Consider the following 98,585-nt stretch of genomic DNA (forward strand, 5'->3'; position numbering starts at 1 on the left):
TGTTTCGGGGGGGCCCCCCGCGCCCCGCCCCCCCCCCGCCCCCGCCCCCCCCCCCCCCCCCCCCGGCCCCCCCCCCCCCCCCCCCCCCCCCCCCCCCCCCCGACCTGGAGGATGTGCTTGCCGGCGATCCGGTGTCCGCCCGCCTTCAGCCCTTCGATAAAGCCCACGCCGTCGAAATTGTCGGCGTACCAGGTGCCGTTCGCCTGCCGGCGCACGGAATTCGCGCTTTGCACGCGCGCGGCGCGATCATGGGCCGTGGCGCATTTGTGGAAAACCGGGACCTTGTACGGCACCGAGATGATCACGCCCCGGATATTCTCCGCGGCCGTGATGCCGGCCCAGAAGGTGTCGAAATCCTCCGGGCGGCAGCTCAGCGGCACCATCAGGCTGTCGAGCCCTTTCTGCTCGAAGATATCGTTGAAGATCCCGGGGCTCTTCGCATGGCCCACTGGGTGGGCCAGCATGACGAAGATGTCGGCCTTTCCGGTTCCGCGCATCGGTTATTCCTTTCCGTTTGACAATTCGTGATCACTCAGGATTTCGAGGGCCCGCACGAGCGACGAATGGTCGGCTTCCGCGCCATCCGTTCGAGCGGCACAGGCATTCATCAGCTGCTGCGCCGTCGCCGTGCCCGGCAAGGCAACGCCGAGCGCGCGGGCGCTTTCGAGCGCGAGGTTGAGGTCCTTCTGGTGCAACCGGATGCGGAAGCCCGGCGCGAAGGTGCGGGCGATCATGCGTTCTCCGTGCACTTCGAGCACGCGCGATGAGGCGAAACCGCCCATAAGCGCGCTACGCACCTTGGCCGGGTCGCAGCCGGCCTTGCTGGCGAAAACCAGCGCCTCGGCGACCGCCTCGATGTTGAGCGCGACGATGATCTGGTTGGCGATCTTGCAGGTCTGGCCGGCGCCGTTCTTTTCGCCGATCAGCGTGATGTTCTTGCCGAGCTTCTCAAAGATCGGCAACGCGCGCTCGAACTCGGCGGCCGGCCCGCCGACCATGATGGTGAGGCTCGCCGCTCTGGCGCCGACCTCTCCGCCGGAGACCGGCGCATCGAGATAGCCTGCCCCCGCTTCCTTGAACTTCGCCGCGAATTCGGCCGTGGCGATCGGGCTGATCGAGCTCATGTCTGTGACCAGCTTGCCGGCCGAAATTCCTTCGAGCACGCCGTTTGGTCCAAGCAGAACACTCTCAACGTCAGGCGTGTCGGGCAGCATGGTGATGACGATCTCGGATAGCCTTGTCGCTTCGGCAGGGGATGCGACCACCGATGCCGTCAGGTTCTTCGGAAGAGGGGAGCGGTTGAGAACCGTGACGATCTCATGCCCGGCACCGGCGAGATGCCGCGCCATCGGCGCGCCCATCACGCCAAGCCCGATGAAGCCGATTTTCATGCGCAACTCCCGTGCGGCGTCGGAGCGCCTTGCAGTTCAAGCGAGGCATATGATATAGGACATCATACAAATTTCAATGCACCTTCTTTGGAGGCCGGTCGCAAATGCAGGAGCGCGTCAATTCGCTGAAAGCGGCCGTACAGGCCGGCCGGGCTCACATCGGCATCTGGTGTTCGCTGGCCTCGGCGCTTACCACCGAAGTCGTGGCAGGCTCCGGAGCGGGCTGGCTGCTGATCGACGGCGAGCACAGCCCGAACGATCTGCGCAGCATCATGGCGCAGCTTCAGGTCGCGGCGGCGTTTCCCTGCGAGTCGGTCGTGCGCCTGCCGTCGGACGATCCCAACCTGATCAAGCAGGCGCTCGACGTTGGCGCCCGCAGCCTGATGGTCCCGAATGTGCGCACGGCGGACCAGGCACGCGCAATCGTCGCCGCGATGACCTATGCTCCGGGCGGGTTCCGCGGCTTCTCGGTCGGCCACCGCGCCAACGCGTTCGGCCGCATCGCCGGCTATCACGCCAAGGCGCGCGAGCAGCAATTGCTTGCCGTGCAGATCGAGGACGAGACCGGCGTGGCCAATGCGGCCGAGATTGCGGCCGTGGATGGCGTGGACGTCCTGTTTGTAGGGCCGGGCGATCTCTCCACCAACATGGGCGCGATGGGCAATCCCGGCGCCACGCATGTGCAGGAAGCGATATCGTCCGTGCGCAAGGCTGCTGCTGCCGCAGGCAAGGCCAGCGGTATCCTGGCGCCCTTGAAGGCCGACGCGGACCGCTATCTCGCCGACGGCTTCACCATGGTCGCCGTCGGCTCCGACCTTGGCCTGCTGGCGCGGGGCTCGGACGCCCTGATCGCCTCATTCAAGCAGTAGAACGGAGAGCAGTCGTGGCGATCCCTCCTTACAAGGCACCTTCGCGCGACGCCTATGACATCGTCATAGTCGGCGGCGCGGTCGTCGGCTCGTCGACGGCCTATTGGCTGAGCCAGGCGCTGGGCAACGGCGCCTCGATCCTCGTTGTCGAACGGGACAGCAGCTACGAGTTCTCCTCGACAGCGCTTTCCACCAGCGCCATACGCCAGCAATATTCCAATCCGATCAATGTGAAGATCAGCCAGTTCGGCATCGAGATCATCCGCGGCTTCCAGGAGCGGATGGCCCCATTCTACACGAACGAGCCGGCGCCCGATCTCGGCTTCAAGGAGCACGGATATCTTTACTGCTGCTCGCCCGAAGGCGTGGAAGCGGCACGCGAACGGGTCGAGCTGCAGCGCAGCCTCGGCGCCCACACCATGTTCCTCGAGCCAGGCCCGCTGAAGGAGCGGTTCCCGTGGCTGAATGTCGACGACCTCGGCGGCGGCTCGTGGGGCGCTCGCGAAGAGGGTTGGTTCGATTCCATGGGCATGCTCAACGGGTTCCGCCGCGCGGCGCGTGCCAGCGGCGTCGAATATATCGACAATGCGGTGACCGGATTGGACATCGCCGATGGCCGGGTCGTTTCAGCCCGCCTCGCGACAGGCGAGACGGTTTCTTGCGGAACGCTGGTCAATGCCGCCGGCCCGAGGGCGCAGCAGGTGGCGGGCATGGCCGGCCTCTCCATCCCGGTAGCTCCCTACAAGCGCTACAGCTTCGTCTTCGCCAGCGCCAATCCGATCTCTGGACGGATGCCCAACGTCATCGACCTTTCCGGTACATTCGTGCGTCCGGAAGGCGAGCTTTTCCTCACCGGCAACACGCCGCAGGGCGATGGACCGGCCAATTACGACGACTTCGAAATGCATTTCGAGGAATTCGACGACTATATCTGGCCGTCGCTGTGGCACCGCATTCCGGCCTTTGATGCGCTGAAAGTCCAGACGAGCTGGACCGGCCACTACGAATACAACATGCTCGACCACAACGGCATCGTCGGCTTCCACCCGGAGGTGAGGAACTTCATGTTCGCCAACGGCTTTTCGGGACACGGCCTGCAGCAGTCGCCGGCGGTCGGCCGGGCGGTGTCGGAGCTGATCGTCCACGGCACCTTCCAGACGCTCGACCTGTCGCCGTTCTGCTACGAGCGCATCCCGCGCAACGAGCCGTTCCTGGAAGAAGCGGTAATCTAGGGCAGAGGCCGCCAATCGCCCAAGTTTCGATGGGATGGCGGCCTCAGGCCAATGGGCTCAGGCCGCGTATCTTGCCATCACAGGCTGGTTCGACCACTGGGCGTACCAGGTATCGAACAGTTTGAGCTGCTGCTCGGCATAGCCGCGCTGGCTGTCGCTCAGCGCATCCGTCGCATTGAAGTGCAGCCTGTATTCGGGATTACCCTTCAGCACCATCATGTGCTTGAAATAAAGCACCAGGTCCGGACCCTCGTCGAAGGAGGACAGCACGGCGAGCGCGGCGTCCAGTTCCTGCGCCAGCCGGCGCGCTTCGGCATCGCCCTTCGCCGCCGCCTGGCTGAGGCCGACCAGATGCAGCACTTCCTTCGGCAGCACGTTGCCGATGCCGGTGATCGCACCGGACGCTCCGCAATTGACGAAACCATGGAAGACGGCGGTGTCGACGCCGATCATCAGCGCGACCTCATCGTCGCGGCTGGTGATGTTTTCCGCCGCATAGCGCAGATCCGCCGGGCCGCCGAACTCCTTGAAGCCGACCAGGTTGGGATGTTCGGCCCGCAGCGTGAAGAAGAGGTCGGCGCGTGTGGCAAAGCCGTAATAGGGGCTGTTGTAGATGACCGCCGGCAGATCGGGGGCGGCCGAGAGAATTGCCTTGAAGTGGTGGCGCTGCGCGGTGACCGAGGGCCCGCGCGACAAAACGCGCGGGATCACCATCAGGCCCCTTGCGCCGACCTTTTGCGCATGCGCGGCGTGAGCCACGGCGCTGGCCGTGTTGACCGCGCCGGTGCCGACGATGACCGGCACGCCGGCCTTCACCAGGCGCTCGACGCCTTCCATGCGCTGCTCGTCGGTCAGCAGCGGCCAGTCGCCCATGGAGCCGCAATAGACGGCAGCCGACATGCCGGCGGCGATCAATTCGCGCCCCTTGCGCACCAGCGCGTCGAAGTCGGGAAGCCGGTCATTGGTGCAAGGCGTCATCAGCGCCGGCATGCAGCCGGAAAAAACGTTGGCGGTCATTTCAGATTCTCCTTGAGGCTGGCATGCTGTTTGATCAGTTTGTCCCGAAGCAGCACCGCTTGCCAAGCGGATAGTCGCGGCCGACAGGGAGAAACAAACAATGCGCACCAAAACCAGCATCCGCGTCGTCGGCTGCCATGCCGAGGGTGAGATCGGCGATGTCATCGTCGGCGGTGTGCTGCCGCCGGCGGGCCACACGATGATGGAAAAGATGATCGCGATGGAACGCGATCACGACCATGTAAGGCGCATGCTGATCTGCGAGCCGCGCGGCAGCGTCGCCCGGCACGTCAATCTCCTGGTGCCCTCGACGCGCGAAGATTGCGCGACGGGGGCCATCATCATGGAACCGACCGAATATCCGCCGATGTCTGGTTCCAACACGATCTGCGTCGCCACGGTGCTGCTCGAGACCGGGATGGTGCCGATGCAGGAGCCCGAGACGCGCTTCAAACTGGACATGCCAGGCGGCGTCATCGAGGTGCGCGCCGAATGCCGCGACGGCAAATGCCTGTCGATCACCTTCCGCAACGCGCCCGCCTTTGCCGAACGCCTCGACGCCAACATCGAGGTCGAGGGGCTCGGAACGCTCACGGTCGACATCGCCTATGGCGGGATGTTCTACGCGATTGTCGATGCGGCCGCGCTCGGCTTCTCGGTCACACCCGACGAGGCCCGCGACTTGGCCGCGGCCGGCGAGAAGGTTCGACGCGCGGCGCGCGAACAGCTCGATGTCGTGCATCCGGAATTCGACAATGTGCGTGGTGTGTCGATCGTGCAGTTCGCCATGCCGTTCCAAGGGCCGGGCAACGTCACGCGCAACACCTGCATCGTCTCGCCCGGACGCTCCGACCGCAGCCCGACGGGAACCGGCACTTCGGCCCGCATGGCCGTGCTGCAGGCCCGCGGCCTGATGAGCGTCGGCGATGTGCTGATCCATGAATCGATCATCGGCTCCCGCTTCACCGGCAGAATTCTGGAATTGACTGAGATCGCCGGACTAAAGGCGATCGTTCCTGAGATCACCGGCAGGGCGTGGATCACGGGTGAGCATAACTACTATCTCGATCCGACGGACCCGTATCCGCAAGGCTATGTGCTGTCGGACACCTGGGGCACCTCGACCTCGATAAAGCAGTAGCACGATCCGCGAAGTGGCCAGGCGGGACAGCCGAACTATCAGGCACCGCACTTGCACAGAATGTCAGTGGACCTTGCGGTGAGGCGTCTGCTCTGATTCCCTATGGCTGGTGGGGATCGCCTGATTCGTGTGCTCGTTGTTCCGGTTCCGCATGATCATGCGGCGGAGCAGCAGGTGCTTTCGGTAGAAAGATGAAAAAATGACCGCCAAGCCGGAAATCCTGGAGATGAGACCCAAGATCACCGTTGTCGGCGTCGGCGGCGCGGGCGGCAACGCCGTCAACAACATGATCGCCGAGGGCTTGCAGGGCGTCGAGTTCGTCGTCGCCAACACCGACGCCCAAGCGCTCACCATGTCGAAGTCGTCGCGGCTGATCCAGTTGGGCGCGCATGTGACCGAGGGCCTGGGCGCCGGCTCTCTGCCCCAGGTCGGCAGTGCGGCCGCGGAGGAATCCCTCGACGAGATCATGGACCATCTGGCCGGGACGCATATGTGCTTCATCACCGCCGGCATGGGCGGCGGTACAGGGACGGGTGCTGCGCCCGTGATTGCGCGTGCCGCGCGCGACGCCGGCATTTTGACGGTCGCCGTCGTCACCAAGCCTTTCGTGTTCGAAGGCAAGCGCAGGACCCAGGCCGCCGAGGAAGGCATAGAACGCCTGCGCGAAAGCGCCGACACCGTGATCGTCATCCCGAACCAGAACCTCTTCAGGGTCGCCGATGCCAAGACCACGTTCGCCGACGCCTTTGCCATGGCGGACCGCGTTCTCTACGCGGGCGTCGGCTGCATCACGGATCTCATCGTCAAGGAAGGTTTGATCAATCTCGATTTCGCCGACGTGAAGTCGGTGATGCGGGACATGGGCCGGGCGATGATGGGAACCGGGGAGGCCTCCGGAGAGGGGCGTGCAAGGATCGCGGCCGAGGCGGCGATCGCCAATCCGCTTCTCGATGAAGCCTCCATGTCGGGCGCCCGGGGTCTGCTCGTGTCGATCTGCGGCGGCCTGGACATGACGCTGTTCGAGGTCGACGAAGCTGCGACGCGGATACGCGAAGAGGTCGATACCGATGCCGACATCATCGTCGGCGCCATCTTCGACCAGGCACTGGCAGGAAAGTTCCGTGTGTCCGTCGTCGCGACAGGTCTGCGCAAGAGCGCGGACATTGCGCAGTTCGAGCAAAGGATTGCCTGAAGCCACGGCGATCTCTTGGCTGCGGTTGTGGCGACGGTACGACGCAATCGCCTGACGTCCGCTTCCGGCGCCGGATAAATCCCCAGCCACCACATGCTGCGGGCTGGCGAGCCTTTGCAGGATCTGCACGCCCCTTCGCAGCAGCTCTCACGGCTGCGGATCCGGCCGTCGTGTCTGTCCATATTGGACTAATTGACAGCCCTGTTCGACAGAAGTCGATTTAAATTCCGGTGCGGAGGAGTAGCGTCACGCCATGTCCGGAGGACTATCTTGCTGTTTGCCGTGCACTGCCTCGACCATGCCGATGCGCTTCCGCGGCGGCTTGCCAATTATAATGCTCACAAGGCCCATCTTGCGGGTGGCGCGGTTGCGACCGTAATCTCCGGGCCGCTGGTCGCGGCGGATGGCGCAACTATGATCGGCTCGCTCTTCGTCTTTTCCGCGGACAGCATAGAGCAGGTGAAGGCGTTCAACGCCGGCGATCCGTTCAATGCCGCCAATGTCTGGCGGAGCGTCAGCATCAATCCCTTTCTGCTGCGTGTCGACAACCGCGGCTGACGGGGGAGGGGCTCGATGAAAAGCTTCGTCTACAACGGCCAGCCGGCACGCGTCGTCTTCGGATCGGGCACGATCGCGCGGTTGCCGGAGGAGATCGACCGGCTGGGGCTGAAACGCGTGCTCGTGCTGGCAACGCCGCCGCAGGAGGCCGAAGCCCGGCGTCTTGCCGGGTCGCTTGGCGGCATAGCCGCCGGCGTCTATGCCAAGGCGACGATGCATACGCCCGTGTCCGTCACCGAGGACGCGCTGCGGGTCGTGGCGGAGTTGCGGGCCGACGGGCTGGTTGCGGTCGGCGGCGGCTCCACGACGGGCCTCGCCAAGGCGATCGCATTGCGCACCGACCTGCCGCAGATCGTGATGCCGACGACCTATGCCGGCTCGGAAATGACACCGATCCTCGGTGAGACGAAGGATGGCGTGAAAGTCACCCAATCGAGCCCGAGGGTGCTGCCGGAAGTGGTCATCTACGACGTCGATCTGACGATGACGCTTCCTGCCGCGTTGTCGGGAACAAGCGGCATGAACGCCATCGCCCATGCGGTCGAGGCGCTCTACGCCAGGGAGAGCAACCCGGTGATAAACCTCATGGCGGCTGAGGCCATCGGCGCATTGGTGGATGCCTTGCCGGTCATTGCCGAGACGCCGCATGACCGCGATGCACGCTCCAGGGCTCTCTATGGCGCCTGGCTTTGCGGCATCTGCCTCGGCTCGGTCGGCATGGCGCTGCACCACAAGCTTTGCCACACCCTCGGCGGCAGTTTCGATCTGCCGCATGCGCAGACCCATACGATCGTGCTGCCGCATGCGCTGGCCTATAACGCCCCTGCCGTTCCAGCCGTCATGGAAACCCTGCGAGCGGTGCTGAAGGCGGGCGACCCCGCGATGGCCCTCTATGATCTCGCGGGCCGGATAGGGGCCAGGCGCGCCCTGTCGGAGATAGGCATGCCGCCCGACGGGATCGACATCGCGACAGACCGTGCATTGGCCAGTCCTTATTGGAACCCGCGAGTGTTGGAGCGGGAACCGATCCGGGCTCTCATCGCCCGCGCCTATGCCGGCGAACCGCCGCAGGCCTGAGAACCCGAACGTCTCTGGAGGAGTTATCGCCATGACAGGCACCGCGCACGTTGCTCGACCGAAATATCCCTATTTCGAGGAAGAGACTTCGGTCGACGTGGTCAACGCGCGCATGGGACCGGATGTCGATCCGCGCCTGCGGGAAGTCATGAGCGTGCTGGTGAAACATCTGCATGCCGCCATCAAGGAGATCGAGCCGACGCATGAGGAGTGGCTGCAAGGCATCCAGTTCCTCACCGATGTCGGCAGGATGTGCTCCGACTGGCGGCAGGAGTTCATCCTTCTTTCCGATACGCTCGGCGTTTCGATGCTCGTCGACGCCATCAATCACCGGCGCCCGAACGGCGCTACGGAAAACACCATCCTCGGGCCTTTCTATGTGCCCGAAGCCCCGCGCTACGAGCACGGCGCGAACATCTGCCTCGACGGCAAGGGCGAACCGATGCTGGTGCGCGGGCGTGTGCTCGACACCGAAGGCAAGCCGATCGCCGGCGCGCTGATCGACGTCTGGCAGACCAATGACGACGGCTTCTACGATGTCCAACAGAAGGACGTGCAGCCCGACTGGAATCTGCGCGGGGTCTTCACCACGGACGCGAAGGGCGAGTACTGGTACCGGTCGGTCAAGCCGCGCTACTATCCGATCCCCGACGACGGACCGGTCGGCAAGATGCTCGCGGCGCTCGGGCGTCATCCGAACCGCGCTGCCCATGTCCACTACATCGTCAGCGCGCCGGGTTACGATCCCGTTATCACCCACATCTTCGCGCCCGATTGCCGCTACCTGGCCGAGGACGCCGTCTTCGGCGTGAAGGATTCGCTAATCGCCGATTTCACCAAGGTCGCCGACCGGAAAAAGGCGAGCGAACTCGGTTTCGAAGCCCCGTACTGGTCTGTCGAGTGGGATTTCGTCCTGGCTCACAAGACCGCCGGAACTTGAAGCTGATCCCCACCGATCCACGCGAGCTGCCTCACTGACCGTTCCAGCCCGACTTCAGTCTGTCTGGATCCAGACCGCTTTCGTCTCAAGATACTCATGCAGATGCTCGACGCCGCCCTCACGACCGTAACCGGACATCTTCATGCCGCCGAACGGCACGGCCGGGTCGATGGCGTGGTACATGTTGACCCAGACCGAGCCGGCCTTGACGCGGCGGGCAAGCTTGTGCGCGGTGCCGAGATTGGTGGTGAAGATACCGGCCGCAAGACCGTAAGGCGTCGCGTTGGCGCGCGCGACGGCCTCATCCAGCGTGTCGAAGGGCATCGCCGAGATGACCGGACCGAAAATCTCTTCGCGCGCGATGGTCATCTTGTCTGACACCGCACCGAAGACGGTCGGCGCGATGAAGTTGCCGCCGTCATAGAGCTCGCCCGTCAACCGCGAGCCGCCGGCGACCAGCTTGGCGCCCTCGTCGCTGCCCGCCTTGATGTAGCCTTCGACCTTGCCGGCCTGTCTTGCGTTGATCAGCGGCCCGATTTCGGTTTCCGCCTCGATGCCGTGGCCGATGCGCAGCTTGCCGGCGAACTCGGCGACCCGGCGCACGAACTCGTCATGGATCTCGCGCGCCACGAACAGGCGCGAGCCGGCGATGCAGATCTGGCCCGAATGCACGAACACCGCCATCGCCGCGACTGGAACAGCCTTGTCGATATCGGCGTCGCGGCAGACGATGATCGGCGACTTGCCGCCGAGTTCCAGCGAAACGCGCTTGAGATTGGTGACACCGGCGCGGGCGATCGCCTGGCCGGTCAGCGTCGAGCCGGTGAAGACGATCTTGTTGACGTCGGGATGCTCGGCCAGCCGTGCGCCGGCCTCGGCGCCGGTTCCGGTGACGATGTTGACGACGCCGTCGGGCACGCCCGCCTCCTGCATCAGCCGCGCGATCAGCAGCGGCGTCAATGAGGCGTCCTCCGACGGCTTCAACACGATCGTGCAGCCGGTGGCCAAAGCCGGCGCTATCTTCCAGATCGAGGCGGCGGTCGGGGCATTCCAGGGGATGATCGCGCCGACCACGCCGACCGGCTCGCGCCTGGTGAAGGTGACGATCTCGCCGGGAATGGAATTGTCGATCGCCTCGCCATGCAGCGCGGTCGCCATGCCGCCATAGAAGCGCAGCATGCCGATGACCCGGCGCCGGTTGGCCAGCGTGCGCGTGATCGGCAGCCCCATGTCGAGCGTGTCGGAGACGCTGAGCTCTTCCCAATGCTTCTCGAACAGGTCGGCGATCCTGAGCAGCACGCATTGCCGCTCGTAAGGCGAGAATTTGGACCAGGGGCCTTCGAAAGCCGCGCGCGCCGCGGCCACAGCCGCGTCGATATCCGAGGCTCCGCCACGCGGTAGCGTAGCCAGCACTTCGCCCGTCGCCGGGTTCAGCGCCTGCATCTCCTGGCCGGACTGCGCCGCGACCCACTTGCCGCCGATGAACATCGGCCGGAATTCGCCATGGTAAAGCGTCGTGGCCTTCGCCCTCGGGTCGAAGTTCAGCGTCATCTTCTCCTCCTCACGAATTCCGACGCGACTATTACTCCCGGCGCGGGCGACCTCAAACAAGGAAAGCTAAAAGGGCGTTCAGATAATCGGACTGTGCAACGCGCGCGACTTCCCCGATGGTTCCGGCAACGGAGGAAGCCCGCTCAGCGGGTGAAGGCCGGCGACATTGGCGAACTCCATTGCGCCGCCGTTTTGCGAGGCGCAAGGTTGCACATGCCCCGGCCGGCGGTTATGCCGGATCGAAATTTTCCGACGAGAGGCAGAGTTGATGAAGGTCGTTTCCATCTCCAAATCGCATGGCGGCATTCAGGGTGTCTATTCGCATGCTTCCGAGGTTTGCGCCTGCGACATGACTTTCGCCGTCTTCGTGCCGCCCCAGGCCAAGGACGGGCCTTTGCCGGTTCTGTGGTACCTGTCGGGTCTCACCTGCACGCACGCGAACGTCATGGACAAGGGCGAATACCGGCGCCTGGCATCCGAGCTTGGGCTCGTCATCGTTTGTCCCGACACCAGCCCGCGCGGCGCCGACGTTCCCGATGAAAAGGACAATTGGCAATTCGGCTGCGGCGCCAGTTTTTACCTCGACGCGACCGAGCAGCCTTATGCGAAGAACTACCGCATGTCCTCCTACATCACCGAGGAATTGCCGACGCTCGTTGCTGCGAACTTCCCGGTCGACAGGTCACGCCAGGGCGTCTTCGGCCATTCGATGGGTGGGCATGGCGCGCTGACGGTCGCGCTGAAGAATCCGCAGCGCTACCGAAGCTGCTCGGCTTTCGCGCCGATCGTGCAACCCTCGACGGCCGGCTGGTCGCGACCGGCCTTCGAGAAGTATCTCGGATCGGACGAGAAAAGCTGGCGCGCCTACGACGCGACGCTTCTGATCGAGGATGGCAAGCGCTTCCCGGAATTGCTCGTCGACCAAGGCACCGAGGATGGCTTCCTCCAGGACGGTCTTCGGCCATGGCTGCTCGACGAGGCATGCAAGAAGGCAGGCATCGATCTTACCTTGCGCATGCAGGAAGGCTACGACCATTCCTACAATTTCATCTCGACCTTCATGGACGATCATCTGAGGTGGCATGCCCGCCGCCTTGGGTAATGTCGTCCGTAAGAGAGCGCGTGCCGGCGGCCCTGCCGAAGGTTCACCCGCAACGTTGAACAGGTCCCGTAAGAACCGGAGCGTTTCATTGGGGAATTTTATGATCGGCCTGACCGCCATATCTCTTCGTCTTCGCAAGGTGGAAGGCTACGGCGAAGCCTCGGAGCCTTACCGTTACACACTTTCCCAGGAGTTACGCTAGCCCACCGGCTTCTGCAGCACGTCGAATTGTGGGTTGGTCTCCGAAAAGATCGGCAAGGCCGCGGCGCCGAGGACAGAGGTGTCCTTTCCCGCGGCGCCGACCAGGACGCGCGGCGTGACGCGGGCGCTGGTCGAGCTGACCGAGAGATGCAGTGGCTCGAGCCGGCTGGCCAGTGCCTCGATCACCGGCAGCGGCATGAAGCCGCCGAGCACGACGGTTTCGGGATCGAGCGCCATTTCGAGCACGTCGATCGCCTGGCGCATCGGCTCAACCGCCTGGGCCAGCCAGGTTTCAAAACGGCTGTCGCCATTTGCCAGAAGCTCTTCAAGCAGGTCGGGCGAGGCGTGATCGGGATCCGGCAGGTCGAGACTGTCATAGGCCGCGCGCAGCGAGACATAGCGCTCCAGGCAGCCGCGCTTGCCGCAACCGCAGGGAAGGCCGTCAGGCCTGACGATGATGTGGCCGATCTCGCCGGCATTGTGGCGGCTGCCCTTGTAGAGATGGCCGTCGAGGAAAAGGCCGGCGCCCAGGCCGGTTCCGATGAACAGATAGACAAAGCTGTCGAGCTTGCGCGCAACGCCATAGAGCCGCTCGCCGATCGCGGCCGCGGTGGCGTCGTTCTCAACGGTCACGGCGATGCCGGTTAGCCGTTGCAGTTCTTCGGCTATCGGAAAATTCTGCCAGCCGGGCAACGCAGTCGGCCCAACCGAAGTCATGCCTTCGACATCGAATGGCCCGGGCATCGCCATGCCGATGCCGAGCAGCCTTGTCCGGTCGAGGCGCGACGTCGCGATCAGATCGCTTGAGATCGCGGCCAGCACCGGCATTGCTTGCGCCGGGGTCGGCCGGTCCACTTCTCTCTCGACGCGGGCGCGCATGGTGCCGGAGAGATCGGTGACGACGCCGACGGCAAGCTGGTGATCGAGCTGCAGGCCGATCGAATAGCCGCCATCGGGATTGATGGAGTAGGGGACGGCCGGCTGGCCGCGCGCGCCTTTCAGCGTGGCCTCCGGGCGCAGCAGGCCGGCCTCTTCCAATTCCTCGACGATGTTGGAGATGGTCTGCGACGACAACGCCGTCAGCCTGGCAATCGCCGCTCGCGACAGCGCGCCGTTGCTGCGGATCGCCTCGATCACCACGCGTCGGTTGTGCGATTTCGCCTGCTCGAGATTGGTGCCGGAGATGGCTTTCTTGAGGATCATAAGGTAGCGGTTACCAGTCGCGGAAACTGTAAAGTGCCACTTTAGAAAATCAAGTTGATTTAATTATACTGGCGCTTGGCAACCAACTGAACGTCTGGGCCGGCGGTAAGGGCCTGCATATCGACGTATCGGAAATATCGGCCGCCTGGCGCGATGGCTCAGGCGAGCGCGATGGCAAAATCCGCGGCTGACGGCATGCCGCGGCCAACTGGGCAGGAACGATCTCGCGGTTGACGCATTTTGCTTCGCGTCAACCGTTTGAGGGACTCGATGCGCATTGCCCATGTCGCGCCGCTTTACGAATCCGTGCCGCCGAAACTTTATGGCGGGACCGAGCGGATCGTTTTCTATATCACCGAAGCGCTGGTCGAGCTCGGACACGATGTGACGCTGTTCGCGAGCGGTGACAGTGAGACGTCGGCGCGGCTGGTGCCCGGCCGCGACCAGGCCATACGCCTCGACCCGCGGCCGAAGAAATCGGAGATCGCCGCGCATCTGGCCATGCTCGCCGACGTGCGCGCGCGTGCCGGCGAATTCGACGTCATCCATTTCCATCTCAGCCATTTCCTGCATTTTCCGCTTTTCGAGCAGATCGCGGGGCGGACGGTGACGACCCCGCATGGCCGGCTCGACTATGTCGACCTGGCGCCGGCCTACAAACGCTTCCCGCGCTTCCCGATGATCTCGATCTCTCACAGCCAGAAGCGGGGCTTGCCGGATGCGAACTGGCTCGCCACGATCCATCACGGACTGCCGCTCGATGCCTATCAACCGACCTACGAACCACAGGCAAAAGAGCCGTATCTCGCCTTCCTCGGGCGCTTGTCGCGCGACAAGCGCCCGGACCGCGCCATCGAGATCGCGCGACGGTGCGGGTTGAAGCTGAAGCTGGCGGCCAAGATCGGCGATGACGACCGTGCCTATTTCCGCGATAACGTCGAGGCGCTCATTGACGGCGACCGCATCGACTATGTCGGCGAGATCACGGAGGGCGAGAAGGCTGCGTTTCTCGGCAACGCTGCGGGCCTCCTGTTCCCCATCGACTGGCCGGAGCCGTTCGGCCTTGTCGCGATCGAGGCCATGGCCTGCGGCACACCTGTGATTGCCTGGAACCAGGGCGCCCTGCCGGAGATCGTCGACAATGGCGCTACCGGCTTCGTTGTGGATAATGTGGACGATGCAGTCGCGTCGATACCCGCGCTTCTCGATCTCGACCGGCGGCAGGTAAGGTCGGTCTTCGAAGAAAGGTTCTCGGCAACAAGAATGGCGCGCGACTATCTCGCTGCCTATATGCGCCTGACCGGCATGCCGGAGGCTAAGGCCTCTTGACCTTGACCGCCCTGGGTTGGGGGGGGCAAACGAAGAGGTGACGAATGACGGAGCTCGACGAGCGCAAGCTCGATCCTGCCGTGGCCCTTTCCACGCTCGATGAAACGGGGCCGCGGGAACCGCACCGGCTTTTTGCCCTCAAGCAAGGTGACTGCTTCGCCGTCGCCGACGCCTATGGCGACATCAGGGGGTCGGGCGACGGGTTCTTCCGCGACGACACGCGCGTGCTGTCCGAATTCCGGCTGACCATCGGCGGCAGGCCGATGTCGCTGCTCGGCGCCTCGCTCAGCCAGGACAATGTGCTGTTCACGTCCAACCTGACCAACCTGCCGATCCAAAGTGCAGGCGGCCGCGATATCCCGCAGGGCGCGATCCATATCGAGCGAGTCAGGCTGCTGTGGCAGGACAGGCTGTTCGAGCGCATTACGCTTGCCAACTACAGCCGCGAGCATTCGACCATTACGGTCTCGCTGCATTTCGCAGCCGACTTTCGCGACATGTTCGAGGTGCGCGGCTCGACGCGGGTCAAGCGCGGCACGACGCATTTGGCGAGGACCGAAAAGGGGTCCGTCATGCTCGGATATGACGGTCTCGACGGGCTGCCACGCCTGTCGGCAATCTCATTTTCGCAGGCGCCCGATAAATTGGGCGACAATCGCGCCGATTTCCTGATCGCTGTGACCAAGCGCAGCAGGAAAGTGCTTTATGTCGAAGTCGGCCCGGAAGCTTCGGAAGCCCCCAATCGCGACCGGTTCCGCGCCGCCGCGGCGCGTGCCCGGTTCGGGATGCGCGCCAAACGGCGACATGGGGCGACAGTGCGCAGCTCGGGCCGCGTCTTCAACGACTGGGTCGAACGCGCCCGCGCCGATGTCGCGCTGCTCACCACGGAGCTTTCGACCGGGCCCTATCCCTATGCCGGCATTCCGTGGTTTTCGACGGCATTCGGCCGCGACGGCGTGATCTCCAGCCTGCAGATGCTCTGGCTCAATCCCGGACTGGCGCGCGGCGTTCTCTCATTTCTCGCCGAGCATCAGGCAACGGAGACCTCGCCTTTCAGTGATTCCCAGCCGGGCAAGATCATGCATGAGACGCGCAAGGGCGAGATGGCGGCGCTGCGCGAGCTTCCCTTCGGCCGCTATTATGGCGGTGTCGACACCACGCCGCTTTATATCCATCTTGCCTCGGCCTATGCCGACCGTACCGGCGACATGGCGTTCATCGATAAGCTCTGGCCATCGCTCAAGGCCGCTGCCGAATGGACGGAGGAGGCGAGCCGCGCCACCGGCTTCGTCACCTACCAGCGCGCCGCCGAATCCGGCCTTGCAAACCAGGGCTGGAAAGACAGTTTCGATTCGGTGTTCCACGCCGACGGGCGCATTCCAAAGGGGCCGATCGCGCTGGTCGAAGTGCAAGGCTACGTCTTTGCCGCCTTCCGCGGCATGGCGGCCCTCGCGCGCCGCCGCGGCGAATTCGCGGACGCCGAGCACTGGGAAAACCGCGCCGAGGAAATGCGGGTCGCCGTCGAGCGGGATTTCTGGCTCGACGACATGAACTTCTACGCCCTGGCCATCGATGGCGAGGGCCAACCATGCAAGGCTCGAACATCAAACGCCGGGCACCTGCTTTTTGTCGGGCTGCCGCAGCCCGAGCGTGGAAAGCTGGTCGCCGAGCAGTTGCTGTCGGCCTCCTTCCATTCCGGTTGGGGACTGCGAACGCTCGCCGACGATGCGGTGTTCTTCAACCCGATGTCCTATCACAACGGCTCGATCTGGCCGCATGATACGGCGCTTTGCGGCGTGGGCCTCGCCCGTTACGGCGAGCGCGACAGCGTGGTGCGGCTAATGAGTGGCACTTTCGAGTCGGCCGTGCATTTCAACATGCGGCTGCCGGAACTGTTCTGCGGCTTCGCCCGGGCGCCGGGCGAGGCACCGATCGCCTATCCGGTAGCCTGTCTGCCGCAGGCCTGGTCGGCAGGCTCCACTTTCATGCTTATGCAGGCCTGCCTGGGACTTGAAATCGACGGTTGGGAAGGCGAATTGCACGTCACGCGCCCAAGGTTGCCGATCGGCATCGACACGCTCACGCTGCGGCATCTCTCTGTCGGCGAAAGGGCGGTCGATCTCACCTTCCAGCGGGTCGGCGACCGTGTCGCCGCCTTCTTGCCCGACCGGCACGAAGGCCAGGTGCCGCTCATCGTTCGCACATAAATAAAGCCCCGCAAACCCGCGTTCAACAATCGAAAAATGTCGGAACCCATGACCGGGTTGTGCGTTCCATACCTGAACCGGTCTGCCGGTCCGCAGCCGGCAAGAATGAAAACAAAGAGCGGACAGCCGGAGGCAACCTGACATTTCAATGACACAATATGGCGTCGACCTGTCTTTGGTCCTTATTCTCGCAAGCCTCGGACTTTCCGCTCTCGCGATCTTCATTTCGATATCCCGCCATCGCCGCAATCACTTGAGTGCGTCAGCTACGCCGGGTTCCAGCGATGACTTCGCCACCGAAGCCGCGCGCAAGGTGCTGCGCGAATTCGAGAAGAACGGGCAGTCCGTCGACGCGGCTCTGGTCACTTGGTCGCCGGACACGTTGCGCAAGATTTTGGCCGACGAACTGCCGGATGCGCAGGTGATCGTCGTCTCCAATCGCGAGCCTTATATCCACAACGAAACAAAGGATGGCGATGTCGAGCTTGTCGTGCCGGCGAGCGGGTTGGTGTCGGCGCTGGAGCCGATCACACGCGCCTGCGCCGGCACCTGGATCGCCTATGGCGGCGGCACCGCCGACCGGACGGTGGTCGACAGGAGCGACCGTGTACAAGTGCCACCCGGCAATCCATCCTACACGCTGCGCCGGGTCTGGCTGAGCGAGGACGAATATCAAGGCTACTATCTTGGCTTCGCCAACGAAGGCTTGTGGCCACTTTGCCATATCGCCTTCACGCGCCCGATCTTCCGCACCTCCGACTGGGACGCCTACGAAACGGTCAATCGCAAATTCGCCGACACGGTGGTTGCCGAAGCGCGCAACGAACGGCCGATCGTGCTGGTCCAGGACTATCACTTCGCGCTTTTGCCGCGCATGATCCGCGAGCGTCTGCCGGAGGCAATCATCATCACCTTCTGGCACATACCGTGGCCGAACTCGGAAGTGTTCAGCATCTGTCCGTGGCGCGAGCATATCCTCGACGGCCTGCTCGGCAGTTCAATCATCGGCTTCCACACCCAGTTCCATGCCAACAACTTCACCGAAAGCGTCGACCGCTTCATGGAAAGCCGTATCGAGCGGGCGGATGCGGCCGTCTCCTATGGCGGCCAGGTCACGCTGGTGCATGCCTATCCGATCTCGATCGAATGGCCGGTCGAGCTGCTCAAGGCGCTGCCCAGTGTCGAAGAGTGCCGCGCCCGGATCCGCAAACGGTTCGGCATTCCAGCCGATGCCAAGCTCTGCGTCGGCGTCGAGCGCCTCGATTACACCAAAGGCATCCTCGACCGCTTCCACGCGCTGGAGGAGTTGTTCATTCGTCATCCTGAAATGATCGGGAAGGTGGTGTTCCTCCAGATCGCCGCCCCCAGCCGCGGCACGTTACCGGCCTACAAGCACCTGCACGAGGAATGCCTGCGCTATGCCGACGAGCTCAACGAGCGCTACGGCGACGAGACCTACCAGCCTGTCGTGTTGGTGGCGGAACATCATGCCCAGAAAGGCGTCTACGAGATCTATCGCGCCGCCGACATCTGCATGGTCACCAGCCTGCATGACGGCATGAACCTCGTTGCCAAGGAGTTCGTGGCGTCGCGCGACGACGAGCGGGGCGTGCTGCTGCTCAGCACCTTCGCCGGCGCTTCGCGCGAATTGCTGGAGGCGCTCATCGTCAATCCTTACGATGCAGCGATGATGAGCGAGGCGATGCTGCAGGCGCTGACCATGGGGCCGGACGAGCAGCACGAGCGCATGCGGCGCATGCGCGAGATCGTGCGCGACAACAATGTCTACCGCTGGGCCGGCAGCATGCTGCTCGACGCGGCGCGGCTGAGGAAGCGCGGCGACCTCGACCGGGTCACGGCTTCATACGATCGGCCGACGGGTCCCACCGGCGACAATGTCGTTTCCATGTTCGAACGCAAACAGGCAGTCGGATTCCGATGAAAATTCAGGCAGATCTTACCCCGCCGCTTCCCGAAGGCCGCTGGGCGCTTTTCCTCGACATCGACGGCACCTTGCTGGAGCACGCGGCGCATCCGGACAGCGTGTCGGTCAGCGATGAGTTGCGCCAATTGCTGGAGGGGGTCGAGCGGCGGCTGGACGGAGCGCTCGCCTTCATCACCGGTCGTTCGATCGCGGCCGTGGACCAACTGTTCGATCCCTTGAAGCTGCGGATCGCAGGCCTCTACGGGCTGGAGCACAGGATTGCGCCAAATGGGAAGATCGAGGCCGCCGATGCGCCGGCGGATATGGCGGCACTCGCCGACGAGATCGAATTGGAGCTGGCAAGCAAGGCGGTCTATGTCGAGCGCAAGGGTCCTGTGCTCGCCATCCACACGAGAGCCGCGCCGCAGCTTCTGGCGCGAGCGACGCAATTGGTCGAGGCCGCGCTTGACCGCTTGCCGAGGGGCTACCGGGTGATCGCCGGCAATGCCGGCGTCGAGCTTATGCCGCTCGAAGCCGCCAAGGGCGCCGCGATCCGGCGCTTCATGCAGCTCGATCCTTTCACCGGCAGGCGGCCTGTGTTCCTCGGCGACGACACGTCCGACGAGAACGGCTTCGACACGGTCAATGCCGCGGGAGGAATTTCGATCCGGGTAAAGCCGCAGGGCGAGACCACCGCGCGCTTCGCCATCGAAGATGTCGCGAGCGCCATTGCCTGGCTCGAAGCCAATTTCGGGGAACCGGCCAAGCAGTCAAGCCGCAGCGATCTCGTCGCCTAATCTAGGCGGGAAACAGGAAGGCGCCGCCGGGATCGAAGAACACCTGCCGCCGGCCCGGCGAGGTATCTTGCGTTGCCACCATCGAGGACGTAGGCCTGATATCGATTTCCTGTCCGGCGTTTGTGCGCGCGACGATGCGCCGGCGCTCGCCGTAAAAGGCGATGTCGACGATCTCGACGGAAAGCTCGGCATTGTTCGGCGAGCGCTCCAGGCGAAATGCTTCCGGCCTGATCATCAGCTTGGTTTTCTGCCCCCGCTCGAAGCTGCCATTCGCGTTTATGCCGGAGACGAGCGAGCCGTCGGCAAGGCGGATGGTGGAGGCGCCTGCCACCGTTTCCAGATGTTCGGCGGCAAGGAAATTCGAGTTGCCGATGAAGCCGGCGACAAAATCGGTGGCTGGCCTGAGGTAAAGATCCTCGCCGGTGCCGATCTGCTCGATGCGGCCGTCCCTGAAGAGCGCGATCCGGTCCGACAGGTGCAGCGCCTCTTCCTGGTCATGCGTGACATAGAGGATGGTGACACCCGTCTCGCGGTGGATGCGGCGGATTTCGGCCTGGATCTCTTCGCGCAGTTTCTTGTCGAGCGCCGAGAGCGGCTCATCCATCAGAAGGATGGGCGGATCGTAGGCCAGCGCGCGGGCGAGCGCGACACGCTGCTGCTGGCCGCCAGAGAGCGCCGCGGGCAGCCGCTCGGCGAAGCTTTCCAGCCGCACCAAGGAAAGCATGTCGGCGACCTTGCGCTTGACCTCGGCATCCGGCCGGCGGCGCACGCGGAGCGGGAAGGCGACGTTTTCGGCGACGCTCAGATGCGGAAACAGCGTGTAGCGCTGGAAGACCATGCCGATGTTGCGCTTGTGCGAGGGAACCGACAGCAGCGACTTGCCCTGCAGCAGCACGTTGCCGGAGGTCGGATCCTGGAAGCCGGCGATGGCATAGAGCGTCGTCGATTTGCCAGAACCGGACGGACCGAGGAAGGTCAGGAATTGGCCCTTGGGAATGTCCAGCGTCACATCATGAACGGCGGTGAAGGCACCGAAAGCCTTGCGCAATTTGCGGATCGAGAGGAAGGGCTGGGTCATGTCTGCAGCTTTCGGCGCAAGAGTGCCGTCACGATCATCAGGGCAAGCGTGAGCGCGACCAGCAGGCTGGAGGCGGCGGCGATGACGGGAGTAAGGTCGGACCGAAGACTGCCCCAGATCTTGACCGGCAGGGTCTGCAGGGTGGGGCTGGCCATGAAGATCGCCACGACCACCTCGTCCCAGGAGGCGAGGAAGGAAAAGATGGCGGCGGAGAAGATGCCGATGCGGATCGACGGCAGGGTGATCCGCAGCTTCGCCTCAAGCGGGCTCGCGCCGCAGACGATGGCCGCATCCTCGATCGACTTGTCGAAACCTTCGAGCGCAGTGGCGATCGGGATGATGGCGAAGGGGAGCGCCAGCACGGTGTGGGCGACGACGAAGCCGATCGTCGTGCCGCCCAGGCCAAGCCGCAGGAAGAAGTCATAGATGGCGATGGCGAAGACGACGACCGGCAGGACCATCGGCGTCAAGAGCAGCCCGCGCAGGATCTCGCGCCCGCGGAACTGGCCGCGAACCAGCGCGAAGGAGGCGAGCAGGCCGATGGTTACGGCGAGGATTGCCGTCATCGTTGCGATGCGCGCGCTGGTGAGAGCTGCTTCGATCCAGGACGGATCGGCAAACAGTTCCTGATACCATTTGAGCGTCCAGCCGGGCGGCGGAAAGGCAAGCCAGCGCGAGGAGCCGAATGAGAGCAGCACGATAAAGACCACCGGCAGGAGCAGGAATGCCGCGACCAAGGCGGTGAAGCCTAGCAGGACAATTTTCAGCCAGCCGAGGCGGTCATAGTCGAGCAGCATCTCAGGCGCCTCCCATCGCGCGCCTGCTGCCGACCAGGCGCAACTGCAGCGCATAGAGCGCCATCGTGACGACGAGCAGGATGAAGGCGGCGGCGCTGCCGAGACCCCAGTTGAGCAGCGACTGGATCATCTGCGCGATCATTTCGGCGAGCATCATGTTCGACGTGCCGCCAAGCAGCGCCGGGGTGACGAAATAACCGAGCGACATGACGAAGACCATCAGGCCGCCGGCGGCGATCCCGGGCAGCGAGAGCGGCAATAGGATGCGGCGGAAGGCGGCGAGCGGGCTGGCGCCGCAGAGGGCCGCGGCGCGCAGCGTCATCGGGTCGATCGCCCGAAGCGTGCCGACCAGCGGCAGGATCATGAAGGGCAGCATGATATAGACCATGCCGATGGTCACACCCGTCAGATTGTTGATGAGCGGCAGCGGGTGGTCGATGATGCCGGCGCCCATCAGTGTCCGGTTGATGACGCCGGTGCGCTGCAAGAGCACCATCCAGGCATAGGTGCGGGTCAAGAGGTTCGTCCACATCGACAGGATGATGATGCCGAACAGGATCGAGGCCAGCGCCGGCGGCATGATCGCCAGCATCCAGGCGACCGGGAACGCTACCAGCACGGTGACGATGGTGACGACGAAGGCGACCAGGAAGGTGTTGAAGAACACCCGCGCATAAGTGCCGTCGCCCAGCAGCGCCGCATAATTCTGCAAGCCGGGAGCGGGGTCGGTGACGCTGCGCAGCAAAAGCGCCAGCACCGGCACGACGAAAAACAGTCCGATCAGGATCAACGCCGGAAGCAGGCCGCCGAGGCCTGCCGGTACTCGCGGGGTTGCGATCCCTTGCTGTGCTTCCACCGACATGGCGTTAATCCCGGATTGCGGATCGGGACGGCTGGTGCCATCCCGATCCTGTCAGGAAAAGACGGGCGTCACTTCGCCTGCCAGGCGTACCAGCGCGTGGCGATCTCGTCGCGATGCTCGGCCCAATAGTTCATGTCGAGGTTGATCTGGCCGTCGACATGGGCGTCGGGCAGGCCCTTGACCACTTCGGCGGGCATTTCAGCCTTGGCCTTGGTGTTGATCGGCGCGTAGCCGCTCGCCTCGGCGAATTTCGCCTGCCCGGTCGGGCTGGTCGCCGCAGCGAGGAATTTCATGGCGGCGTCCTTGTTCTTGGCGCCCTTCGGGACAACGAGAACGTCGGCTGCGGTCAGGTTCTGGTTCCAGGAGACGCCGACATCTGCGCCGTCCTTCTCCAGCGCGAAGACGCGGCCGTTCCAGAGCTGGCCGAAGGCGGCCTCGCCGGAGGCGATCAGCTGCTGCGATTCCGCCCCGCCGCTCCACCAGACGATATCCGACTTGATGGTGTCGAGCTTCTTGAAGGCGCGGTCGAGGTCGAGCGGATAGAGCTTGTCGGCGGGCACGCCGTCGGCGAGCAGAGCGATCTCGATCACGCCCGGCGCCGACCATTTGTAGAAGGTGCGCTTGCCCGGGAATTTCTTGGTGTCGAACATGTCGGCCCAACTCGCCGGTTCGCCGGAGACGGCGCCCTTGTTCCAAGCGAGCACGAAGGAATAGTAGAAGCTGCCGACGGCATTCTCGTTGCTGAAGCGCGGGTCGAGGTCGGCCTTCGGCACGGCGGCGAAGTCGATCGGCTCGAGCAGACCGTCCTTTGCGGCCTTGATGGCGAAGTCCATCTCGACATCGACAACATCCCAGGTGACGTTCTTGGCGTCGATCATGGCCTTCAGCTTGCCATAGTCGGTCGGCCCGTCCTGCAGCACCTTGATGCCCGACGCGGCGGTGAAGGGTTCGGCCCAGGATTTGGTCTGGGCTTCCTGGGTCGTTCCGCCCCAACTTGTGAACACCATCTCGTCGGCCTTCGCGGCCGTGGTCGCCATCAGTCCGGCAAGGATGCCGGCGAAAATCAGTTTCATGTCGTTCTCCTCTGATTGGTTGTTCCGTTTCTTATTCTTGTCTGCACCCTCGCCATGCGCCTCAGCGCATGACGAAAGGATCGGGGATCGGGTCGTCCGAGGTGCGGATCCACACCGATTTCGAGCGCGTGTAATCGCGGATGGCATCGAGGCCGCCTTCGCGGCCAAGGCCCGAAAGGCCATAGCCGCCGAAAGGGACCAGCGGCGAGACGGCGCGGTAGGTGTTGACCCAGACGACGCCGGCACGGATGCCGCGCGCCATGCGATGCGCCTTGGCGAGATTGCTGGTGAAGACCCCGGAAGCGAGCCCGAACGGCGTGTCGTTGGCAAGCGCCAGCGCTTGCGCTTCGCTGTCGAAGGCAAGCACGCTGAGCACCGGGCCGAACAGTTCCTCGCGCACGCAGGCGAGGGCCTGGTCCCGCGCCTCGATGATCGTCGGCGCATAGTAAAATCCGTCAGCCTTGTCCTTAGGCCGCGCGCCGCCGGTGATCAGCCGCCCGCCCGCCGCCACGCTTTCCGCGATGATCGCCTCGATCTTTTCGCGCTGCCGCGCGGTCGCCAATGGACCCATCTCGGTGGCGGGATCCTGCGGGTCGCCGATGACGATGGCTTCGGCCTTGCGCTTCAGCCGGGCAAGGAAATCGTCCTTGACCGAACGCTCGACCAGCAGTCGCGAGCCGGCAACGCAGCTCTGGCCGGTGGCCGCGAAGATGCCGGCGACGACGGCATTGGCGGCGCTGTCGAGGTCGGCGTCGGCGAAGACGACCACCGGGCTTTTGCCGCCGAGCTCGAGCGTCGTGTAGGCGAGGTTCTCGGCCGTGTTGGCAATGATCCGCCGAGCGGTTGAGGGGCCGCCGGTGAAGGCGACGCGGGCGACCAGCGGATGGCTGGTCAGGCGATGCCCGCAATCATGGCCGAAGCCGGTGATGATGTTGACAGCGCCGGCTGGAAAGCCGGCTTCGCTAACCAACTCGGCGAAAGCGAGCAGCGGCGCCGGGCCATCCTCGGAGGCCTTGAGCACGACGGTGCAGCCGGCGGCCAGCGCCGGGCCTAGCTTGACCGCCGACAGGAAGAGTTGCGAGTTCCAGGGCACGACTGCGGCGACGACGCCGATCGGCTCGGGCCGAACCGTCACTTCCATGTCGGCCTTGTCGATCGGGATGAAGGCGCCTTCGTGCTTGTCGGCGAGGCCGCCGTAGTAGCGGTAGTAGTCGCCGACATAAGCGATCTGGGCGCGCGTCTCGCGGATGATCTTGCCAGTGTCGCGCGTTTCCAGCTCGGCCAGGCGGCCGGCATTGGCGGCGACGAGGTCGCCGAGCCTGACCAGCAGCTTGCCGCGTGCAGTCGCGGTCATCGCCGCCCATGGATCGGAGCGCAGCGCCCGGTGCGCGGCCTCAACGGCGCGGTCGACATCGGCAACGGTCGCGGCCGGCATCTTCGCCCAGGGCAGGCCCGTCGACGGATCGATGCTGTCGAAGGTGGAGGAAGGCTCCGTGAACTGGCCGTCTATGTAGTTCCTGAACGCCGTGCTGCTCATCGCGCCCCTGCCTCCTGGAAGGCCGGCATCACCTTGTCGATGAACAGCCGCAGCGATTTCTTCTTGCGCTCGTGCGACAGGCCGCTGTCGATCCAGATCGAGTACTGGTCGTAGCCTTGCGCCTCGTAGGTCTTCAGCCTGGCGATCACCTCGTCGGCCTCGCCGATGACGAGGTTCTGCCTGATCTTATCGGGGGCGTATTGCGGCATGGCCGCGATCTCGTCCTCGCTCAGTGGCTCCAGAACACCCTGGTGCACCGGCTTCTTGTTCTGGAACCAGGCGCCGAACTGGCAGTAGAACTGCGACAGGTCCTGCGTCAGGCGCTCTGCGTCGGCGGCGTCCTCGGCCACGAAAGTGTGCATCAGCAGCATGATTTCCGGCCGCGCTATGTCGGGATGCGCAGCACAGGCGGCGTTGAAGCGCTCCATCAGGCTCGCCACCTCGCCATCACCGGAAGCCAGCGGCGTCACCTGGACCTGGCATTGGTTGGCGACCGCGAAGTCGTGCGAGTTCGGATCGCGGGCCGCCACCCAGATCGGCGGATAGGGCCTTTGCAGCGGCTTGGGCGAAGAGGTGGTCGGCGGGAACTGCCAGAACTCGCCGGAATGCTCGTAGTCGCCGTCCCAGAGGCCGCGGATCGCCGGTATTATCTCGCGCATACGCTGGCCGGCGCCCCAGGCATCGAGCCCAGGGAAGACGCGCTGGTATTCATAGCTGTAAGCGCCGCGCGCGATGCCGATGTCCAGCCTGCCGCCGGTGATGACATCGGCCATCGCCGCTTCGCCGGCGAGTTTGATCGGATGCCAGAAGGGCGCGATGATGGTGCCGGTGCCGAGGCGTATGGTTTTCGTCTTGGCGGCCAGATAGGCGATGTTGATGAAGGGGTTCGGCGAGATGGTGAATTCCATCCCGTGATGCTCGCCGATCCAGGCTGTCTCGAAACCCGCCGCTTCAGCCAGCAGGACGAGTTCTTCCAATTCCGTCAGCAAATCGGAATGCGGCTTGGCGAGATCCGAGCGCTCCATATGGACGAAAAGCGAAAATTTCATCGGTGTCACCGCTGGCCGGGATGGATTGGGCCGGAATGGTTTGGCGCCGGCTTGGCGAGCGGCCGGACCTCGCCTTCGATTTCGTTGCCGACATAGACGCCGAAAGTGTCCTCGGCACGCTCGCGTGCATAGCGGGCGAGCATCGAGTGGACAGCCGGGTCGGCGATCCTCAATTCGGCCATGCGTTCGATCTCGACAAAGCTGATCTGGCCGTCGCCGGAGACGGGGGCCTCCACCGTTCCGCGATAATAGACATGGGTGCGCGAAGCGTCCGTCGCGTCGTCCCACACCGCGTAGAGGAAGCCGAGTTCGGCGTCGATGGCCTTGGCGGCAAGCCGTCCCCTGAGGCTGCGAGGGTCGTTCGCGGCGCCCAGCCCATGCCCGGCCGGCAATAGGTAGGATCCCTCGGTAGTCTCGAAGAAGAGCACGCGGCCTTCGTTCTCGAGGATGGCGCCGACCTCGGTTCCGGGCGGAGCGGCGGCCGCGAGCGCGTCCTGGCTGAGGCCCGGCGTGACATAGGCGCCCCGGCAATAACCGAGAGGCTGCGCGCCGTTATGGGTGAAGTCGTGGACGCGGCCAATGAGGATCGAATGATCGCCGGCGTCGACCAACTGTTCCATGCCGCAATCGAACACCGCGACCGATCCCTCGATCAGCGGATTGCCAGCCTGTCCGGGCTGCCATGCCACGGAGGCGAACTTGTCCGCGGCCTTCGAGGCGAAGATGCCGGACGCCGCTTTCTGCGCCTCCGACAAGATGTTGATGGCAAAGCCTCTCGATGTCGCGAAGGCCTGATGTCCTAGCGCCTTCTTGGCGATGCAGACCAGCACCAGCGGTGGATCGAGCGAAACCGAAGTGAAGGAATTGGCGGTGAAGCCGCGCGGGTCGCCGGCCTCGTCGATCGTTGTGACGATGGTGACGCCGGTCAGGAAGGAACCCAGCGCGCGCCGGAATTCCATGGCATCGAATGCGGGGTCGATCTTTATGGCCACGGGGCGAACAGCCGCGACCTGGTCGAGAAAGGCCGTGATGCGCTGAGTCACTTTTTGCGGCGAAGCGATTGTCATCATGTGCTTTTCGCCGCTCAGCACCAGGCATTGCCCGGCCGGCGCAAGCCGCGCCATCGCCGCCGACATAGCGGGTGTCGAGTTGCGATCTTCCGAGCCGGTCATGAACAGCGCGGGTGCCGAGAGATCGGCCAGACGATCGGCGTGCTCGGTATCGGCATGGGCAAAGAGACGATAGGTGCGGGCATAGCCTTCTGCGTCGACGCTTTCGAGCGCCGAGCGGGCCGTCGCGGCCGCGTCCGCCAGAAGCGGCGGGATCGGATCGCCGAACCAGCGGGCAATCGTCGCGGCGATGGCCGACGGATCGCCGGGGCCGCCGAGTGCCGCCGCCCGTTCGCGCACCGCTTGCGCGAGTTCGGGCGGGCGGCGGAAGACGGCGTTGAGGCAGACGAGCGAACCGACGCGTAATGGCGCGCGGAGCGCCAGTTCCTGGGCGACCAGCGCGCCCATGGAGTGACCGACGACGGCCACGCGGTCGAGGCCAAGATGATCGAGAAGACGGATCGCCTGATCGGCGAAGTCGGACAGGCCGGCGTTTTCCGGGGGCAGAGGCGAGGCGCCATGACCGAGCATGTCGATGGCGATGACGTCGAAGCGACCTTGCATCGAGGCGATCTGCGGCTGCCAGATCGCAGCATCCATGCCGACGCCGTGGATCAGCAGGACCGGCGCGCCCGAACCGGCCCGGATGAAGCCGGTGCCGTCGGGGGCTTTGCTGCGGATCGTCGCGGCGTCAGCCATGCAGGTCTCCGAGCTCCTTCAGGTCCTGATAGCGATCGCCGATGCGGTGATGCGGCCGGCCGCCGATGGACGCGCCGAGCGCCACCACCAGCTCGTCCGGGGCGGGTGCGTCGCCGATCTGGAAATGCACGGTGAGATAATGGGAGCGGCGGCCTTCGTCGCTTTTGTCCATCAGGGGGATCATGATCGGCGTGTTGGGACCGCCGCGCAGATTGGTGAAGGCGAGGTAGGTCTTGGCGCCGACGGCGCGGCGATAGTGGTTACCGAAATGCAGGGTGTGGATCAGCGCCGACGCATGCTCGATCTCGCCCGACGTGCCGCAGATGGCGGCCTTGCCATAGCCTTCGATCGCTTCGCCCGAGCCCGCCACGCAGATGATTTCATTGGTCAGCGTTTCGCCAAGCACCGGCGCGAAGGCACGGATCTCTGGCGAGAGGTCCTCGGCGAAGCCACGGCCGGCCCATGGGTTGGTCAGGACGGCGGCGACGCCGATCAGGCGCAACGGCCGTGGAGCCGCCTTGCCGCCCTCGATCAGCGTGTTCTCGGTATAGGTGACGATCTTGCGAATGGCCGGCTGCATGGAATTCCTCGGATGGAGCCGCTCGCGGCTGCATCAATTTCTGTATCGTCTTATGGTATACCATGCTATGGAGTGCCGAGTGCCTTGTCAATTGGCCATGGAATCTGTTTTTGTGCAGCGGGGTCTTTGTTGAAGCAATTCCGGACGGAAAGCCGCTTCACACTTTTCCTGGAATTGCTTCGTGGCGGAGGAAAAATGGCTGACGACACGCTTCGCATCGACCGCTCCGCCAAGACGCTGAGGACGCTCGCGTTGGAGCGCATGCGCGAGGCGATCATGGATTTCCATTTCCAGCCCGGCGAACGGCTGGTCGAGCGGCCGCTCTGCGATCAGCTGGGGGTTAGCCGTTCGGTCGTGCGCGAGGTGTTGCGGCAGCTGGAGGCCGAGGGCCTTGTACAGATGATACCCGGGCACGGACCGGCGGTGGCAAAGCCCGACCTTGGCCGGACCGACGAGATCTACGAGTTGCGCGCGCTGCTCGAAGGCATAGCGGCCAGGGCCTGTGCCGCTTCGGCCACCGACGACCAGATCGCCTTGCTCGATGCGGCGTTGGCAAAGCTGTTTGAAGCATGGGCGTCCGGCGTGCCGGCCGAGGTCATGCGGGCAACCGCGCGGTTTTACGAGGTGCTGTTCGAAGCCGCCGACAAGCGTATCGCGTGGGAGATCGTCACCGGTCTCAATGTCCGCATCAACCAGCTGCGTTCGATGACAATCACGTCGCCGAACCGCCGCGAGCCGGCAATCGCCGAAATGAACGCCATCATGGATGCGATCCGTTCGCGCAAGCCGGAAGCGGCGGAGGCCGCGGCCCGGCGGCATGTGGAAACGGCCTGGCAAATTGCGCGTGACGCGCTTCGGCTCGGCACGCTGTAGACAGGTTGTTCAGTTCCTGTCGACCGGCTTCGAGCGCATGCGCGAAACCGTCTCGCGTTCCGCCCGCTTGGAGCGCATTGGCGGCAGGCCGCGGTCGATCAGGTCCATGTCCTCCAGCACCATGTCGCCCATGCGCTTGAAGGCGATATCGAGCGCGCCGGCGCGATGTGCCGAACGCAAGAAGCCGGGGAGGGCGCGGACAGGATGGTCCTGCGCCAGCGGCTCGTCGGGGAAGACGTCGCTTGCGGCAACGATGTGCCCGCTCTTCACCGCCGCCATCAGCGCCGGGAAATCGACGACGCTGGCGCGGCTGAGCAGGATGAAGGCGGCGCCCTCGCGCATTTGGGCAAACGAGTCCGCGCCCAGAAAACCCTGGTTCTCGCTGGTGACGGAAGCGACGACGAAGACGAAGTCGCTTTGCGTCAGCACCTCATCCAGCGTGGCGGGCTCGACGCCGTTGTCGATCAGGATCGACGGTGGCAGCCACGGATCGTAGACTTTCGTGCGGGTGCGAAAGCCGGTCAGCAGGCGGTTGAGCGCGCGGCCGAGGTCGCCGAAGCCGATGATGCCGACATCGGCGCCGGACAGCAGCCGCGCGGTCTGATTGCCATCGCCGCCCCACAATTCCTTGCCCTGCCGGAAAGCGAGGTCGGCGTCGACGATGTTGCGCGCCAGGTTCAGCGCCATGGCAAGACCGAGCTCGGCGACCGGCTCGGCAAAGACCAGGCCGGTGGTGACGACATGGATGCCGCGCGCGAACAGCGTCTCATAGGGCATGTTGTTGATGAGGTTGGTCTCGACGTTGAAGATGCAGCGCAGCGCCTTCAGCTTCTCCAGCGTTTCGGCTGATATCGGTGGCTGGCCGACGATATAGCGCGCTTCGGCCAGCACATCCGGTGGCAACTCGGATACGCCTTCAGGCGTTGTCTCGACGATGCGATATTTGTTGCGAAACAGCGCCAGCTGCGGCGGCGTGAAGATCAAATCGAGCGTGCGCGGTTCGGGTGCGCTGATCACCAGCGGCAAGGCTTTGTTTGGCATGATGTTCCTCCCGGCGCGATTGGATCGCGTCAATCACATCTACGTTTTCTACTCCTGATGAAACGATTTACAACAGCGAAAAATCGATTTATCGATTACATTAGCGAGAGGGCGGGCGGCTGTCTGCCCTCGGGAGGAGGTTAATGGCGCAACAAGAACCCCAGCGGCGTCCGTCGATCCACGACGTGGCAAGCCACGCCGGCGTGTCCGCGGCCACCGTCTCCAAGGTGCTGGCCGGCGTCACCACGGTGAGGCCGGAAAATGCGCAGCGTGTCTTCGATGCCGTCGAACTGCTGGGCTATCGCGTCGATCCGCTGGCCTCCGACATGCGCAGGGCCAAGCGCCGCATCATCGGCGCCATCATGCCGGAATTCGAAAGCGAGTTCTTCGGCCAGATGGTCACCGAACTCGAAGGGCTCGCCGAGCAGCGCGGCTACACGCTGGTGGCAGCCTCCAGCCGCGAGTCCGAAGCACGCGAGAAAGAGATCCTTGCCCGCATGCATGACTGGCGCGTTGCCGGCGTGGTGCTGGCGCCGGTGCGCAACGAGCATGGGCCGGCGGCCGCCTTCATGAAATCCAACGGTATGACCGGCGTGCTGATCGACCGCGTACTGTCCGACGACGCCTTCGACACGGTCTCGGCCGACAGCGCCGCCGCCAGCGCCGAGGTGGCGCGGATGCTGCTCGGCAAGGGGCACAGGCATATCCTGGTCATCGGCCTTGCCGAGCAGGCGGCGACCGTGCGCGCCCGCCTTGAGGGTTTTCGCGCCCAGGCGCTGGCGCTCGATCCGTCGGTGCGCATCGACGTCATCACTGCGGAAGTCAGCGTCGAGCCGCTCAGGTCTTCGCTTCGCGATTACTTTGCCAGGGGCGAGCGGCCGACCGCTGTCTACTCGCTGTTGCTCAAGGGCACGCTTGTCGCGTTGTCCGAATTCCGCCGGCGTGGCTGGCATTGCCCGAACGACATCTCGCTGGTCGGCTTCGACGACGCAGAATGGATGCAGGTGACATGGCCGGCGATCGCCGCGGTGGTGCAGCCGGTGCGCCAGATCGCCAGCGAGGCGATGAACCTTTTGTTTCGCAGGGTCGAAGGTGCTGTGGGACCGCCCACGGCGCGGCTCGAACCCTGCCAGGTGTTGATGCGGGAATCCGTTGGCTCGCCAGGCAGCGGCCCGCATTCCGGGGGAGGAGACCGACAAAAGCCCCCATTGTCGTGAACGGTAGAAAAACGCCGGCCCTGGCCTAGGCGTCCGGCGCCAAGGATCAAACGGAGGATAGGATGATATCGCATCTGTCAAAGATAAATCGATTTACACTCGCCATCGGTGTCGCGCTTGCGTTTTGCGCCGTCGGCACCGCCAGGGCCGAGGACGGCGAATACGGCGTGTTGATGAAGACGCTGGCCAATCCGTTCTGGGGCGCCATGGCGCAGGGCGTTGCCGACGGCGCCAAGGAAGCCGGCGTGAAATACTTCCAGCAGGCGGCCGAGAGCGACCAGGCGGCCGAGCCGCAACTCAACCTGTGCAACACCATGCTTGAGCGCAAGCCGGTGGCGATGATCACGGCGGCGATCAACTCGACGAACCTTCTGCCTTGCCTGAAGTCGGCGCAGGATGCCGGCATCAAGATCGTCGACCTCGACAACAATCTCGACCAGGCGGTGCTCGACAAGGAAGGCGTGAAGGTCACCTTCCATATCGGGTCCGACAACATCGCCGCCGGCGCGCAAGGCGCCGAGTATCTCGCCACCAAGCTCGGCAAGGACGCCAAGGGTCCGGTGCTGGTCATCGAAGGCCTTTCCGGCAACATCACCGGCGAGAAGCGCGCCAAGGGCTTTGCCGACAAGTTGAAGGAACTGGCGCCCGGCCTCGAAATCGTCGCCTCGCTGCCGGGCGACTGGGATCGGGGCAAGGCCGCTTCCATCGCCACCGACACGCTGACCGCGCACCCCGACCTCGTCGCCATCTTCTGCGCCAATGACGGCATGGCGCTAGGCGCGGTGGAGTCGGTCTACGCGGCCGGCAAGGGTCCGCAGGTGACGATCATCGGCGTCGACGGCAATTCGGACGCGGTGAAGTCGATCAAGGAAGGCCGCCTCAATGCCTCGGTGGCGCAGCTTCCCTATCTGGTCGGCAAGCAGGCGGTCGAGAACGTCAAGAAGGCCTTAGCCGGCGACAAGGTCGAGGACAGCATCGCCGTGCCGACGCTGGTGCTGACCAAGGACGTGATCGACGCCGGCAAGGAGCCGATGCTGCAATATGTGAAGTAGGAAGGGAAGGGAGTAGGGCAGTAGGGGAGTAAGGGAAGGGCGGTTGTGCTGCTTCGAAACCACCCGGCCATCTTGCTTTCCCTATTCCCCTACTGCCTTACTCCCCTACTCCCTTACCCGAAGGGTCTAAAATGGCTTCCGAAACGACGCAGCCCGGTTTCTGGGCTCGGGTGCAGCGCGCATCCGTCGAAAGGCTCCACATCAGGCTGGAGTCGCTGGTGGTGCTTCTGGCGCTGGGTACGGCGATGGCGCTGCTGTCGCCCTATTTCCTGTCGCTCAGCAATTTCCTCAACATACTGCTCGCGACCTCGACGATCGGCGTGCTGGCGATCGCCGCCACCTTCGTCATCGGCTCGGGCGGGCTCGATCTGTCGCTCGGTTCGGTCATGGGGCTTGCCGGCGTCGCGGGAGCCTTCGTCGCCGTCAATCTCGGCTGGCCCTCGGTCTTCGCAGTGATCGCCTGTATTCTGGCAGGCAGCATCGCCGGCTACATCAACGGGCAACTGGTCACCCGCGCCTTCGTGCCGGCCTTCATCGTCACGCTCGGTATGCTGGGCCTGGCGCGCGGTCTGGCGCTGGTCATCTCGCAGGGCCGGGCGATCTATGGCCTGCCGCCCGAGATCGTCTATATCGGTCAAGGCCGGCCATTCGGCATTCCGATGCCGGTGATCATACTGGTGCTGACAGCGATCATCGCGCATTGCGTGCTTGCCTATACGCGCTTCGGCCGACACACGCTGGCGCTGGGGGATAGTGAGGGTGCTGCCCGCGCGGCCGGCATCCGCGTCGAGCATCACCGCCGTATCATCTACACGCTCTCGGGCGCGCTCGCCGGGCTCGCCGGCCTGCTCTTCACCGCCCGCGTCAATGCGGGCGATCCGACGGCTGGTATCAATTACGAGCTCACCGCGATCACGGCGGCGATCATCGGCGGCACCAATCTGTTCGGCGGCCGCGCCTCCATCCTCGGCACGATGATCGGCGCGCTGATCATGGGCGTGCTGCAGAACGGGCTGACACTGCTTGCCGTGCAGTCCTACTACCAGCAGATGGCGATCGGCGCGGTGCTGATCCTCGCCGTCTTCATCGACCAGTACCAGGTGCGGAAGGAGTCACGCGTATGACCCTGCTTTCGCTTCAAGGCATCCGCAAAAGCTTCGGCGCGGTCGACGTGCTGCATGGCGTGGATCTCGCGGTCGACGCCGGCGAAGTGGTCGGCCTCGTCGGCGACAATGGCGCCGGCAAGTCGACGTTGATGAAGACCATCACCGGCATCTACCGTGCCGACACTGGCTCGATCGAATTCGACGGCAAGGACATCCTGCCGCTCGATCCCGGCCAGCGGCGCCGACTTGGCATCGAAATGATCTACCAGGATCTGTCGCTGGCCAAGCAGCAGGACGTGGCCTCCAACATCTTCCTCGGTCGCGAGCCGGTGAAGAAACTGTTCGGTGTCATCCCGGGCTTCGTCGACAAGGGCGAGATGGACCGCCAGGCGACAAAGATGATCGAACGGCTTGGAGCGCACCTGCCGTCGATCAACCGGTCCGTCGGCTCGTTCTCCGGCGGTCAGCAGCAAACGGTGGCGATCGCGCGCGCGCTCACCTTCAACCCGAAGCTCGTCATCATGGACGAACCGACGGCGGCTCTTGCCGTGCGCGAGGTGCAGAGCGTGCTCGACCTCATCCGGCGGCTGAAGTCGGAAGGCATCGCCGTCATCCTGATCTCGCACCGGCTGAACGACGTGCTGTCGGTCACCGACCGCATCGTCGTGCTGCGCCACGGCAGGGCGGACGCCGATCTCGTCACCGGCAACACCAACATGAACGAAGTCGTCAGCCGCATCGTCGGCGGCGGCGACACGGCCGCTGCCGCGGCGCACGAGCAACGAGGCTGATATGAACACCTTCGGACTGCACACTTTCGCCATCGCTCCGGTCTGGGACCTTGCCCGTATCGAGCCGCAGATGGACCGGCTGAAGGAGTTCGGCATCGGTCTGATGGAGATCCCGCTCTTGCGTCCCGAGGAGATCGACACCAAGCGCACGCGCGGCTTCGCCAATCATTACGGCGTCCAGCTCGTCCCGTCGCTCGGCCTGCCGCGCGCGCTCGACGTGGTCGAGCGGCCGGACGAGGCGCTCGACTTCCTGCAGTCCGGCTTCAAGGTCTGCAACGAGGTGGGCGCCGAGGCGCTCGGCGGCGTCACCTATGGCACGATCGGCAAGACCACTGGGCGTGCGCCGACGCAAAGGGAGATCGACGGCATGTGCCGCTTCCTCGACCGGGCGGCGAAATCGGCCAAGGCGCGCAGCCTCAAGCTCGGCATCGAGCCTTGCAACCGCTACGAGACGCATCTGATCAACCGAGGCATCGACGCGGCGCGGATCATCGAGCGCGTCGGCGCCGACAACATCTTCATCCATCTCGACACCTACCACATGCATATCGAGGAGGAGAGCTTTGCCTCGGGCTTCGAGGCGGCGGCGCCCTACCTCGGCTATGTGCATGTGTCGGAGGCCAACCGCGGCGTGCCGGGGCGCGGCATGCTCAACTGGGCGGCCTGCATGAAGGCGATCGCCGACATCGGCTATGAGGGCGCGATCACGCTCGAAAGCATGAACCATGTCGACGTCGATATCGCCGGCGGGCTGGCCGTGTGGCGGCCGGTGGCGGAAGACCCGCGCGACGTGATCGAGGTCGGCCTGCCATTCCTGCGCGAGGAAGCGAAGAAGGCCGGGCTCACGCTGGGGTGAGAAGGCTCTTCTCCTTCTCCCCTTGTGGGAGAAGGTGTCGCCGAAGGCGACGGATGAGGGGTGTTCCAGGGAACGCCAACGTCTCACTCCGCTGGAACACCCCTCATCCGTCTCGGCGCTACGCGCCGATCCACCTTCCCCCACAAGGGGGGAAGGAAGAATCGCGGTACACTTAAAACGCCGCAAAATATCATTTTACCGAACCAAACTGGTCGTGCAATGTGAGTTTGGAGGATAGAAATCGTGCCATTTGTCAGCATAGACGGCGTCGCGCTGCATCACCGCTTTATCGAGGCGACCGGCACGTCGCGTCCGATCATCTTCATCAATTCGCTGGGCACCGACTTCCGGATCTGGGACGATGTCGTCGCCAAACTGACCGGCGAAATGCCGATGCTGGTTTACGACAAGCGCGGCCACGGGCTGTCGGATATCGGAAGTGGCGTGCGCTCGATCGATGATCATGTCGATGATCTGAGCGCTCTCGTCGATCACTTCGGTTTCGGCAAGGTGGTGCTCTTCGGCCTGTCGGTCGGCGGCATGGTCGCGCAGGGGCTCTGTGCCCGCCGGCCCGAGCTGGTCGAGGCGCTCATCCTCAGCGACACAGCGCATAAGATCGGCACCGCCGAAAGCTGGAATACGCGCATCGCAACCGTGGAGCGCGACGGCATCGAGGCGATCGCCGACGGTATCATGAAGGTGTGGTTCACGCCGGATTTCCATGCCAGGCGCGCGGCTGAACTGGCGGGCTGTCGCAACATGCTCATCAGGCAAGCGCTGCCTGGTTACATCGGCACGTGCATTGCCGTGCGCGATGCCGATTTCACCGGCAGCGCACGGCGCATCGCGGTGCCGACGCTTTGCATCGTCGGCGATCAGGACGGCTCGACGCCGCCGGATCTTGTCCGCTCGCTGGCCGATCTGATCCCCGGCGCACGCTTCGAAATGATCCGCAATGCCGCGCATATCCTATGCATCGAGCAGCCCGAAGCGCTCGTCACTTTGATCCGCGATTTCGTCGCCTCGTTGCCTGAGGGAAAGCCTGCTCATGGATGATGTCACGAAGAACCGCTACCGGAGCGGTCTCGAAGTCCGCCGTTCCGTGCTCGGCGATCCGCATGTCGACCGCGCCGAGGACGCCGCGACCGATTTCGACCGGCCGTTCCAGCAACTGATTACCGAGGCTGCCTGGGGAACGGTATGGGCGCGCCCCGGCTGGTCGAAGCGCGAGCGCTCGATCGTGACGCTGGCGCTGCTTGCGGCGCTTGGTCATGACGAGGAAGTCGCTATGCATGTGCGCGCCACCGCCAATACCGGTGCTACAAGAGACGATATCTGCGAGGCCTTCCTGCATGTCGCGATCTATGCCGGCGTGCCGGCGGCCAATCGCGCCTTCAAGATCGCCAAGGAGGTGTTCGCGCAGATGGATGGAGCCAAGACTGTCCATGGCTGAGCGGGGCTCGAACCGTTCGCCGGAAACCGGCGCCTTCTTCCAGCGCGATCGCCAATGGCATCCGCCGGCATTCACGCCGGGCTACAAGAGCTCGGTTCTGCGCTCGCCGCAGAAGGCGTTGCTGTCATTCGACAACACGTTGTCGGAGTTGACCGGTCCGGTGTTCGGGCACGCGATGCTCGGCGAGCTCGACAACGACCTGATCCATAATTTCGCCAAACCCGGCGAGAGCGCCATCGGTGAGCGCATCATCGTCCATGGACGCGTGCTGGACGAGCGCGGCAAGGGCGTGCCGGGCGTGCTGCTCGAATTCTGGCAGGCCAATGCAGGCGGCCGCTACCGCCACAAGAAGGACGGCTATCTTGCCCCGCTCGATCCGAATTTCGGCGGCTGCGGCCGCACCATCACCGGCGAGGATGGCGGCTACGCCTTTCGCACGGTGAGGCCCGGGCCCTATCCGTGGCCGAACGGTCCGAACGACTGGCGACCGGCGCATATCCATTTTTCCGTCTTCGGCCACGGCTTCGCGCAGCGGCTGATCACGCAGATGTATTTCGAGGGCGATCCGCTGATCTGGCGCTGTCCGATCGTCGGCGGCATTTCCGACAAGGCTGCGGTCGAAGCGCTGATCGCCGCGCTCGACATGCACTCGACGATCCCGATGGACGCGCTCGCCTACAAGTTCGACATCGTGCTGCGCGGGCGGCGCTCGACGCTGTTCGAGAACAGGCCGGAGGGCAATTGATGGCGCAGTCGCTCGACCGGCTGAAGGAGAGCCCTTCGCAGACCGCCGGACCCTATGTGCATATCGGGCTGACGCCCAATTTCTGCGGCATCGGCGGCGTCTATGCCAGCGACCTCGGCTCGACCATGGTCAACGACCAGACCAAAGGCGAGCGCATCGAGCTGCGCATCCGCGTGCTCGACGGCACCGGCACGCCGCTGAAGGATGCGCTGGTGGAGATCTGGCAGGCGGATGCCGCCGGGCTCTACAATTCGCCTGCGGAATTGCGCGGCGCGGCCGATCCGAATTTTTCAGGATGGGGCCGGCAGCCGACCGACATGGAAACGGGCGTCTGCCTGTTCCAGACGATCAAGCCCGGCCGCGTGCCGTTCCGTGACTGTCGGCTGATGGCGCCGCATATCACGTTGTGGATCGTGGCGCGCGGCATCAATATCGGCCTGCATACCAGGCTCTACTTCTCCGACGAGGACAAGGCCAATGCCGAGGATCCGATCCTTGCGCGGATCGAGCATCGCCTGCGTGTACCGACGCTGATCGCGGAGCGCCAGGGCGACACCTATGTCTTCGACGTCCATCTGCAGGGCGAGAAGGAGACGGTCTTCTTCGACAGCTGACCGGCCACGATATGACCGTATCGCCTTTCGATCATCCGCTGCTTTCCGGCCTGCTCGGCGACGAGGAGGCGGCGAGGCATTTTTCGGTGGAAGCCGACATCGATGCGATGCTCACCTTCGAGCGAGCGCTGGCGGAGGCGGAAGCTGAGCGCGGTGTGATCCCGCTAGATGCCGAAGCGGCGATCGTCAAGGCGCTGGCGTCGTTCCGGCCGGACACGGCGAAGCTGCGCGCCGGGGTAACCAAGGATGGCGTCGTGGTGCCGGAGCTGGTGCGCCAGATCAAGGCGATCGTCGACGAGCAGTATCGCGAATTCGTTCATTTCGGCGCCACCAGCCAGGATGCCATCGACACCTCGCTGGTGCTGCGCCTGCGGGAGGCGGTCGAGCATATCGGGCTGCTGCGCAGTGAAAACATCGTGCGTCTCACGGGACTCGAAGAGGAGTTCGGGGGTAGAACGCTGATGGCGATGACGCGCATGCAGCCGGCAATCCCGATCACTGTGGCGGACCGCATCGTGTCCTGGCGCGCGCCGCTAGAACGTCACCAGGAACGTTTGAAAGAGCTCTCCGTCCGGTTGCTGGCGGTGCAGTTCGGCGGTGCGGCCGGCAGGCTGGAAAAGCTCGGCGACAGCGCGGCGGCCGTGCGCGCGGCACTCGCCGCGAAGCTCGGTCTTGCCGACGCGCCGCAATGGCACAGCCAGCGCGATGCCCTTGCCGAGTTCGCCGGCTGGCTGTCGCTCGTCACCGGCAGCCTCGGTAAATTCGGTCAGGATGTCGCGCTGATGGCGCAAGGGGGAACCGACATCGAGCTGTCCGGCGGTGGCGGCTCGTCGGCCATGCCGCACAAGCAGAACCCGGTGAAGGCGGAAGCATTGGTGGCGCTCGCGCGCTTCAATGCCGTCCAACTCGCGGGCATGCATCAGGCGCTGGTGCATGAGCAGGAGCGCTCGGGCGCCGCCTGGACGCTGGAGTGGCTCATCCTGCCGCAGATGGTCGTCGCGACAGCCGGCGCGCTCAGGCTTGCCGCTGAATTGGCCGCGCAGATCGAGAGCCTCGGCCACTGATGCGCACGCAGGTCCTCATCGTTGGGTCAGGTCCGTCCGGCCTGCTGCTCGGCCAACTGCTTGCCACCATCGGTGTCGAGACAATCATCCTCGAACGGTCGAGCCGGGAGCACGTCCTTGGGCGCGTGCGCGCGGGCGTGCTCGAACAGGGTACGGTCGACCTGCTCGGCGAAGCCGGCGCTGCGGACAGGCTGCATGCCCAGGGCCTGCAGCATGCGGGCATCTCGCTCGCCTTCGACGGCCGCGCGCATCGCATCGATATGACCGCGCTCACCGGCGGCAAGCATGTCACCGTCTATGGCCAGACCGAGGTGACGCTCGATCTGATGCAGAAGCGCGAAGCGGCGGGGCTCGTGACCGTTTTCGAAACGTCGAGTGTCGAGTTGCATGATTTCGACGGCGCCTCGCCCTTCGTCACCTACGACAAGGACGGCGCCGCGCGTCGCATCGATTGCGACTTCATCGCCGGCTGCGACGGCTACCACGGCGTCAGCCGCCGATCGGTGCCGGCGGGCGCGCTGAAGACTTTCGAGCGGCAGTATCCGTTCGGCTGGCTGGGCGTGCTGGCCGAGGTGCCGCCGGCCGACCAAGAACTGGTCTATGCCAATCACGAACGCGGCTTTGCGCTGTGCTCGATGCGCTCGCCGCAGCGCAGCCGCTACTATGTGCAGGTTCCCGCCGACGAGCGCGTCGAGGCCTGGTCCGACGACCGCTTCTGGGACGAGCTGCGCCGCCGCTTGCCGCTGCAGACGGCCGCCGCCGTCACCACCGGGCCATCGTTCGAGAAGTCGATCGCGCCGCTGCGCTCCTTCGTCGCCCAGCCGATGCGCTTCGGCCGGCTCTTCCTTGTCGGCGATGCCGCGCATATCGTGCCGCCGACCGGCGCCAAAGGGCTCAACCTCGCTGCCAGCGACGTGCGCTATCTGTTTGCCGGGCTTCGCGAATTCTATCGCGAGAAATCAGACACCGGGCTCGACGCCTATTCGTCAAAGGCGCTGGCGCGGGTCTGGAAAGTGGTGCGCTTTTCCTGGTGGATGACGACGATGCTGCACCGTTTTCCGGAGACGGGCGAGTTCGGCCAGCGCATCCAGGAAGCCGAGCTCGATTACCTCGTGCATTCGAAAGCCGCGTCGACCGCGCTGGCGGAAAATTACGTCGGGCTGCCTTACTAGATTTGGCTATCTGGTCTTGCGCTCAGCTGAGTTCCTGGGCAAGTCCGATGAGGAGCCCTTCAGGCCCGCGGATGTAGCAGAGCCGATATGCGTCTTGATACCGGACGACTTCGCCTACGAGCTGCGCGCCGCGCTTGCGGAGCCGTTCGAGCGTATCGTCGATGTCGTCCACGGTGAACATCACGCGCAGATAGCCTAGCGCATTCACGGGGGCGTTGCGGTGATCCGCGACGACAGGCGGCCTGAGGAAGCGGGACAGCTCGAGCCGGCTGTGGCCGTCCGGCGTGCGCATCATGGCAATCTCGACGTGCTGGTCGCCCAGTCCAGTGACACGTCCGGCCCATTCTCCTTCGATCGTGGCCCGCCCTTCGAGCTCGAGGCCGAGCTCGCGAAAGAAATCGACCGCCTCTGCGAGGTCGTCGACGACAATTCCTACATTGTCCATTCGTTTGAGCGCCATATGCCCAACCTACAAAATGTCGTCCAGTCTAACAACGGACCATTTCCGACTTGGCCTCAATCTCGGCACATCCTGGCGTTCGCCTGTCGATCTCAAACCCGCTCCAGCGCGATGGCGATGCCCTGGCCGACGCCGATGCACATGGTGGCCAAAGCCAGCTTGCCGCCGCGCTCGCGCAGCTCGAGCGCCGCCGTGCCGGTGATGCGCGCGCCCGACATGCCTAGCGGGTGTCCGAGGGCGATGGCGCCGCCGTTGGGGTTAATATGTTCCGCCTTCTCGGAAATTCCGAGTTGGCGCAGCACGGCAATGCCCTGGGAGGCGAAAGCTTCGTTCAATTCGATGACGTCGAATTGCTCGGACACCAGGCCGAGGCGGGCGCAGAGCTTCTTCGTGGCCGGCGCCGGGCCGATGCCCATGATGCGCGGCGCCACACCGGCGACGGCGCCGCCGAGGACGCGGGCGATCGGTGTCAGCCCATGCTTTCTCGCGGCCGCTTCCGAGGCGATGATCAGCGCCGCCGAACCGTCATTGACGCCGGAGGCGTTGCCGGCGGTGACCGTGCCGCCCTGCCGGAACGGGGTCGGCAATTTGGCCAGCGCCTCGACGGTCGTGCCGGCGCGGGGATGCTCGTCCTTCGAGACGATGATTGCATCGCCCTTCTTCTGCGGGATGGTCACCGGCGTGATCTCTTTCGCCAGCCGGCCATTGGCTTGCGCGGCGACGGCCTTGTCCTGGCTGCGCACGGCGAAGGCGTCCTGGTCGGCTCTGCTGACGGAAAAATCCTCGGCGACGTTCTCGCCGGTCTCCGGCATGGAATCGACGCCATACTGCTTCTTCATCAGCGGGTTGACGAAACGCCAGCCGATGGTGGTGTCGTAGATCTCGGCATTGCGCGAGAAAGCGGTGTCGGCCTTCGGCATGACGAAGGGCGCGCGGCTCATCGATTCGACGCCGCCGGCAATCATCAGCTCGGCTTCGCCTGATTTGATGGCGCGCGCGGCGATGGTGACGGCATCCATGCCCGAGCCGCACAGACGATTGACCGTCGAGCCAGGAATATCCTGGGAGAGGCCGGCAAGCAGCAGCGCCATGCGCGCGACGTTGCGGTTGTCCTCGCCGGCCTGGTTGGCGCAGCCATAGACGACGTCGTCGACGGCGGCCCAGTCGACGCCCCGATTGCGCTCCACGAGCGCTCTCAACGGGACGGCGCCGAGATCGTCGGCGCGCACGGAGGACAGCGCGCCGCCAAAGCGACCGATCGGGGTGCGGATGTAATCGCAGATGAAGGCTTCGGTCATTTATGCAGCTTTCCCTTTGGCGGTTCCGGCATGCGCCGCCTTGGTGCGGGCCTGCAGGTCGCGCAATGTCTTCAGCTCGAGTTCCGTCGGCGCCGGCGTCTCGTCAAGAGCCTCCGCGAATTTCACGGCCCAGCCACAGGTCGCTTGCACTTGCTCGCGAGAGACCCCGGGATGCAGCGACACCACGGTGAATTCCTTGGTCACCGGGTCCGGCTTCCAGATGGCGAGGTCGGTGATCAGAAGCGTCGGGCCGGCCGTGTCGATGCCGAGGCGCTTGCGGTGGTCGCCGCCCTCGCCATGGCCGAAGGAGGTGAAGAAGTCGATCTTCTCGACCATGCCGCGCTTCGACTGGGCCATGGTGATGTAGACCTGTCTGGACGAGGTGGCAATTTCCGGCGCGCCGCCGCCGCCGGGCAGCCGCGTCTTGGGATGCGCATAATCGCCAATGACGGTGGTGTTGATGTTGCCGAACTTGTCGAGCTGGGCGGCGCCCAGGAAGCCGATCGAGATGCGGCCGCCCTGCAGCCAGTAGCGGAACATTTCCGGCACCGCGACGGTGGTCACGGCCGTCTCGCACAATTCGCCGTCGCCGATCGACAGCGGCAGGACGTCGGGCGCGGTGCCGATGGTGCCGCTTTCGTAGATCAGCGTGATGTCGGGCGCGTGCGTCAGGCGCGCGACATTGCAGGCGGCCGACGGCGCGCCGATGCCGACGAAACAGACGTCGTCGCTTTTCAAGGCGCGGCTGGCGGCAATCGTCATCATCTCGTTCGGGGTGAAACCCGGATTGTCAGCGTCGCTCATGCGGCTTTCCTCAGATGCTCGACGCGGCCGGCAAAGTCGTCGGCGCTGCTCTCGATGACGTTCTTCTGCATCCATGCCTGGAAGCGGTCGCGGTCGGCGGCGATCTCATCCCATTCGAGATAGGCCGCGTTGTCGCGCTCGTAATAGCCATGCGTGTAGGAGGGGTGCGAGCCGCCCGGAACGACCGAGATCGCCGCGATCGTCCAGCTTGGCAGCACGGTGAGGTTGGGGTGGAGGTCGTCGAAATTGTCGACCACTTCCTCGACCGTCACGACAGCGCGCCTGGCCGCCAGCACGGCCTCCTTCTGGATGCCGATAATGCCCTCGACCAGCACATTGCCTTTGCGGTCCGACTTCTGCGCGTGGATGAAGGTGACGTCCGGGCGGATCGCCGGGACGGCGGCCAGAGCCTCGCCGGTGAACGGGCAAGTGACTGATCTGATATTGGGATTGACCGCGGCAAGACCGGCGCCGCGATAGCCGCGAAACACCGCGCATGGCAGGCCGGCGGCGCCCGCCTCATAGGCATTGGCCATACCGGCGTGGCTGTGCTCTTCCACTTCTATCGATCGCGGAAAACCGTTCTCGATCGCGTCGCGGGCGCGCCTGAGCAGGCCGACGCCCGGGTTGCCGACATAGGAGAAGACGATCTTCTTCGCCATGCCCATGCCGATCATCTGGTCGTAGATCAGGTCGGGCGTCATGCGAATGAGAGTCAGGTCGCGAAAGCCCTGGCGGATCGCCTCATGCGCGGCGGCGGTCGGGATCAGATGGGTAAAGCCCTCGAAGGCGACTGTGTCGCCGTCATGCAGATTCGCCGCGACCGCCCCTTCAAGCGGCAGGAACTTGACCATCTCGAGGCTCCGTAGATCGAAAAAGTTCGCATTGCGAACATATGTTTGATATGCGATACTTTTTAATCTGCCCTGAATTGGGAGTCAACGTCATGGAAGCGGTCGCGGAAGAAGAGGCCGGCTCGCGCGACCATGTCGGTTCGTTGGAGCGCGGCCTGGCGGTGATGGAAATCCTCGCCCGCCATCCGTCCGGCATGACGCTGACCGAGATGGCGGAGGAGGCGGGTCTGACTCGCGCGGGCGCCCGGCGCTTTCTGCTGACGCTGACCACCACCGGCTACGCCACGCAGTCGGGCCGGCTGTTTTCGCTGTCGCCACGTCTTTTGACCGTAGCGCGGACCTGGCTCGGTGGCGCTTCGCTGTGGACCTTCGCGGCGCCAATCATGCGCGAGGTGGCTGGACAATTCGACGAAGCCTGCAATGCGGCGGTGCTGTCGGGCGAGGATGTCGTCTATGTCGCGCGTATTCCAGGACGACGCATCCTGAGCGTGGCGCTCGATATCGGCACGAGGCTGCCGGCCTACTGCACATCGATGGGACGGGTGCTGCTTTCCGGCCTGGCGGCGGATGAGTTGAAGACCTTCCTTGCCGAGGCGGTAATCGAACGGCGCACCCCGAAGACGATCACCGGCCGCGCCGCGCTCGGCAAGGCCATCGACAAGGCGAGGGCGGACGGCTTTGCCATCGTCGACGAAGAACTGGAGCTCGGCCTGCGCTCGATCGCGGTGCCGATCGTCGATCGCGCCGGCCGCACCGTCGCCGCCATCAACGTCTCGACGCAGTCGGCGCGGTTCTCGGTCGAGGCGATGGAGCGTGACATCCTGCCGGTGCTGCGGAAGGCCAAGCAGCGCGTCGAGGAATTCTTCCTCGTTTAACGCCCGCTCGATCGTCAGGCGCAAGGCCGTTGACGCTTCATTTCAGATACATTAATGAACAGGACTATACAGGTTCATTGAACAGGTATCGATATGACCCGTCGCGCAATGCAGCTTACTCCCGGCACGGGCAAGCCCGAGCAGATCGCGACGGTTCTGGAGCATGAGATACGCTCCGGTCTGCTCGGCTTCGGTGACCGCCTGCAGAGCGAAAACGAGCTCGTCCAGCGCTTCTCCGTCAGCCGCAACACAGTCCGCAAGGGGCTCGAGGAACTGTCGAGCCGGGGGCTCATCACCACCAGGGTCGGCATCGGCTCCTTCGTGACCTTCGACGGCAAGCCGGTCGATGATGCGATCGGCTGGTCGCGCGCGCTTGCCAATGCGGGCGCCAATGCCGAGACCCGCACGTTGCGGCTCGAGATCATCGAGGACGCGGAGCTGGCGGCCAGGCTCGGGGTCGAGAGTTCGTCCTTCATCGCCGTCGACCGCGCCCGCACCAATGCCGACGACGGCCACGCCATCTCGATCGAGCGCAGCCGCCTGCCGCTGTCACCCGAGTTGGAGGACATACCGCTGCGCGGCTTGCGCGAAGGCACGCTTCACCAGACGCTGCGCGGAGCAGGGCTTGTTCCCGACCACGGCGAAGAATGGGTCGACATCGAGATGCTGAGCGCCGCCGATGCCGCGATCCTCGGCTGCGCCCCTGGCACGCCGTTCCTGCGCACGCGCCGCCTGACGCGCGCCGCCGACGGCCGCGCCATCGAATTCGTCACCAGCCTGCTCAACCCAGCGCATTTCGCGCTGCATCTGGAGTTCTGAGCGTGGTCGGGAAGGCGAGCGGTCGAACAATGGGCGATAGGGCGATGGGCGCGCTGATCGGCGGGGCGCTAGGCGACGCGCTGGGCATGCCGACGCAGCTTCTGTCGCCGGCCCGCATCGCAGAGCTTTACGGCCACGTCGAGGATTTCGTCGCGCCTGCCGTTGATCACCCGGTGTCGAAGGGGCTGCCGGCCGGCGCGATCACCGACGACACCGAGCAGGCGCTGCTACTCGGCCGCATCCTCGTGGACTCCGGAGAGCGTTTCGATCATGCGCGCTGGGTCAACGCGCTGCTCGACTGGGAGCGCGACGTCAAGGCACGCGGCAGCTACGACCTGCTGGGACCGTCGACCAAGCGTGCCATCGACGCCATCAACAGCGGCGTGCCGGCCGAGGAGGCCGGGCGTGGCGGCGACACCAATGGCGCGGCGATGCGCATCGCGCCGGTTGGCATCATGATGCCGCCGGAGCCGCTCGCAGCACTTGTCGCCAAAGTGGCGGAAACCTGCCGGGCCACGCACAACACCTCGATAGCCATCGCATCGGCCGCCGCGGTCGCCGCCGCGGTCAGTCTCGGTGTCTCGGGTGGCGACTGGCGGGCCGCATCCGGCCACGCGGTCGCTGCGGCACGACTTGGCGCCGCGCTCGGCCATTGGGTGACCGGTGGCGACATTGCCGCGCGCATTGTCTGGGCGCAGGAGCTCGTTCGCGGCAAGGCCGAAAAAGAAGCGATCAAGCTGATCGTCGACCTGGTCGGTACCGGCGTCGCCAGCCAGGAATCGGTGCCGGCGGCATTCGCCGTGCTGGAGGTTGCGCAAGGCGATGCATGGCGGGCCGCCGTCATTGCGGCCAATCTCGGCGGCGACACCGACACGATCGGCGCCATCGCCGCCGGCATGGCCGGCGCCTGTTCAGGTCTGTCGTGCCTGCCACAGAACCGCATCGCGAGGCTGCAGGGCATAGACCTCGCCGAGGTTCGCGCGCTGGCTGCTGATCTGGTCGCGGCACGAAACGCAAAGGCTGGCTCCGGCAGGGAGGACGCCGCATGAGTGGGCGGCTCGTCCATGTCGGCAGCGCTGTGGTCGACTATGTCTACCGTATCGATGCCTTGCCGGCGGCCGGCACGGAAAAAACCGCGACAGCTTATGCGCGGATCGCCGGCGGCGGCTTCAACATGATGGTCGCCGCAGGCCGCACCGGCATGAAGGTGGTGTTCGGCGGCCAACTCGGCACCGGGCCGGACGGCGACTTCCTGCGCGCCGCTTTGGCGACCGAAGGAATCGAGACGCTGACCCCGCCATCGCCTTTGATGGACAGCGGCAACTGCGTCGCCATGATCAGCAGCGACGCCGAACGCACCTTCGTCTCCTGGCCGGGCGCCGAAAGCCGGCTCACGCCGGACATGATGGCGCCTGTCCAAGTCGTTGCGGGGGACTGGGTTTTCGCCTCGGGCTACACGCTGAGCTACTCTGGCAGCCGTGATGTGCTCGCCGCCTGGATCGAGGCGCTGCCGGCCGACATTCCTTTCGTCTTCGACCCGACGCCGGTGATCGCCGACATTCCGCGGCCGATCCTGGACAGGGTGCTGGCGCGCACGACCTGGCTGAGCTGCAACACAAACGAGGCCGCCGAAATCGCCGGCGCGGGCGATGCCCAGACCGTCGCTATCCGTTTGCTTGCCGAGCATTGCCCCAAGGCCGAAGGCGTCGTCATCCGCGCCGGCGCGCGCGGCTGCCTTGTGCGCATTGCCGATGGCGGCACCCGCGCGGTGCCCGGTTTCGACGTCGAAGCCGTCGACACGAACGGGGCCGGCGACACGCATATCGGTGCCTTCGTCAGCGGCCTTTCGCGCGGTCTGCGCCCTTGCGACGCGGCACGCTACGCCAATGCGGCTGCCGCGCTTTCGGTCACCCGCCATGGCGGGTCCTCGGCGCCGACCGACGCGGAAATCCAGGAATTCCTGAGCCGGCACGGCCAAGCAACGACCGCGCATGGCCGGGAGGAAGCGACTGCGACTTAACAAGCCCATCAACCGGGCAAACAATGAGAGGAAGAAAACATGCGCATGCCCAGACTGACCGCTTTCCTGGCGGCGACCGCCGTCTTCGTCTCAGCATTCACGCTGGCAGCACAAGCAGCCGAGGAAGTGCATGTGCTCAACTGGAAGGGCTACGGCGCCGACGAGCCTTGGGCGATCGCCAATTTCGAGAAGGCGACCGGCTTCAAGGTGGTCAACGACTTCTTCAACTCCGAGCAGGAGATGCTGACCAAGATCCGCACCAATCCCGGCCTCTACGACGTCGTCATGATCAATGCCGCCTTCAACGACCAGGCGATGGCCGGCAAGCTGATCCAGCCGATCGATGTCTCGAAGCTCTCCAACTATGCCGACATCGCCAAGGACAAGGCCGGCTCGCCGATGCTCAACCATGACGGCAAGGTCTATGGCGTGCCGTGGGTGTGGGGTCTGACGGCGCTGGCCATCAACGACAAGTCGTTCGACAAGCCGCCGACGAGCATCGCCGAGATGTGGGACCCGGCGCATAAGGGCCGCGTCATCATCCGTGACGACGCCGTCGAGGCGGTGCAGTTCGGCGCGCTGGCTTCGGGGCAGAACATCAACGACATCAAGGACATGGATGCGGTCAAGGCGAAGCTCACCTCGCTGATGCCGCAGATCAAGACCTTCTGGAGCTCGGAGAACGACTGGAACCAGATGGTCGCCTCCAACCAGATCGATATCGGTACCTATTGGAGCGGCTCGGCCGATCGCGCCAAGACGCATTTCAAGCTGCCGGTCTCGCTGGTCATCCCGCAGGAAGGTTCCGTCGCCTGGCTCGACGCCTTCTCGATCCCCGTCGGTTCCAAGAACGTCGCCGGCGCCGAGGCCTTCATCAACTACATGATCGACCCGAAGTTCTATGTCGAATGGGTCACCAAGGTGGGCGCGCCGGTTTCGGCCAATATCAAGGCGGTCGATGCGCTGCCGGAGGATGCCTTCAACCGCAAGGTCATGGGCAGCCCCGAGGTCGCCAAGCGCATCCAGTTCCAGGCGCCGATCACCGACGAGCAGCGCGAGAAGTATCTTGCGCTGTGGCAGGAGTTGAAGGTCAACGTGAAGTAGCAGGTGTCTTCGGGAGGAGAGGCAAAAAATGGCTGACCAGCTTGCGGTCGCTTCGCGGCGCGGACTACGGCCGGCCATGCCGCTTCTCCTTCCCGCCTATCTGTGGCTGACGGTGGCGATCTTCCTGCCGCTGTCGGCCATGGTCTTTTTCTCCTTCATGACCGACCTGCCGCTGGCCGGGAAAGAATGGGCCTTCACGCTTGGCAATTACGCTGCTTTCTTCTCGCAGAGCCTCTACTCGACACTCCTGTTTGCCTCATTGCGGCTTGGCCTCGAGGTCACGCTGTGGTGCGTCGTCGTCGGCTATCCGGCGGCCTATGTGCTGGCCAAGGTGCTCAAAGGGCGCAGCCGCGAGGCGATCTTCCTGCTCGTCATCCTGCCCTTCTGGTCGAACGGACTGGTGCGCATCTTCTCCTGGGCCATGGTGCTGCGCGAAGGCGGCATCCTCGACACCGCGCTCAACGCCGTGCTGCCGTTCAAGATCAACATCGACCTGATGTATTCCTATCCGGCCGTCATCATCGGCCTGGTGCACTCCTATGTGCCCTACATGGTGCTGACCTGCTATCTCACGCTGCAGGCGATCGACGACTCGCTGATCGAGGCCGGCCGCTCGCTCGGCGCATCGCGGCGGCAGGTTTTGTGGCGGGTGATCATCCCGCTGTCGATGCCGGGTCTGGTCGCCGGTTCCGCGCTGATCTTCGTGCCGGTCGTCGGCTCCTTCATGGAGCCGCGCATCCTCGGTGGCCGCACCGGCACTTTCTACGGCACCGTCATCGAGGACCAGTTCGTCGCCGTCTTCAACTGGCCGCTGGGTGCTGCGCTCTCCTTCATCCTGCTCGCCGTCGTGCTGATCATCCTGGCGCTGGCTGCACCGGTCCTGCGGAGGGCCGGCTGATGTCGACGACGCGCATCCTCGAATGGCTCGGCCGCTTCTACGTCGTGCTGCTGCTCGGCTTCCTCTATCTGCCGATCATCATCATGGCGGCGATGTCCTTCAACGCTTCGCCCTTCTACCAGCTGCCGTTCGAGTGGACGACGGAGTGGTATGCTTCGCTCTGGCAGAACGACCAGCTGATCGCGGCGACCTGGAACAGCATCGAGATCGCCGTCATCACCACGATCATCTCGACGGTGCTGGGCTCGATGGCGTCGCTGGCGCTCTACCGCTACGAATTCCGCGGCAAGAAGTTCCTGCAGGCGCTGCTCTTCCCGCCGATCGCCATTCCGTGGCTGATCACGGGCACGGCGATGCTGATCTTCTTCTTCGGCGTCGGCATCGGACGCGGGCTTGTCGCCATCCTGCTCGGCCATGTCGCGCTGGCGCTGCCTTATGTGATCGTCGTCGTCTCCGCCCGGCTGCAGACCTTCGCGCCGGAGCTGGAAGAAGCGGCGCGCTCGCTCGGCGCCAACCAGTGGCAGGTGACCATGCGTGTGACCTTGCCCTGGATCATGCCCGGCGTGATCGCCGGCGGGCTGTTCGCCTTCGCCGTGTCGTTCGACCAGTTCGTCGTCTCGTATTTCCTGTCGACGCCCGGCCAGACGACGCTGCCGGTCGAAATCTATGCCGCGATCCGCAAGGGCTTCACGCCCGAGATCAACGCGGTGTCGACGATCATCATCGTGGTGTCGATGGCGCTGATGCTGCTCACGGCGCGCTTCTTCAAATTCGGCGGAGAGAAATAATGGCAGGCGTCCAGGTCGTGAACGTCTCCCGCAGCTTCGGCGCGCACAAGGCGCTGGACGACGTGTCGATCGATTTCGCCGATGGTGGCTTCTACGGGTTGCTCGGACCGTCCGGCAGCGGCAAGACCACTCTGCTCCGGCAGATCGCAGGCTTCGATTTTCCGGACGCCGGCCGGATCGCCATCGGCGGCGAAAGCGTCGAGCGCGTGCCGGTCGAAAAGCGCCGCATCGGCATGGTGTTCCAGAACTACGCGCTGTTCCCGAACATGAGCGTGGCCGACAATGTCGCCTTCGGCCTGTCGGTGCGCGGCGAGCCGAAGGCGACGATCGCCACGGAAGTGCAGCGCGCGCTCGAACTCGTCCAGCTTGGCAAGCTCGGCGCCCGCCGGCCGCATCAGCTCTCCGGCGGTCAGCGCCAGCGCGTGGCGCTCGCGCGCGCTATCGTCACCAAGCCGCGCGTGCTTCTGCTCGACGAGCCGCTCGGCGCGCTCGACAAGGCGCTGCGCGTCGATATGCAGATCGAGCTGAAGCGCATCCAGCGCGAGATCGGCATCACCACCATCTTCGTCACCCACGACCAGGAAGAGGCGCTGACGATGAGCGACCGCATCGGCATATTGCGCGACGGCAGACTGGTGCAGGAAGGGCCGCCGGAGGAGATCTACGACCGGCCGCAAAGCGAATTCGCTGCGACCTTCCTCGGCGACGCCAACATCTTTCGCGGCGACGCGACCGGCTTCGGGATCAGGCTGCAGGATGGCACGACGATCAATGCCGCCTCCGGTGCATCGGTACCGGCCGGCGCCAAGGCGAGCTGCGCCGTTCGGCCGGAGCGCATCAAGATTTCGACCGGCGCGGCAAAGCCCGGTTCAGCCAATGCCAACACACTCAAAGGGCAGGTCTCGAAACGCATCTTCGCTGGCAACAACAGCACCTATTTCGTCGATCGCGATGGGCAGACGCTGAAGGTAATCGTGCAGAACACCGGCGCCGGGCGGCTTGCCGAAGGCCAGGATGTGACGTTGCGCTGGTCTCCGGAGAGCACGGTGTTGATCGCCGCCTGAGCTAGTTCCCTGGCACAGAAATTTTGACCGGTCGGCTATGGCCCCGTTGGCAGGTCGCATACCTTGGAGATCTGGCCGAAACGCCTACCCCGTCGTCATCCACGGGCGGAGCGGGAGCGAAGCGGACGCGGAGACCCGAGGATCCATTCCGTTACCCTGGAGCGCTGCTGCGGCGCAGAATTCTGCTCCGCTGCACTCTTCGATCAGGGTCACGGAATGGATCCCAGGGTCTCCGCGACGCCGCTTCGCGGCTGCTCCGCCCGGGGATGACGAGGTTCGGGAGGCTTCAGCCACACCAGGGAGAAGCTCAAATCTCCGGGATGCTCTCCCTAAAAATCACCTGCAGCCGCGGCTGGTGGAGCTCGTAAGAAAGTCCCCTGACCGAATGGGACAGGATGTTGAGCGCCTCTCTGGCCTCGACACGCGGGTTCTGGTCGATCACGGCGTCGAGCGTGCCGTCGAGCAGGAGTTCCTTCGTGCCATCCGTCACCTCATGGCCGAGGAAGATGATCTCCTTCGCGCGTCCGCGCTCCCTCAGCGCGCGAGCTATGCCGGTGTTGCCGGCACCGACATTGTAGATGGCGGCGAGATCGGGGTGGCGATCGAGCAGCGCGGAGGCTTCCGAATAGGCCTTCTCGCGGTCGTCCAGCATTTCGCGCATCTCGACGATCTCGAGGTTGGGGGATTCCTCGGCGAGGATGTGGCGAAAACCCATCTCGCGCTCCTCATGGCCGCGATAGGCGAGCGAGCCGGCGAACAGCGCGACCTTGCCCGGCCGGCCGGCGCCCATGAAGCGATTGAGAAGATAGCCGGCAAGCCGCCCGGCGGCGCGGTTGTCGATGCCGATATAGGCGACCCTGGGCACATGCAGGATGTCGGAGGCGATGGTGACGACCTTGATGTCGCTGGCCGACAGCGAGCGGATCGCCTCGCGCACCGTCGGGTGGTCGAGCGCGATGACGCCGACGCCTTGCGTCTGGCCATGCAGGTCTTGCAGCAGGCGGGCGAGCCGGTCGGGGTTGAAACCTTCGATGGTCGTCACGCGGACATCCAGATCGGGCCGCGTCAACGCCTGCGCCTCGATATGCCGGTGCAGCAGCTTGATGAAGGAGTTGGTGCCGGCGGGCAACGCAAAGTCGAGCCTGATCGTCTGGCCCGGAACGGCCCGCTGCTGCGCGCCGTTGGGCGTTTCGGCGATGTAGCCCAGGCGTTGCGCCATCTCGATGACGATCTCGCGCGTGCGGGCCCGCACACCGGGCCGGTTGTTGAGCACGCGGTCGACCGTGGCCGGAGAAACGCCGGCTTCCCGGGCTATGTCTGTCAGGGTTGACCGCACGTCGAGCACCTCATCGCAAGCATCAAAATCACGCAGCTTCCAATCCCGTTTCGGAAAACCGCTCAGCCGCAGCAGCGATTCTGATGTGAAATGATGTAACCGCCCTTGGCCCGCACGCAAGCCGGCGCGTTACATAGGGCAAAGAAGGTCGGGGAAAGTCGGCCGGATCGACGCAAAAGTCCCTCAAATCCAAGCAATGGGTGCGACGTGGGAAGCTCGGTGAACTGCATTCTCTCCCTCATTTGCGATCTTATGACGTGTTTTGAGTATTTATGATGTTGACAGGCTTCACACACTGTCGTCAATATCCCTCACGAGGGCCATGGAGGAACAGGCCCCGAGGGAGGAATTCGATGTCTCAATTGATCCGCATGTCGCGGCGCCGCCTGCTGGCGTCCGGAGGAAAAGCCGCGGTGTTCGTTGCCGCGACTGGTATTGCACCGCAGTTCATTCGTCCCGGCCGCGCCTTCGCGGCGGATGCGCTGGCGCCCGGCATGATCGGCGGGCCGACCGGCTTCGACGGCGCCGAGCGCTACCAGTATGGCCCCGACACGCCGGAAGGGCGCGCTATCGAGGCGGCCAAGGCCTTGAAGGCGGCCGGCAAGGCGCCGGCAAAGATCGTCCTCGGCCTGTCCGACGGTTCGATCGGCCAGTTGACCAAGCCTTTCCCGGCCGGCGCGCCTTCGATCAAGGACCTGTGGGAGAAGGAAACCGGCATCCAGATCGAGATCGTCGGCCTGCCGAACGGCCAGGAATTCACCAAGACGATGCAGGACATCTCCACCAAGGGTGGGGCCTACGACATCTACTCGACCGAGTGGAACCGCCTCGGCGATCTCGCCGAAACCGGCGGCATCGCCAAGCTCGACGACTTCGTCGCAAAGCACAGACCGGAATGGGACGATCCGAAGCAGGGTTATGTCAACGGCGCCAAGGGCGTTTCGCTGCTCAACCAGTATCGCGGTTCGACCTACGGCGTGTCGCTGGACGGCGACTTCCAGACCTGGGTCTACCGCACGGACCTGTTCGGCGACGCTGCCGAGCAAAAGGCCTTCAAGGACAAATACGGCTACGACCTGGCTCCGCCGAAGACCTGGAAGCAGCACGGCGACGTCGCGGCCTTCTTCCAGCGGCCGGACAAGGGCCTGTTCGGCTCCACTGACCTGCGCAACCAGGGCTGGGGCTACACCAACTGGTACCAGCGCTATGTCTCGATGGCGTCGCCCAACCAGTTCCTATTCGGCGACGACGGCAAGCCGCTGATCAATTCCGAGCAAGGCATCGCGGCGACGAAGGAATACATCGATTCCCTGGCGCATCATTCGCCGGACGCGATCTCGTGGGGCTGGCCGGAGCAGTATGGCAATTTCGCCAAGGGCGGTGCGGCGATGACCTGCGCCTTCTCCAACCTGCCGAAATTCCTCGACAATGCCGGCAACAAGGATTCCGCCGTCACCGGCAAGATCGGCTCAATGCTGCCGCCGGGACGCGAGGTCGACGGCAAGCTGATCAGCCGCTCCGTTCTGTGGTTCTCGCTGACCGGCATGGTGTCGTCGCAGTCGAAGAATCCGGAAGCCGCTTACCTTCTGCTGCAGTGGCTCGGCTCGGCCCGGATCTATGCCTGGATGAGTGCCAATCCCGGCGGCTATCTCGATCCGTTCCGGCTCTCGGACTTTGCTGATCCGCTGGTCCGCCAGACCTACCATGCCTACCACATGGACGTGGTGCGCGAGACGGTGGCGCGCACGGTGCCGACGATCAACTATCCCGGCGCCACCGCCTTCCACAACGCGCTCGACGAGAACCTCATGGCCTCCCTGACCAAGGCCAAGACGCCCGAGCAGGCGATGGCCGACACCGAGCGCGAGTGGAAGAAGATCGCGCGGCGCATCGGCGAAGACAAGCTCAACGAAGCCATCAAGACCAACAAGGAGGCCTGGCCGACCGTTCTCGATCCGATCAGCTGATCCGTCTCCCTGGATCAGAAAAGGAGGGGAGGGGCGACTGCTCCTCCCCTTCGCCAGCAGCGCCACCAGCAAAGCAGTCAGATGAAGCGTTCCGTTCCCTTCGAGATATTCCGCTACGCCGCGATCCTCGCGGCGATGGCGGTGACGCTGGTGCCGATCCTGTGGATGGTGTCGATGGCCTTCAAGCCGATCGGCGAGTGGTCGGCGACCGGCGCCGACCTGACCTGGTGGCCGAAGCATCCGACGCTTGCCAATTTCCAGTTCGTCTTCGGCCACTCCGCCAACGACCTGATCGTCGCGCTTGACCACACGGCGCTGAAGCCGATCCTGTCGTCGCTGCTTTCGGCGGTGTTCGGGACCGCCATCGCCATGTCTGCGGGCACCGCGGCGGCCTATGGCCTGTCGCGTTTCGGTTCCGGCCAGAACCTGCCGCTGGCGCTGATCCAGCTCAGGCTGTTTCCGCCGATGGCCGTGATGATCCCGGTGATGATCATGTGGGCTTTCCTCAATCTCAACGACACATGGTGGGGGCTGGCGCTGATCTACGGCATCGTCACGCTGCCTTTCGCCTTCTGGCTGATGAAGACCTTCTTCGACGACATGCCGCGCGAGATCGAGGAGGCGGCACTCGTCGAGGGCTGTTCGCGGCTGCGCGTCTTCACCCGCATCACCTTGCCGATGATGCGCGCGCCGCTGGCAAGTGCTGCGCTCTTCGTGTTCATCCTCAACTGGTCGGATTATCTGATCGCGCTGCTGCTGACCACGCGCGAATGGGTGACGATCCCCGTCTACATGGCGTCGCTGTCGTCCTCGATGACCGGGCAGCTCTATGGCGCCAAGGCGGCGCTCGGCCTGATCGCGGCGGTGCCGCCGGTCATCATGGGCATCGCCATCCAGCGCCACCTGGTGCGCGGGCTGACCTTCGGAGCGCTCAAGCAATGAGCGCGGTGACGGCGACGATTTCGGAGGACAAGATGGGCGCCGCGCGCAGCAAGCCGGCCCTGCGGGACGAGGGGGCGCGGCTGGGCTTCCGCCTGACCTTGCCTGCGCAGATCCTGGTGCTGTTCATCTCGGCCTTTCCGCTTTTGATGCAGCTCTACATCAGCGTCACCGACTGGTCGCCGCTTTCCGGCCTCGGCTGGTGGAACGCCTGGGAGATGTGGAACAGTTTCGCCAACTACACCGACCTTGCGGCCGATACCCGGTTCTGGAGCGCGCTGCAGCGCACGGCGATCGTCATGCTGGTCTGCGTGCCGGCGGAGTTCCTGCTCGGCCTGGCGCTGGCGACGCTGTTCGCAGACGATTTTCCCGGCAAGCGCATCTTCTATTCGATCCTGCTGATGCCGATGATGGTGGTGCCCGCGGTCGCCGGCTACATGTTCTTCATGCTGTTCCAGTCCGGTGGCCCGGTGAACGACATCCTGTCCACCATCACAGGTACACGCGTCACCATTGCCTGGCTGTCGGACCCGACGCTGGCGTTGATCGCAGTGATGGTCGCCGATATCTGGCAGTGGACGCCGCTGATGTTCCTCATCCTGCTTGCCGGCCTGGTCGGCGTGCCGGAGGACCAGATCAAGGCGGCGACCTTGCTCGGCGCCAATCCGTGGCAGCGTTTCGTCACCATCGTGCTGCCGAAGATGAAGACGATCATCATCATCGCGCTGGCGATAAGGGTGATCGAGAACTTCAAGATATTCGACACGCTCTACATCATGACCGGCGGCGGCCCGGGCGTCGCCACCGAGACGATCTCCGTCTACATCTACAAGGTCACTACACAGGACCTGATCTGGGGCTATGTGGCTGCCATCGCGCTCGCCATCCTGATCGTGCTTTCGATCGTCGCGGTCTACGCCATGAAGCGCATGGCGAAGACCCGGGAGATGCCGGCATGAGCGCGATCCATCTTCAAAACCTGGTCAAAAAGTTCGGCGACTTCACCGCGCTGAAGACGATGGATCTCGAAATCGCCGACGGCGAGTTCATGGCGCTGCTCGGGCCTTCAGGCTGCGGGAAGTCGACAACGATGAACATGATCGCCGGCATGGAGGAGCCGACCGGCGGAAAGATCCTGTTCGGCGAGCGCGACATGGCGGGTGTGCCGATGGGACGGCGCGGCGTCGGCTTCGTCTTCCAGAACTATGCGATCTTCACCCATATGACGGTGCGGCAGAATCTTGCCTACGGACCGAAGATGCGCGGCGCTGCCAAGGCCGAGATCGACCGCCGCGTTGGCTCCATTGCCGAGATGCTGCAGCTTTCGCCACTGCTCGACCGCAAGGCGGACCGGCTCTCGGTCAACATCCTGCAGCGCGTGGCGATCGGCCGTTCGGCGATCATGGAGCCGGCGATCTTCCTGCTGGACGAGCCTTTGTCCAATGTCGATGCGGCCTTCCGGGCGGTGATGCGCACCGAGCTCAAGCAGCTGCAGCGCCAGTTCAGGCAGACGATGGTCTATGTCACGCACGATCAGCTCGAAGCGATGACCATGGCCGACCGCATCGCGGTTATGGACCATGGCGTGCTGCAGCAGGTCGGCACGCCGCTTGAAGTCTACAACAATCCGGCCAATGTCTTCGTTGCCCGCTTCATCGGCGCGCCGGGCATGAATCTTCTCAAGGGGAGGCCTGCCGAAAGCGATCGCGGGCTGGTCATCGATCTCGGACCGCTCGGCGTCACGCCGCCCTTACCGGAAATGCTCGCTCCTGCGGTGAGGGCGGCGCGCGGCGAGGTGCTCTACGGCTTCCGTCCGGAACAGGTGGCGCTTGCCGAGCGCGGGCTTTCGATGCCGGTGAGCTTCGTCGAGCGGATCGGCGCGCGCACCATCGTCCATCTGGGCGAAGGCGGGAGCGCGGTGAAGGCGGTGTTCGAGAACGATGTCGGGCTGTCGATCGGGCAGACGGCGATCGTCGCGCCGCCGGCTTCGTCGGTGCGCGTCTTCGAGGCCGCCACCGGCCTCGCAGTGAAGGCGGGCTGAGACATGGCCGATATCGTTTTCCGCAACGTCACCAAGCGCTATGGCGCAACACTTGCCGTCGACGATGCTTCCTTTACCGTCAACGATAACGAGTTCTTCTGCTTCTTCGGCCCGCCATTGTCCGGCAAGTCGACGATCCTGCGCCTGGTGCTCGGATTGGAAATACCGGATCAGGGCGAGATACTGATCGGCGGCAAGCCGGTCACCAGCGTCTCGCCGGCCGAGCGCAACGTCGCCATGGTGTTCCAGAACTTGGCGCTGTTTCCGCATATGAGCGCTCGAGACAATGTCCGCTTCCCGCTGGTCGAGCGGAAGGTCGCGGAAGCCGAGATCGAAAAGCGCCTCGCCGACGTCGCGGCCAAGCTGCACATCGGCCACATCCTGCACAAGCCGCCGGCGCAGCTCTCCGGCGGCGAGCGGCAGCGCGTGGCGATCGCGCGCGCCCTGGTCCGCGATCCGGCCGCCTATCTGATGGACGATCCGATCTCGGCGCTCGATGCCAGGCTGCGCGAGGAGACGCGCGTCGAGCTGAAGCGCATCCAGCGCGAGCTCGGCAAGACGCTGATCTATGTCACGCACGACCAGGAAGAGGCGATGTCGGTCGCCGACCGGATGGCCATCCTGGAGAACGGCCGCATCCGCCAGATCGGCGCGCCGGCGGAGATCTACGACCGTCCGGCAAGCGCCTATGTGGCGCGCATGCTCGGCTCGCCGATGATCAACATCCTGCCGTCGGTGCGAGGCGCAGGCGGGATCGAAGCGGCCGAAGGCGCAATCCGCATTGCCGATGCCAAGGCGCCGGCCGAGGCGATCGAGATCGGGCTACGGCCGGAAGACATCAAGGTCAGGCCTTGGACTGACGGCGAGATAGCGGGAGGGGGCAAGGGCCGCCCGGCGCGGGTGTTCGAGGTCGAGCCGCTCGGCGGCTATACCGTGGTGACTTTAGAAGCCGGGCAGGCGCGGCTCAGGGCACTGCTTCGTGGGCAGCCTGACATCAGGCCGGATGCGATGGTGGCGATATCCTGCGAGCCGGGTCGCGTGCATTACTTCGGCCAGGATGGAGGCGCGCTGTGACCGTGGCCGCAAGGACAGAATTTCGGGAGGAAGAGATGGCAAGCAGAGGCTTCGAGCCGGACGTCAAGGTTCGCACCAGGGATTACAAAATCGGCTGCGTCGGCGCCGGCATGATCATGGCTGAGTGCCATCTCGCGGCCTACAAGGAGGCCGGCTTTCCGGTGGTGACTATCGCCTCGCGCACCAAGGCGAATGCCCAGAAGGTCGCCACCCGCTGGGGCATACCGACGGTGCACGACACGCCGGAACAGCTGATCGAAGATCCCAACGTCGACATCATCGACCTGGCCTTTCCGCCGGACCAGCAGCCGGCGCTGATCCGCCACGCGCTGAAGCAGAAGCACATCAAGGCGATCCTGGCGCAGAAGCCACTGGCGCTGTCGGTGGAGGAAGCCGTCAAGCTGCGCGACGAGGCAGCCAAGTCCGGCAAGATCCTCTCGGTCAACCAGAACATGCGCTACGACCAGTCGATGCGTGTGCTCAAGCAGATCATCGACAGCGGCGCGCTCGGCGACATCGTCTTCGCGCAGATCGACATGCACGCGATCCCGCACTGGCAGACTTTCCTCGAAGGCTACGACCGGCTGACGCTCGCCAATATGAGCGTGCATCACCTCGACGTGCTGCGCTTCCTGTTCGGCGACCCTGACGAGATCACGACGCTGACGCGCAAGGACCCGCGCACGCGCTTCGACCATTCCGACGGCATCACGGTGTCGACGCTGCGCTTCCCGTCGGGCGTGCTCGCGGTCTCGCTGGAGGATGTGTGGTCCGGTCCGCGCCAGGAAGGTTATCGCGACGACCAGCACATCAACTGGCGTGTCGACGGCACCAAGGGTGTCGCCAAGGGCACGATCGGTTGGCCCACGGGCGCGGCCTCGACGCTGACCTATGCCTCGGCCGAGACGACCGGCGGCGAATGGGTGAGCCCAAGCTGGGAGACGATGTGGTTCCCGCATGCCTTCATCGGCGTGATGGAGCAGCTCCAGCATGCCGTGAAGACCGGCGCGCCGCCCGCGCTTTCCGTCGCCGACAACGTCAAGACCATGGCGCTGGTCGAGGCGGGCTACCGCTCGATGGCATCGGGCCGCACGGTCAAGCTCTCCGAGATCGCGATCTGACCATTGGCAGCCAAAACAACCTAATCAACTGAATCGCTTACAGGGAGGAATTCACATCATGATGCAGGCAGGTATTTTCACGGGCTATTTTCCGTACGGCCTCGAAGAGACGGCGCAAAAGATCCGCGGTCTCGGTTTCAACACGGTGCAGCTCGACCTGCACTTCAAGGACGTCGATCTCTCGGCGGGCCAGATCACCAAGGATAAGGCGAAGGAGGTGCGCGACACCTTCCGCGACCACAATCTGCCGGTCTGCTGCGTTTCGGGCTACACGAACATCATCCATCCGGACAAGGCCGAGCGCGAGAAGCGCGTCGGCTATCTCAAGGAGATCATCCGCAACGCGCGTCATTTCGGCTCGCCTTACGTGATCTCGGAGACCGGCACCTACAACACCGAGTCCGACTGGGTGCATCACCCGAAGAACAAGACCGAGGAAGGCTTTGAAGAATGCCGCAAGGTGATCGCCGACCTTGCCCAGACGGCTTACGACCACGGCGCGGTCTTCCTGCTCGAGACCTATGTCAACAATGTCGTCGGCTCGGTCGAAGAGACGGTGAAGATGTTCGCGCAGGTCGATCATCCCGGCCTCGGCCTGCTGATGGATCCGACCAACTATTTCGAGACCCACAACATCGACCGCATGGACCAGATCCTGAACCAGGTCTTTGACACGCTGACTGACAAGATCAAAATTGCGCACGCCAAGGACGTCAAGCGCTCCGGCGGCGACAAGTCCGAGAAGCACGCCGATATCGGCGACGAGGATGCGCTGGAGAGCCACACTTTCCGCGGCGTCGGCGAGATCGAGCTGCCGGCGCCCGGCCTCGGCTCGCTGAACTACGACCTCTACCTCCAGCGGCTGGCTGAGAAGCACCCGAACATCCCGGTCATCATCGAGCATCTGTCGGAAGACGACGTGCCGCGCGCCAAGAAGTTCCTCGACGGGAAGTTCCGCGCCAACGGCCTGTGACGGCTCCAAAACAAAGGGAGGAAACGAGATGTTGAAATTCGCATTGAAACTGGCGGCCGCGGCGACCGTGCTTGCCGGCGTTGCGTTCGGCTCGGCCGCGAAGGCCGCGGACGGCCAGAAGACGTTCTATCTTTTGTCGCATGGCGGCCCGTCCGACGCTTTCTGGATCGACTGGAATGCCGGCGCGACCAAGGCTTGCGACCAGCTCAAGGTCACCTGCAAGATCTCCTTCAGCGGCGGCGACATGGCGGCGCAGAAGGAAGCGTTCAATTCGGCGCTCGCCGCCAAGCCCGACGGCATCGCCACCACCTCGGCGCAGCCGGGCCTGTGGACCGAGGAAGTGAAGGCCGCCAAGGCCGCCGGCATCCCGATCGTGTTCTTCAACACGGACGACCCGGCGACCGGACGCCAGGCCTATGTCGGCGCCGACCTCAAGGAAGCCGGGGCCATCTGGGCGAAATATCTCGTCGACCACAAGATGGTGAAGCAGGGCGACAAGGTGTTCCTGCCGGTCGAGGTCCCCGGCGCCAGCTACCAGCAGCTCGAGACGGAAGGCATCGCCGGCGTCTTCGATCCGCTCGGCATCAAGTATGACGTGGTCGACTGCGGCACCGACCCGGCCGGCATCATCGCCAAGATGACCGACTATATGGTGGCCAACAATCCGCCGGCCATCATCGCGCTTGGCGATTCCGTGGCGGCGAGCGTCAAGCGGGTGTTCGACGGCGCCGGCATCCCGGCCGGCAAGATCCCGGTCGTTGGCTGGGGCAATTCGAAGGAGACGGCGCAAGCGGTGAAAGACGGGTTCGTCAACGCCGCCGCCTGGCAATATCCTTCGGCGCAGGGCTTCATGCCGGTTGCGCTGCTCGGCCTCGCGGCTTCGGGCGAGCCGATCGGCTACGACATCCACACCTTCGGCCTCTACGACGCGTCCAGCGTCGAGCCGATCCTGAAGCTCTATGACAAGAAGTAAGCAAATCGGTGCCCGCGGCGCGAGCGGCGGGCGCTATGCACAAGCATGGTTCAGCAAGTCATGGTTCAGCAAGTTGGGGCAATAACCGCGGAAGACGGCGCAGGAAGGGCCAAGGGCAGGTCGAGGCTGATGCGCTCGCCGCAATTCTCCTCCTTCGTCATTCTCGTCGTGCTGCTCGTGGTGTTCGGGGTCGCCGACGGCAATTTCCTGTCGCCGCTCAACATCTCCAACATGATGGCGTTCCTGCCGGAGCTCGGCATCATCGCGCTCGGCATGACGCTGCTTTTGACCGCCGGCGAATTCGACCTTTCGGTCGGCGCGGTGTTCGGCCTGGCGCCGGTCGTGGTGATGCTCCTGGCGCAGAATGGCGGCGTCGATATCGGCGTGGCGCTGCTTGCCGGGCTTTTGCTGTGCATCGCGATCGGCGCGATCAACGGCGTCATCGTCACCAAGATCGGCATCTCGTCCTTCCTGGTGACGCTGTCGATGCTGCTTATCGTGCGCGGTGCGGCGCTCTACATCACGCAGGGTTTTCCGTTGAAGTCCTGGGACCAGCCGGGCTTCTTCGTCACGCTGCTCGCCGGCAGCTTCAACATCGGCGCGTTCCGCTTCTACACCTCGCTGTGGTGGTTCATCGGCCTTTCCCTGCTTGCGGTCTATGTGCTGCGCTATGCCAAGCTCGGCAACTGGATCAGCGCCATCGGCTCCAATCGCAATGCGGCGGTGGCGCGCGGCGTGCCGGCCGACGCGGTCAAGATATGGCTGTTCATCGCTACCTCCGTGCTTGCCGGGCTCGCCGGCATGATCAGCGCCTTCCGCATTTCGGCTGCCTCGCCGGTGGCGGGAACCGGCTATGAGCTGGAAGTGATCGCCATGGTGGTGGTCGGCGGCACGGCGCTGACCGGCGGCCGCGGCACGATCCTCGGCACCATCGTCGGCGCGCTGATGCTGCGCGCGATCCGCAACGGCATCGTGCTCGTCGGCGTGCCGGGCCTTGCTTACAACATCTTCGTCGGGGTCATCATCCTCGCCATGCTCATCCTGCACGCGCTGCTGCAGAAAAACGCCGCAAGGAGCTGACGATGATGCAGGAAGTGCTCCGGCTGCAGGGCCTGCAAAAATCCTTCGGCAGTGTGCGCGCGCTGAAGAATGCTTCGCTGGCGCTCAAGGAGGGCGAGGTGGTGGCGCTGCTCGGCGACAACGGCGCCGGCAAGTCGACCTTGATCAAGGCGATCTCGGGCGTCTTCCCGATCGATCGCGGCGAGATATATGTGCGCGGCGAGAAGGTCTCCATCCGCTCGACGCGCGAGGCGATGGATCTTGGCATCGAGACCATCCACCAGGACACCTCACTCGCGCCGGATCTCAGCATCGCGCGCAACCTGTTTCTCGGCCGCGAGCCGGTCAATCTCAAATGGCTGGGTGTCTTCGCGCCGCTCGATCTCGCCAAATTGCGCGATGCGGCCTCGGCGCTGCTGAAGCGCGTCGGCATCTCGAAGAAGCTCGACGCCGACGCACTGGTCTCGACCCTTTCCGGCGGCGAACGCCAGTCGATCGCGATCTCGCGCGCCATGCAGTTCGCCGCCAAGGTGATCATCCTCGACGAGCCGACCAACAATCTCGGCGTCGAGGAGACGCATGGCGTGCTGCGCTTCGTCAAGGAGATGCGCGACGCCGGGCATTCGGTGCTTTTGATCACCCACAACATCCATCACGTGTTCGAGGTCGCCGACCGCATCATCGTCATGCGCCGCGGCGAGATCGTCGCCGAGCAGACGGTTGCCGACACCGACCTCCTGACGGTGGAAAGCCTGATAACCGGCGCCGATCTGTCGGCCCTGATGAAAAGGGCGCAGTGACGGCATGGTGAAGCTCTACGGACAGACGCTTTCGCGCCGGCAGGTTTCCGAGCGGTCCGGCATGCTGTCGCAATTCGCCGGCGTGCGGCTGATGACGCTTGGCGACGGCGTCGAGCGCGGCATCCGCATGCTCGAGTTCCGCACCGGCTCTGGCCTGCGCTTCACGGCGCTGGTCGACCGCGCGCTCGACATCGCCGATTGCGAGTACAAGGGCCAGGCGATCGGCTGGCATTCGCCAAGCGGTTTTCGCAACCCGAGCCTGCATGATTATGAGGGCGAGGACGGCTTTGCCTGGGGGCGGTCCTTCTCCGGCCTGCTCGTTACCTGCGGCCTCGACCATATACTCGGCCGCAGCGAGGTGCCGGCTGAGAACTACAATTATCCGGGCCGCGAGACGGTGACGCATTCGCTGCATGGGCGTATCGGCACCATTCCGGCGCGGCTCACAGGCTATGGCGAGCGCTGGGACGGCGACCGCTGCCTCTTGTGGGCCGAAGGCATCGTCCAGCAGGCGAGCGTGTTCGGCGAGGACCTGCATCTCATCCGCCGGATCGAGGCCGATGTCGGCGGCAGCGAGATCCGGCTTTCGGACCGCGTCGTCAATCACGGCTTCCATCGCACGCCGCATATGTATTTCTACCACGTCAATGTCGGGCATCCGCTGCTGGACGAAGGCTCGCGCTATCTGGCGCCGATCCGCGACGTGGTCTGGGCCGCGCATGCCGGCGAGCGCTACGAAGCGCAGAAGGTCGGCTACCGCACCGTCCCTGGGCCGCAGATCGGCTTCAGCGAACAGGTCTGGCAGCATGAGCTTGGCGCCGACGCAAAGGGCGAAGTGCCGGTCGCCGTCGTCAACGACCGTCTCGGGCTTGGCTTCGAGGTCGTCACCCGCAAGGACCAGTTGCCTTGTTGCTACGAGTGGCAGAATTTCCAGGCCGGGCAATATGCGCTTGGCATCGAGCCCTCGACGCACCATGTGCTCGGCAATCTTGCCGCGCGCGAGCGTGGGGAGATGATCTGGCTGGAGCATGACGAAACCCGTACCTATGACGCGGTGTTCCGCATCCTCGACGGTGGGGAGGCGATCGCCGGCGCCGAAGACAGGATCGCGACCATCGCCCGTCAGCCCAAGCAGGATTATCCTCAGCCCTCGGGTAATTTCCCAAGACTGGCGGGCAGGCCATGAGCGTGACAATTATCCATAGCAAGCCCTCCGGCCGGCGGACCGGATTGCCGGCGCTGCGTGAGGATTGGAGGTCGATGTGACGATGGCAAAGAAGCGCGACTACAGCCTTGTCGGCGAAAGCACGCGCCGGGCGATCGAGACCGGACTTGCCTCGGCCGAGTGGTACCACACCGACGTGGCGCGCAAGACCATGAAGGAGTTGATGCAGCGCTCCGACGGGCCGGCGATCCGCGACACCATCATCTGGATTGCCGCGATCCTGGGCTCGGCGGCCGGCATCGTCTGGTTCTGGGGCAGCTGGTGGGTCGTCCCGTTCCTGTTCGTCTATGGCGTGCTCTATGGCTCGTCCAGCGACTCGCGCTGGCACGAATGTGGCCATGGCACGGCTTTCCGCACGCGCTGGATGAGCGATGTCGTCTATCACATCGCCTCGTTCATGCTGATGCGCAATCCGGTGCAGTGGCGCTGGAGCCATGCGCGCCACCACACCGATACCATCATCGTCGGCCGCGACGCCGAGATCGCGGTGATGCGGCCGCCGGACCTCATCAAGGCGGCGCTGGCCTTCACCGGTGTCCTCGATTTCCGCTATTCGCTGCCGACGCTGGTGCGCCAGGCCTTCGGCAAATTGTCGGACGACGAGAAGAGCTACGTCCCGGAGATGGAGCAGCACAAGGCGGTGATCGCGGCGCGCTGGCACATGGTCGTCTACGCCGCGACGATCGCTGTCGCGGTCGCGCTTGAATCATGGATACCGCTGGTGCTGATCGGCCTGCCGCGCCTCTACGGCACCTGGCACATGGTGCTGACCGGCCTCTTGCAGCATATCGGGCTCGCCGACAATGTCACCGATCACCGGTTGAACACGCGCACCGTCTACATGAACCCGATCAGCCGGTTCATCTACTGGAACATGAACTACCATGTGGAGCATCACATGTTCCCGATGGTGCCCTATCACGCCTTGCCGAAGCTGCATGAATTGATCAAGCACGACCTGCCGGAGCCGAACCCGTCGATGTGGCACGCCTATCGCGAGGTGTGGCCGGTGCTGCTCAGGCAGCTGAAATACGAGGACTATTATCTCAAGCGCGAATTGCCGCCGACGGCCAAGCCCTATCGCGGCGAGTTCCACGAGCTCGACCTAACGGCCGCGGCCGCCGAATAGGCGTCGCGGATCAATCCAGAGAGAGATGATGGCCGGAGAAGAAGATGGCGGAGTGGATCGAAGCATGCGCTGTCGACGATGTGGATGAGGAGGATGTGATCCGCTTCGACCATGGCGGCCGCACTTTCGCGATCTACCGCTCGCCGGACGACGAGTTCTTCGCCACCGACGGCTTCTGCACGCACGAACAAGCGCATCTCGCCGATGGGCTGGTGATGGACGACATCATCGAATGCCCCAAGCACAATGGCCGCTTCAACTACAAGACCGGCCAAGCCAAGGGCGCGCCTGTCTGCGTCAACCTCAAGACCTATCCGGTCAAGGTCGAGGCCGGTAAGGTGATGATCGATATCGGCTGAAAGCCGTCCGACAGACAAAACAGGGATTTGCCGATGAGCCGTAAGAGACCGACCGTTGCCGATCTGCGCGCCATGAAGAGCAAGCGGCAATTGACCATGCTGCGCGTGCTGACGCTGGAAGAGGCGGAGGCCGCCGAGCGGGCAGGGGTGGATATCGTCTCGGTGCCGCCGGAACTGGTGCTCAATCCGCAATATCGCGATGCGGCGCCCAGCCTCTTCACCATGCCGGGCGAGAACTTCTTCGAGATCGGCACGGCCGACGATTTCATCCGCTGGTCGTTCCGGCTCTACAAGGCCGGCGCCGACGCCGTCTATTGCAGCGCCGGCTACGCCACGATCAAGCGCATGGCCGACGATGCCATCCCGGTCATCGGCCATGTCGGCCTAATCCCCTCCCGCGCGACCTGGACTGGCGGCTTCAAGGCGGTCGGCAAGACCGCGGATGCCGCCATGCAGGTGTTCGAGGCGGTCAAGCAACTGGAGGCGGCCGGCGCCATTGGCGCCGAGATCGAGGTGGTTCCGGTGGAGGTGGCGAAAGCTATCTCCGAGCGTACCTCGCTGATCATGCTGTCGATGGGTGCGGGCACGGGCTGCGACGCGCAATATCTGTTTGCCGAGGATATTCTCGGCACCAATCGCGGGCACATGCCGCGCCATTCGAAAGTCTACCGCAACTTTGCCGCCGAATATGACCGGCTGCAACAAGAGCGCGTCGCGGCGTTTTCCGAATATGTCGCCGACGTCAACAGCGGCGCCTATCCGGAAGACAGGCATATCGTGCATATGGATCCGGACGAGCTCACCCTTTTCATGAGGAAGGTGGGCGGAAAGGTTTGAGGCGGCAGCGCTAGGGGTTAGGCCCTCCAAGAGCCGTCGGCGAGCGCGGCATAAAGCGCGTTGGCGTTGGCCCCAAGCGGCCTGTCTTCCTTGAGCGTCGCGACATGAGCGCGGACGGCCGCGTGGATTACCCCGGTCGCCGGCGCCAGCACCAGACCTTCGCGCAGGTCGATGGCCTGGGCCGCCGCCATCAACTCCAAGGCGACCAGGCGCCGCCACAGCGCGATCATCTCTGCGCATTTGGCGATAGCCAGCGGTGTCTGCGTGGCGTGATCTTCAACGCCCTCGGAAACCGGCAAGAAGTCGAGCATCACCGGATTGGCCTTGTGACGGATCGCGGCCAGGATCGCCGTCACCGTTTTCTGCAGCGGCACGAAGCCCGCGGAGGCGCCGCCGACCGGCGACAGATATTTGGGCAGGCCATTGCGGCCCGAGCCGGTTAGTTGGATGAAGCGGGCGGCGCAGGCTGCCGCGCACTGGGCGATCGCGAGGCCAAGCGTCTCAAAAGCAAGCGCCAGTGACGCGGTGTGGAAGTTGCCTGTCGACAGCACGAGCGCGTCCTCGGCAAGCACCAGCGGGTTGTCGGCGGCGGCGTTGAGTTCGATCTCGACCGCGAGTCTGGCATGGTCGATCGCCTGGATCAGCGCGCCGTGGATCGAGGGCATGCAGCGGATCGAGAGCGGATCCTGAATGGTGGTTGGCGCGGGTTCCTTGTCGCGAGCGAGCAACTCGCGCAGCGCCTTTGCGGCCAGCAGCTGGCATGCCGCGGGGCGCGAGACATGCAGGCGCGCGTCGAGAATGGTGCGGTTCGCGCCAAGCGCTTCCATGGTCAGCGCGCCGGCCTGTTGCTGCTGCTCCATTGTCGACAGCGCGTCCACAAGCGCCAGCGCGCCGGTGCCGGTGGAGACCGCCGAGGCGTTGATCAGCGACAGCCCGTCCTTTGGCGCCAGGCTGACCGGAGCAAGACGCGCCATCATCAGCGCCTTGGCAGAAGGCATGCGACGGCTCTGGTAATCGGCATCGCCTTCGCCGATCAGCGTGTGTGCGATCGGCGTCATCATCACGAGGTCGCCGGCGCCAATCGAGCCGAGCGACGGCATGACTGGATGAACGCCGGCATTGAGCGCCTCGACGAGCGCGGTGAAGACGTGCGGCGAGAGGCCGGAGCCGCCTGCCGAAAGCATGGCGACGCGGGCAAACATCGCCCCTCGTACGATCTGGATTGGCAGGGCTTCCCCTACAGCTGCCCCGCGTCCATCGAGTAGCTGGCGCTGGAAAGCGCCGACATCGCCTTCCACCGCTGTGCCGAGATTGGCGCCGAGACCGGTGTTCAGCCCATAGATCTGCTGCCCGCCCGCGGCCGCTTCATCGAGCACATTGCGCGCCTTGGCCAGGTGTTCCATGACGGTAGGCGTGACCTCGACCTTGACCGCATTGCGCGCAACGGCGGCCACATCTTCGATGCTGACGCCGGCGCCGGTGAGAACGAGCGGGCTCATGCGAAGCGCAGCCGCTGGCCGATGCCGTTTTCGCCGGCCTTGGCGAGCATGGCCTTGCCGAGCGCGATGTCGGACAGCGAGAGGCCGCGATGCCAGAACAGGATCGTCTCGCCATCGCTTTGCCGGCCGGCTTTGAGGCCGGCGGCGATCTGGCCGAGTTCGGCGTGCAATGTCGCCTCGCTCAGCCGTCCCGTCTCGACATGGGCGCGCAACGAGCCGAACTTGCCGCCCTTGCACTGACCCCAGTCGTCGACGACGATCTTCTGCATGATTTCGGTGAGCGACAACTCGACCGCGCTCATCGTGCCGTAAGGCACAACCAGCGCGCCGCGCTTGATCCATTCGGTCTTGAGCAGTGGCTGCGGTTCCGGCAGTCGCGAGGCCTCGACGACGATGTCCGCGCCTTCCACGCAGCTTTTCCAGTCGGCCACGGCCACCACCGGCTTGCCGAGGTCGGCGGCGAGCTTCGCGGCAAAGCGATCGCGGCTTTCCGGTCGGCGCGAATGGACGCGGATCTCGCCGAAGTCGAAAAGGTGGTCGAGCAGGCGCACGTTCCAGTAGGCGGTGCCGCGCGCGCCGATATGGCCGAGCACCTTCGAGTTCTTCTTCGCCAGATGCTTGGCGCCGATAGCGGTGACCGCGCCGGTGCGCATGTCGGTGATGACGGTGGCGTCAAGGATGGCGCGCGGCGTGCCGGTGCGCGGATCGAAAAGATTGAGGATGCCGAATTCCGACGGCAGGCCGTGCATGTAGTTGTCGACATAATCGCCGACGATCTTCACGCCGGCAGCCTCGAGTGGCGCCACATAGCCGCGCAGCACGTTGAAGTGGCCATGGAAGGAGGGGTCCGGTTCAAGATGGACGCGCGGCTCGATCACCGTTTGGCCGTTGCCCTGCGCGACGAGCCCGGCTTCGACGGCTTCGATGATCTCGGCGTCGGTCATGGCAAGCGCTTCGATGTCGAGAGCATTGAGGTAGTCGATATAGATGGGCTTCATGCATTTTCCTCGGCCATCCCGCGCTCATCCATAACAGGCGATCGGCCCGCACGGAAGTTTGTTGGATAAGCTCTGGACTGGATCGGGCTTATGCTGTTCAACCACCGCGTCATGACCAGCATCCCCGACAACGAGGCCGTGTCCCAGCCGGCAAATTCCGCGCGGCGCGTCGCGCTGATTGTCGCGGTCGCCTTCTTCATGCAGCTCCTTGATTCGACGATCATCTCGACATCGCTGCCGCAGATGGGTCAATCCTTCGGCGTACCGGCAGTGGCGATGAGCATCGGCATCACCGCCTATATGCTGACCATGGCGGTGTTCGTGCCGCTGTCGGCCTGGCTTGCCGACCGTTTTGGCGCGCGCAACATTTTCCTGGTCGCAATCGCGCTGTTCACGCTGGCCTCGATCGCCTGCGGCTTTTCGCAGAGCCTGATTGAGTTCGTTGCAGCCCGCATCGTGCAAGGGCTTGGCAGCGCGTTGATGACGCCGGTGGGCCGCATCCTGGTGCTGCGCAATGCCGAAAAGTCGGAACTGCTCAACGCCACCGCTCTGATCACCTGGCCGGCTTTGTTCGCCCCCGTGGTCGGGCCGGTGCTCGGCGGCTTCATCACCACCTATCTTTCCTGGCATTGGAACTTCTTCATCAACGTTCCGCTGGGGCTGGCGGGGCTTGCGCTGGTCGCGCGCTTCGTTCCGGGCGATCGCGATTCCGAGGCCAAGCCGCTGGACTGGCCGGGCTTTTTCCTCACCTCGCTCGGGCTTGCGGTGATGCTCTACGGGCTCGAACGCCTGGCGCATCCCGAGGACGGCTTGCTGCCGACGATAGGCTCCGTCGGCATTGGCATCGTGATCGGCTGGTTCGCCGTTCGCCACCTCTTGCAGGCCCGGCATCCGCTGCTCGATCTTTCGGCGTTCAAGGTACTGACCTTCGCGATCTCGACGCTTGCTGCGGGTACGGTCTTCCGCATCGCGATCAACGCCACGCCCTTCCTGCTGCCGCTGCTGTTCCAGATCGGCTTCGGTCTACGTCCAGTCGATGCCGGCCTATTGGTGCTGGCCTATTTCCTCGGCAATCTCGGCATGAAGACAGTGACGACACCGACGCTCAGGCGCTTCGGCTTCCGCACCGTTATGGTGGTGAACGGGACGATCGCATCGCTCGCGATCATGGCTTGCGGCGCGATCTCGCTGCAGACGCCGCTGGCGCTTACCGTCGCGCTGATGCTGGTCGCCGGCCTGTCGCGCTCGATGCAATTCACCGCGCTGAATACGCTTGCCTTCGCAGACATCGGCGCGCCGCAGCGCAGTTCGGCGGCGACGCTCTCCAGCATGTTGCAGCAGATATCGATGTTGTTCGGCGTGGCGATCGCTGCTGCTATCCTCAACCTGTCGCAGATCGTCAGGGGTGAGGCCATGCCCGACCTTGGCGACTTCAGAATCACTTTTGTCGCGATCGGCCTGGTCGGTCTCGTGGCGGCGATGCGTTTCCTGGTCTTGCCGGCCAATGCCGGAGCCGAGGTTTCGGGCCATTCGACGAACAATTGACGCCGAGCCGGACGCATTTTGCGGACGTAAATTGCGCCGGCCTCGCCGTCGTCGAGCAGGCTCTTGCGCTGACCACGCGATCGCTGCAACGGATTGCCAAAAGCCTAGGAGTTTCCGACTATTGCGCCAGTTTCGGCAATCGATGCGTCCACTTGTCCTTTAGCAGTACAAGCCTGGCTGTTGAACGCGGATTCATTTGACGAGCCTGTGTTGAGCCGATTAGCTTTCATCCGGGATGCAGGCCCGGCCAAAGGCCTGTGCGCAGGGGCGAAAGACACAAGCGATGAATGCGATCGGCTGGCCGAACTGGAGGCGCCTCAATCAGGAAGGCATCGTCTTTGCCATCGCCATCCTGCTGTTTGCCGCCGCAGCCATCGGCCTGCCGGGGTTTCTGACCGCCGACAATCTGGTGGCCATCGTCCGCTCGGTTTCCGTCCTGGGCATTCTCGCGCTCGGCATGGCCGTTGTCATCATCGGTCGCGGCATCGACCTGTCGGCCGTGGCGATCATGGCGATGTCGGTCGCCTGGTACCTGCAACTGCTCAACACCGGCACCTCGGACGGGCTCGCCTTTGGCTATGTGCTGGCGGGCGTTTTAGCCATCGGCCTGCTCAACGGCTTTCTCGTCGCCTATGCCGACGTGCCGGCGATCTTCGTCACTTTAGCCACCGGCTCCTTCGTGTTCGGCTACGTGCGATCGCAACTGATCACGCAGGATGCCGTACCGGTGCCTGGGGGTCACTGGGTCGAGCTGCTCGGCGGCGTCCGCTTCCTCGATATTCCGGTCGAGGTGTTCGTCTTCGCCGGACTTGCCTTCCTGTTCTTCCTGTTCCTGCGCTACACCAAATGGGGTCGCTTCATCTATTTCGCCGGCGACAATCCGGTCGCCGCCCGCAACATCGGCGTTCCGGTGCGGCCCATGCTGGTGCTGCGCTATATACTGTCGGCTTTCGTGGCCCTGATCGCGGGTCTGCTGACCGCGGCCAGCCTGCATTCGATCAACACGCGCATCGTCAACTCGACGCTGCTCTACGATATCGTGCTGGTGGCGGTGATCGGCGGCATCGGGCTGTCGGGCGGCAGGGGCGGGGTGCGCAACGTGCTGGTCGGGGCGGCGCTGATCGGCATCCTGCTCAACGCCATGACCATCATCGACATACCGCTGCTCTACCAGAACCTGATCAAGGCGGCGATCCTGCTCGGCGCCATCATCGTCGACGGCATCATCAACCCACGCGACGAACAGACCGCACAGCAAGGCGACATTTAGAGCAGATGGGCCAGCCCATCTTGCTCTCGGGTACCCGGGGTGATCGCGACGATCGGCCGGCAATGAAAACCGAACCAGAGGATGTGACATGAAACTATTGAGGACATTGATGGCGGCGGCCACGGCGCTCGCCGTTACCGCCTTCGCGGCGCCGAGCTTCGCCGCCGACGATCCGGGTCCCGCTGCCTATGCCAAGTCGCTCAACGGAAAGCGCGTCATGCTGGTGCCGCTGGCGATGGGCTTCGACCTGGCGCAGGGCTGGGCGCATTACCTGAAGAAGGAAGTCGAAGCCTGGGGCGGCACTTTCGAGACCCGTGATCCGAACTGGGTCGTCGATGCCGGCGCGCAGGCGATCACCGACGCCATCGCTTCCGACACCAGGCCCGACGTGCTGATCATCCATGCGCCCGACCTCAACTCCTATTCGAAACTGATGAAGAAGGCGCAGGCCGCCGGCACCTATGTGCTGCTCGTCGACAATCCCGCCAACTTCCCGGCCGACGCCTTTGTCGGCAGCGACTGGGACAAGCTCGGCCAGCTCGAGGCCGAAGCGGCGATCAAGGGCTGCGGCGAGAATTCGTCGAAGAAGATCGGACTGGTGCAGGGCGACCAGGCGAACTCGTCCAGCCTCTACCAATATGCCGGCATCATGAAGGTGCTGGAGAAGCATCCCGACTTCCAGGTCGTCGCCAAGCCGGATTCCAACTGGGACGCGACGACGTCGCGCAATGTGACGACGACGATGCTGCAGCAGCACCCGGACATCTGCTCGATCATCGACTTCTGGGACGGCGACGCCACCGGCGCCTCGGCCGCGATCCGCGACGCCAAGCTCGATGGCAAGGTGTTCCTGGTCACCACCGGCGGCGGCGAAAAGGCGGCCGATTGCGACAAGCTTCAGGATGGCACCTACGGCGCCGTGGTGATGACCGACCTTGCCCGCCAGTCGGGCGACATGAACGCCATCATCAAGTTCCTGCTGCAGAGCGGGCAGCCAGCCGGCACCTCGCACACCTATATCTACACGCTGGAGAAGGCGACGACCAAGGCGGACCTCAAGCCCGACAGCTGCTGGGACCTGAAGGCGCTGCAGGCGGAAGCGGCGGCGAAGTAAGACGCACGCGACTGATATCGACGAGGTGGCCGGATTGTTCCGGCCGCCTCTTTCTCTTGAATGACAGCAGCAGCCGATGACTTTTCGCGAACGCCTCCAGGCCTGGCGCTACAATCTCGTGCCCGATCATCTGGTCGGCGAGATCCTGACCAAGCGCTGGACCGACAACGCCATACCCTTCCTGGCGTTGGTGGCGACGCTTGGCGTGTTCGGCTCGATCATTCCGGGCTTCTTCAAGCTCACCTCGCTGCAGGAATCGACGCGGCAGCTCGGCGAATTCTCTCTTGTCGTCATCGGGATGACCGTGGTGATGCTGGGCGGCGGCATCGATCTTTCGGTCGGCTCGATCTTCGCGCTGTCCTGCTTTTCCGCCGTCTATGTCTTCTTCATCCTCGAACAGTCGGTATGGCTGGCGCTGGCTGCGGCGCTGGCTACAGGGCTCGTCTTCGGCGCCATCAATGGTTACCTCGTCGGTTATCTGAGGCTGCGCGCCTTTCTCACCACGCTGGTCACCTTCATCTTCGGACGGGCGCTGTTCGACATCCTCGTCACCACCTATGCCGCCGACGTGCAGCTTTCCCAGGCCAGCTCCGATGTGCTCGACTTCATCGGCGACGGTACTTTCTGGGGCCTGTCGGTCTCGGTCTGGCTGGCCATTATCCTCGCCATCGTCACGCACATCGCGTTGACGCGATCGCGCCCCGGCTGGCACGTGCTGGCGGTCGGCGGTTCCCGGCGCTCGGCGCACAATGCCGGCATCCGGGTGCGCCGCACGGTGTTCATGACCTATGTCTTCTCCGGCTTCTGCGCCTCGATCGGCGGTTTCCTCATTGCCTGCCGCTTAAGCGGCGCAGGGCCGGGGACCGGGCTTAATCTGGAGATCATGGCGCTAACGGCGGCGGTGGTCGGCGGCGTCAGCCTCGGCGGCGGGCGTGGCTCGGTGATCAAGGGGCTGATGGGCGCCATTATCGTCTTGACCATGACCAACGGGCTGATCCGGCTGGGCTACGGCACCGGAACCAACCAGATGGTGCTCGGCATCATGCTGGCGGTCGCCGTCACCGTCGACATCCGCTGGCTGAAGAACCGCCACAAGGTGTTGAACGAAGTCTATGTCGCGCCGGTCTATCTCAAGATGGGCGAGACGCAGTCGGCCGCGCCCGGTTCCGGCCCACCCTACGAGCTCGACAACCGGCTGTCGGCCGCGGACCATATCGGGCTCGGCGAGCTCGAAGGGCCCGAGGACGTCATCCTCGACCGCGACGACCATCTCTATTGCGGCACCCGCCATGGTGAGATCGTCCGCTTCTTCGCGCCGGACTATGTCAAGTCGGAAGTGTTCGCGCATATCGGCGGCTTTCCGCTGGGCCTCGCTTTCGACCGGGACGGTAACCTCATCAGCTGCGTCGGCGCCATGGGGCTCTATTCCGTCTCGCCGGACCGGGAGGTGAAGCGCCTGTCGGCCGAGACGTCGCGCTCCTGGACCTCGGTCGTCGACGATGCAAGGCTGCGCGACCCCAATGACTGCGACATCGCGCCGGACGGCCGTATCTATTTCACGGATTCAACGAAGCGCTACGACGCCCACGATTGGGCGCTGGACTCGATCGAGAACCGCGCGACGGGCCGCCTGCTGGTCTATGATCCGAAGGACGGATCGACGAAGACATTGCTCGACGGCTACCGCTACACCAACGGCGTGTGCATGGCGCATGACGGCAAGTCGCTGTTCTTCGCCGAAAGCTGGGCCTGCCGCGTGCATCGCTACTGGCTGGAAGGGCCGAAGGCCGGCACCGCCGAATGCGTCATCCGCGACATGCCTGGTTACCCCGACAACATCAACCGGGCTTCCGACGGCAATTACTGGATGGCGTGGCTCGGCATGCGCACGCCGAGCTTCGACCTGTCGCTGCGCCATCCCGATATGCGCAAGCGCATGACGCGGCGCCTGCCGCAGGACGAGTGGCTGTTTCCCAACATCAACACCGGCGGCGTGGTGAAATTCAACGAGAAGGGCGGCATCGTCGAGGCGATGGGCGATCTCTCGGGCGATGCGCATCCGATGGTGACCTCTATGCGCGAGCACAAGGGATATCTGTTCGTCGGCGGCATCCTCAACAACCGCGTCGGCCGCTACAAGATTTCCGGCGCCGATCCGAACTGGACCAGCCCGGCTTCCTATTGGGGAGGCAAGCCATGATCCTCGATCCGATCCTGGATGTCTTTCGCGGCAAGGCGGTGACCATCCCGCCGCTCGACGGCGCATTCCGTCCCAACACCCGATTGGACGACGCGCCGGCCTTCGCCGAACTGAGCGAGCCGGACAATCTGCTGCCGACCGCCGGCCGGTTGTTTGTTTCCAGCGGCAACGCCGTCTTTGCGCTAGCGGCCGGTTCCAAGCCCGTCGTGGTCGAGACATTTGCGTCCACCGTCACCGCGCTCGCGCTGTCGTCATCGGACGAACTGACGGTCGGGCTGGAAAGCGGCAAGCTGCTCATCGCCGGCAAGGAGATTTCGCTGCCGGCCGAAATACGTTGCATCACCGCACTCGCCTATGCCGATGACGGCACGCTGTGGCTGGCCAACGGCTCGGCGCAGCACCTGCCGTCGCAATGGGCGGTCGACCTGATGACGAAAGGTGCTTCCGGCTCGCTGTGGAAACGGGGCCCGGAAAGCAGTGATTTCCGCAAAGCGGCCGATGGCATCGCCTTCCCATACGGTCTCCATCCCGCCGGCAGCGATGTGCTGGTCAGTGAAAGCTGGCGGCATCAGCTCGTGCGTTTCGATGGTGCGACTGGCAACCGCTCTACCGTGCTGACGCATCTGCCCGGCTATCCCGCGCGGCTGTCGCCGGCCGGCGACGGTGGCGCGTGGCTGACCCTGTTTGCGCCGCGCAACCGGCTGATCGAGTTCGTGCTGCAGGAAACGCATTATCGCCGAGACATGATCGACCAGGTGCCGCCGGCCTACTGGATCGCGCCGGCGCTGGCCTCGAACCGCAGTTTCCTGGAGCCGCTGCAGTGCGGTGGCATCCGCACCATGGGCATCCACAAGCCGTGGTCGCCAAGCCGCTCCTACGGTCTGGTGGTCAGGCTAGACAAGACCATGCAGCCGCAATTCAGCCTGCACAGCCGCGCCAACGGCACGCGCCACGGCATCTGCAGCGTGGCGGAGCAGGACGGCCGGCTGTTCGTCGCCTCGAAGGGCGGTGGCTGCGTGCTTTCCGTCGATCTCGCTTCGGGAGGTTTCTGATGGAACCGATCGTCAGTCTAGAAAACGTCACCAAAAACTATCGCGGCGTGCCCGCGGTGAAGAATGTCAGCTTCGAACTGCGGAAAGGCGAGATCCACGCGCTGCTCGGCGAGAACGGCGCCGGCAAGTCGACGCTGACCAAGATCATCGCCGGCGTCGTCGACGCGACCTCCGGCAAGATGTTCCACAAGGGCGTCGAAACGGCATACGCCTCGCCGCATGCCGCGTTGGAAGCCGGCATCGCCATGGTGTTCCAGGAGACCAGCCTGGTGCCGTCGATGACGGTGGCGCAGAACCTTTATCTCGGCACCGAGAAGTTCCTCAACCGGCTGCGCGGCACCTACATCTCGGCGCAGCAGTTCCTCCAGTCGCTGAACTTTCCGGTCGATCCGAACGCGATGGTGGCCACGCTGGGCGCCGCCAAGCGGCAGATGGTGGAGATCGCGCGCGCCGTCCACCATAATGCCGAGATCATCATCTTCGACGAACCGACGGCAACGCTGACGCCGGAGGAGAAACGCCATTTCTTCGCGCTGATCCGCCGGCTGAAGGCGCGTGGCGTGTCGATCGTCTTCATCAGCCACGCGCTGGAAGAGGCGCTGATGATTGCCGACCGCATCACCATCCTGCGCGACGGCGAACTGGTGATCACCGACGACACTTCGGCCTTCGACCGCGACAGGATCATCGCCGCCATGGTCGGGCGCTCGCTGTCGGGGCAGATCTACCGCCAGCGCGACGAGGCGAAGCTGCGCAGGGCCGGCAAGAAAGTGCTCTCGGTGCAGGACATCTCGATGAGCAACATCGTGCGCAACAATTCCTTCTCGATCTTCGAGGGCCAGATCACCGGCGTGTTCGGGTTGATCGGTTCCGGCCGCACCGAGACATTCAAGATCGTGTCAGGCATCTATAAGCGCGATTTTTTGCGCGGCGGCGCAATCGAGCTCGACGACAAGCCGGTGCGCTATCTCGTGCCGAGCGAGGCGGTGGCCGACGGCATCGTCTACGTCACCGAGGATCGCAAGAGCGAGGGCATTTTCGAGACGATGGGTATTGCCGAGAACCTGTTCGGCGGGCTGCTCGCCGCGGGGCGCGAGAAGGCCTGGGTGATCAACCAGCAGGAGATGCGGCAGCTCTCGGCCGAATGGACGAAGACGCTCAACATCAAGGCGATCAACGACAATGCGCGCGTGGTCGAGCTTTCCGGCGGCAACCAGCAGAAAGTGGTCATCGGCAAGGGGCTGGTGCAGCAGCCGCGCATCGTCATCTTCGACGAGCCGACGCGCGGCGTCGATGTCGGCGCCATCGCCGAGATCCACCAGATCATCAACCGGCTGGCCGACGAGGGGCTCGCCGTCGTCGTCATCTCATCCTACCTGCCGGAGATCATGAACCTTTCCGACCGCATCCTGGTGTGCCGGCAAGGCCGCATCGTCGAGGAATTCTCGCCGGCGGAGGCGACGGAGGAAAAGATCATGTACGCGGCGGTTCACTAGGTGGCGGGGAAGGATGAATGATCGCACCACTGGATTGAACACCGTGGAAATTAGCCGAGCCGTCCGTCCTTCGTCATCCACGGGCGGAGCAAGGAGCGAAGCGACGCGCGCAGACCCGAGGATCCATTCCGTGACTTTTGGGCGCCGCTGCGGTTCAGAATTCTGCTCCGCTGCACTCCTCGAGCGAGCTCACGGCATGGATTCTAGGGTCTGCGCGCGTCGCTTCGCTCCTTGCTCCGCCCTAGAATGACGAGGCTGAGGTGCTTCGGCCAACCTCCGCGGCAGTGCGCTGTTCCGAGCCAAAAACTGAATCAGATGAGCCGGTTAGCCATCTACGCGCAACACTTGATTCAACGACCTAGCCCATCCAAAACGAAAGGACCACGCCATGGCGACCACAAAGCTTCTTACCGACGCCGAGGTCGAGAAGATCCCGGCGGTGAAGGCCGTGTTCGACGATATCAGGGCGACGCGCAAATCCGATTTCGTCAACAATTTCTGGCGCGGGCTGGCCAATGATCCCGTATCGCTGAAGCGGGTGTGGGAGCAGCTCAAGGCGGTGATGGTCGCCGATAGCGTCATCGATCCGCTGACCAAGGAGATGATCTACATCGCCGTATCGACCGCCAATGGCTGCTCCTACTGCGTCCACTCGCACACCGCGGCAGCGCGAGCCAAGGGCATGACAGATGAGCAGCATGGCGAGTTGGTGTCGATCATCGGGCTGGCCGGCCAGACCAACCATCTGGTGACGGCGATGCAGATTCCGCTCGATCCGCAGTTCGAGGTGAAGTGAATTCTTCCCTTCTCCCGCAGGGGGAGAAGGGGACGTCGGCGCTATACCGGCCGGTAAACCTTCTCGGCCGTGTTCCAGAAGATATCCGCCTCGGCTTCCGCTCCGTGGCGGGCGACCGCCGCGCGGTGCGCCTTGATCAGTTCGCTATGGCTGGTCCACAGCTTCTCGATCGGAAAGTTCGAGCCGAACATCAGCCGGTCGCTGCCGAGGATGTCGATGGCGTTGTCGACGATGTAGGCGATGAGGTCGGGGTCGTTGCGATGCACGAAGGTGCCGAGCCCCGACAGCTTGGCGTAGAAATTGGGCGCTGCTGAAAGCGTCCGCAAGCCGGCTTTCCAGGCTTCGGCGGTTTCCGGCTCCATACCGGTCAGCATACCGGCGTGAGTGAGGATGAAATTCGTCTCAGGGTTCTCGCCGACCAGCGTCAGTCCATCCTTCATCTGTGCAGGAAAGAGCTGCAGGTCGAAGGAGAGGCCGTAATCCTTCAGGCGCGCCACGTTTTTCCGCACCATGGGATCGATGACCTGGTCGGGCGAGGCGGCGAAGCGGAAGGCGGGCGTCTCGTGCCAGTGGAGCTGCATGCGCACGCCGCGCAGCAGCTTGTATTTGATCAGCCGGTCGATCTGCGGGCGGACGTCGTCGACCGTCATGTCGGCATAGCCGACGATGGCGTGCGGCCAGCCGGTCTCGTCCGCGGTCTTCTGCAGGAAGGCGACCTCCTTCTCGAAATCCTCCTTGGCCCAGTTGGTCTGGACATAGACGGCCTTCTCGACGCCCGAGCCTTGCTGGTCTTCGAGGAATTCCGTGATCGGATAATCGCGGCGGATCGGCTCGTAGGGGCCGAAGATGCGCGGCACCATCGGCCCGACCAGCCAGGGTTGATCCTGCTGGCGCCAGATGTGGAAATGCGCGTCGATGGCCTTCTGCATCACGATACCCTTTTCCAGATGGTTTTTGCCGCCGGAGCAGGGCGGGCGAGCGCCAATATGAAATCGGTGAGGCTCTTCAGCGACGAGCCGTCGACCAAGTCGTCGAGCGCCGGCAGGATGGCGCGAAGCGCTGCGGTCGCCGGGTGGAAGCGTGGATCGCCAGCGAGCGGCGTCGCCAGCGAGAGCCGGAAGGCGCGGGCGCTCAGGCGACGCATCGCCGTTTCGAGATCGGAATGACCGCCTCGCTCCAGCGCGTCCGATAGGATCACAACGCAGGCGCCGCGTGCAAAGGCCGAGAAGCGCGGCACCGAAAGGAAGGCAAGCAGCGTCGGCCCCATGCGGGTGCCGCCGTCCCAATCGTCGACCTGGGCCGCGGCACGGGCGAGCGCCTGCTCGCGGTCGCGGACGCGCAGCGCCGACGTGATGCGGGTGAGCCGCGTGCCGAAGGTGAACACTTCGGCACGGTCCGCGCCTTGCACCGCCGCATGCGCCAGCTTCAGGTAATCGGCCGTATGCAGCTTCATCGAGCCGGAGACGTCGATGAGCAGGAGCAGTTTTCGCGATACGGTTTGCCGGCGCCGCAGCAGCGGCGCCGGGATATCGCCATCGGCGCTGACGATTTCGCTCAGCGAGCGGCGGAGGTCGAGCGTGCCGCGAGAGCGGGTGCGGGTGGTGCGGAAAGAATGGCGCGCGGGCAGGGCGGACGCAAGCTTTCGGCGGAACGGGCCAAGGCCATCGGCGTCGCGCTGGAAATCGCGGTTGCTCAGTTGCTCAAGCGCCGAGAACAGTTCGCCGCCTTTCTCCCGGCGAGCAATCTGTTTTTCCTCCTCGCGCGTGCCTCGATCGTCTTTGACGCGGGTTTCATCGTCTTCTTCGCCTTCGATCGAAGGCTTGGCGTCGCCGTGGAAATAGAAGCGGAAATGAGCCTCGAATTCGCCTCGGCGATCGGGTGAGGGCGCGAGTATTGCAAGCGCTGCCTCGCGAATGTCGTTCATCGAGCGGGGGCCGAGCAGAGTGACGGCCAGCATGAAGGCGGTCACCTGTTCGGGCGCAATGGCGAAGGCGTGACAGCGCAGCAATCTGGCGAAGCCGAGAAAGGGCGCCGCGGAGCGGGGTAAGCTTTCCTCGCCCCGTTTACGGGGAGAGGATGCCGGCAGGCAGGTGAGGGGCTGCGCCGACTTCTGCCCAGTATGACGCAGCCCCTCATCCGCCCCTTCGGGGCACCTTCTCCCCGTAAACGGGGCGAAGGGGTTGTCGAGGTCGCCCATCACCCCAGCGCCTCCTCGACAATCCTCCCCAGTTCCGGCGCAATCGCTGACAAATCCTCCTCGTCCTTGATCAGCACGCCGATGGCGCGGCGGAAGGCTTGCGGCCATGGGCTGCCGCCTTTTTCGAGGATGGTTGCGGCATTGGCCCATTCGACCGCTTCGGCGATGCCCGGCGGCTTGGCCAGAGGCCTCGCGCGGATCTGCTGCACGGCATTCGCCACCGCGCGCGCGGTGGCCTCGGCGACATCACCCGCGCGCAGCATGATGATCTCGGCCTCGCGGGCGGCGTCGGGATAGCCGATCCAGTGATAGACGCAGCGTCGTCTAAGCGCTTCGGCAAGCTCGCGGGTGCGATTCGAGGTCAGGATGACGATGGGCTGCGTTGCGGCGCGGATGGTGCCGCGCTCCGGAATGCTGATCTGGAAGTCGGAGAGGAATTCCAGAAGCAGCGCCTCGAACTCGTGATCCGAGCGGTCGATCTCATCGACCAGGAGCACGCGCCGTTCGGGCGCACGCAGCACTTGCAGCAGCGGCCGGGCGATCAGGAAGCGGTCGTCATAGATGTCGATCTCGTGCTCGCCGGCATGGCGGATGGCGAGCAGCTGGCGCTGGTAGTTCCACTCGTACAGCGCATGCCCGGCGTCGATGCCTTCATAGCATTGCAAGCGCACCAACTCGCGTCCAAGCAGTTCGGCGACCGCCTTCGCCGCTTCCGTCTTGCCGACGCCCGGCGCGCCTTCGAGCAGCAGTGGCTTGCCCAATCGGATCGCGAGGAAGATCGCGGTGGCGAGACTGTCGTCGGCCAGATAGCGCGACGCGGCAAGGCGCGCGGCGACCGTCTCCGGGGAGGCGGCGACATCTGTTGCATCGGCGCAGGCCATCTTCCCGCTCAGCCCGCGGCCTGCGCCTTCAGCGCGCGCAGGATGCGCTCGGGCGTGATCGGCAGCGTGTCGATGCGCACGCCGACGGCATCGAAGACAGCGTTGGCAACAGCGGGGATCTGCGGGTTGGCGCACATCTCGCCCGGGCCTTTGGCGCCGAAGGGGCCGTCGGCCGAGGGGCGCTCCAGCACGATGATCTCGGTCTCGGCCAAATCGCCGGGGCCTGGCATCAGATACTGGTTGAAGTCGGTGCCGCCATGATCGCGGTTCGGGTAATAGGGCTCGGTCGTCTCGTAGAGCGCGTGGCTGATGCCCATCCAGGAGCCGCCGACCAGCTGCTGCTCGACCATCTTCGGATTGAGCGCGCGGCCGATCTCGAAGACATTCTTCACAGTAAGCACCGTCACTTCGCCGGTCTCGTCGTCGACCTCGACCTCGGCCACCGTGCAGGCATGGGCATAGCAGGTGGACGGCTTCATCGCGCCGGTCTCCTTCTCGGGATAGGAGCGCGGGATCAGGAACATGCCGCGCCCGGAAATCGAGCGGCCGCGCTTGAAATGTGCCGACAGCGCGACATCGAAGATCGAGATCGATTTCTGCGGCGCGCCCTTCACCTGTATGTTGCCCTGGCCGTCGGTCTCGAGGTCGGAAGCATTCACCTCCAGCTCCTCGGCAGCCACTTCCAGCATCACCTGGCGGGCTTCCTTGGCCGCCTGGATGACGGCATTGCCGGCGCGGTGGGTGCCGCGCGAGGCGAAGGTGCCCATGCAATGCGGGCCGGTGTCGGTATCGGCGGTGTCGACGATGACACGGTCGGTCGGCACGCCGATCGTCTCGGCGCAGATCTGCGCCATGATCTGCTTCATGCCTTGGCCAAGATCGACACTGGAGAGCGTCACCATGAAATTGCCGGTCGGCGTCGAATGAACCAGCGCCTGTGTCGGATCGCCACCGAGATTCATCCCGGTCGGATAGTTGATCGCGGCGACGCCGCGTCCACGCCGGATCGCCATCTCAGGCTTCCTTCCTGTAGGAGGACATCGCCATGTATTTCTCCGCCACCGGCCAGTCGGCGGCGCGCGAGGCTTCCTGCATGCATTCGATCAGCGCCGCGCCCTCGGTCGGCTGGCGATGCGCCTTCATGTCGCCGTCGCGATAGGCGTTGATGAAGCGGAACTCGAGCGGATCCATGCCGATCAGCCGCGCCAGCTTGTCCATCTGCACTTCCAGCGCGAAGTCGCCGATGGTGACGCCGAAGCCGCGCATGGCGGAGGAGGGGGTGCGGTTGGTGTAGACGCAGTAAGTGTCGATCCAGACATTGGGGATCGTGTAGGGCCCGGGATAGTGAGCCGCGCCCTTCTGCGCGCCGTAGGGCGAGTGGCGCGAGTAGGCGCCGGCATCGGTGTAGCCCGTGACCTTGCGCGCGACGATGCGGCCGTCCTTCATCACGCCGTCCTTGATGACGACCTTTTCGGCCGCGCGGGGTGACGAAATCTGCATCTCCTCCTCGCGGCTGTAGATAAAACAGACCGGGCGTCCGGTTAGCTTGGCAGCGAGGATGGCGATCGGCTCGACGATGACGTCGACCTTGCCGCCGAAGCCGCCACCGACGGTACCGCCGACGAAATGCAGCTTCGAGCCCGGCATCTGCAGGATGATCGAGGCGTTGTCGAGCGTGAAGAACATCGCCTGCGTGTTGGTGTAGCAAGTGAAGCGGTCGTTGCTCTCGGCCACCACCACGCAACCGGTGGTCTCGGTCGGCGCGTGCTCGATGGGCGAGGACTGGTAGCTCTGTTCGAGGATGTGATCGGCGCCGGCAAAGCCTGCCTCGACATCGCCGAAGCGCACCTTGCGGCATTCACCGCTGTCGTAGAGGTAGTAGTTCTGGCCGTGATATTCGTTGACCAGAGGCGCGCCGGGTTTCAGCGCCTCCTCCATGTCGAAGACGGCCGGCAGCACCTCATAGTCGACCTTGACCTTGGCTGCGGCTTCCTGCGCCGCGCGCTCGGTCTCGGCCAATACGGCCACCACGGCCTCGCCCTTCCAGCGCACCTTGCCGTCGGCAAGCACTGTCTCGTCTTCCGGCCCGATCTGGATCAGGATCAGGATGGTGTAGACGTTGTGCGGCACGTCCTTGGCGGTCAGCACCTTAACCACGCCCGGATGCTTTTCCGCCTCCGACGTGTCGATCGAGCGGATGCGGGCGTGGTGGTGCGGGCTGCGCACCATCTTCAGATGAAGCATGCCGGGGAAATTGCGGTCGGCGAAATAGGCGGTCTTGCCGGTGACATGTCCCGGCGAATCGAGCCGCGGCCGCGGCTGGCCGATCTCGTGGAGACCGTCCTTGCGGACATCGGCGAAGTAATCCTTGCGCAGTTCCATGGCTCGGTCCCCCTCAGGCGGCGTTCTGCGAGTTGGCGCGCGCGGCGATCAGCACCGCCTGGATGATCGGCTCATAGCCGGTACAGCGGCAGATGTTGCCGGACAGCGCCTCGACCACCTCCTCGCGGCTGGGGTTCGGCGTGCGGTCGAACAGAACCTTGGCGGCCATGATCATGCCCGGCGTGCAGAAGCCGCATTGCGTGGCGAAGGCATCGAGGAAGGCGCGCTGCAGTGGGTGCAGCACGCCGCCTTCGGCGAGGCCGGCGGTGGTTTTGATATCGGCGCCGTTGCAAGTCTCGGCCAATGTCAGGCATGAGAGCCGCAACTCGCCGTCAATGACGACCGAGCAGGCGCCGCAGGTGCCCTGGTGGCAGCCGCCCTTCGGCGAGGTGTCGCCGATCTTGTCGCGCAGCGCGTTGAGCAGCGTCGTGCCGCTTTCGACGAATTCGGCTTTCTCCGAGCCGTTGAGCATGAATTGAACCGGGACCTTCGCCATTCTTCCTCCCTTGCGCGCCTGCCCGGACCGGCCGGACAGACGCGCGTCCCCCAACGGGTTCTAATTCGACAACAGCCGCCCGAGATGCACCGGTAGGACCTCGGCGCGATACCAGGCGCTGGCGATCGGGTCGGTGATCGGCGTGATGCCTTGGCCCGCGGCGGCGAGCGCCGGCGCGATTTCCTGCGGCGTGAGCTTGCAACCGAGCAGCGCCTTCTCGGTGGCTAAAGCGCATATCGGCCGGTCGGCCATGCAGCCCAGCGCGATCCGCGCCGACGTCACCGTGCCGTCGGCCGTGCGCTGCAGGAGTGCGGCGATGCTTAGCACCGACACACCCTTCGGCTTGAGGCGCGACACTTTCAGGAAGCGGAAGCTCTCCATGCTGGGCAACGAAAAGCCGACAGCGGTGACGATGACGCGACTGGTGTCGCGGCCGGTCAGGAAGGTCTCGATCGGCATTTCGCCGTCTTCGGTGAATATGGCGGCGTCCAGCGCCAGAAGCGCCACGGCGAAATCGCCGTAAGGGGCAGGGGCGAACAGGTTGCCGCCGACGGTCGCCATGTTGCGGATCGCCGGTCCACCGACGGCGCGCGCGGCCGGCGCGAGCGCGGCAAGCTCGGGATGGCGGGCAATTGCCGCCATGGTGGCGGACGCGCCGAGCCGGACCTTGCCGCCGGCAACCGTGATCCGCGAAAGGCCGGGATCGGTGACGCGGACCAGGTTGGAGACGGAAACGTCGCCTTCATTGGCCGCGCGCACCACCAGCGTGCCGCCGCCGAGATAGCGCGAGCCGGCCGCCTGCAAGGCTGCACTGGCGTCTTTCACGGTCGAGAAGGTCTGCAGCGCAAGCGACATGGCGCGCTCCCCGATTTAGCTATTGCCGGCGAAATGGCTCTTCAGGGCATTGAAGCCGCCCTGGAAGACATTGGCGCCCATGCCCTCGGCCAGTTTGTCGGCTTCCTCTGGCGCAGCGTCGAAGCTTGCGCTCCATTCGGCGTAGGTGCGGTTGCCGTCGGTGACGCGCCGCAACTGCAGCGTCGCCTTGTGGTTGGTCAGCGGCTGCGGCGTTTCCAGGATCGAGTAGCTGACCAGGAAATTCTCATCCGAGAAGTCGAGCAGTTTTTCGCGCAACCGCGCGCCGCTGGCCAACTGGAAATTGCGCACGCAGCCGATCGTGATGGCGACCTTGCCGTCCTCGATGTGGCTTTCCACCATGCGTGGATGCCAGCTTGGCAGGCCGTTGAAGTCGCGGATGCGCGCCCAGACCTGCTCGACCGGCGCGTCGATGACGCTGGAAATGGTGACTTTCGCCATAGACTGATTCCCTTGCAAAGATCAGGGAAGGTTAGGGCGGCCGATGAGCCGGCGCTTATCAATGCGTCTTGAGCGCATATCAACCAGTCGGAAAAACAGGCGCGTCGATATTCAGGTGATGCCGGCCTGCAAATGACGGCTTCCTGCGCTTCCGGCCTTCGCCGGCCGAAGCCCTCATAAGTGGCGTGGTAGTTAAATTATGGCTACGGCCGGCGTAGGCCGGTTCTCGGAACCATCTGTTTGGTCGCTTCGCGCCCGTCTCCGACTCCGGCTCGGCCTGACCTGGATCTCAACGCGCCTTAGGCCATCGCCCGAGCGGCCTCGCGGTAGAGCGTCGGCGGCACGCCGACATGGTCGCGGAAGAAGCGCGAGAAATTGCCCTGGGTGGTGAAGCCGAGATTGCAGGCGACCGAGATCAGCGGTGCCTCCGACCACTGCAGCTGGCGCACGGCCTCCTCCATGCGCAGCGTGTTCCAGTAGACATTCGGGGTCAGGTTGGTCTGTTCCTTGAAGAGCGCGAAGAAATGCGGCCGGGACAGGCCGACCGAACGGGCGACGTCATCGAAGGAAATGCGCTCGCAGACATTGGCCTTCATCAGCTGGATCGCCTTGCGGACGCGGAAATCGAGCATCGTGTTGATGCGCGCGCGGACTATCTGCGGCGCCGAAGCATCGGCGGCGTCGAGCATCGAGTCGATGAAACGCTCGATCTCGTAGTTGGCGACGTCGTCGATGCTCTCATTGTCGGTGAAGTGATCGAGCAGGTTCGCCGCCGCCTGGTGCAGCCAGGGCTCCAGCGTGATCGCGGCTTGCGTGAACAGCGGCGCCGAAGACGGCAGGTCGCGGCGCCGGCGCGCCCAATCGGGATCGATGTAGAAGGCGAGGAACAGGCCGGGCCTGCCGTCGCGGGAAAGGGCGTGGCTGTGCGGCTGGAAGGAATTGATGCCGGCCGCGGTGCCCGGTCCAAGCCGCACCGTCTCGCGGCCGATGGTCATTTCCCCTGCCGTGCCTTCCAGCCAGATGATGAGATGCGCCTCGCCATGGGCATGGGTGACGAAGTCGTTGGCGACGTTCAGCACGGAAACATGTCCGAACCGGCCCCAATAGAGCCTGATCGCGTCCGTCATGGGTATCGTTCCTCCCGCAGGCGACTGGCCTCCCTTCGCCTGCGGGAGGATAGTGCGGCCGGGGTGCGGCTGCGTCAAGGCAGGTAGAGGCGGCGGAACCCGTGCCGTACAGGTCCGAACGGTTTTTCAGACTGAGCGATAGGGGCGTCCCCTTCTCCACGAGGGGAGAAGGGAAGTGCACTCAGTCACTGCGCCTAAAGTTGCGGATGCGGTCGAACAGCACCGCTAGGATGATCGCGCCGCCGATGAAAGTGCCTTGCCAGAAGGCGTTGATGCCAAGCAGGCCAAGGCTGTTGCGGATGACTTCTATAAGGGCGGCGCCGACGATGGCGCCGAGCGCGGTGCCGACGCCGCCGGCGAGATTGGCGCCGCCGATGACGGTGGCGGCGATGACCTGCAGCTCCATGCCGGTGCCGAGATTGGTGGTGACGGCGCCGAGCCAGCCGGTCTGGATGATGCCGGCAATGCCTGCCGAAAGCGCCGAGATCATGTAGACGGCGACCTTGATCTGCTTGACGGGAACGCCCGTCAGCGTCGCCGCATGCTCATTGCCGCCGATGGCGAAGATGTGCCGGCCGAACTTGGTCCAGCGCAGGATGAAGCCAGTGATCAGCGCCAGGATGATCATGTAGAGCACCGGATTGGCAATGCCGAACAGCCAGGCGCCGCCGCCCAGCGCCAGAAGCTTCTGATGGTCCGGCCCGAACTGGAAGACCACGGTGTTGTTGGAAGCGACCATGGCGAGGCTGCGCGCCACCGAGAGCACGCCGAGCGTCACCACGAAGGGCGGGAAGCCGAGATAGGCGATGAGCACGCCGTTGAACGCGCCGACGGCAAGCGCGGTCGCGATCGATGCCAGGATGCCGATTTCGATCGAATAGCCGGCGTGCATGGTGACCGCTAATATCATCGAGCACAGGCACAGCACCGAGCCGACCGAAAGGTCGATGCCGCCGGTGATGATGACGAAGGTCATGCCGAGCGCGATGATGGCGACGAAGGTGACGTTGCGGGTGATGTTGAAGATGTTCTTCGACGTGGCGAAGGAATCGGTTGCGAAGGACAGGAACAGGCAGGCGAGGACGACCGCGATCACCACCCAGAAGGTCTGGTTGGAAAAGAGCCGCGACAGGAACGTGTGCTGCTTCTGCGCGATCGTCTGGTCAAGGGTGACTGCCATTATCTACCTTTCCTGGGCGGCCGAAGGCGTGCCAAGTTTCCACGCGACTACACAACCTGTTCGATGGCGCCGGTGATCAGCCCGGTGACTTCCTCGGGCGAGCTCGACGCGATCTTCTTGTCTGCCACTTTGCGGCCGCGCCGCATGACGATGACCCGATCGGCGACGTCGAACACGTCGGGCATGCGGTGGCTGATCAGCACCACCGCGATGCCCTGGTCGCGCAAGTGGCGGATCAGGTTGAGCACTTCGGCCACCTGCCTGACCGAGATCGCCGCGGTCGGCTCGTCCATCAGCACGATCTTGGCCTGCGACAGCATGGTGCGGGCAATCGCCACCGCCTGGCGCTGGCCGCCCGACATCTGCTTGACAAGGTCGCGCGGCCGCGTCTCGGATTTCAATTCGGCGAAGAGCTGGCCGGCGCGCTTGTACATCGTGCCATAGTCGAGGATGCGGAACGGACCGAAGCCGCGGCGCAGCTCGCGGCCGAGATAGACATTTGCCGCGGCCGTCAAATTGTTGCAGAGCGCAAGGTCCTGGTGGACGATCTCGATGCCATGCTGGCGCGCATCCGCCGGCTTGTGCAGGACAAGCTCCCTGCCGTCCAACCGCATGGTGCCGTGGCTCGGGTGGAAATTGCCGGCGATCATCTTCACCAGCGTCGACTTGCCGGCGCCATTGTCGCCCATCAGGCCGACGACCTCACCGGCCTCCAGCGAAATCGAGACGTCATTGACCGCCTGGATGGCGCCGAAATGCTTCGAGATGTTTGCGAGTTCGAGAACCGGCACCAGCCTTAAGCCTCCCCATTTGTCGACGCAGCCGCCCGCCGACCTTGCCGGCGCCGCTCGCGTCCCGCTCGTCCATTTCCTCCCGGACGAGCGCGATCCATGCATTTAGGCAAATGCGAACGAGGCGTCAATCAATTGTCAGACGATTAATTTCGAGACTCGACAAAAAATCTGTTTTGTAGGACAAATAGGAATTGACGCTGGCGAAAAGCCGATATTAGCTAAGTCTCGGAGAAGAATTTGCTCCGCGCCCGTCTGTCGACGGAGAGGGGGCAAATGCTTAGATGATCAAGGATCCGGCTGCCAACGTTCGGGCAAACGGATCGGCAAATGCTTATCAGCCCGGTCCAGGATACGAGCATCGGAAAGATTCTCGTCATAGTTCTTGCGCATCCAGGCTGATTGGTGTGGCGGGCACGCGGTGTCCGTCTGTTTCAAGGGAGGACTGATATGAGGAAGACACTTTTGCTTGCCGCCGTCGCCGCCATGGCGTTGGGCGCCGGGCCGGCTTTGGCCAAGAAACAGCTCGTGATCGTCGTGAAAGGTCTCGACAATCCGTTCTTCGAAGCCATCCATCAAGGCTGCGAGAAGTGGAACAAGGAAAATGCCAGCTCGGAATATGAATGCTTCTACACCGGCCCGGCATCGACCTCGGACGAGGCCGGCGAAGCGCAGATCGTGCAGGACATGCTGAGCAAGCCGGACACGGTGGCAATGGCGATCTCGCCCTCGAACGCGCCGCTGATCGCGCAGACGATCAAGAGCGCCAACCCGTCGATCCCGATCATGACGCTCGACGCCGACCTGGCCAAGGAAGACGCCGCCCTTCGCAAGACCTATCTCGGCACCGACAACTACCTGATGGGCCACAAGATCGGCGAATACATCAAGAAGGCCAAGCCGAATGGCGGCACGATCTGCACCATCGAAGGCAATCCAGCGGCCGACAACATCCTGCGTCGCGCGCAAGGCATGCGCGATGCGCTGACGGGCAAGGAAGGCCTTGCGGCACTTGCCGGCGAAGGCGGCTGGACCGAAGCCCCCGGTTGCCCGGTGTTTACCAATGACGACGGCGCCAAGGGCGTGCAGGGGATGACCGACATCCTTGCCGCCAATCCGAAGCTCGACGCCTTCGGCATCATGGGCGGCTGGCCGCTGTTCGGCGCCCCGCAGCCCTATCGCGATCTGTTCAAGCCGATGGCCGACAAGATTGCCAAGAACGAGTTCGTCATCGGCGCCGCCGACACGATCGGCGATGAAGTGGCGATTGCCAAGGAAGGTCTCGTCACCGCGCTGGTCGGTCAGCGGCCGTTCGAAATGGGCTACAAGGCGCCTTCCGTGATGCTCGACCTCGTCGGCAACAAGGAGGTCGCCGATCCGGTCTTCACCGGCCTTGATGAGTGCACCAAGGAAACGGCCGATACCTGCATCCAGAAGTAGGCGCCAGCTGCACCCAGAGCCAAATGTCGAAGGGGGCGCCCACGAGGCGCCCCTTTCTTTTCCAGCGCAGGCTTCCGCGATCGAACAGGGCAGGGCGCCTCCCGCTTAAATCTTCTGCTTCACGCCGTCCTTGGAAGGCATCAGGTCGACGCCATTGAGCTTGCCGATATGGGTGGCCAGCATCGGCACATACTGCTCGGCGGGGCCGGTGGCGAAAGCGGTCGCGAAGGAGTTCTTGGTGGCGTTGCCGAGCGGGTTGGCGATGCCGGCCGCGCCCGCCATCGATTCGAGATAAGTCAGGTCCTTGAAGGCGTTGGCGATCGAGAACTTATGCGCGTCCCGGTCGCCTTCCAGCGTCCAGCGCATGAAGGTCTGGTAGAAGCCGCAATCCATCCGGCCGTTGCGGATGACGCTGTCGAAGCGCGGCGGTGAGATGCCGACCTTCTCCGCCAGCGCCAGTGCTTCCGAGTAGATCGCGGCGTAGCCCAGCGAGATGAAGTTGTTGAGCAGCTTCATGCGGTGACCGTCGCCGGTGTCGCCGATATGGACGATGCGGCCGGCCCAGGTCTCGATCACCGGCTTCAGCCTTGCAAACACCGTATCCGGTGCTCCGACCATGGCGTCGAGCGTACCTTCCCAGGCTTCCTTCGGCGTGCGGCTCAGCGGAGCGTCGACATAGTCGACGCCGAGCGCCTTGAGCTCGGCGGCCAAAGCCACGGTCGAGACCGGGTCCGAGGTCGAGCAGTCGACGACGACGGCACCTTTCTTCAGGCCTTCCTTCAGTCCGCCGGGACCGCGGATGATGGCTTCAACTTCGCGTGAGCCGGTGACGCAGATGAAGACGATGTCGGATGCCGCCGCCACGTCCTTGGGCGTGACAACTTCCTTGGCGCCGCGACCCAAAAGGTCTTCCGCGGGCTTGCGGTTCTTGCGGCCGAGGAAGGTCAGCGGATAGCCCTTGTCGACGATGTTCTTGGCGATGCCGTGCCCCATCAGGCCGAGGCCGATGAAACCGATGTTCTCGCGGGCAGCGGTGGTGCTCATGTCGTCTCTCTTCCCTGTCTTTCGTGATGATGAACGACCGCCTCGCGAGCGATCGCCGGGAGGTTTCCGGACATCGCGGTGGCGGTCGATTGCGGAATGCAATATTGTCTGACAATACACATAATACCCGAGCATTGTGGAGAGCAAAATGACGAAGCGGATCATGTTCACCGGCGGCAGTGGCAAGGCAGGCCGCCATGTCGTGCAGTATCTGGTCGAACATGGCTGCCAGGTGCTCAACATCGACACCAAGCCGCTCGACAATCCGAAGGTGCGCACGCTGATCACCGACATCACCGACAGCGGCCAGGTGTTCAACGCGCTGTCGAGCTATGCGGGGCTGCACGAGTTCGACCCGTCTCTCAGGGCGCAGCCGGTCGACGCGGTGGTGCATTTCGCGGCGATCCCGCGCATCATGATCACGCCCGACAACGAGGTGTTCCGCATCAACGCGATGGGCACCTACAATGTCATCGAGGCGGCGGTGAAGCTCGGCATCCGCAAGGTCGTCATCGCCTCCTCGGAGACGACCTACGGCCTGGTCTTCGCCAACGAGCCGCGCAATCCCACGCATTTCCCGCTCGACGAGGACTATGATGTCGACCCGATGGACAGCTACGCGCTGTCGAAGATCGTCAACGAGAAGACCGCGCGGGCGTTTGCACTGCGCAGCGGCTTCGACATCTATGCGCTGCGCATCGGCAACGTCATCGAGCCGCACGAATATTCGCTGTTCCCGAAATGGTTCGCCGATCCGGGTTTCCGCAAGCGCATCGCCTGGAGCTACATCGATGCGCGCGATCTCGGCCAGATCGCCTTGCGCGCCATCGAGAAGGACGGCCTGGGCTATCAAGTGTTCAATGCGGCCAACGACGATACCTCATCCGACCTGCCGACGGCGGAGCTCTTGAAGCGCTTTTATCCGGGCGTGCCGGTCAAGGCCGAACTTGGCGAATATGAGACACTGCTTTCGAACCGCAAGGCGCGCGACGTGCTCGGCTTCCAGCCGCAGCACAGCTGGCGCAAATACGTCAAAACGGCGTGAGGCGCAGCCAAATGCCGGTTGATCTGTGCACATCCTCGTGGGTCGTGGCAAAGCGGGCCTGCCGTGCTTGACAGGCTCTGAAAACGGGACTTTCTGGACCATATGCGGTACGCGAAGCCGAACAACGAAAAAGGGCCGACGAAAACGGCGGCCGCGGAGCGTCCCGCCGGCGTTCGCCGGGCCAACGCGCCGCGTATCCCGGGTGCCAGCGTGCATACTTCGCTCGCGAGCGAAATCGGCCTTCGCATCGTGCGCGGCGACTACCCTCCGGGCACCATCCTGCCGAACGAAGCAAAATGGTCGGAGACCTTCGACGTCAGCCGCTCCGCGGTGCGCGAGGCGATGAAGATGCTGATGGCAAAGAGCCTTCTGGCGTCGCGGCCGAAGATCGGCAGTTGGGTCGAACCGAAGGAACGCTGGAACCTGCTCGACCGCGACGTGCTCGCCTGGTACGCGACGTCGCCGGATCGCGAGGTTTTCCTGAAGACGGTGCAGGAGTTCCGCCACATCATCGAGCCCGAGGCGACGGCCTTCGCGGCGATGCGGCGCTCCGACGAGCAGATGGCCGAGATCAGCCAGGCCTGCCGCGAGATGGGCGAGGCCACCAACCTGCAGGAGCGGACCCGCGCCGACACGCGCTTCCACCTCGCCATCCTGCGGGCCTCGGGCAACGATTTGCTGGTGCCGCTGGGCGTGCTGATCGAATCCGCCTTCGACCATCTTTTCGCCTACACGACGCGTGAACTCGACGATTTGCATCATGCCCAGAAGCTGCATGAGGCGATCGAACGGAGCATCCGCCTGCAAAGGCCCGACGCGGCGCGGAACGCGGTTCGCAAGCTGCTGGCCAATACCGACGAAGTGATCCAGTCGCGCTAAGGTCTGCCGGGGTGTTGTCAGACCTGGATCTTAATCCTGCTTCTCGCGGCCGAATGCGGCACGCAGCTCGTCCTTGGCTTTTTCCAGCACTTTCTTGCGCTCGTCAGGCAGGTTCTTGCCGGCGCGGTTGATGTAGAAATTCAGCATCGACATGGCGGATTGGAACGGCTCCGCCTTGCGGCGGTCGCTGTGCTCGGCCGATCGCTTCAACGATGCGGCGATCTTCTTGGCATCGTCGGATTCAAAGACGTGCTCCTCGAGATCCAGCGCATCGCTGTGCTCGGTCACGTCGGCCGACCATTTCTTCGTTGCGGTCATGGCGTACTCCTTCCTTTAGGGAAGAAAACTCCATTGGGTGGGGCGGGTTCCGGTCCTGGAGCCACCGATTTGCCTGCCGTGGCGCTGCTCGGCTCGGGAAATGCGCCGATAGTGGCTCAAACACCCGATCTCGAAGAAGTCGCGGACAGGAAACGCCGGTGACGACAGTCCCAGGAAATGCGGCAAGCAGCGCCGGCATCGACAGCTTCTACGCATGGACGCGGCTTGGCATTTCCTTGCTGCTGGCGACGATCGGCGGTGTCGGCACCTGGGCGGTGGTCGTGGTCCTGCCCGCGGTGCAGGCCGAATTCGGCGTTGATCGTGCCGCCGCATCGATGCCCTATACCGCGACCATGGTCGGCTTTGCCGCCGGCAACGCGCTGATCGGACGCGCCATCGATCGTTTTGGATACTGGATACCGGCGCTCGCCGCTTCCGTGGCGCTTGGCGCGGGGTTTCTGCTGGCGTCGCTCGCCAATTCGATCCTGGGCGTCACGCTTGCTCAAGGCTTGCTGATCGGTGTCGGCTGTTCGGCGATCTTCGGACCGCTGATCGCCGACGTCTCGCACTGGTTCAACCGCCGCCGTGGCGTCGCGGTGACGGTGGCGGCGTCAGGCAATTACGTTGCCGGGGCGATCTGGCCGACGGTCATGCCTTATGTGATGCAAGGCCATGGCTGGCGCTTCACCTATGCGGCGATCGGGGTCATCTGCCTTGTCACCATGGTGCCGCTGGTCCTGCTGTTGCGACGGCGCGCGCCGCATGAGGGGATCTCCGGCGCGCCTCGCGGCCGGCCGGTGCAGCCGATCTCGCTGTCGCCCACGCAGTTGCAGATCCTGCTGGTGATTGCCGGCTTCGGCTGCTGCATGGCGATGTCGATGCCGCAGGTGCATATCGTCGCCTACTGCATGGACCTCGGCTACGGCGTCGCGCATGGCGCCGACATGCTGTCGATCATGCTGGCGGCCGGTGTCATCAGCCGGATCGGCTCGGGGTTCCTCGCCGACCGCATCGGCGCGGTGAAGACGCTGCTGATCGGCTCGGCGCTGCAGTGCCTGTCGCTGTTCTTCTACATCCCGTTCGACGGGCTTGCCTCGCTCTATGTCGTCTCGCTGGTATTCGGCCTGTCGCAAGGCGGCATCGTGCCTTGCTATGCGATCATCGTGCGCGACTATATGCCGGCAAAGGAAGCCGGTCAGCGTGTCGGCATCGTGCTGATGGCGACGATCTTCGGCATGGCGGTGGGCGGCTGGATGTCGGGCTGGATCTATGACCTCACCGGTTCTTATGCCGCCGCCTTCCTGAACGGAATTGGCTGGAACCTCGTCAACCTCGTAGCCATCGCACTGTTGATGTGGAAAGCCAACCGCAGCGCTGTGGCGATTGCCTGAAGCAACGGCTCACCTGGGCGCCGAAGTCGGGTTGCTTGACAATGGCTGACGCATGCGCGACCCCAATCGGCAAAGCTGACTGGTGGCGATGACACGGATGCCGAACCTGACGTTGCAGCCGCGCGCCGAAGAAAGGGGAACGAGGCCGTGACCAAGCCGCGCTCCCGCCGTGGCGGCGGCCGCCCGACCATTGCCGACGTGGCGCGCAAGGCCGGTGTCGGCGCGATCACCGTGTCGCGGGCGCTGCGCGAGCCTGGGCGGGTCTCGGAAGACCTTCGCCGGCAGATACAGGCCGCGGTCGATGAGCTCGGCTACGTTCCTGACCCCAACGCGCGCGCGCTTGCCTCTGCGCGCGCGGAGGTATTCGGCGTGCTGGTGCCTTCGCTCACCAACAACGTCTTCGCCGAAGTGGTGCGCGGCATCTATGACAGCCTGTCGGACAGCCCGTTCCGCATCCAGCTCGGCAACACGCATTATTCCGGGCTGGAGGAGGAGCGGCTCCTACAGGTGTTCGGCTCGCAGCGGCCGGCGGCGTTGATCGTGGCCGGCATCGACCAGACGCCAGCCTCGCGAAAACTGCTCGAGAATGCCGGCTGCCCAGTGGTGCAAGTGATGGAGACCGGGCCCGATCCAGTCGACATGATGGTCGGCTTTTCGCATCTCGACGGCGGCAGGACAGCGACCGAGCACCTGATCGAGATGGGGTATCGCCGCGTCGGCTTCATCGGTGCCCGCATGGATCCGCGCTCGCAGCGGCGCCTAGCCGGCTATCGGACCGCCATGGAAAATGCCGGCCTATTCGACCCGCGCCTGATCACCACCACGCCGGTGCCGTCCAGCGTTTCGCTTGGCCGTGAACTGTTCCGGGATGCCCTTGCCAAGGTTCCGACGCTCGACGGCGTGTTCTGCAACAATGACGACATCGCGCTCGGTGTGCTGTTCGAATGCCACCGTGCCGCGATCCATGTGCCGAAGACGATCGGCATTGTCGGCTTCAACGATCTCGACATGATGCAGGTGGCCTTTCCCTCGATCACCAGCATCCGCACCCACCGCTATGAAATCGGCAGGCGCGCGGTGGCCATGGCGCTGGCGGCAATCGCCGGAGGCAGGCCGCAGGAGCGGGTCGTCGATCTCGGCTTCGAGCTCAAGCGCCGCGAGAGCACTGCCCGCTGAGTATCTTAGAGTTCACTGAAATGAGACTTTACAGCCTTTGTTGGTAGCGCTACCATCCCGCGCTCGCGAAAACTCACAAGAGGCACAGCTCTGTTTATTATACATAAGCGACAGAATGTTTCTTGTTTATTATGGATAATATGATAGTTTTCGTAGCCGCTTGAGGGAGCGGCAAGGGAGGGGATCAGGTCGGCGTTGACCGCCTGAAACTGCGGCGGGCCAAGGCAGGAGGTGCTTGGGCAAAAGCGTCGATTGTACTGCAGCCAACAAACAAATCAGAACCTGCAACTGGGAGGAATATCGATGATCAAGTCACTCGTTGGTGGCATCGTTGCCGCCACTGCATTCGTCATGTTGAGCTCGGCGGCGATGGCCGCGGGCCCCGAAATCGTCAAGGGACCGGCCGCCGAGCCGGACTGCTTTGCGCCCTGGGCCGCCGATACCCAATTTTTCAAGTTCCCCAAGAAGGACGGCCCCTACCGCGTCGCGCTGGCCAACGGCTATATCGCCAACACCTGGCGCATCCAGATGATCCAGACGGCCAAGGCCTACGCCGCGCAGAAGGACGTCGCGGCAAAGCTGAAGGAATTCAAGGTCGTATCGACCGGTGAAGATGTCCCGGCGCAGATTTCGGCGATCAACAACTTCATCGATTCCGGCTACGACGCCATCGTCGTCAACGCGCAGAACCCAACCGCCTTCGGACCGGTGATCAAGCGCGCCAAGGAAGCCGGCGTCATCCTCGTCGCCTTCGACAACATCCTCGACACCAAGGACGCCATCAACGTCAACGTTGATCAGAAGGGTCTGGGCGCGCTGTGGGGCAAATGGCTAATCGACCATATACCGGATGGCGGCAAGATACTTGAAGTGCGCGGCGTTGCCGGCACATCGGTCGATACCGATCGCCACAATGGTATCCATGAGGCCTTCGACGCCTCGGGCAAGAAATGGGACGTCACCGAAGTCGCCGGCAAGTGGGATGACCCGACGGCGCAGAAAGTTACGGCTGACGCGATCGCCACCAATGGTCCGTTCGTCGGTATCACCGGCCAGGGGGGCGACACCGGCATCGTTCAGGCGATGATCGACGCCAAGCATGCGTTCGTGCCGTTCGGCGGCGAAACCGAGAACGGCTTCCGCAAATTCTGCGCGGCGCATGCGGCGGACGGGCTCAAATGCTCATCGGCGGGCACCGGTCCTGCCCAGGTGGCGGTCGCCATCAAGACGGCGATCTCGGCACTTGAAGGCAATGTCGTGCCGCAGTCGGTCAAGCTGCCGCTGGCGATAGTCGAGGATCCCAATTTCAAGGCGGGTCAGGATTTCTTCCCCGATCAGTCCGACAATTTCTTCGTCGGCAATTCCTTCCCGACCTGCGGCATCAATTTCACCGCGCAGGAAATCATGGGCCAGACCAAGGCGGACCAATGAGCTGACCGACCGGCGCCCCGCAAAAATATAGGGGCGCCCGGGGGCCGCCCCCGGGGCCGGCCCCGCCAACACCCAACACCCCAGGGGGCCAAGGGCAGAGACGAAATAATCGGCGGGGGGGTGGGGCGCGGGGCCAGCCCGCGGCGCTCCCGGGGTTGGCCGCGCATTGGGGGGCGGCGCCAGGTGCCGCGCTGCCGCCACCTGTCC

Annotated in this window: 93 protein-coding genes; 59 read left to right on the forward strand and 34 right to left on the reverse strand. The window is 64.3% G+C overall.

Features of this window, described 5'->3' with window-relative positions; all coding sequences use genetic code 11:
• On the reverse strand, positions 1-497 hold a 497-nt coding region (locus tag AC0L2L_RS16020), incomplete at its 3' end, for a shikimate dehydrogenase family protein (protein WP_473579547.1).
• A gap of 3 nt (positions 498-500) precedes the next feature.
• Positions 501-1,391, reverse strand: coding sequence for a 2-hydroxy-3-oxopropionate reductase (locus tag AC0L2L_RS16025; protein WP_473579548.1), 891 nt, complete (start codon positions 1,389-1,391; stop codon positions 501-503).
• 104 nt (positions 1,392-1,495) lie between these two features.
• Between AC0L2L_RS16025 and AC0L2L_RS16030 the strand changes: the two genes are divergently transcribed.
• Together AC0L2L_RS16030 and AC0L2L_RS16035 are read left to right on the forward strand one after the other, a co-directional pair.
• Positions 1,496-2,260, forward strand: a complete 765-nt coding sequence (locus AC0L2L_RS16030; protein WP_473579549.1) for an HpcH/HpaI aldolase family protein — start codon at positions 1,496-1,498, stop codon at positions 2,258-2,260.
• Positions 2,261-2,274: 14 nt separating this feature from the next.
• Complete coding sequence (locus tag AC0L2L_RS16035) at positions 2,275-3,492, forward strand: NAD(P)/FAD-dependent oxidoreductase (RefSeq protein WP_473579550.1); 1,218 nt, start codon at positions 2,275-2,277, stop codon at positions 3,490-3,492.
• A 57-nt stretch (positions 3,493-3,549) separates the two neighbouring features.
• Here the strand turns inward: AC0L2L_RS16035 and AC0L2L_RS16040 are convergent, their stop codons facing one another.
• The gene (locus AC0L2L_RS16040) at positions 3,550-4,509 is read right to left on the reverse strand and encodes a dihydrodipicolinate synthase family protein (protein ID WP_473579551.1); all 960 of its coding nucleotides are present in this window, start codon (positions 4,507-4,509) and stop codon (positions 3,550-3,552) included.
• 100 nt (positions 4,510-4,609) lie between these two features.
• Here AC0L2L_RS16040 and AC0L2L_RS16045 point away from each other — a divergent pair, with 100 nt between their 5' ends.
• The 5 genes from AC0L2L_RS16045 to AC0L2L_RS16065 all read left to right on the forward strand — a co-directional run bounded on the left by AC0L2L_RS16045 (position 4,610) and on the right by AC0L2L_RS16065 (position 9,417).
• Positions 4,610-5,650, forward strand: a complete 1,041-nt coding sequence (locus AC0L2L_RS16045) for a proline racemase family protein (protein WP_473579552.1) — start codon at positions 4,610-4,612, stop codon at positions 5,648-5,650.
• Between the two features lie 199 nt (positions 5,651-5,849).
• Entirely contained in the window at positions 5,850-6,842 is a 993-nt protein-coding gene (ftsZ, locus tag AC0L2L_RS16050; protein ID WP_473579553.1) for a cell division protein FtsZ, read from the forward strand.
• A gap of 270 nt (positions 6,843-7,112) precedes the next feature.
• On the forward strand, positions 7,113-7,400 hold the full coding sequence (locus AC0L2L_RS16055; RefSeq protein WP_473579554.1) for a YciI family protein: 288 nt from the start codon (positions 7,113-7,115) through the stop codon (positions 7,398-7,400).
• Positions 7,401-7,415: 15 nt separating this feature from the next.
• On the forward strand, positions 7,416-8,477 hold the full coding sequence (locus tag AC0L2L_RS16060; protein ID WP_473579555.1) for a maleylacetate reductase: 1,062 nt from the start codon (positions 7,416-7,418) through the stop codon (positions 8,475-8,477).
• Positions 8,478-8,508: 31 nt separating this feature from the next.
• Positions 8,509-9,417 (forward strand): intradiol ring-cleavage dioxygenase, encoded by a 909-nt coding sequence (locus AC0L2L_RS16065; protein ID WP_473579556.1) that lies wholly within the window; start codon positions 8,509-8,511, stop codon positions 9,415-9,417.
• Between the two features lie 54 nt (positions 9,418-9,471).
• Here the strand turns inward: AC0L2L_RS16065 and AC0L2L_RS16070 are convergent, their stop codons facing one another.
• Positions 9,472-10,968, reverse strand: coding sequence for an aldehyde dehydrogenase family protein (locus AC0L2L_RS16070; RefSeq protein ID WP_473579557.1), 1,497 nt, complete (start codon positions 10,966-10,968; stop codon positions 9,472-9,474).
• 268 nt (positions 10,969-11,236) lie between these two features.
• On the opposite strand from AC0L2L_RS16070, the gene fghA reads away from it, so the two are divergent.
• Positions 11,237-12,070 (forward strand): S-formylglutathione hydrolase, encoded by an 834-nt coding sequence (gene fghA / locus AC0L2L_RS16075; protein ID WP_473579558.1) that lies wholly within the window; start codon positions 11,237-11,239, stop codon positions 12,068-12,070.
• Positions 12,071-12,268: 198 nt separating this feature from the next.
• Here the strand turns inward: fghA and AC0L2L_RS16080 are convergent, their stop codons facing one another.
• Positions 12,269-13,474 (reverse strand): ROK family transcriptional regulator, encoded by a 1,206-nt coding sequence (locus AC0L2L_RS16080; protein ID WP_473579559.1) that lies wholly within the window; start codon positions 13,472-13,474, stop codon positions 12,269-12,271.
• A gap of 270 nt (positions 13,475-13,744) precedes the next feature.
• Between AC0L2L_RS16080 and AC0L2L_RS16085 the strand changes: the two genes are divergently transcribed.
• From AC0L2L_RS16085 to otsB, 4 genes are all read left to right on the forward strand, one after another.
• A complete protein-coding gene (locus AC0L2L_RS16085) occupies positions 13,745-14,803 on the forward strand; it encodes a glycosyltransferase family 4 protein (protein WP_473579560.1) in 1,059 nt (352 codons plus the stop codon).
• Between the two features lie 44 nt (positions 14,804-14,847).
• Positions 14,848-17,010, forward strand: a complete 2,163-nt coding sequence (locus AC0L2L_RS16090; RefSeq protein WP_473579561.1) for an amylo-alpha-1,6-glucosidase — start codon at positions 14,848-14,850, stop codon at positions 17,008-17,010.
• A 148-nt stretch (positions 17,011-17,158) separates the two neighbouring features.
• The gene (locus tag AC0L2L_RS16095; RefSeq protein WP_473579562.1) at positions 17,159-18,952 is read left to right on the forward strand and encodes an alpha,alpha-trehalose-phosphate synthase (UDP-forming); all 1,794 of its coding nucleotides are present in this window, start codon (positions 17,159-17,161) and stop codon (positions 18,950-18,952) included.
• A complete protein-coding gene (gene otsB / locus AC0L2L_RS16100; RefSeq protein WP_473579564.1) occupies positions 18,949-19,731 on the forward strand; it encodes a trehalose-phosphatase in 783 nt (260 codons plus the stop codon). Before AC0L2L_RS16095 ends, otsB begins: the two co-directional genes overlap by 4 nt.
• 1 nt (position 19,732) lies before the next feature.
• Here the strand turns inward: otsB and AC0L2L_RS16105 are convergent, their stop codons facing one another.
• The 8 genes from AC0L2L_RS16105 to AC0L2L_RS16140 form a co-directional block, all read right to left on the reverse strand.
• Positions 19,733-20,809: an ABC transporter ATP-binding protein gene (locus AC0L2L_RS16105; RefSeq protein ID WP_473579565.1), complete on the reverse strand. Its 1,077-nt coding sequence runs from the start codon at positions 20,807-20,809 to the stop codon at positions 19,733-19,735.
• Positions 20,806-21,606, reverse strand: a complete 801-nt coding sequence (locus tag AC0L2L_RS16110; protein ID WP_473579567.1) for an ABC transporter permease — start codon at positions 21,604-21,606, stop codon at positions 20,806-20,808. Before AC0L2L_RS16110 ends, AC0L2L_RS16105 begins: the two co-directional genes overlap by 4 nt.
• A gap of 1 nt (position 21,607) precedes the next feature.
• Complete coding sequence (locus AC0L2L_RS16115; RefSeq protein WP_473579569.1) at positions 21,608-22,468, reverse strand: ABC transporter permease; 861 nt, start codon at positions 22,466-22,468, stop codon at positions 21,608-21,610.
• Positions 22,469-22,536: 68 nt separating this feature from the next.
• A complete protein-coding gene (locus AC0L2L_RS16120) occupies positions 22,537-23,541 on the reverse strand; it encodes an ABC transporter substrate-binding protein (protein WP_473579570.1) in 1,005 nt (334 codons plus the stop codon).
• A 61-nt stretch (positions 23,542-23,602) separates the two neighbouring features.
• Positions 23,603-25,078 (reverse strand): aldehyde dehydrogenase, encoded by a 1,476-nt coding sequence (locus tag AC0L2L_RS16125; RefSeq protein ID WP_473579571.1) that lies wholly within the window; start codon positions 25,076-25,078, stop codon positions 23,603-23,605.
• Positions 25,075-26,127, reverse strand: a complete 1,053-nt coding sequence (locus tag AC0L2L_RS16130) for an LLM class flavin-dependent oxidoreductase (RefSeq protein WP_473579572.1) — start codon at positions 26,125-26,127, stop codon at positions 25,075-25,077. The genes AC0L2L_RS16125 and AC0L2L_RS16130 overlap by 4 nt, the downstream gene beginning before the upstream one ends.
• 5 nt (positions 26,128-26,132) lie before the next feature.
• The gene (locus AC0L2L_RS16135) at positions 26,133-27,935 is read right to left on the reverse strand and encodes an alpha/beta fold hydrolase (protein ID WP_473579573.1); all 1,803 of its coding nucleotides are present in this window, start codon (positions 27,933-27,935) and stop codon (positions 26,133-26,135) included.
• Positions 27,928-28,515, reverse strand: a complete 588-nt coding sequence (locus tag AC0L2L_RS16140) for an amino acid synthesis family protein (RefSeq protein ID WP_473579574.1) — start codon at positions 28,513-28,515, stop codon at positions 27,928-27,930. Before AC0L2L_RS16140 ends, AC0L2L_RS16135 begins: the two co-directional genes overlap by 8 nt.
• 195 nt (positions 28,516-28,710) lie before the next feature.
• Between AC0L2L_RS16140 and AC0L2L_RS16145 the strand changes: the two genes are divergently transcribed.
• On the forward strand, positions 28,711-29,388 hold the full coding sequence (locus AC0L2L_RS16145; RefSeq protein ID WP_473579575.1) for a GntR family transcriptional regulator: 678 nt from the start codon (positions 28,711-28,713) through the stop codon (positions 29,386-29,388).
• A gap of 9 nt (positions 29,389-29,397) precedes the next feature.
• On the opposite strand, the gene AC0L2L_RS16150 is transcribed toward AC0L2L_RS16145, so the two are convergent.
• Positions 29,398-30,429: a hydroxyacid dehydrogenase gene (locus AC0L2L_RS16150; RefSeq protein WP_473579576.1), complete on the reverse strand. Its 1,032-nt coding sequence runs from the start codon at positions 30,427-30,429 to the stop codon at positions 29,398-29,400.
• Between the two features lie 143 nt (positions 30,430-30,572).
• Between AC0L2L_RS16150 and AC0L2L_RS16155 the strand changes: the two genes are divergently transcribed.
• The 11 genes from AC0L2L_RS16155 to pobA all read left to right on the forward strand — a co-directional run bounded on the left by AC0L2L_RS16155 (position 30,573) and on the right by pobA (position 40,499).
• A complete protein-coding gene (locus AC0L2L_RS16155; protein ID WP_473579577.1) occupies positions 30,573-31,646 on the forward strand; it encodes a LacI family DNA-binding transcriptional regulator in 1,074 nt (357 codons plus the stop codon).
• Positions 31,647-31,708: 62 nt separating this feature from the next.
• Positions 31,709-32,698 (forward strand): sugar ABC transporter substrate-binding protein, encoded by a 990-nt coding sequence (locus tag AC0L2L_RS16160; RefSeq protein ID WP_473579578.1) that lies wholly within the window; start codon positions 31,709-31,711, stop codon positions 32,696-32,698.
• Positions 32,699-32,829: 131 nt separating this feature from the next.
• Positions 32,830-33,822 (forward strand): ABC transporter permease, encoded by a 993-nt coding sequence (locus AC0L2L_RS16165; RefSeq protein ID WP_473579579.1) that lies wholly within the window; start codon positions 32,830-32,832, stop codon positions 33,820-33,822.
• A complete protein-coding gene (locus AC0L2L_RS16170; protein WP_473579580.1) occupies positions 33,819-34,595 on the forward strand; it encodes an ATP-binding cassette domain-containing protein in 777 nt (258 codons plus the stop codon). The genes AC0L2L_RS16165 and AC0L2L_RS16170 overlap by 4 nt, the downstream gene beginning before the upstream one ends.
• Position 34,596: 1 nt before the next feature.
• Complete coding sequence (locus AC0L2L_RS16175; protein ID WP_473579581.1) at positions 34,597-35,451, forward strand: sugar phosphate isomerase/epimerase family protein; 855 nt, start codon at positions 34,597-34,599, stop codon at positions 35,449-35,451.
• A 243-nt stretch (positions 35,452-35,694) separates the two neighbouring features.
• Positions 35,695-36,507 (forward strand): 3-oxoadipate enol-lactonase, encoded by an 813-nt coding sequence (gene pcaD, locus AC0L2L_RS16180; RefSeq protein WP_473579582.1) that lies wholly within the window; start codon positions 35,695-35,697, stop codon positions 36,505-36,507.
• Positions 36,500-36,904: a 4-carboxymuconolactone decarboxylase gene (gene pcaC / locus AC0L2L_RS16185; protein WP_473579583.1), complete on the forward strand. Its 405-nt coding sequence runs from the start codon at positions 36,500-36,502 to the stop codon at positions 36,902-36,904. Before pcaD ends, pcaC begins: the two co-directional genes overlap by 8 nt.
• A complete protein-coding gene (gene pcaH, locus AC0L2L_RS16190) occupies positions 36,897-37,649 on the forward strand; it encodes a protocatechuate 3,4-dioxygenase subunit beta (RefSeq protein WP_473579584.1) in 753 nt (250 codons plus the stop codon). The genes pcaC and pcaH overlap by 8 nt, the downstream gene beginning before the upstream one ends.
• Positions 37,649-38,263, forward strand: a complete 615-nt coding sequence (gene pcaG, locus AC0L2L_RS16195; protein WP_473579585.1) for a protocatechuate 3,4-dioxygenase subunit alpha — start codon at positions 37,649-37,651, stop codon at positions 38,261-38,263. Before pcaH ends, pcaG begins: the two co-directional genes overlap by 1 nt.
• Before the next feature lie 11 nt (positions 38,264-38,274).
• Positions 38,275-39,327, forward strand: coding sequence for a 3-carboxy-cis,cis-muconate cycloisomerase (locus tag AC0L2L_RS16200; protein ID WP_473579586.1), 1,053 nt, complete (start codon positions 38,275-38,277; stop codon positions 39,325-39,327).
• Positions 39,327-40,499, forward strand: coding sequence for a 4-hydroxybenzoate 3-monooxygenase (pobA, locus tag AC0L2L_RS16205; protein WP_473579587.1), 1,173 nt, complete (start codon positions 39,327-39,329; stop codon positions 40,497-40,499). The genes AC0L2L_RS16200 and pobA overlap by 1 nt, the downstream gene beginning before the upstream one ends.
• Positions 40,500-40,521: 22 nt before the next feature.
• On the opposite strand, the gene AC0L2L_RS16210 is transcribed toward pobA, so the two are convergent.
• From AC0L2L_RS16210 to AC0L2L_RS16225, 4 genes are all read right to left on the reverse strand, one after another.
• Positions 40,522-40,959, reverse strand: a complete 438-nt coding sequence (locus AC0L2L_RS16210; RefSeq protein WP_473579588.1) for a VOC family protein — start codon at positions 40,957-40,959, stop codon at positions 40,522-40,524.
• 92 nt (positions 40,960-41,051) lie between these two features.
• Entirely contained in the window at positions 41,052-42,257 is a 1,206-nt protein-coding gene (gene pcaF / locus AC0L2L_RS16215; protein WP_473579589.1) for a 3-oxoadipyl-CoA thiolase, read from the reverse strand.
• On the reverse strand, positions 42,258-43,061 hold the full coding sequence (locus AC0L2L_RS16220; protein ID WP_473579590.1) for a CoA-transferase subunit beta: 804 nt from the start codon (positions 43,059-43,061) through the stop codon (positions 42,258-42,260). It lies immediately after the preceding gene.
• The gene (locus AC0L2L_RS16225; RefSeq protein ID WP_473579591.1) at positions 43,058-43,915 is read right to left on the reverse strand and encodes a CoA transferase subunit A; all 858 of its coding nucleotides are present in this window, start codon (positions 43,913-43,915) and stop codon (positions 43,058-43,060) included. The genes AC0L2L_RS16220 and AC0L2L_RS16225 overlap by 4 nt, the downstream gene beginning before the upstream one ends.
• A 92-nt stretch (positions 43,916-44,007) precedes the next feature.
• Here AC0L2L_RS16225 and AC0L2L_RS16230 point away from each other — a divergent pair, with 92 nt between their 5' ends.
• The 8 genes from AC0L2L_RS16230 to AC0L2L_RS16265 all read left to right on the forward strand — a co-directional run bounded on the left by AC0L2L_RS16230 (position 44,008) and on the right by AC0L2L_RS16265 (position 51,483).
• Entirely contained in the window at positions 44,008-44,790 is a 783-nt protein-coding gene (locus tag AC0L2L_RS16230; protein ID WP_473579592.1) for an IclR family transcriptional regulator domain-containing protein, read from the forward strand.
• Positions 44,791-44,883: 93 nt separating this feature from the next.
• Positions 44,884-45,609 (forward strand): GntR family transcriptional regulator, encoded by a 726-nt coding sequence (locus tag AC0L2L_RS16235; RefSeq protein ID WP_473579593.1) that lies wholly within the window; start codon positions 44,884-44,886, stop codon positions 45,607-45,609.
• Between the two features lie 29 nt (positions 45,610-45,638).
• Positions 45,639-46,658: an ADP-ribosylglycohydrolase family protein gene (locus tag AC0L2L_RS16240; RefSeq protein ID WP_473579594.1), complete on the forward strand. Its 1,020-nt coding sequence runs from the start codon at positions 45,639-45,641 to the stop codon at positions 46,656-46,658.
• Positions 46,655-47,629: a PfkB family carbohydrate kinase gene (locus AC0L2L_RS16245; RefSeq protein WP_473579595.1), complete on the forward strand. Its 975-nt coding sequence runs from the start codon at positions 46,655-46,657 to the stop codon at positions 47,627-47,629. The genes AC0L2L_RS16240 and AC0L2L_RS16245 overlap by 4 nt, the downstream gene beginning before the upstream one ends.
• A gap of 39 nt (positions 47,630-47,668) precedes the next feature.
• The gene (locus AC0L2L_RS16250) at positions 47,669-48,733 is read left to right on the forward strand and encodes an ABC transporter substrate-binding protein (RefSeq protein WP_473579596.1); all 1,065 of its coding nucleotides are present in this window, start codon (positions 47,669-47,671) and stop codon (positions 48,731-48,733) included.
• 28 nt (positions 48,734-48,761) lie between these two features.
• The gene (locus AC0L2L_RS16255) at positions 48,762-49,631 is read left to right on the forward strand and encodes an ABC transporter permease (RefSeq protein WP_473579597.1); all 870 of its coding nucleotides are present in this window, start codon (positions 48,762-48,764) and stop codon (positions 49,629-49,631) included.
• Positions 49,631-50,419, forward strand: a complete 789-nt coding sequence (locus AC0L2L_RS16260; RefSeq protein ID WP_473579598.1) for an ABC transporter permease — start codon at positions 49,631-49,633, stop codon at positions 50,417-50,419. Before AC0L2L_RS16255 ends, AC0L2L_RS16260 begins: the two co-directional genes overlap by 1 nt.
• Positions 50,419-51,483, forward strand: a complete 1,065-nt coding sequence (locus AC0L2L_RS16265) for an ABC transporter ATP-binding protein (RefSeq protein ID WP_473579599.1) — start codon at positions 50,419-50,421, stop codon at positions 51,481-51,483. Before AC0L2L_RS16260 ends, AC0L2L_RS16265 begins: the two co-directional genes overlap by 1 nt.
• Before the next feature lie 307 nt (positions 51,484-51,790).
• Here AC0L2L_RS16265 and AC0L2L_RS16270 read toward each other — a convergent pair whose 3' ends face one another.
• Complete coding sequence (locus AC0L2L_RS16270; RefSeq protein ID WP_473579600.1) at positions 51,791-52,819, reverse strand: LacI family DNA-binding transcriptional regulator; 1,029 nt, start codon at positions 52,817-52,819, stop codon at positions 51,791-51,793.
• A 353-nt stretch (positions 52,820-53,172) separates the two neighbouring features.
• On the opposite strand from AC0L2L_RS16270, the gene AC0L2L_RS16275 reads away from it, so the two are divergent.
• From AC0L2L_RS16275 to AC0L2L_RS16340, 14 genes are all read left to right on the forward strand, one after another.
• Positions 53,173-54,786 (forward strand): extracellular solute-binding protein, encoded by a 1,614-nt coding sequence (locus AC0L2L_RS16275; RefSeq protein ID WP_473579601.1) that lies wholly within the window; start codon positions 53,173-53,175, stop codon positions 54,784-54,786.
• A gap of 81 nt (positions 54,787-54,867) precedes the next feature.
• Positions 54,868-55,728: a carbohydrate ABC transporter permease gene (locus AC0L2L_RS16280; protein WP_473579602.1), complete on the forward strand. Its 861-nt coding sequence runs from the start codon at positions 54,868-54,870 to the stop codon at positions 55,726-55,728.
• Entirely contained in the window at positions 55,725-56,684 is a 960-nt protein-coding gene (locus AC0L2L_RS16285; protein ID WP_473579603.1) for a carbohydrate ABC transporter permease, read from the forward strand. Before AC0L2L_RS16280 ends, AC0L2L_RS16285 begins: the two co-directional genes overlap by 4 nt.
• Positions 56,681-57,766 (forward strand): ABC transporter ATP-binding protein, encoded by a 1,086-nt coding sequence (locus tag AC0L2L_RS16290; RefSeq protein WP_473579604.1) that lies wholly within the window; start codon positions 56,681-56,683, stop codon positions 57,764-57,766. The genes AC0L2L_RS16285 and AC0L2L_RS16290 overlap by 4 nt, the downstream gene beginning before the upstream one ends.
• Before the next feature lie 3 nt (positions 57,767-57,769).
• A complete protein-coding gene (locus AC0L2L_RS16295; RefSeq protein WP_473579605.1) occupies positions 57,770-58,840 on the forward strand; it encodes an ABC transporter ATP-binding protein in 1,071 nt (356 codons plus the stop codon).
• A 35-nt stretch (positions 58,841-58,875) separates the two neighbouring features.
• Positions 58,876-59,961 (forward strand): Gfo/Idh/MocA family protein, encoded by a 1,086-nt coding sequence (locus tag AC0L2L_RS16300; RefSeq protein ID WP_473579606.1) that lies wholly within the window; start codon positions 58,876-58,878, stop codon positions 59,959-59,961.
• Between the two features lie 58 nt (positions 59,962-60,019).
• Complete coding sequence (locus tag AC0L2L_RS16305; RefSeq protein ID WP_473579607.1) at positions 60,020-60,934, forward strand: sugar phosphate isomerase/epimerase family protein; 915 nt, start codon at positions 60,020-60,022, stop codon at positions 60,932-60,934.
• A 28-nt stretch (positions 60,935-60,962) separates the two neighbouring features.
• The gene (locus AC0L2L_RS16310) at positions 60,963-61,907 is read left to right on the forward strand and encodes a sugar ABC transporter substrate-binding protein (protein ID WP_473579608.1); all 945 of its coding nucleotides are present in this window, start codon (positions 60,963-60,965) and stop codon (positions 61,905-61,907) included.
• Between the two features lie 129 nt (positions 61,908-62,036).
• Positions 62,037-62,987: an ABC transporter permease gene (locus tag AC0L2L_RS16315; RefSeq protein WP_473579609.1), complete on the forward strand. Its 951-nt coding sequence runs from the start codon at positions 62,037-62,039 to the stop codon at positions 62,985-62,987.
• A 2-nt stretch (positions 62,988-62,989) separates the two neighbouring features.
• Complete coding sequence (locus AC0L2L_RS16320) at positions 62,990-63,766, forward strand: ATP-binding cassette domain-containing protein (protein WP_473579610.1); 777 nt, start codon at positions 62,990-62,992, stop codon at positions 63,764-63,766.
• Positions 63,767-63,770: 4 nt separating this feature from the next.
• A complete protein-coding gene (locus AC0L2L_RS16325; protein ID WP_473579611.1) occupies positions 63,771-64,952 on the forward strand; it encodes an aldose 1-epimerase family protein in 1,182 nt (393 codons plus the stop codon).
• A gap of 82 nt (positions 64,953-65,034) precedes the next feature.
• Positions 65,035-66,120: a fatty acid desaturase family protein gene (locus AC0L2L_RS16330; protein ID WP_473579669.1), complete on the forward strand. Its 1,086-nt coding sequence runs from the start codon at positions 65,035-65,037 to the stop codon at positions 66,118-66,120.
• A 44-nt stretch (positions 66,121-66,164) separates the two neighbouring features.
• Positions 66,165-66,479, forward strand: a complete 315-nt coding sequence (locus AC0L2L_RS16335) for a MocE family 2Fe-2S type ferredoxin (protein ID WP_473579612.1) — start codon at positions 66,165-66,167, stop codon at positions 66,477-66,479.
• Between the two features lie 33 nt (positions 66,480-66,512).
• Positions 66,513-67,316, forward strand: a complete 804-nt coding sequence (locus AC0L2L_RS16340) for a 3-methyl-2-oxobutanoate hydroxymethyltransferase (RefSeq protein WP_473579613.1) — start codon at positions 66,513-66,515, stop codon at positions 67,314-67,316.
• A gap of 17 nt (positions 67,317-67,333) precedes the next feature.
• Here AC0L2L_RS16340 and AC0L2L_RS16345 read toward each other — a convergent pair whose 3' ends face one another.
• Positions 67,334-68,815, reverse strand: coding sequence for an HAL/PAL/TAL family ammonia-lyase (locus AC0L2L_RS16345; RefSeq protein ID WP_473579614.1), 1,482 nt, complete (start codon positions 68,813-68,815; stop codon positions 67,334-67,336).
• Positions 68,812-69,813 (reverse strand): ornithine cyclodeaminase family protein, encoded by a 1,002-nt coding sequence (locus AC0L2L_RS16350; RefSeq protein WP_473579615.1) that lies wholly within the window; start codon positions 69,811-69,813, stop codon positions 68,812-68,814. Before AC0L2L_RS16350 ends, AC0L2L_RS16345 begins: the two co-directional genes overlap by 4 nt.
• A gap of 111 nt (positions 69,814-69,924) precedes the next feature.
• On the opposite strand from AC0L2L_RS16350, the gene AC0L2L_RS16355 reads away from it, so the two are divergent.
• The 7 genes from AC0L2L_RS16355 to AC0L2L_RS16385 all read left to right on the forward strand — a co-directional run bounded on the left by AC0L2L_RS16355 (position 69,925) and on the right by AC0L2L_RS16385 (position 79,286).
• The gene (locus AC0L2L_RS16355; protein WP_473579670.1) at positions 69,925-71,358 is read left to right on the forward strand and encodes a DHA2 family efflux MFS transporter permease subunit; all 1,434 of its coding nucleotides are present in this window, start codon (positions 69,925-69,927) and stop codon (positions 71,356-71,358) included.
• 283 nt (positions 71,359-71,641) lie between these two features.
• A complete protein-coding gene (locus AC0L2L_RS16360; protein WP_473579616.1) occupies positions 71,642-72,628 on the forward strand; it encodes an ABC transporter permease in 987 nt (328 codons plus the stop codon).
• A gap of 88 nt (positions 72,629-72,716) precedes the next feature.
• Complete coding sequence (locus AC0L2L_RS16365; protein WP_473579617.1) at positions 72,717-73,742, forward strand: sugar ABC transporter substrate-binding protein; 1,026 nt, start codon at positions 72,717-72,719, stop codon at positions 73,740-73,742.
• A gap of 76 nt (positions 73,743-73,818) precedes the next feature.
• The gene (locus AC0L2L_RS16370; RefSeq protein ID WP_473579618.1) at positions 73,819-75,942 is read left to right on the forward strand and encodes an ABC transporter permease; all 2,124 of its coding nucleotides are present in this window, start codon (positions 73,819-73,821) and stop codon (positions 75,940-75,942) included.
• On the forward strand, positions 75,939-76,994 hold the full coding sequence (locus tag AC0L2L_RS16375) for an NHL repeat-containing protein (protein ID WP_473579619.1): 1,056 nt from the start codon (positions 75,939-75,941) through the stop codon (positions 76,992-76,994). The genes AC0L2L_RS16370 and AC0L2L_RS16375 overlap by 4 nt, the downstream gene beginning before the upstream one ends.
• On the forward strand, positions 76,994-78,490 hold the full coding sequence (locus tag AC0L2L_RS16380; protein WP_473579620.1) for a sugar ABC transporter ATP-binding protein: 1,497 nt from the start codon (positions 76,994-76,996) through the stop codon (positions 78,488-78,490). Before AC0L2L_RS16375 ends, AC0L2L_RS16380 begins: the two co-directional genes overlap by 1 nt.
• A gap of 388 nt (positions 78,491-78,878) precedes the next feature.
• Positions 78,879-79,286 (forward strand): carboxymuconolactone decarboxylase family protein, encoded by a 408-nt coding sequence (locus AC0L2L_RS16385; RefSeq protein ID WP_473579621.1) that lies wholly within the window; start codon positions 78,879-78,881, stop codon positions 79,284-79,286.
• Positions 79,287-79,327: 41 nt separating this feature from the next.
• On the opposite strand, the gene AC0L2L_RS16390 is transcribed toward AC0L2L_RS16385, so the two are convergent.
• The 11 genes from AC0L2L_RS16390 to AC0L2L_RS16440 form a co-directional block, all read right to left on the reverse strand.
• Positions 79,328-80,215, reverse strand: a complete 888-nt coding sequence (locus AC0L2L_RS16390) for an amidohydrolase family protein (protein ID WP_473579671.1) — start codon at positions 80,213-80,215, stop codon at positions 79,328-79,330.
• Complete coding sequence (locus tag AC0L2L_RS16395; protein WP_473579622.1) at positions 80,215-81,243, reverse strand: VWA domain-containing protein; 1,029 nt, start codon at positions 81,241-81,243, stop codon at positions 80,215-80,217. Before AC0L2L_RS16395 ends, AC0L2L_RS16390 begins: the two co-directional genes overlap by 1 nt.
• A 239-nt stretch (positions 81,244-81,482) precedes the next feature.
• Positions 81,483-82,364 carry an AAA family ATPase gene (locus AC0L2L_RS16400; protein ID WP_473579623.1) on the reverse strand — a complete coding sequence of 294 codons (882 nt, stop codon included), beginning with the start codon at positions 82,362-82,364 and terminating at the stop codon, positions 81,483-81,485.
• Positions 82,365-82,372: 8 nt separating this feature from the next.
• Positions 82,373-83,377 carry a xanthine dehydrogenase family protein molybdopterin-binding subunit gene (locus tag AC0L2L_RS16405; RefSeq protein WP_473579624.1) on the reverse strand — a complete coding sequence of 335 codons (1,005 nt, stop codon included), beginning with the start codon at positions 83,375-83,377 and terminating at the stop codon, positions 82,373-82,375.
• A gap of 1 nt (position 83,378) precedes the next feature.
• Positions 83,379-84,746, reverse strand: a complete 1,368-nt coding sequence (locus AC0L2L_RS16410) for a xanthine dehydrogenase family protein molybdopterin-binding subunit (RefSeq protein WP_473579625.1) — start codon at positions 84,744-84,746, stop codon at positions 83,379-83,381.
• A 13-nt stretch (positions 84,747-84,759) separates the two neighbouring features.
• Entirely contained in the window at positions 84,760-85,242 is a 483-nt protein-coding gene (locus AC0L2L_RS16415; RefSeq protein ID WP_473579626.1) for a (2Fe-2S)-binding protein, read from the reverse strand.
• Between the two features lie 60 nt (positions 85,243-85,302).
• Complete coding sequence (locus AC0L2L_RS16420) at positions 85,303-86,097, reverse strand: FAD binding domain-containing protein (protein WP_473579627.1); 795 nt, start codon at positions 86,095-86,097, stop codon at positions 85,303-85,305.
• Between the two features lie 15 nt (positions 86,098-86,112).
• On the reverse strand, positions 86,113-86,556 hold the full coding sequence (locus AC0L2L_RS16425) for an SRPBCC family protein (RefSeq protein ID WP_473579628.1): 444 nt from the start codon (positions 86,554-86,556) through the stop codon (positions 86,113-86,115).
• 299 nt (positions 86,557-86,855) lie between these two features.
• Positions 86,856-87,683 carry a helix-turn-helix domain-containing protein gene (locus AC0L2L_RS16430; RefSeq protein WP_473579629.1) on the reverse strand — a complete coding sequence of 276 codons (828 nt, stop codon included), beginning with the start codon at positions 87,681-87,683 and terminating at the stop codon, positions 86,856-86,858.
• 181 nt (positions 87,684-87,864) lie between these two features.
• Positions 87,865-88,863, reverse strand: coding sequence for an ABC transporter permease (locus AC0L2L_RS16435; RefSeq protein WP_027167629.1), 999 nt, complete (start codon positions 88,861-88,863; stop codon positions 87,865-87,867).
• A 47-nt stretch (positions 88,864-88,910) separates the two neighbouring features.
• Positions 88,911-89,654, reverse strand: a complete 744-nt coding sequence (locus AC0L2L_RS16440) for an ATP-binding cassette domain-containing protein (protein ID WP_473579631.1) — start codon at positions 89,652-89,654, stop codon at positions 88,911-88,913.
• A 450-nt stretch (positions 89,655-90,104) separates the two neighbouring features.
• On the opposite strand from AC0L2L_RS16440, the gene AC0L2L_RS16445 reads away from it, so the two are divergent.
• Positions 90,105-91,094 carry a sugar-binding protein gene (locus AC0L2L_RS16445; protein ID WP_473579632.1) on the forward strand — a complete coding sequence of 330 codons (990 nt, stop codon included), beginning with the start codon at positions 90,105-90,107 and terminating at the stop codon, positions 91,092-91,094.
• A gap of 105 nt (positions 91,095-91,199) precedes the next feature.
• On the opposite strand, the gene AC0L2L_RS16450 is transcribed toward AC0L2L_RS16445, so the two are convergent.
• Complete coding sequence (locus AC0L2L_RS16450; RefSeq protein WP_473579633.1) at positions 91,200-92,381, reverse strand: NAD(P)-dependent oxidoreductase; 1,182 nt, start codon at positions 92,379-92,381, stop codon at positions 91,200-91,202.
• On the opposite strand from AC0L2L_RS16450, the gene AC0L2L_RS16455 reads away from it, so the two are divergent.
• Positions 92,287-93,183 carry an NAD-dependent epimerase/dehydratase family protein gene (locus AC0L2L_RS16455; protein ID WP_473579634.1) on the forward strand — a complete coding sequence of 299 codons (897 nt, stop codon included), beginning with the start codon at positions 92,287-92,289 and terminating at the stop codon, positions 93,181-93,183. The two genes, AC0L2L_RS16450 and AC0L2L_RS16455, sit on opposite strands and share 95 nt — an antisense overlap.
• Positions 93,184-93,285: 102 nt before the next feature.
• Positions 93,286-94,062 carry a FadR/GntR family transcriptional regulator gene (locus AC0L2L_RS16460; RefSeq protein ID WP_473579635.1) on the forward strand — a complete coding sequence of 259 codons (777 nt, stop codon included), beginning with the start codon at positions 93,286-93,288 and terminating at the stop codon, positions 94,060-94,062.
• A 30-nt stretch (positions 94,063-94,092) separates the two neighbouring features.
• Here the strand turns inward: AC0L2L_RS16460 and AC0L2L_RS16465 are convergent, their stop codons facing one another.
• Positions 94,093-94,380 (reverse strand): DUF3175 domain-containing protein, encoded by a 288-nt coding sequence (locus tag AC0L2L_RS16465; protein ID WP_473579636.1) that lies wholly within the window; start codon positions 94,378-94,380, stop codon positions 94,093-94,095.
• 158 nt (positions 94,381-94,538) lie between these two features.
• Here AC0L2L_RS16465 and AC0L2L_RS16470 point away from each other — a divergent pair, with 158 nt between their 5' ends.
• The 3 genes from AC0L2L_RS16470 to AC0L2L_RS16480 all read left to right on the forward strand — a co-directional run bounded on the left by AC0L2L_RS16470 (position 94,539) and on the right by AC0L2L_RS16480 (position 98,378).
• Complete coding sequence (locus tag AC0L2L_RS16470) at positions 94,539-95,771, forward strand: MFS transporter (protein ID WP_473579637.1); 1,233 nt, start codon at positions 94,539-94,541, stop codon at positions 95,769-95,771.
• A gap of 147 nt (positions 95,772-95,918) precedes the next feature.
• Entirely contained in the window at positions 95,919-96,947 is a 1,029-nt protein-coding gene (gntR, locus tag AC0L2L_RS16475) for an HTH-type transcriptional regulator GntR (protein WP_473579638.1), read from the forward strand.
• 303 nt (positions 96,948-97,250) lie between these two features.
• A complete protein-coding gene (locus AC0L2L_RS16480) occupies positions 97,251-98,378 on the forward strand; it encodes a sugar ABC transporter substrate-binding protein (protein ID WP_473579639.1) in 1,128 nt (375 codons plus the stop codon).
• The last annotated feature ends 207 nt before the right edge of the window (positions 98,379-98,585 follow it).

Source organism: Mesorhizobium sp. WSM4832, assembly GCF_055811115.1.

Excerpts from the sequence above, each read along its gene's own strand:
- AC0L2L_RS16435 (WP_027167629.1), bottom strand. The coding sequence starts at position 88,863 with ATGGCAGTCACCCTTGACCAGACGATCGCGCAGAAGCAGCACACGTTC.
- AC0L2L_RS16085 (WP_473579560.1), top strand. The coding sequence starts at position 13,745 with ATGCGCATTGCCCATGTCGCGCCGCTTTACGAATCCGTGCCGCCGAAA.
- AC0L2L_RS16335 (WP_473579612.1), top strand. The coding sequence starts at position 66,165 with ATGGCGGAGTGGATCGAAGCATGCGCTGTCGACGATGTGGATGAGGAG.
- AC0L2L_RS16455 (WP_473579634.1), top strand. The coding sequence starts at position 92,287 with ATGACGAAGCGGATCATGTTCACCGGCGGCAGTGGCAAGGCAGGCCGC.
- AC0L2L_RS16090 (WP_473579561.1), top strand. The coding sequence starts at position 14,848 with ATGACGGAGCTCGACGAGCGCAAGCTCGATCCTGCCGTGGCCCTTTCC.
- AC0L2L_RS16135 (WP_473579573.1), bottom strand. The coding sequence starts at position 27,935 with ATGGCTGACGCCGCGACGATCCGCAGCAAAGCCCCCGACGGCACCGGC.
- AC0L2L_RS16420 (WP_473579627.1), bottom strand. The coding sequence starts at position 86,097 with ATGTCGCTTGCGCTGCAGACCTTCTCGACCGTGAAAGACGCCAGTGCA.
- ftsZ (WP_473579553.1), top strand. The coding sequence starts at position 5,850 with ATGACCGCCAAGCCGGAAATCCTGGAGATGAGACCCAAGATCACCGTT.
- AC0L2L_RS16260 (WP_473579598.1), top strand. The coding sequence starts at position 49,631 with ATGTCGACGACGCGCATCCTCGAATGGCTCGGCCGCTTCTACGTCGTG.
- AC0L2L_RS16275 (WP_473579601.1), top strand. The coding sequence starts at position 53,173 with ATGTCTCAATTGATCCGCATGTCGCGGCGCCGCCTGCTGGCGTCCGGA.
- AC0L2L_RS16280 (WP_473579602.1), top strand. The coding sequence starts at position 54,868 with ATGAAGCGTTCCGTTCCCTTCGAGATATTCCGCTACGCCGCGATCCTC.
- AC0L2L_RS16140 (WP_473579574.1), bottom strand. The coding sequence starts at position 28,515 with ATGCAGCCGGCCATTCGCAAGATCGTCACCTATACCGAGAACACGCTG.
- AC0L2L_RS16345 (WP_473579614.1), bottom strand. The coding sequence starts at position 68,815 with ATGAGCCCGCTCGTTCTCACCGGCGCCGGCGTCAGCATCGAAGATGTG.
- AC0L2L_RS16155 (WP_473579577.1), top strand. The coding sequence starts at position 30,573 with ATGGCGCAACAAGAACCCCAGCGGCGTCCGTCGATCCACGACGTGGCA.
- AC0L2L_RS16080 (WP_473579559.1), bottom strand. The coding sequence starts at position 13,474 with ATGATCCTCAAGAAAGCCATCTCCGGCACCAATCTCGAGCAGGCGAAA.
- AC0L2L_RS16445 (WP_473579632.1), top strand. The coding sequence starts at position 90,105 with ATGAGGAAGACACTTTTGCTTGCCGCCGTCGCCGCCATGGCGTTGGGC.
- AC0L2L_RS16145 (WP_473579575.1), top strand. The coding sequence starts at position 28,711 with ATGGCTGACGACACGCTTCGCATCGACCGCTCCGCCAAGACGCTGAGG.
- AC0L2L_RS16430 (WP_473579629.1), bottom strand. The coding sequence starts at position 87,683 with ATGACGGACGCGATCAGGCTCTATTGGGGCCGGTTCGGACATGTTTCC.
- AC0L2L_RS16315 (WP_473579609.1), top strand. The coding sequence starts at position 62,037 with ATGCGCTCGCCGCAATTCTCCTCCTTCGTCATTCTCGTCGTGCTGCTC.
- AC0L2L_RS16375 (WP_473579619.1), top strand. The coding sequence starts at position 75,939 with ATGATCCTCGATCCGATCCTGGATGTCTTTCGCGGCAAGGCGGTGACC.
- AC0L2L_RS16210 (WP_473579588.1), bottom strand. The coding sequence starts at position 40,959 with ATGGCGCTCAAACGAATGGACAATGTAGGAATTGTCGTCGACGACCTC.
- pobA (WP_473579587.1), top strand. The coding sequence starts at position 39,327 with ATGCGCACGCAGGTCCTCATCGTTGGGTCAGGTCCGTCCGGCCTGCTG.
- AC0L2L_RS16385 (WP_473579621.1), top strand. The coding sequence starts at position 78,879 with ATGGCGACCACAAAGCTTCTTACCGACGCCGAGGTCGAGAAGATCCCG.
- AC0L2L_RS16130 (WP_473579572.1), bottom strand. The coding sequence starts at position 26,127 with ATGAAATTTTCGCTTTTCGTCCATATGGAGCGCTCGGATCTCGCCAAG.
- AC0L2L_RS16285 (WP_473579603.1), top strand. The coding sequence starts at position 55,725 with ATGAGCGCGGTGACGGCGACGATTTCGGAGGACAAGATGGGCGCCGCG.
- AC0L2L_RS16230 (WP_473579592.1), top strand. The coding sequence starts at position 44,008 with ATGGAAGCGGTCGCGGAAGAAGAGGCCGGCTCGCGCGACCATGTCGGT.
- AC0L2L_RS16125 (WP_473579571.1), bottom strand. The coding sequence starts at position 25,078 with ATGAGCAGCACGGCGTTCAGGAACTACATAGACGGCCAGTTCACGGAG.
- fghA (WP_473579558.1), top strand. The coding sequence starts at position 11,237 with ATGAAGGTCGTTTCCATCTCCAAATCGCATGGCGGCATTCAGGGTGTC.
- AC0L2L_RS16225 (WP_473579591.1), bottom strand. The coding sequence starts at position 43,915 with ATGGTCAAGTTCCTGCCGCTTGAAGGGGCGGTCGCGGCGAATCTGCAT.
- AC0L2L_RS16165 (WP_473579579.1), top strand. The coding sequence starts at position 32,830 with ATGGCTTCCGAAACGACGCAGCCCGGTTTCTGGGCTCGGGTGCAGCGC.
- AC0L2L_RS16120 (WP_473579570.1), bottom strand. The coding sequence starts at position 23,541 with ATGAAACTGATTTTCGCCGGCATCCTTGCCGGACTGATGGCGACCACG.
- AC0L2L_RS16365 (WP_473579617.1), top strand. The coding sequence starts at position 72,717 with ATGAAACTATTGAGGACATTGATGGCGGCGGCCACGGCGCTCGCCGTT.
- AC0L2L_RS16115 (WP_473579569.1), bottom strand. The coding sequence starts at position 22,468 with ATGTCGGTGGAAGCACAGCAAGGGATCGCAACCCCGCGAGTACCGGCA.
- AC0L2L_RS16480 (WP_473579639.1), top strand. The coding sequence starts at position 97,251 with ATGATCAAGTCACTCGTTGGTGGCATCGTTGCCGCCACTGCATTCGTC.
- AC0L2L_RS16025 (WP_473579548.1), bottom strand. The coding sequence starts at position 1,391 with ATGAAAATCGGCTTCATCGGGCTTGGCGTGATGGGCGCGCCGATGGCG.
- AC0L2L_RS16220 (WP_473579590.1), bottom strand. The coding sequence starts at position 43,061 with ATGAGCGACGCTGACAATCCGGGTTTCACCCCGAACGAGATGATGACG.
- AC0L2L_RS16390 (WP_473579671.1), bottom strand. The coding sequence starts at position 80,215 with ATGCAGAAGGCCATCGACGCGCATTTCCACATCTGGCGCCAGCAGGAT.
- AC0L2L_RS16245 (WP_473579595.1), top strand. The coding sequence starts at position 46,655 with ATGAGTGGGCGGCTCGTCCATGTCGGCAGCGCTGTGGTCGACTATGTC.
- AC0L2L_RS16175 (WP_473579581.1), top strand. The coding sequence starts at position 34,597 with ATGAACACCTTCGGACTGCACACTTTCGCCATCGCTCCGGTCTGGGAC.
- AC0L2L_RS16465 (WP_473579636.1), bottom strand. The coding sequence starts at position 94,380 with ATGACCGCAACGAAGAAATGGTCGGCCGACGTGACCGAGCACAGCGAT.
- AC0L2L_RS16325 (WP_473579611.1), top strand. The coding sequence starts at position 63,771 with ATGGTGAAGCTCTACGGACAGACGCTTTCGCGCCGGCAGGTTTCCGAG.
- AC0L2L_RS16030 (WP_473579549.1), top strand. The coding sequence starts at position 1,496 with ATGCAGGAGCGCGTCAATTCGCTGAAAGCGGCCGTACAGGCCGGCCGG.
- AC0L2L_RS16265 (WP_473579599.1), top strand. The coding sequence starts at position 50,419 with ATGGCAGGCGTCCAGGTCGTGAACGTCTCCCGCAGCTTCGGCGCGCAC.
- AC0L2L_RS16070 (WP_473579557.1), bottom strand. The coding sequence starts at position 10,968 with ATGACGCTGAACTTCGACCCGAGGGCGAAGGCCACGACGCTTTACCAT.
- AC0L2L_RS16065 (WP_473579556.1), top strand. The coding sequence starts at position 8,509 with ATGACAGGCACCGCGCACGTTGCTCGACCGAAATATCCCTATTTCGAG.
- AC0L2L_RS16105 (WP_473579565.1), bottom strand. The coding sequence starts at position 20,809 with ATGACCCAGCCCTTCCTCTCGATCCGCAAATTGCGCAAGGCTTTCGGT.
- AC0L2L_RS16200 (WP_473579586.1), top strand. The coding sequence starts at position 38,275 with ATGACCGTATCGCCTTTCGATCATCCGCTGCTTTCCGGCCTGCTCGGC.
- AC0L2L_RS16370 (WP_473579618.1), top strand. The coding sequence starts at position 73,819 with ATGACTTTTCGCGAACGCCTCCAGGCCTGGCGCTACAATCTCGTGCCC.
- AC0L2L_RS16110 (WP_473579567.1), bottom strand. The coding sequence starts at position 21,606 with ATGCTGCTCGACTATGACCGCCTCGGCTGGCTGAAAATTGTCCTGCTA.
- AC0L2L_RS16060 (WP_473579555.1), top strand. The coding sequence starts at position 7,416 with ATGAAAAGCTTCGTCTACAACGGCCAGCCGGCACGCGTCGTCTTCGGA.
- AC0L2L_RS16330 (WP_473579669.1), top strand. The coding sequence starts at position 65,035 with ATGGCAAAGAAGCGCGACTACAGCCTTGTCGGCGAAAGCACGCGCCGG.
- AC0L2L_RS16320 (WP_473579610.1), top strand. The coding sequence starts at position 62,990 with ATGATGCAGGAAGTGCTCCGGCTGCAGGGCCTGCAAAAATCCTTCGGC.
- AC0L2L_RS16290 (WP_473579604.1), top strand. The coding sequence starts at position 56,681 with ATGAGCGCGATCCATCTTCAAAACCTGGTCAAAAAGTTCGGCGACTTC.
- AC0L2L_RS16400 (WP_473579623.1), bottom strand. The coding sequence starts at position 82,364 with ATGGCCTGCGCCGATGCAACAGATGTCGCCGCCTCCCCGGAGACGGTC.
- AC0L2L_RS16150 (WP_473579576.1), bottom strand. The coding sequence starts at position 30,429 with ATGCCAAACAAAGCCTTGCCGCTGGTGATCAGCGCACCCGAACCGCGC.
- AC0L2L_RS16310 (WP_473579608.1), top strand. The coding sequence starts at position 60,963 with ATGTTGAAATTCGCATTGAAACTGGCGGCCGCGGCGACCGTGCTTGCC.
- otsB (WP_473579564.1), top strand. The coding sequence starts at position 18,949 with ATGAAAATTCAGGCAGATCTTACCCCGCCGCTTCCCGAAGGCCGCTGG.
- AC0L2L_RS16305 (WP_473579607.1), top strand. The coding sequence starts at position 60,020 with ATGATGCAGGCAGGTATTTTCACGGGCTATTTTCCGTACGGCCTCGAA.
- AC0L2L_RS16380 (WP_473579620.1), top strand. The coding sequence starts at position 76,994 with ATGGAACCGATCGTCAGTCTAGAAAACGTCACCAAAAACTATCGCGGC.
- AC0L2L_RS16460 (WP_473579635.1), top strand. The coding sequence starts at position 93,286 with ATGCGGTACGCGAAGCCGAACAACGAAAAAGGGCCGACGAAAACGGCG.
- pcaC (WP_473579583.1), top strand. The coding sequence starts at position 36,500 with ATGGATGATGTCACGAAGAACCGCTACCGGAGCGGTCTCGAAGTCCGC.
- AC0L2L_RS16170 (WP_473579580.1), top strand. The coding sequence starts at position 33,819 with ATGACCCTGCTTTCGCTTCAAGGCATCCGCAAAAGCTTCGGCGCGGTC.
- AC0L2L_RS16250 (WP_473579596.1), top strand. The coding sequence starts at position 47,669 with ATGCGCATGCCCAGACTGACCGCTTTCCTGGCGGCGACCGCCGTCTTC.
- AC0L2L_RS16095 (WP_473579562.1), top strand. The coding sequence starts at position 17,159 with ATGACACAATATGGCGTCGACCTGTCTTTGGTCCTTATTCTCGCAAGC.
- AC0L2L_RS16040 (WP_473579551.1), bottom strand. The coding sequence starts at position 4,509 with ATGACCGCCAACGTTTTTTCCGGCTGCATGCCGGCGCTGATGACGCCT.
- pcaG (WP_473579585.1), top strand. The coding sequence starts at position 37,649 with ATGGCGCAGTCGCTCGACCGGCTGAAGGAGAGCCCTTCGCAGACCGCC.
- AC0L2L_RS16045 (WP_473579552.1), top strand. The coding sequence starts at position 4,610 with ATGCGCACCAAAACCAGCATCCGCGTCGTCGGCTGCCATGCCGAGGGT.
- AC0L2L_RS16300 (WP_473579606.1), top strand. The coding sequence starts at position 58,876 with ATGGCAAGCAGAGGCTTCGAGCCGGACGTCAAGGTTCGCACCAGGGAT.
- AC0L2L_RS16360 (WP_473579616.1), top strand. The coding sequence starts at position 71,642 with ATGAATGCGATCGGCTGGCCGAACTGGAGGCGCCTCAATCAGGAAGGC.
- AC0L2L_RS16350 (WP_473579615.1), bottom strand. The coding sequence starts at position 69,813 with ATGAAGCCCATCTATATCGACTACCTCAATGCTCTCGACATCGAAGCG.
- AC0L2L_RS16255 (WP_473579597.1), top strand. The coding sequence starts at position 48,762 with ATGGCTGACCAGCTTGCGGTCGCTTCGCGGCGCGGACTACGGCCGGCC.
- AC0L2L_RS16415 (WP_473579626.1), bottom strand. The coding sequence starts at position 85,242 with ATGGCGAAGGTCCCGGTTCAATTCATGCTCAACGGCTCGGAGAAAGCC.
- AC0L2L_RS16425 (WP_473579628.1), bottom strand. The coding sequence starts at position 86,556 with ATGGCGAAAGTCACCATTTCCAGCGTCATCGACGCGCCGGTCGAGCAG.
- pcaH (WP_473579584.1), top strand. The coding sequence starts at position 36,897 with ATGGCTGAGCGGGGCTCGAACCGTTCGCCGGAAACCGGCGCCTTCTTC.
- AC0L2L_RS16355 (WP_473579670.1), top strand. The coding sequence starts at position 69,925 with ATGACCAGCATCCCCGACAACGAGGCCGTGTCCCAGCCGGCAAATTCC.
- AC0L2L_RS16160 (WP_473579578.1), top strand. The coding sequence starts at position 31,709 with ATGATATCGCATCTGTCAAAGATAAATCGATTTACACTCGCCATCGGT.
- AC0L2L_RS16450 (WP_473579633.1), bottom strand. The coding sequence starts at position 92,381 with ATGTTGAGCACCTGGCAGCCATGTTCGACCAGATACTGCACGACATGG.
- AC0L2L_RS16235 (WP_473579593.1), top strand. The coding sequence starts at position 44,884 with ATGACCCGTCGCGCAATGCAGCTTACTCCCGGCACGGGCAAGCCCGAG.
- pcaF (WP_473579589.1), bottom strand. The coding sequence starts at position 42,257 with ATGACCGAAGCCTTCATCTGCGATTACATCCGCACCCCGATCGGTCGC.
- AC0L2L_RS16410 (WP_473579625.1), bottom strand. The coding sequence starts at position 84,746 with ATGGAACTGCGCAAGGATTACTTCGCCGATGTCCGCAAGGACGGTCTC.
- AC0L2L_RS16295 (WP_473579605.1), top strand. The coding sequence starts at position 57,770 with ATGGCCGATATCGTTTTCCGCAACGTCACCAAGCGCTATGGCGCAACA.
- AC0L2L_RS16395 (WP_473579622.1), bottom strand. The coding sequence starts at position 81,243 with ATGCTGGCCGTCACTCTGCTCGGCCCCCGCTCGATGAACGACATTCGC.
- AC0L2L_RS16405 (WP_473579624.1), bottom strand. The coding sequence starts at position 83,377 with ATGGCGATCCGGCGTGGACGCGGCGTCGCCGCGATCAACTATCCGACC.
- AC0L2L_RS16240 (WP_473579594.1), top strand. The coding sequence starts at position 45,639 with ATGGGCGATAGGGCGATGGGCGCGCTGATCGGCGGGGCGCTAGGCGAC.
- AC0L2L_RS16340 (WP_473579613.1), top strand. The coding sequence starts at position 66,513 with ATGAGCCGTAAGAGACCGACCGTTGCCGATCTGCGCGCCATGAAGAGC.